Annotated in this window: 108 protein-coding genes, 1 tRNA gene and 2 pseudogenes (1 of these 111 running past the window's edge); 35 read left to right on the top strand and 76 right to left on the bottom strand. The window is 71.7% G+C overall.

Features of this window, described 5'->3' with window-relative positions; translation table 11 throughout:
- Window positions 1-72 precede the first annotated feature (72 nt).
- Window positions 73-1283: pseudogene (locus Q5425_RS40800) on the bottom strand (FAD-dependent oxidoreductase).
- A 112-nt stretch (window positions 1284-1395) separates the two neighbouring features.
- Between Q5425_RS40800 and Q5425_RS40805 the strand changes: the two are divergent.
- The 4 genes from Q5425_RS40805 (at window position 1396) to Q5425_RS40820 (ending at window position 3875) form a co-directional block, all read left to right on the top strand.
- Window positions 1396-2040 carry an aminodeoxychorismate/anthranilate synthase component II gene (locus Q5425_RS40805; RefSeq protein WP_308677914.1) on the top strand — a complete coding sequence of 215 codons (645 nt, stop codon included), beginning with the start codon at window positions 1396-1398 and terminating at the stop codon, window positions 2038-2040.
- Window positions 2037-2828, top strand: coding sequence for an ABC transporter ATP-binding protein (locus Q5425_RS40810; RefSeq protein ID WP_308677764.1), 792 nt, complete (start codon window positions 2037-2039; stop codon window positions 2826-2828). The genes Q5425_RS40805 and Q5425_RS40810 overlap by 4 nt, the downstream gene beginning before the upstream one ends.
- Window positions 2816-3457: a hypothetical protein gene (locus Q5425_RS40815; RefSeq protein ID WP_308677765.1), complete on the top strand. Its 642-nt coding sequence runs from the start codon at window positions 2816-2818 to the stop codon at window positions 3455-3457. The genes Q5425_RS40810 and Q5425_RS40815 overlap by 13 nt, the downstream gene beginning before the upstream one ends.
- 100 nt (window positions 3458-3557) lie before the next feature.
- A complete protein-coding gene (locus Q5425_RS40820; RefSeq protein ID WP_308677766.1) occupies window positions 3558-3875 on the top strand; it encodes an effector-associated constant component EACC1 in 318 nt (105 codons plus the stop codon).
- 57 nt (window positions 3876-3932) lie between these two features.
- Here the strand turns inward: Q5425_RS40820 and pknB are convergent, their stop codons facing one another.
- The 7 genes from pknB to Q5425_RS40855 all read right to left on the bottom strand — a co-directional run bounded on the left by pknB (window position 3933) and on the right by Q5425_RS40855 (window position 13385).
- Entirely contained in the window at window positions 3933-5909 is a 1977-nt protein-coding gene (gene pknB, locus Q5425_RS40825) for a Stk1 family PASTA domain-containing Ser/Thr kinase (protein WP_308677767.1), read from the bottom strand.
- Entirely contained in the window at window positions 5906-7234 is a 1329-nt protein-coding gene (locus tag Q5425_RS40830) for a serine/threonine-protein kinase (RefSeq protein WP_308677768.1), read from the bottom strand. The genes pknB and Q5425_RS40830 overlap by 4 nt, the downstream gene beginning before the upstream one ends.
- A gap of 3 nt (window positions 7235-7237) precedes the next feature.
- Complete coding sequence (locus tag Q5425_RS40835; protein ID WP_308677769.1) at window positions 7238-8707, bottom strand: penicillin-binding transpeptidase domain-containing protein; 1470 nt, start codon at window positions 8705-8707, stop codon at window positions 7238-7240.
- Entirely contained in the window at window positions 8704-10194 is a 1491-nt protein-coding gene (locus tag Q5425_RS40840) for an FtsW/RodA/SpoVE family cell cycle protein (protein ID WP_308677770.1), read from the bottom strand. The genes Q5425_RS40835 and Q5425_RS40840 overlap by 4 nt, the downstream gene beginning before the upstream one ends.
- Window positions 10194-11591 (bottom strand): protein phosphatase 2C domain-containing protein, encoded by a 1398-nt coding sequence (locus Q5425_RS40845; protein WP_308677771.1) that lies wholly within the window; start codon window positions 11589-11591, stop codon window positions 10194-10196. The genes Q5425_RS40840 and Q5425_RS40845 overlap by 1 nt, the downstream gene beginning before the upstream one ends.
- The gene (locus tag Q5425_RS40850; protein ID WP_003079002.1) at window positions 11588-12049 is read right to left on the bottom strand and encodes an FHA domain-containing protein; all 462 of its coding nucleotides are present in this window, start codon (window positions 12047-12049) and stop codon (window positions 11588-11590) included. The genes Q5425_RS40845 and Q5425_RS40850 overlap by 4 nt, the downstream gene beginning before the upstream one ends.
- A gap of 100 nt (window positions 12050-12149) precedes the next feature.
- Window positions 12150-13385, bottom strand: coding sequence for a DUF3662 and FHA domain-containing protein (locus Q5425_RS40855; RefSeq protein WP_308677772.1), 1236 nt, complete (start codon window positions 13383-13385; stop codon window positions 12150-12152).
- A 130-nt stretch (window positions 13386-13515) separates the two neighbouring features.
- On the opposite strand from Q5425_RS40855, the gene Q5425_RS40860 reads away from it, so the two are divergent.
- A tRNA-Leu gene (locus Q5425_RS40860) sits at window positions 13516-13598 on the top strand.
- Between the two features lie 94 nt (window positions 13599-13692).
- Here Q5425_RS40860 and Q5425_RS40865 read toward each other — a convergent pair.
- Entirely contained in the window at window positions 13693-14424 is a 732-nt protein-coding gene (locus tag Q5425_RS40865; RefSeq protein WP_308677773.1) for a trypsin-like serine protease, read from the bottom strand.
- A 116-nt stretch (window positions 14425-14540) separates the two neighbouring features.
- On the bottom strand, window positions 14541-14915 hold the full coding sequence (locus tag Q5425_RS40870; RefSeq protein WP_308677774.1) for an FKBP-type peptidyl-prolyl cis-trans isomerase: 375 nt from the start codon (window positions 14913-14915) through the stop codon (window positions 14541-14543).
- A 141-nt stretch (window positions 14916-15056) separates the two neighbouring features.
- On the opposite strand from Q5425_RS40870, the gene Q5425_RS40875 reads away from it, so the two are divergent.
- From Q5425_RS40875 to Q5425_RS40885, 3 genes are all read left to right on the top strand, one after another.
- Window positions 15057-18275: a penicillin acylase family protein gene (locus tag Q5425_RS40875; RefSeq protein ID WP_308677775.1), complete on the top strand. Its 3219-nt coding sequence runs from the start codon at window positions 15057-15059 to the stop codon at window positions 18273-18275.
- A 146-nt stretch (window positions 18276-18421) separates the two neighbouring features.
- Window positions 18422-19687, top strand: coding sequence for a cyclopropane-fatty-acyl-phospholipid synthase family protein (locus Q5425_RS40880; protein ID WP_308677776.1), 1266 nt, complete (start codon window positions 18422-18424; stop codon window positions 19685-19687).
- On the top strand, window positions 19687-20433 hold the full coding sequence (locus Q5425_RS40885) for a DUF1295 domain-containing protein (RefSeq protein WP_308677777.1): 747 nt from the start codon (window positions 19687-19689) through the stop codon (window positions 20431-20433). The genes Q5425_RS40880 and Q5425_RS40885 overlap by 1 nt, the downstream gene beginning before the upstream one ends.
- Window position 20434: 1 nt before the next feature.
- On the opposite strand, the gene Q5425_RS40890 is transcribed toward Q5425_RS40885, so the two are convergent.
- A complete protein-coding gene (locus Q5425_RS40890) occupies window positions 20435-20941 on the bottom strand; it encodes a DinB family protein (RefSeq protein ID WP_308677778.1) in 507 nt (168 codons plus the stop codon).
- Between the two features lie 79 nt (window positions 20942-21020).
- Between Q5425_RS40890 and Q5425_RS40895 the strand changes: the two genes are divergently transcribed.
- Together Q5425_RS40895 and Q5425_RS40900 are read left to right on the top strand one after the other, a co-directional pair.
- Window positions 21021-21464: a MarR family transcriptional regulator gene (locus Q5425_RS40895; RefSeq protein ID WP_308677779.1), complete on the top strand. Its 444-nt coding sequence runs from the start codon at window positions 21021-21023 to the stop codon at window positions 21462-21464.
- A gap of 10 nt (window positions 21465-21474) precedes the next feature.
- A complete protein-coding gene (locus Q5425_RS40900) occupies window positions 21475-21909 on the top strand; it encodes an OsmC family peroxiredoxin (protein ID WP_308677780.1) in 435 nt (144 codons plus the stop codon).
- A gap of 46 nt (window positions 21910-21955) precedes the next feature.
- Here Q5425_RS40900 and Q5425_RS40905 read toward each other — a convergent pair whose 3' ends face one another.
- Entirely contained in the window at window positions 21956-22492 is a 537-nt protein-coding gene (locus tag Q5425_RS40905) for an ABATE domain-containing protein (RefSeq protein ID WP_308677781.1), read from the bottom strand.
- Window positions 22493-22575: 83 nt separating this feature from the next.
- Between Q5425_RS40905 and Q5425_RS40910 the strand changes: the two genes are divergently transcribed.
- Window positions 22576-23745 (top strand): MFS transporter, encoded by a 1170-nt coding sequence (locus Q5425_RS40910; RefSeq protein WP_308677782.1) that lies wholly within the window; start codon window positions 22576-22578, stop codon window positions 23743-23745.
- Here Q5425_RS40910 and Q5425_RS40915 read toward each other — a convergent pair.
- Complete coding sequence (locus Q5425_RS40915; RefSeq protein WP_308677783.1) at window positions 23742-24632, bottom strand: LysR family transcriptional regulator; 891 nt, start codon at window positions 24630-24632, stop codon at window positions 23742-23744. The two genes, Q5425_RS40910 and Q5425_RS40915, sit on opposite strands and share 4 nt — an antisense overlap.
- Window positions 24633-24715: 83 nt before the next feature.
- On the opposite strand from Q5425_RS40915, the gene Q5425_RS40920 reads away from it, so the two are divergent.
- Window positions 24716-25570 (top strand): EamA family transporter, encoded by an 855-nt coding sequence (locus Q5425_RS40920; protein WP_308677784.1) that lies wholly within the window; start codon window positions 24716-24718, stop codon window positions 25568-25570.
- Here the strand turns inward: Q5425_RS40920 and Q5425_RS40925 are convergent.
- The 17 genes from Q5425_RS40925 to Q5425_RS41005 form a co-directional block, all read right to left on the bottom strand.
- The gene (locus tag Q5425_RS40925) at window positions 25567-26397 is read right to left on the bottom strand and encodes an NAD(P)H-binding protein (protein WP_308677785.1); all 831 of its coding nucleotides are present in this window, start codon (window positions 26395-26397) and stop codon (window positions 25567-25569) included. The two genes, Q5425_RS40920 and Q5425_RS40925, sit on opposite strands and share 4 nt — an antisense overlap.
- Before the next feature lie 75 nt (window positions 26398-26472).
- Window positions 26473-27315, bottom strand: coding sequence for an FtsQ-type POTRA domain-containing protein (locus Q5425_RS40930; protein ID WP_308677786.1), 843 nt, complete (start codon window positions 27313-27315; stop codon window positions 26473-26475).
- 4 nt (window positions 27316-27319) lie between these two features.
- The gene (gene murC, locus Q5425_RS40935) at window positions 27320-28732 is read right to left on the bottom strand and encodes a UDP-N-acetylmuramate--L-alanine ligase (RefSeq protein ID WP_308677787.1); all 1413 of its coding nucleotides are present in this window, start codon (window positions 28730-28732) and stop codon (window positions 27320-27322) included.
- Complete coding sequence (gene murG, locus Q5425_RS40940; RefSeq protein WP_308677788.1) at window positions 28725-29849, bottom strand: undecaprenyldiphospho-muramoylpentapeptide beta-N-acetylglucosaminyltransferase; 1125 nt, start codon at window positions 29847-29849, stop codon at window positions 28725-28727. Before murG ends, murC begins: the two co-directional genes overlap by 8 nt.
- Window positions 29846-31357: a putative lipid II flippase FtsW gene (gene ftsW / locus Q5425_RS40945; protein ID WP_308677789.1), complete on the bottom strand. Its 1512-nt coding sequence runs from the start codon at window positions 31355-31357 to the stop codon at window positions 29846-29848. The genes murG and ftsW overlap by 4 nt, the downstream gene beginning before the upstream one ends.
- The gene (gene murD, locus Q5425_RS40950) at window positions 31344-32750 is read right to left on the bottom strand and encodes a UDP-N-acetylmuramoyl-L-alanine--D-glutamate ligase (protein WP_308677790.1); all 1407 of its coding nucleotides are present in this window, start codon (window positions 32748-32750) and stop codon (window positions 31344-31346) included. The genes ftsW and murD overlap by 14 nt, the downstream gene beginning before the upstream one ends.
- Window positions 32751-32752: 2 nt before the next feature.
- On the bottom strand, window positions 32753-33835 hold the full coding sequence (mraY, locus tag Q5425_RS40955; protein WP_308677791.1) for a phospho-N-acetylmuramoyl-pentapeptide-transferase: 1083 nt from the start codon (window positions 33833-33835) through the stop codon (window positions 32753-32755).
- Window positions 33832-35334: a UDP-N-acetylmuramoyl-tripeptide--D-alanyl-D-alanine ligase gene (gene murF, locus Q5425_RS40960; RefSeq protein ID WP_308677792.1), complete on the bottom strand. Its 1503-nt coding sequence runs from the start codon at window positions 35332-35334 to the stop codon at window positions 33832-33834. The genes mraY and murF overlap by 4 nt, the downstream gene beginning before the upstream one ends.
- Window positions 35331-36875: a UDP-N-acetylmuramoyl-L-alanyl-D-glutamate--2,6-diaminopimelate ligase gene (locus Q5425_RS40965; RefSeq protein WP_308677915.1), complete on the bottom strand. Its 1545-nt coding sequence runs from the start codon at window positions 36873-36875 to the stop codon at window positions 35331-35333. The genes murF and Q5425_RS40965 overlap by 4 nt, the downstream gene beginning before the upstream one ends.
- 235 nt (window positions 36876-37110) lie before the next feature.
- Window positions 37111-39036 (bottom strand): penicillin-binding protein 2, encoded by a 1926-nt coding sequence (locus Q5425_RS40970; protein ID WP_308677793.1) that lies wholly within the window; start codon window positions 39034-39036, stop codon window positions 37111-37113.
- The gene (locus tag Q5425_RS40975) at window positions 39036-39770 is read right to left on the bottom strand and encodes a hypothetical protein (RefSeq protein ID WP_308677794.1); all 735 of its coding nucleotides are present in this window, start codon (window positions 39768-39770) and stop codon (window positions 39036-39038) included. The genes Q5425_RS40970 and Q5425_RS40975 overlap by 1 nt, the downstream gene beginning before the upstream one ends.
- A complete protein-coding gene (gene rsmH / locus Q5425_RS40980; protein ID WP_308677796.1) occupies window positions 39767-40720 on the bottom strand; it encodes a 16S rRNA (cytosine(1402)-N(4))-methyltransferase RsmH in 954 nt (317 codons plus the stop codon). Before rsmH ends, Q5425_RS40975 begins: the two co-directional genes overlap by 4 nt.
- A gap of 217 nt (window positions 40721-40937) precedes the next feature.
- Window positions 40938-41369: a division/cell wall cluster transcriptional repressor MraZ gene (gene mraZ / locus Q5425_RS40985; RefSeq protein ID WP_308677917.1), complete on the bottom strand. Its 432-nt coding sequence runs from the start codon at window positions 41367-41369 to the stop codon at window positions 40938-40940.
- A 537-nt stretch (window positions 41370-41906) separates the two neighbouring features.
- Window positions 41907-42638 carry an ESX secretion-associated protein EspG gene (locus tag Q5425_RS40990; protein WP_308677797.1) on the bottom strand — a complete coding sequence of 244 codons (732 nt, stop codon included), beginning with the start codon at window positions 42636-42638 and terminating at the stop codon, window positions 41907-41909.
- On the bottom strand, window positions 42635-43192 hold the full coding sequence (locus Q5425_RS40995; RefSeq protein ID WP_308677798.1) for a PPE domain-containing protein: 558 nt from the start codon (window positions 43190-43192) through the stop codon (window positions 42635-42637). The genes Q5425_RS40990 and Q5425_RS40995 overlap by 4 nt, the downstream gene beginning before the upstream one ends.
- 12 nt (window positions 43193-43204) lie before the next feature.
- On the bottom strand, window positions 43205-43846 hold the full coding sequence (locus Q5425_RS41000; protein WP_308677799.1) for a DUF3558 domain-containing protein: 642 nt from the start codon (window positions 43844-43846) through the stop codon (window positions 43205-43207).
- Window positions 43839-44189, bottom strand: a complete 351-nt coding sequence (locus Q5425_RS41005) for a hypothetical protein (protein ID WP_308677800.1) — start codon at window positions 44187-44189, stop codon at window positions 43839-43841. The genes Q5425_RS41000 and Q5425_RS41005 overlap by 8 nt, the downstream gene beginning before the upstream one ends.
- 270 nt (window positions 44190-44459) lie before the next feature.
- Between Q5425_RS41005 and Q5425_RS41010 the strand changes: the two genes are divergently transcribed.
- The 3 genes from Q5425_RS41010 (at window position 44460) to Q5425_RS41020 (ending at window position 49665) form a co-directional block, all read left to right on the top strand.
- Window positions 44460-45527, top strand: a complete 1068-nt coding sequence (locus tag Q5425_RS41010) for a MoxR family ATPase (protein WP_308677801.1) — start codon at window positions 44460-44462, stop codon at window positions 45525-45527.
- Window positions 45528-45557: 30 nt separating this feature from the next.
- Entirely contained in the window at window positions 45558-46832 is a 1275-nt protein-coding gene (locus Q5425_RS41015) for a DUF58 domain-containing protein (RefSeq protein WP_308677802.1), read from the top strand.
- A 247-nt stretch (window positions 46833-47079) separates the two neighbouring features.
- Entirely contained in the window at window positions 47080-49665 is a 2586-nt protein-coding gene (locus Q5425_RS41020; RefSeq protein WP_308677803.1) for a DUF3488 and transglutaminase-like domain-containing protein, read from the top strand.
- 362 nt (window positions 49666-50027) lie between these two features.
- On the opposite strand, the gene Q5425_RS41025 is transcribed toward Q5425_RS41020, so the two are convergent.
- The 3 genes from Q5425_RS41025 to Q5425_RS41035 form a co-directional block, all read right to left on the bottom strand.
- Window positions 50028-50432, bottom strand: a complete 405-nt coding sequence (locus tag Q5425_RS41025; RefSeq protein ID WP_308677804.1) for a DUF3040 domain-containing protein — start codon at window positions 50430-50432, stop codon at window positions 50028-50030.
- A gap of 265 nt (window positions 50433-50697) precedes the next feature.
- Window positions 50698-51912, bottom strand: coding sequence for a DNA polymerase IV (gene dinB / locus Q5425_RS41030; RefSeq protein WP_308677918.1), 1215 nt, complete (start codon window positions 51910-51912; stop codon window positions 50698-50700).
- Window positions 51913-51997: 85 nt separating this feature from the next.
- Window positions 51998-52723, bottom strand: coding sequence for a methyltransferase domain-containing protein (locus tag Q5425_RS41035; protein WP_308677805.1), 726 nt, complete (start codon window positions 52721-52723; stop codon window positions 51998-52000).
- 106 nt (window positions 52724-52829) lie between these two features.
- Here Q5425_RS41035 and Q5425_RS41040 point away from each other — a divergent pair, with 106 nt between their 5' ends.
- From Q5425_RS41040 to Q5425_RS41060, 5 genes are all read left to right on the top strand, one after another.
- Window positions 52830-53723 carry a ParA family protein gene (locus Q5425_RS41040; RefSeq protein ID WP_308677806.1) on the top strand — a complete coding sequence of 298 codons (894 nt, stop codon included), beginning with the start codon at window positions 52830-52832 and terminating at the stop codon, window positions 53721-53723.
- A gap of 3 nt (window positions 53724-53726) precedes the next feature.
- A complete protein-coding gene (locus tag Q5425_RS41045) occupies window positions 53727-54536 on the top strand; it encodes a DNA-formamidopyrimidine glycosylase family protein (protein ID WP_308677807.1) in 810 nt (269 codons plus the stop codon).
- 127 nt (window positions 54537-54663) lie between these two features.
- Window positions 54664-55710: an adenosine deaminase gene (gene add / locus Q5425_RS41050; protein WP_308677808.1), complete on the top strand. Its 1047-nt coding sequence runs from the start codon at window positions 54664-54666 to the stop codon at window positions 55708-55710.
- A gap of 368 nt (window positions 55711-56078) precedes the next feature.
- Complete coding sequence (locus Q5425_RS41055; RefSeq protein WP_308677809.1) at window positions 56079-56639, top strand: GNAT family protein; 561 nt, start codon at window positions 56079-56081, stop codon at window positions 56637-56639.
- A gap of 66 nt (window positions 56640-56705) precedes the next feature.
- Entirely contained in the window at window positions 56706-57743 is a 1038-nt protein-coding gene (locus Q5425_RS41060) for a quinone-dependent dihydroorotate dehydrogenase (RefSeq protein WP_308677810.1), read from the top strand.
- On the opposite strand, the gene Q5425_RS41065 is transcribed toward Q5425_RS41060, so the two are convergent.
- The 7 genes from Q5425_RS41065 to rimO form a co-directional block, all read right to left on the bottom strand.
- Entirely contained in the window at window positions 57715-59148 is a 1434-nt protein-coding gene (locus Q5425_RS41065) for an amidase family protein (RefSeq protein ID WP_308677811.1), read from the bottom strand. The genes Q5425_RS41060 and Q5425_RS41065 overlap by 29 nt on opposite strands.
- 425 nt (window positions 59149-59573) lie before the next feature.
- On the bottom strand, window positions 59574-60560 hold the full coding sequence (locus tag Q5425_RS41070) for a phage shock envelope stress response protein PspM (RefSeq protein WP_308677812.1): 987 nt from the start codon (window positions 60558-60560) through the stop codon (window positions 59574-59576).
- A 23-nt stretch (window positions 60561-60583) separates the two neighbouring features.
- Window positions 60584-61423, bottom strand: coding sequence for a PspA/IM30 family protein (locus Q5425_RS41075; RefSeq protein ID WP_285993504.1), 840 nt, complete (start codon window positions 61421-61423; stop codon window positions 60584-60586).
- A 408-nt stretch (window positions 61424-61831) separates the two neighbouring features.
- The gene (locus tag Q5425_RS41080) at window positions 61832-62290 is read right to left on the bottom strand and encodes a helix-turn-helix transcriptional regulator (RefSeq protein WP_308677813.1); all 459 of its coding nucleotides are present in this window, start codon (window positions 62288-62290) and stop codon (window positions 61832-61834) included.
- A gap of 99 nt (window positions 62291-62389) precedes the next feature.
- Window positions 62390-62938 (bottom strand): nicotinamide-nucleotide amidohydrolase family protein, encoded by a 549-nt coding sequence (locus tag Q5425_RS41085; protein ID WP_308677919.1) that lies wholly within the window; start codon window positions 62936-62938, stop codon window positions 62390-62392.
- 32 nt (window positions 62939-62970) lie between these two features.
- Window positions 62971-63612 (bottom strand): CDP-diacylglycerol--glycerol-3-phosphate 3-phosphatidyltransferase, encoded by a 642-nt coding sequence (pgsA, locus tag Q5425_RS41090; protein ID WP_308677814.1) that lies wholly within the window; start codon window positions 63610-63612, stop codon window positions 62971-62973.
- A complete protein-coding gene (gene rimO, locus Q5425_RS41095; protein ID WP_308677815.1) occupies window positions 63609-65045 on the bottom strand; it encodes a 30S ribosomal protein S12 methylthiotransferase RimO in 1437 nt (478 codons plus the stop codon). Before rimO ends, pgsA begins: the two co-directional genes overlap by 4 nt.
- 96 nt (window positions 65046-65141) lie before the next feature.
- Between rimO and Q5425_RS41100 the strand changes: the two genes are divergently transcribed.
- A complete protein-coding gene (locus Q5425_RS41100; protein WP_308677816.1) occupies window positions 65142-65651 on the top strand; it encodes an amino-acid N-acetyltransferase in 510 nt (169 codons plus the stop codon).
- Window positions 65652-65800: 149 nt separating this feature from the next.
- Window positions 65801-66235 carry a phospholipase gene (locus Q5425_RS41105; RefSeq protein WP_308677817.1) on the top strand — a complete coding sequence of 145 codons (435 nt, stop codon included), beginning with the start codon at window positions 65801-65803 and terminating at the stop codon, window positions 66233-66235.
- Between the two features lie 9 nt (window positions 66236-66244).
- On the opposite strand, the gene Q5425_RS41110 is transcribed toward Q5425_RS41105, so the two are convergent.
- Both Q5425_RS41110 and Q5425_RS41115 read right to left on the bottom strand, forming a co-directional pair.
- Complete coding sequence (locus Q5425_RS41110; RefSeq protein ID WP_308677818.1) at window positions 66245-66670, bottom strand: hypothetical protein; 426 nt, start codon at window positions 66668-66670, stop codon at window positions 66245-66247.
- 39 nt (window positions 66671-66709) lie between these two features.
- Window positions 66710-69202: a DNA translocase FtsK gene (locus tag Q5425_RS41115; RefSeq protein WP_308677819.1), complete on the bottom strand. Its 2493-nt coding sequence runs from the start codon at window positions 69200-69202 to the stop codon at window positions 66710-66712.
- A 143-nt stretch (window positions 69203-69345) separates the two neighbouring features.
- On the opposite strand from Q5425_RS41115, the gene Q5425_RS41120 reads away from it, so the two are divergent.
- The 4 genes from Q5425_RS41120 (at window position 69346) to Q5425_RS41135 (ending at window position 73277) form a co-directional block, all read left to right on the top strand.
- Window positions 69346-70173: a lysophospholipid acyltransferase family protein gene (locus Q5425_RS41120; RefSeq protein ID WP_308677820.1), complete on the top strand. Its 828-nt coding sequence runs from the start codon at window positions 69346-69348 to the stop codon at window positions 70171-70173.
- Between the two features lie 48 nt (window positions 70174-70221).
- Window positions 70222-70836 (top strand): NAD(P)H:quinone oxidoreductase, encoded by a 615-nt coding sequence (wrbA, locus tag Q5425_RS41125; protein ID WP_308677821.1) that lies wholly within the window; start codon window positions 70222-70224, stop codon window positions 70834-70836.
- 49 nt (window positions 70837-70885) lie between these two features.
- On the top strand, window positions 70886-71833 hold the full coding sequence (locus Q5425_RS41130; RefSeq protein WP_308677822.1) for an EamA family transporter: 948 nt from the start codon (window positions 70886-70888) through the stop codon (window positions 71831-71833).
- Window positions 71834-71900: 67 nt separating this feature from the next.
- On the top strand, window positions 71901-73277 hold the full coding sequence (locus Q5425_RS41135) for an amino acid permease (protein WP_308677823.1): 1377 nt from the start codon (window positions 71901-71903) through the stop codon (window positions 73275-73277).
- Between the two features lie 161 nt (window positions 73278-73438).
- Here the strand turns inward: Q5425_RS41135 and Q5425_RS41140 are convergent, their stop codons facing one another.
- From Q5425_RS41140 to thyX, 8 genes are all read right to left on the bottom strand, one after another.
- Window positions 73439-75082 carry a substrate-binding domain-containing protein gene (locus Q5425_RS41140; RefSeq protein ID WP_308677824.1) on the bottom strand — a complete coding sequence of 548 codons (1644 nt, stop codon included), beginning with the start codon at window positions 75080-75082 and terminating at the stop codon, window positions 73439-73441.
- A 196-nt stretch (window positions 75083-75278) separates the two neighbouring features.
- Window positions 75279-76928 carry a ribonuclease J gene (locus Q5425_RS41145; protein WP_396135365.1) on the bottom strand — a complete coding sequence of 550 codons (1650 nt, stop codon included), beginning with the start codon at window positions 76926-76928 and terminating at the stop codon, window positions 75279-75281.
- A gap of 44 nt (window positions 76929-76972) precedes the next feature.
- Window positions 76973-77929 carry a 4-hydroxy-tetrahydrodipicolinate synthase gene (dapA, locus tag Q5425_RS41150; RefSeq protein WP_396135366.1) on the bottom strand — a complete coding sequence of 319 codons (957 nt, stop codon included), beginning with the start codon at window positions 77927-77929 and terminating at the stop codon, window positions 76973-76975.
- Between the two features lie 210 nt (window positions 77930-78139).
- Window positions 78140-79615, bottom strand: a complete 1476-nt coding sequence (locus tag Q5425_RS41155) for a serine/threonine-protein kinase (RefSeq protein ID WP_308677827.1) — start codon at window positions 79613-79615, stop codon at window positions 78140-78142.
- A gap of 79 nt (window positions 79616-79694) precedes the next feature.
- A complete protein-coding gene (locus tag Q5425_RS41160; RefSeq protein WP_308677828.1) occupies window positions 79695-80156 on the bottom strand; it encodes a hypothetical protein in 462 nt (153 codons plus the stop codon).
- The gene (locus Q5425_RS41165) at window positions 80153-81394 is read right to left on the bottom strand and encodes an Nramp family divalent metal transporter (RefSeq protein ID WP_308677829.1); all 1242 of its coding nucleotides are present in this window, start codon (window positions 81392-81394) and stop codon (window positions 80153-80155) included. Before Q5425_RS41165 ends, Q5425_RS41160 begins: the two co-directional genes overlap by 4 nt.
- 130 nt (window positions 81395-81524) lie before the next feature.
- Window positions 81525-81920: an ACT domain-containing protein gene (locus Q5425_RS41170; protein ID WP_308677830.1), complete on the bottom strand. Its 396-nt coding sequence runs from the start codon at window positions 81918-81920 to the stop codon at window positions 81525-81527.
- Window positions 81920-82672 carry an FAD-dependent thymidylate synthase gene (thyX, locus tag Q5425_RS41175; RefSeq protein ID WP_308677831.1) on the bottom strand — a complete coding sequence of 251 codons (753 nt, stop codon included), beginning with the start codon at window positions 82670-82672 and terminating at the stop codon, window positions 81920-81922. Before thyX ends, Q5425_RS41170 begins: the two co-directional genes overlap by 1 nt.
- A 119-nt stretch (window positions 82673-82791) precedes the next feature.
- Between thyX and Q5425_RS41180 the strand changes: the two genes are divergently transcribed.
- Both Q5425_RS41180 and Q5425_RS41185 read left to right on the top strand, forming a co-directional pair.
- The gene (locus Q5425_RS41180) at window positions 82792-83307 is read left to right on the top strand and encodes a toxin-antitoxin system HicB family antitoxin (protein WP_308677832.1); all 516 of its coding nucleotides are present in this window, start codon (window positions 82792-82794) and stop codon (window positions 83305-83307) included.
- Window positions 83308-83319: 12 nt separating this feature from the next.
- Window positions 83320-84243 (top strand): DUF4097 family beta strand repeat-containing protein, encoded by a 924-nt coding sequence (locus Q5425_RS41185; RefSeq protein WP_308677833.1) that lies wholly within the window; start codon window positions 83320-83322, stop codon window positions 84241-84243.
- 289 nt (window positions 84244-84532) lie between these two features.
- Here the strand turns inward: Q5425_RS41185 and Q5425_RS41190 are convergent, their stop codons facing one another.
- The gene (locus Q5425_RS41190) at window positions 84533-85747 is read right to left on the bottom strand and encodes a DNA glycosylase AlkZ-like family protein (protein ID WP_308677920.1); all 1215 of its coding nucleotides are present in this window, start codon (window positions 85745-85747) and stop codon (window positions 84533-84535) included.
- A gap of 60 nt (window positions 85748-85807) precedes the next feature.
- On the opposite strand from Q5425_RS41190, the gene Q5425_RS41195 reads away from it, so the two are divergent.
- Window positions 85808-86365, top strand: a complete 558-nt coding sequence (locus tag Q5425_RS41195; protein ID WP_308677834.1) for a GNAT family N-acetyltransferase — start codon at window positions 85808-85810, stop codon at window positions 86363-86365.
- Between the two features lie 66 nt (window positions 86366-86431).
- Here Q5425_RS41195 and Q5425_RS41200 read toward each other — a convergent pair.
- Window positions 86432-86893 (bottom strand): annotated as a pseudogene (locus tag Q5425_RS41200) (GtrA family protein); the annotation flags it as partial.
- 86 nt (window positions 86894-86979) lie between these two features.
- Here Q5425_RS41200 and Q5425_RS41205 point away from each other — a divergent pair.
- Window positions 86980-87498, top strand: a complete 519-nt coding sequence (locus Q5425_RS41205; protein ID WP_308677835.1) for a hypothetical protein — start codon at window positions 86980-86982, stop codon at window positions 87496-87498.
- On the opposite strand, the gene Q5425_RS41210 is transcribed toward Q5425_RS41205, so the two are convergent.
- The 11 genes from Q5425_RS41210 to truB form a co-directional block, all read right to left on the bottom strand.
- Entirely contained in the window at window positions 87463-87651 is a 189-nt protein-coding gene (locus Q5425_RS41210) for a DUF397 domain-containing protein (RefSeq protein WP_308677836.1), read from the bottom strand. The genes Q5425_RS41205 and Q5425_RS41210 overlap by 36 nt on opposite strands.
- A 12-nt stretch (window positions 87652-87663) precedes the next feature.
- Window positions 87664-88497, bottom strand: a complete 834-nt coding sequence (locus Q5425_RS41215) for a Scr1 family TA system antitoxin-like transcriptional regulator (RefSeq protein WP_308677837.1) — start codon at window positions 88495-88497, stop codon at window positions 87664-87666.
- Between the two features lie 85 nt (window positions 88498-88582).
- Window positions 88583-89029, bottom strand: coding sequence for a tetratricopeptide repeat protein (locus tag Q5425_RS41220; protein ID WP_308677838.1), 447 nt, complete (start codon window positions 89027-89029; stop codon window positions 88583-88585).
- Entirely contained in the window at window positions 89026-89766 is a 741-nt protein-coding gene (gene dapB / locus Q5425_RS41225; RefSeq protein WP_308677839.1) for a 4-hydroxy-tetrahydrodipicolinate reductase, read from the bottom strand. The genes Q5425_RS41220 and dapB overlap by 4 nt, the downstream gene beginning before the upstream one ends.
- On the bottom strand, window positions 89763-91127 hold the full coding sequence (locus Q5425_RS41230) for a pitrilysin family protein (RefSeq protein WP_308677840.1): 1365 nt from the start codon (window positions 91125-91127) through the stop codon (window positions 89763-89765). The genes dapB and Q5425_RS41230 overlap by 4 nt, the downstream gene beginning before the upstream one ends.
- Window positions 91128-91253: 126 nt before the next feature.
- The gene (locus Q5425_RS41235; RefSeq protein WP_308677841.1) at window positions 91254-93512 is read right to left on the bottom strand and encodes a polyribonucleotide nucleotidyltransferase; all 2259 of its coding nucleotides are present in this window, start codon (window positions 93510-93512) and stop codon (window positions 91254-91256) included.
- A 233-nt stretch (window positions 93513-93745) separates the two neighbouring features.
- Window positions 93746-94015, bottom strand: coding sequence for a 30S ribosomal protein S15 (rpsO, locus tag Q5425_RS41240; protein WP_003084034.1), 270 nt, complete (start codon window positions 94013-94015; stop codon window positions 93746-93748).
- 130 nt (window positions 94016-94145) lie between these two features.
- Entirely contained in the window at window positions 94146-94649 is a 504-nt protein-coding gene (thpR, locus tag Q5425_RS41245) for an RNA 2',3'-cyclic phosphodiesterase (protein WP_308677842.1), read from the bottom strand.
- A complete protein-coding gene (locus Q5425_RS41250; protein ID WP_284749483.1) occupies window positions 94649-95122 on the bottom strand; it encodes a helix-turn-helix transcriptional regulator in 474 nt (157 codons plus the stop codon). The genes thpR and Q5425_RS41250 overlap by 1 nt, the downstream gene beginning before the upstream one ends.
- 86 nt (window positions 95123-95208) lie before the next feature.
- Window positions 95209-96192, bottom strand: a complete 984-nt coding sequence (locus tag Q5425_RS41255; RefSeq protein WP_308677843.1) for a bifunctional riboflavin kinase/FAD synthetase — start codon at window positions 96190-96192, stop codon at window positions 95209-95211.
- Between the two features lie 27 nt (window positions 96193-96219).
- A complete protein-coding gene (truB, locus tag Q5425_RS41260; protein WP_308677844.1) occupies window positions 96220-97125 on the bottom strand; it encodes a tRNA pseudouridine(55) synthase TruB in 906 nt (301 codons plus the stop codon).
- Between the two features lie 103 nt (window positions 97126-97228).
- Here truB and Q5425_RS41265 point away from each other — a divergent pair, with 103 nt between their 5' ends.
- A complete protein-coding gene (locus Q5425_RS41265) occupies window positions 97229-97609 on the top strand; it encodes a VOC family protein (RefSeq protein ID WP_308677845.1) in 381 nt (126 codons plus the stop codon).
- A 14-nt stretch (window positions 97610-97623) separates the two neighbouring features.
- Here the strand turns inward: Q5425_RS41265 and Q5425_RS41270 are convergent, their stop codons facing one another.
- The 3 genes from Q5425_RS41270 to Q5425_RS41280 all read right to left on the bottom strand — a co-directional run bounded on the left by Q5425_RS41270 (window position 97624) and on the right by Q5425_RS41280 (window position 101625).
- Window positions 97624-98946 (bottom strand): MFS transporter, encoded by a 1323-nt coding sequence (locus Q5425_RS41270; RefSeq protein ID WP_308677846.1) that lies wholly within the window; start codon window positions 98944-98946, stop codon window positions 97624-97626.
- 228 nt (window positions 98947-99174) lie between these two features.
- Window positions 99175-100494, bottom strand: a complete 1320-nt coding sequence (locus tag Q5425_RS41275; protein ID WP_308677921.1) for an MATE family efflux transporter — start codon at window positions 100492-100494, stop codon at window positions 99175-99177.
- A gap of 141 nt (window positions 100495-100635) precedes the next feature.
- The gene (locus Q5425_RS41280) at window positions 100636-101625 is read right to left on the bottom strand and encodes a bifunctional oligoribonuclease/PAP phosphatase NrnA (RefSeq protein WP_308677847.1); all 990 of its coding nucleotides are present in this window, start codon (window positions 101623-101625) and stop codon (window positions 100636-100638) included.
- 25 nt (window positions 101626-101650) lie between these two features.
- Between Q5425_RS41280 and Q5425_RS41285 the strand changes: the two genes are divergently transcribed.
- The 3 genes from Q5425_RS41285 to Q5425_RS41295 all read left to right on the top strand — a co-directional run bounded on the left by Q5425_RS41285 (window position 101651) and on the right by Q5425_RS41295 (window position 103937).
- Window positions 101651-102682, top strand: coding sequence for an SAM-dependent methyltransferase (locus Q5425_RS41285; protein ID WP_308677848.1), 1032 nt, complete (start codon window positions 101651-101653; stop codon window positions 102680-102682).
- 98 nt (window positions 102683-102780) lie between these two features.
- Window positions 102781-103323 (top strand): helix-turn-helix domain-containing protein, encoded by a 543-nt coding sequence (locus Q5425_RS41290; RefSeq protein ID WP_308677849.1) that lies wholly within the window; start codon window positions 102781-102783, stop codon window positions 103321-103323.
- The gene (locus Q5425_RS41295) at window positions 103320-103937 is read left to right on the top strand and encodes a class I SAM-dependent methyltransferase (RefSeq protein ID WP_308677850.1); all 618 of its coding nucleotides are present in this window, start codon (window positions 103320-103322) and stop codon (window positions 103935-103937) included. The genes Q5425_RS41290 and Q5425_RS41295 overlap by 4 nt, the downstream gene beginning before the upstream one ends.
- Here the strand turns inward: Q5425_RS41295 and Q5425_RS41300 are convergent.
- The 8 genes from Q5425_RS41300 to rimP all read right to left on the bottom strand — a co-directional run bounded on the left by Q5425_RS41300 (window position 103934) and on the right by rimP (window position 111183).
- Window positions 103934-104413 carry a hypothetical protein gene (locus tag Q5425_RS41300; RefSeq protein WP_308677851.1) on the bottom strand — a complete coding sequence of 160 codons (480 nt, stop codon included), beginning with the start codon at window positions 104411-104413 and terminating at the stop codon, window positions 103934-103936. The genes Q5425_RS41295 and Q5425_RS41300 overlap by 4 nt on opposite strands.
- Window positions 104410-105234, bottom strand: a complete 825-nt coding sequence (locus Q5425_RS41305; protein WP_308677852.1) for an alpha/beta hydrolase-fold protein — start codon at window positions 105232-105234, stop codon at window positions 104410-104412. The genes Q5425_RS41300 and Q5425_RS41305 overlap by 4 nt, the downstream gene beginning before the upstream one ends.
- A gap of 4 nt (window positions 105235-105238) precedes the next feature.
- Complete coding sequence (gene rbfA / locus Q5425_RS41310) at window positions 105239-105724, bottom strand: 30S ribosome-binding factor RbfA (RefSeq protein ID WP_308677853.1); 486 nt, start codon at window positions 105722-105724, stop codon at window positions 105239-105241.
- An 18-nt stretch (window positions 105725-105742) separates the two neighbouring features.
- On the bottom strand, window positions 105743-106036 hold the full coding sequence (locus Q5425_RS41315; protein WP_308677854.1) for a DUF503 domain-containing protein: 294 nt from the start codon (window positions 106034-106036) through the stop codon (window positions 105743-105745).
- A gap of 70 nt (window positions 106037-106106) precedes the next feature.
- Complete coding sequence (gene infB, locus Q5425_RS41320) at window positions 106107-109124, bottom strand: translation initiation factor IF-2 (protein ID WP_308677855.1); 3018 nt, start codon at window positions 109122-109124, stop codon at window positions 106107-106109.
- Between the two features lie 78 nt (window positions 109125-109202).
- Window positions 109203-109601 carry a YlxR family protein gene (locus Q5425_RS41325; protein ID WP_308677857.1) on the bottom strand — a complete coding sequence of 133 codons (399 nt, stop codon included), beginning with the start codon at window positions 109599-109601 and terminating at the stop codon, window positions 109203-109205.
- Window positions 109598-110644 (bottom strand): transcription termination factor NusA, encoded by a 1047-nt coding sequence (nusA, locus tag Q5425_RS41330; RefSeq protein ID WP_308677858.1) that lies wholly within the window; start codon window positions 110642-110644, stop codon window positions 109598-109600. Before nusA ends, Q5425_RS41325 begins: the two co-directional genes overlap by 4 nt.
- Complete coding sequence (gene rimP / locus Q5425_RS41335) at window positions 110641-111183, bottom strand: ribosome maturation factor RimP (RefSeq protein ID WP_308677859.1); 543 nt, start codon at window positions 111181-111183, stop codon at window positions 110641-110643. Before rimP ends, nusA begins: the two co-directional genes overlap by 4 nt.
- 121 nt (window positions 111184-111304) lie before the next feature.
- Between rimP and Q5425_RS41340 the strand changes: the two genes are divergently transcribed.
- Window positions 111305-112240, top strand: a complete 936-nt coding sequence (locus Q5425_RS41340) for a ferritin-like domain-containing protein (RefSeq protein ID WP_308677860.1) — start codon at window positions 111305-111307, stop codon at window positions 112238-112240.
- A gap of 103 nt (window positions 112241-112343) precedes the next feature.
- Here Q5425_RS41340 and Q5425_RS41345 read toward each other — a convergent pair whose 3' ends face one another.
- Both Q5425_RS41345 and Q5425_RS41350 read right to left on the bottom strand, forming a co-directional pair.
- Window positions 112344-112940 (bottom strand): hypothetical protein, encoded by a 597-nt coding sequence (locus tag Q5425_RS41345; RefSeq protein WP_308677922.1) that lies wholly within the window; start codon window positions 112938-112940, stop codon window positions 112344-112346.
- Window positions 112941-113121: 181 nt separating this feature from the next.
- Window positions 113122-113809, bottom strand: the 3' portion of a protein-coding gene (locus Q5425_RS41350; RefSeq protein WP_308677861.1) for an aminotransferase class V-fold PLP-dependent enzyme. The gene runs 326 nt beyond the window's last position; 688 of the gene's 1014 nt are visible here — the last part of the coding sequence; the start codon falls outside the window, past its right edge — the gene reads right to left on this strand; it ends in the stop codon at window positions 113122-113124.

Here is a 113809-nt window from a genome sequence, read left to right on the forward strand (position 1 = left end):
CCTCGGCATGTCGTGAGTGGTAAGGCGGGTTCTAACCCGCCTTACCACTCACGACAAGCCGCGGCAGACTGCTTAGCCGCGCGAGACCCGGGTCATCTCCTCGCGCTCCACCACCTTGATCCGCGCCCGGCCCGCCGCCGAACCCAGCGCCTTCTCGTGTGCGTCGAGCCGGCCCCAGCCCTCCCAGTTCGTGACCGGGATGCCGCGCGTCGCCAGGAAGTCCAGGATCGCGTCCGGCGACGCGTACTTCGGTGCCGCCAGGGTGTCCGCGTCCGCCAGGAGGCTCGCGATCGTCTCCGCCGCGTCGCCCTTCGTGTGGCCGATCAGGCCGACCGGGCCACGCTTGATCCAGCCCGTCACGTACACGCCCGGCAGCTGGTTCTCGTCCAGGTCGAGCACGCGGCCCGCCTGGTTCGGCACCACGCCGGCCGCGTGGTCGAACGGCAGCTCCGGCAGGTGCGAGGACAGGTAGCCGACCGCGCGGTACACCGCCTGGACGTCCCAGTCGTGAAGTGCAGGTGCAGCCGCCGCTGCCGGGTGCCCGGCTCGCGGATCGCCCACTCCTGCAGCGTCTTCACCACCATGTCGACCTGCTTTGACGCGCGCAGCGCCGCGATGCTGCCGTCGTCGAACTCGATGTCCTCGGGGTACACGATGACCTCGACGTTCGGCGAGTGGTCCAGCTCCCGCAGCTCCAGCGGCGTGAACTTCGCTTGCGCCGGCCCGCGGCGGCCGAACACGTGCACGTCGGTCACCGGGCTGGCCTTGAGCCCCTGGTGGACGTTGTCCGGGATGTCCGTGGTCAGCAGCTCGTCGGCCGTCTTCGCCAGGATCCGCGCGACGTCCAGTGCGACGTTCCCCACGCCCAGCACCGCGACCGAAGACGCGGTCAGCGGCCAGGTGCGCGGCACGTCCGGGTGGCCGTCGTACCAGGACACGAAGTCGGCGGCGCCGTAGCTGCCGTCGAGGTCGATGCCCGGGATGTCGAGCGCGCGGTCGGCGGACGCGCCGGTGGAGAAGATCACCGCGTCGTAGAACTCGCGCAGCTCGTCGAGCTTGATGTCGGTGCCGTAGTCGATGTTGCCCAGCAGCCGGATGTTCGGCTTCGAGAGCACCTTCTCCAGCGCCGTCACGATGCCCTTGATGCGCGGGTGGTCGGGCGCGACGCCGTACCGGATCAGGCCGAAGGGCGCCGGCATCCGCTCGAACAGGTCGATGGAGACGTCGGCGTCGGACTTGTCCAGGATGTCGGCGGCGTAGATCCCGGCGGGACCGGCGCCCACCACGGCTACACGAAGAGATCGGCTCACCCGACCCACGGTAAGTTAGGATCACCTAACCTAAAATGTGATTTGGCGTACGGTCCACCAGGTGGGAGCCGGTAAGCTCGGCGCCATGCGCGTTCTCGTCGTCGACAACTACGACAGCTTCGTCTACAACCTGGTCCAGTACCTGGCCCAGCTCGGCGCCGACTGCACGGTCTGGCGCAACGACGTCGTGGACCTCGACCGCGTGCCGGAGTTCGACGCCGTGCTCGTTTCTCCCGGCCCCGGCACCCCCGAACGCGCCGGTCAGAGCATGGACGTCATCCGCAAGTGCGCCGAGACGCGCACGCCGATGCTCGGCGTCTGCCTCGGCCACCAGGCGCTCGGCGTCGTCTACGGCGCGACCGTCGACCGCGCCCCCGAACTGCTCCACGGCAAGACGAGCCAGGTGCGCCACACCGGCGCCGGCATCCTCCAGGACCTGCCCGGGGAGTTCACGGCCACGCGGTACCACTCCCTGACCGTGGTGCCCGACACGATCTCCGACACCGTCTTCGAGATCACCGGGCGCACCGAGTCCGGCATCGTGATGGGCATGCGCCACCGCGAGCTGCCGCTGGAGGGCGTCCAGTTCCACCCGGAGTCCGTGCTCACCGAAGGCGGCCACCGGATGCTCGCGAACTGGCTGGCCGCCGCGGGCCACCCCGTCGACCCGGTGCGGGTCGACGAACTCGAGCGGGCGACCAAGGCGCTCCAGAAGGCCGCTGTTGCGTGATCCGGCTCGAGGGGGTCGGCAAGCGGTACGGGCGCGGTGACTTCGTCCTCCACGACGTCGACCTGACCGTCGAGCCCGGGCACGTCGTCGGCATCCTCGGCAGCAACGGCTCCGGGAAGTCGACGCTGCTGCGGATCATGGCCGGCGTCTCACACGCGACCACCGGCACCGTCGGCGGCACCCCGCGGATCGGCTACCTGCCGGACCGGTTCCCGGCCGGCCAGCGCATGGGCGCCCGCGCCTACCTGCGGCACATGGCCCGCATCCACGGCCTCGCCGACCTCTCGGTGATCGACCCGCTGCTCGAACGCCTCGCCCTCGTCGGCGGTCCGGCGGCCCCGCTGCGCACCCTGTCCAAGGGCAACGCGCAGAAGGTGGGGCTCGCACAGGCCGTCATGGTCCGGCCCGACCTGCTGATCCTCGACGAGCCGTGGTCCGGGCTGGACGTCGGGACGCACGCGATCCTCGGCGAGCTCGTCGCCGAGACGCGGGCGCGCGGCGCGAGCGTCGTGTTCACCGACCACCGGCCCCAGGTGGTGCACGACCACGCCGACGTCGTCCACCGGATGGACGGCGGACGGCTCACGACAGAAAGCGCGGAGCCGACCACGCGGATCGTGCTGCGCGGCGGCGGCACCGGCTGGACGGACGAGCCCGGCGTCCGCCACGCCGTCACCGAGGGCCCCCACGTGGTGCTCACGGTCGAGGTCGGCCGCGTCGACGCGGTGCTGCTGCGGGCGCTCGAAGACGGCTGGTCGGTGCGGGAGGTGGCGCCGTGCTCGCCCTGACGCGGTACTACCTCGCGCTGCTCGGCCATTCACAGCGGTACCTGCCGGCTCTGCTGGCCTACCTCGCGCTGTGCGTGATCCTCTACGCCGACCCGCACTCGCCGCCGCTGCCGCTGTTCGGCGTCAGCGCCGGCGGGTTGCTGGTCGTCTCGTGCTGGCTGACGATCGCGCTGCTCGACATCGAAGACCCGGTGCAGCGCCTGGTCACCTTGAGCCACGCACGCCAATGGCGCCGGATGATCACCGGCGCGATCCTCACCGTGCTGGCGTGCTCGCTGGTCCTCACCGCGATCACCGAGGGGTGGTCGGCGCTGAAGTCGTTGCGGATCCAGCCGTCGGCGCTCGGCATCGGGTTCCTCGCCCACCTCGCGTGCGCGGTGCTGGGCATCGCGATCGCGCTCCCGTGCTCCCGGCTGCTGGTCCACCGCATCGGCTGGACGGTCCTCGCGGCGGTGATCACCCTGGTCGTGGTGTTGCTTGCGAAGATCCCGCTGGTCCACCCCCTGCTCCACGCCCTGACCGACGAGGAACCCGTCGGCGGCCCGCTGGTCGTGGCGCTCGTGACGGCGGTGGCGATGCTGGCCGCGAGCTTCTTCGTCGTTTCGGAACTCGTGCGCCGGCGCTCCTGACTGCAAATTGCAGAATTCAATTTCCCTCACGGGCTTCCAGCGGGAGCACGCGGCCGACTAAGGTTCGGGGCCTCTCCGGTTCTGGGTGGAAGGAGATCGGGTGACGGCTGGGATCGTCGCGATCACCGTGCCAAACTCCGACGGCGAGCTTCCGGAGCTCGCCGCCTGGCTGCGCGGCGAAGATGAACTCCGTGGCCGCGTCCAGGTCTTCGATGCCGTTGTGGTCGGGGTTTCGAGCAACTCCGCCGGCGTCTTCTGCCGCTCGCTCTTCGCCTGGCTGACGCGGGGCCGCGAAGCCCGCGTCTCGCTGAAGGTCAAACGCTCCGGTGCCGCCGAAGAACTCGAGCTCGACTTCGGGGCCGCCAGCGACGCCGAGCAGGTTCTCGGGGCCGTCCGGGAATTCCTCGACCAGTCCTGACCCGCAAAAAAAGGCCCGCACGGCGAACCGTGCGGGCCTTCGTCGTGTGCAGCGGGATCAGGGGCTGCCGCCGCCGGAGGTCTTCGTTGTTGTCGGGAACAAGCTTTCCGCAACGGTGACGGTGACCTGCTGGTCCTTGTCGATCTGGCTGCCCGCCTTGGGGTTCTGGCCGGTGACCGTGCCGTCCGGCTGCCCGCTGGTCCGGTCCGGTCGCTGGCTCAGGTTCCCGGACCAGCCCATGCTCTGCAGCTTCTGCTGCGCCTCTTCGAAGGTCATGCCGACCAGGCTCGGCATCTGGATCTGGGTCGGCTGAGTCTGGTCGGGGCCGGTCGACACGGTGAGCGTGATCGTCTCGCCGATCCCCAGCTGACCACCGTTCGGGTTCTGGGTGACGACCGAATCCTTCGGCACCGTCTCCGACGCCACCTCGGCCTTCTTCGTCTTCCAGCCCGCGCCCTCCAGCGCCGCCTTGGCCTGGGAGTACGGCTTGCCGGTGAAGTCGGGGACCGTCTTGAGCTGCTTGGACTTGCCCACCGTGATCTTCACGCTGCTGCCCTGGGAAGCCTCGGACCCCGGGGAGGGGGTCTGGTTCTGCACCAGGCCGGCCTGGTTCGGGTCGGTGACCTCGGTCTCGTCGACGGCCGGGTCCAGGGTCAGCTTCGCCTCGGTCAGCGCCTGCTCGGCCTGATCACGCGTCTTGCCCTTGAGGTCCGGCACGCTGGCCTTGCCCGGGGCGACGCCGACGTACAGCGCGATCTTCGTGTTGGTCGCGACGGAGACGCCGACCGACGGGTCGATCTTGATGACCTTGTTGATGTCGTCCTGGCCGCACTCCGGGTTGCCGTCGGTCGGCTGCACCCCGCAGGTGACCTGCTTCGTCTCGATCGTGCCGTCGAAACCCTTGCTCTTCAACGTCTCCCGGGCCTGGGGCACCGTCTGGTGCAGCACGTCCGGGATCGCCACCGTGGTCGCGTCGTTGCTCTTGAACGAGCCCGACAGCCACATGATCAGCAGCACCGCGCCCAGCACGAACAACGCGGCGACCGCGGCCAGGATCGTGCGGCGACGGCGCTTGGCCTTCGGGTCTTCGTCGTCCGGCTCGCTGTACTCGTCGTAGCGCTGCGGCTGCCGCCGGTCGGCGTTCATCACCTGCGTGCGCTCGTCTTCGGACATCACCATCGGCGCCACCGGGCGCTGGCCCGAGAGGGTGCGCACCAGGTCCGAGCGCATCTCCGCCGCCGACTGGTAGCGGTTCGCCGGGCCCTTGGCCAGCGCCTTCAGTACGACCGCGTCCAGTTCCGGCGCCACCGCCGGGTTCACCGACGACGGCGGGTTCGGGTCCTCGCGGACGTGCTGGTAGGCCACCGCGACCGGGGAGTCGCCGGTGAACGGCGGCTCGCCGGTGATCAGTTCGTACAGCACGCAACCGGCGGCGTAGACGTCGGAACGCGCGTCGACCGACTCGCCGCGGGCCTGCTCCGGCGAGAGGTACTGCGCCGTGCCGATCACGGCGGCCGTCTGGGTCATGGCGGACTGGCCGTCGTGCATCGCGCGCGCGATGCCGAAGTCCATCACCTTGACCGCGCCGTTCTTCGTGATCATCACGTTGGCCGGCTTGACGTCGCGGTGCACGATGCCGTGGCGGTGCGAGAAGTCCAGGGCCGCGCAGACGTCGGCCATGACCTCCATCGCCCGCTTCTGCGACATCGGACCCTCGGTCTTGACGATGTCGCGCAGCGTCCGGCCTTCGACGTACTCCATGACGATGTACGGCAGCGGACCGAACTCGGTGTTCGCCTCACCGGTGTCGTAGACCGCGACGATCGCCGGGTGGTTCAGCGCGGCGGCGTTCTGCGCCTCGCGGCGGAAGCGCTCCTGGAACTGCGGGTCCCTGGCGAGGTCGGCACGGAGGATCTTGATCGCGACTTCCCGGCCGAGACGCACGTCGTGGCCGTGATGGACCTCGGACATGCCTCCGTAGCCGAGCGTATCGCCCAGCTCGTACCGGTTGGAGAGCAGTCTGGGTGTGCTCATCTCTGGGTGCCGTTCCATTCCGTCCAGGGTGTGGTCATGATGCCTTGCCGGCCATCGTCGGTCGTGCCCGGAGTGCTCGCCGCACCGGCGCCCGTGGCCGTCGGTTCCGCCGGTCTGCCCGGGAACACCTGGCTCTGCGTCTGGCCCGGGTGCGATGGCGAGCCGTTGCCGCCCAGCATTTTCGCCACCAGCACGATGCCCGCGACCAGGACAACGAGCAGGATCGCCGCGAGAAGTGCCCACCAGCCCCACTGCGTCTTCCGCCGGGGGGCCGGCAGCATGACCTGCCGCATGGCGGGCCGCGACGGCGGCCCGATGACGGGCATCGGGTTCATCGCGGGGGACGGCGGGCCGACCGGCATCGGCTGCTGCGGCGGGGGGAACTGCTGCTGCGGCACCGGCATCGAGGGCGGTGGCTGCTGCTGTTGCGGTTGCTGGGGTTGCTGCCCCGTCGCGTACGCGGCGTTGACCAGCCCGGACGGCGTCGGCAGCGGCTGCCCGGCGCGGACCGCGGCGACGGCGGCCGCGAACTCGCCACCGTTGTTGTAGCGCTGCCGCGGATCCTTGATCAGGGTCGCCTCGATCACCGCGCGCGCCGCGGGCGGCACGTCCGGTGGCAGCGGCGGCGGGACGTCGCGGATGTGCATCATCGCGACCGTCACGGCGTTCTCGGACAGGAACGGCCGGTGCCCGGCGAGGCATTCGTAACCGCACACCGCCAGCGAGTAGACGTCGGACGCCGGCTCCGCCGGTTGCCCGAGCGCCTGCTCCGGCGCGATGTAGTGCGCTGTGCCCATGACCATCCCGGACCGGGTGACCGGGGCCGCGTCGGCCGCCTTCGCCACGCCGAAGTCGGTGATCTTCACCTGGCCCGCCGACGTCACCAGGATGTTGCCCGGCTTGACGTCGCGGTGGACCAGGCCGTGGGAGTGCGCGGCCTGCAGCGCGTTGCCCGCCTGCTCGAGCATGTCGAGCGTGAACTCCGCCGACAGCCGCCCGTGCTTGGCCAGCAACCCGGCCAGCGGGTCGCCGTCGACGAGCTCCATCACCAGGTACGCGATCGGCAGATCACCGTCGAAGATGGTCTCGCCGTAGTCGTGCACCGCGGCGATGCCGGGGTGGTTCAGGGACGCCGTCATCCGCGCTTCGGTGCGGAAGCGGTGGAGGAACTCGGCGTCGCCGGAGAGTTCGGCCTTGAGGATCTTGACGGCCACGGTCCGGTCGAGCCGGGTGTCGCTGGCCTGCCAGACCTCGCCCATCCCGCCGACGGCGATCCGGCTCGTCAGCTTGTAGCGGTCGGCCAGCAGCTGACCGGAGGACAGCATGCGCTATCCACCCCCGAGCTTCGCGTTGATGGCCGCACGGCCGATTTCCGCCGCGACCGAGCCGCCGGTGGCCGCGAGCCCCCGGTTGCCGCCGTCCTCGACGATCACGGCGACCGCGATCTGCGGGTTGTCGGCGGGGGCGAAGGCGGTGTACCAGGCGTGCGGGGCGGTGTTCTTGGAGTCCGTGCCGTGCTCGGCGGTGCCGGTCTTCGACGCGATCTGGATGTCCGCGCGCTTGCCGCCGCCCTTGGTGAAGCCCTCGGAAGCGATCATCATGTCCTTGAGGATCGCGGCGTTCGACGACGACAGCGCCGCGGTGCCGGTGAGCTCGCTGGGGCTGTAGTCCTCGATCGTCGACAGGTCGGGTGCCAGCACCGACTGCACCAGCTGCGGCTTCATCGCCATCCCGCCGTTGGCCACGGTGGCCGCGAGGAGGCAGTCCTGCAGCGGCGTCAGCCGGACGTCGCGCTGGCCGATGCCGCTCTGGAAGAGCGCCCCCTGCGAGTCGAGCGGGCCGACCGTCGACGGGGCGACCTTCATCGGCACGGTCAGGTCGGTCTGCCCGATGCCGAAGTTCGCCGCCGTCTTCTTCATCTTGTCGGCGCCCAGCTGGCCGGCGAACTGCGCGAACGGCACGTTGCAGGAGTGCGCGAGCGCGTCCTTGAACGTGGTGCCGGGACAGCCCTGGCCCGCGTAGTTCTCCAGCGTGACGCTCGTGCCGGGGAGCTTGGTGTTCGGTGCCGGGTCGATCGGCGTGTCCGGGCCCTTGCCGTCTTCGAGCGCGGCCGCCGCGGTGACCAGCTTGAACGTCGACCCCGGCGGGTAGGTCTCCGAGATCGCCCGGTTCAGCATGGGCTTCTTCGGGTCCTTGTTGTTCGCGTTCCAGGCGTCCGTCTGCGCCTTCGACGTGTGCGAAGCGAGCTGGTTCGGGTCGTACGACGGCGTCGAGACCATCGCCAGGATCCGCCCGGTGCTCGGCTCCATCGCGACGACGGCGCCGGTGTAGCCCTTCTGCGTCATCAGGTCGTACGCGGCCTTCTGCACGGCCGGGTCGATGGTCAGCCGGACGTTGCCGCCGCTGGGGTCCCGGCCGGTGACCATGTCCGACAGCCGCCGCACGAACAGCCGCGGGTCGGAGCCGTTGAGGACGTCGTCCTCGGCGCGCTCCAGGCCGCCCGCGCCGTAGTTGATCGAGTAGTAGCCGGTGACCGGCGCGTACATCGGGCCGTCGGCGTAGGTCCGGATGTACTTGTACTTGTCGTTCGACGGGTTGATGCTGGCCAGCACCTCGCCGTTGGCCTGCGACACGATCTTGCCGCGCTGGCGGGCGAACTCCTCGTAGAGCACGCGGGCGTTGCGCGAGTCGGTGCGGTAGTCGTCGGCCTTCACCACCTGGATGTAGGTGGCGTTGCCGAGCAGCAGGACGATCATCACGAGCATCGCCATGCCGACCTTGCGGAGCGGGGTGTTCACGCCTGCGCACCCCCGTCCGCCGGCGGGCGCTGCACGAGCACGGTGTGCGCTTCCGCGATCGGGGCCTGCGGCTGCTGCTGCGGCTTCGGGCGGGAGGCGGGCTTGCGGGCCGCGTCGGAGATGCGGAGCAGCAGCGCGACCAGGATGTAGTTCGCGAGCAGCGACGAACCACCCTTGGACAGGAACGGGGCGGTGATACCGGTCTCCGGGATGAGTTTCGTGACCCCGCCGACGACGACGAAGATCTGCATGACCATGGTGAACGCGAGCCCGCCGCCCAGCAGTTTGCCGAACGTGTCGCGCACGGCCAGCGCGCTGCGCATGCCGCGCATGGCGACCAGCAAGTACAGCATCAGCACCGCGGCCAGCCCGATGAAACCGAGCTCTTCGCCGATCGACGCGGTGATGAAGTCGGTGTTGGCCTCGGGCACCATGTCCGGCCGCCCGGCGCCGAGCCCGGTGCCGCCGACGCCACCGGTGCCGAGCCCGAACAGGCCCTGCGCGAGCTGGTAACCGCCGCCGGCCTGGTCGTAGGTGGCCAGCGGGTCCAGCCAGTTCGCCACGCGCTGCTGGACGTGCGTGAAGAGGTTGTAGGCGATGACGCAGCCGACGGCGAAGAAGCTGAGGCCCAGGACGACCCAGATGACCCGCTCGGTCGCGACGTACAGCATCACCAGGATGACGCTGAAGAACAGCAGTGACGTGCCGAGGTCCTTCTCGAACACCAGGATGCCGATGCAGACGAACGCGGCGATGAGGATCGGGCCGAGGTCGCGGGCGCGCGGGAGCTCCACGCCGACGAGCTTCTTGCCCGCCACCATGAACAGGTCCCGTTTCGACACCAGGAACGAGGCGAAGAAGATCATCAGCAGGATCTTCGCGAACTCGCCCGGCTGGATCGAGAAGAACGGCAGCTTCAGCCACACCTTGGCGCCGTTGACCTCGGACAGGCTCGACGGCAGCAGCGCGGGCAGCGCCAGTGCGACGATCCCGACCAGGCCCGCGGTGTAGCCGTAGCGGGTCAGCGTGCGGTGGTCGTTGACCACGACGAGCACGACGACGAAGAACACCAGCGAGATGACGGTGAACAGCACCTGCGCGGTGACCGCGGGTGTGTAGTCCTTGCCCTGCTGCGTGGCCCGCTCGGCCAGGGCCAGGTCGATCCGGTGGATCATCACCAGCCCGATGCCGTTCAGCAGCGCGACGCAGGGGAGCAGCACGGGATCGGCGTACGGCGCCCACTTGCGGACGGCCAGGTGCGCGCCGGTCAGCACGCCGAGGTAGGCCAGGCCGAGCCAGATGATCGACGTGGTGAGTTCCTGCTCCTGGTTCGCTTCCACCAGGACCAGCGCGATGGTGACGATGAACGCCGCGAACCCCAGCAGCACCAGCTCGGTGTTGCGGCGGGTCGGGACCTCGCGCGGCGGGTTCGTCTGGAACTGCGCGGCGAGCGGTTCGGCGGCGCGCGCCGCGGCGGGCTGGCTCATCAGTTACCGCCTCCGTTCGTCGGTGCCGTCGAACTCGGCGTCGAGCAGTCCCTCCCCGCTGGCTGGTTCACCGACGACGGAGCAGTGGAGCCGGCCGGAGCCGACGGAGTCGTCGTCGGCGTGACCGGAGGGGTCGGCGTCGGGGACGGCTGACCGCCCGTCGGCGCGCAGTTGTTCAGGCGCTTGCGCAGCTGCAGGAAGTCGTCGATGTACTTCCGGGCTTCGTCGAGGTTGTCCTTCTTGACGCCGTTCTGCACCGCCAGCCGCGCGTCCTCCTGGAGCTGGGTGACGCGCAGCTTGTCCGTGCACACCTGGCTGGGCGGGCAGGAACCCTGCTCGTAGGAGTGCAGGTCGATGCCGAGAATGCTGCCGGGGACGCCGCGGTAGATCACGACCTCCCCGTCCGCTCCCTCGCCGACATAGTACTGACTCAGCACGAAGTAGCGGGTGGCGATGGCGGCCGCGGCGAGCACCACGAGGACCACCAGCGCGCCGGCCAGCCAGCGGAACCGCTTCCGGCGCCGGGCTTTCGGGTCTTCCTGGGGCTGCGGCAGTTCCGTGCGCGGCGGCGGGGGCGGCTGGGTGAGCGCCCTGGCCCGCGCCGCGGGCGAGTCGCCCTGGTGCCGTTCGTCGCTGCCGTCCCCGGCGGCGCCGCCCACGATGGGCGCGTCCTCGCCGAAGTCGACGTCGACCACGTCGGCGATGATCACCGTGACGTTGTCGGTGCCGCCGCCCTTGAGCGCCAGCTCGATCATCCGGTCCGCGCACTGCTGCGGGTCCGGGATCTGCACGGCCTCGGCCAGCGTCTCGTCGCTGACCATGCCGGAGAGGCCGTCCGAGCAGATCAGGTAGCGGTCGCCGGCGCGGGCTTCGCGCACGGTCAGGCTCGGCTCGACCTCGTGCCCGGTCAGCGCCTTCAGCAGCAGCGACCGCTGCGGGTGCACCGCCGCCTCTTCGGGCGTGATCCGGCCCTGTTCGAGGAGTTCGTTGACGAAGCTGTCGTCCCGGGTGATCTGCGCGAACTGGCCGCTGCGCAGCAGGTAGGCCCGCGAGTCGCCGACGTGCACCAGCCCCAGCCGGGTGCCGGCGAACAGGACGGCGGTGAGCGTGGTGCCCATGCCGTCCAGGTCCGGGTCCTGCGAGACGAGCTCGGCGATCGCGGCGTTGCCGTTGGCCACCGCCTCGCGCAGCTGGGCGAGCAGGTCGTCACCCGGCTCGTCGTCGTCGAGCGGGGCGAGGGACGCGATGACGACCTTGCTGGCGACTTCGCCTGCCGCGTGCCCACCCATGCCGTCGGCGAGCGCGAGCAGGCGAGGGCCGGCGTACACGGAGTCCTGGTTGCTCGAACGCACCAGGCCCCGGTCGCTGCGGGCTGCGTAGCGGAGGACGAGAGTCATGGGCGAAGCTCGATCACCGTCTTGCCGATCCGGATGGGGACTCCGAGCGGGACCCGGAGGGGTGCAGTGACCTTAGCCCGGTCGAGGTAGGTCCCGTTCGTCGAGCCCAGATCTTCCACGTACCAGTCCTCACCGCGCTGGGCGATCCGCGCGTGCCGGGTCGATGCGTAGTCGTCGTCGAGCACCAGCGTCGAGTCGTCGGCGCGGCCGATCAGGATCGGCCTGCCGTCCAGCGCGATGCGCGTCCCGGCGAGCGCGCCGTGGGTCACCAGCAGCTGCTGCGGCGACTTGCTGTTGCGCGGCTTCTTCTCTTTCTTGCGCCCGAAGGTCGGCACCTGGACGCGCATGCCCGAAGCCGCGTAGAGGTCCGAGCGCACGACTCGGAGCGCAGCGAACACGAAGAGCCAGAGCAGCACGAGGAAGCCCACCCTGGTGAGTTGTACGACCAGCTCTGGCACTTGGTGTGTCCGCTCCCGACTCTTCCGCGCAGCCGCGACGCGGGTACGCCGCGGTCCCCCCGCACGTCAATTCTGCGGGAACAGTATTCCGGGTCCCGAGTCAGCCCTGTGTACGGAACACGAGGGACGAATGACCCACCCGGATGACGTCGCCGTCGGCGAGCTGCCAGGTCTGGACCGGGGTGCCGTTCACGGTCGTGCCGTTGGTCGAGCCGATGTCGGCGAGCGTCGCGCTCTGGCCGTCCCAGGTGATCTCCAGGTGGCGGCGCGAAACCCCGGTGTCCGGCAGGCGGAAGTCGGCGTCCTGGCCGCGCCCCACGACGTTCCCGCCCTGCTTCAGCGAGTACGTCCGGTTCGAGCCGTCGTCCAGCTGCAGGCTCGCCGCGAGCTGGCGGCCCGCCGCCGGGGGCTGGCCGTAGCCGCCCTGCTGGCCGTACGGGTCCGCGGCCGGCTGGCCGTACGCCTGCTGCTGGCCGTACTGGTCGTAGCCGGCCTGCTGCTGGCCGCCGTACTGGTCGTACCCCGGCTGCTGGTAGCCCTGGTCGTAGCCGCCCTGGGGCTGGGCGTAGCCGCCTTGGTCGTAGCCGCCGCCTTGAGGCTGGGCGTAGCCGCCTTGGTCGTAGCCGCCGCCCTGGGGCTGGGCGTAGCCCTGGTCGTAGCCGCCGCCCTGCGGGGGTGGCTGCTGGTAGCCGCCCTGTTCGTACCCGCCGCCCTGCGGCTGGCCGTACTGGTCGTAACCACCACCCGGCTGCTGGGCGCCGTACTGGTCGTATCCACCCTGCTGGCCGTAACCCTGGTCGTACCCGGGCTGCTGGCCACCCTGCTGTCCGTAGCCGTACTGGCCCTGCTGGCCGTACGGGTCACCCTGGTCGTATTGGCCGTAGCCGGGGGGCTGGCTCATTGCTGGGTCTCCTGCGTTGCTGGGTCGTGCCGACCGCGGTGAACCGGCGCCTGAGGGGCGGGCGTCGGGATCGACGGACGAACGGGTCTTGAACTGTCCAGTATGCAGCGCCTCGTTGCGCTCGAGTGATACGACGACGTCACCATAGGTGTCCAGGCCTTCGGCGGCGAGGTGTTCCGCCACCGCCTCGGCCAGCACCTGGGTGACGCGTTGTTCGTCACCGGCCATGCGCTCGTGGTCAGCTGCCCCCAGGGACACGATGTAGTGATTCGGGGCGAGCTGCCGACCGCCTGCCAGCTCACGAACGTTCTCCTCACTCTCCCGCTCCAGGGCGATCGCCACTTCCTGCGTGACGACATTGCCACCGAACATGCGCGCGAAAGTGTTCCCCACCAGGTTCTCGAGTCGCCTGTCGAATCGTTCGGCGCGGCCCACCGGGGAAAACCTCCTCACACGTGTGCTTCCGCACCGATCCTATCCGGGTGAGCCAGCCTCTACACGGCCCCCGGTGAAAGCTGTTCAAAGCACCTGCTAGTCTTCTCTTCGCTGCTTGAGACAAGCGCTCGGGCGAGTGGCGGAATGGCAGACGCGCACGGTTCAGGTCCGTGTGTCCGAAAGGACGTGAGGGTTCAACTCCCTCCTCGCCCACCCGAGAAAGGCCCCGGCTATCAGCCGGGGCCTTTCTTCGTTGTCCGGACCAGGCCCGTGGGGTACGTCACGAGCCTGTTCGCCCACGGCGAAGTTACGCCGTGTGGGTGGTGATCCAGTCCGCGATCACGTCCGCCCGGCTCGTCGTCTCGACGCCCGCGTGGGGGCAGCCCGGTCCCGTTGCCTCCAGGGAGACCAGCTGGTTGCCCGTGAAGTACGGGGCTCCCGAGTCGTACGTGCACGCGCTCGTCGTGATCTCCGGGGCCGAGCCGCGGACGCCGAGGGTGGTCGGGTCCACCTTCGCCACGGCCACCGTGCCCTGCTGGAGGCGGGTGGCCGGCTTGGGGTCCTGGCCCGTCAGGCTGCCCCAGCCCGCCAGGGTCAGCTGCTGGCCGACCTTCGGGGTGGTGCGGTTCACGGCCAACGGGGTCACCCCCGTGACCGGGGAGTCGAGGCGGACCAGGGCCACGTCGTTCTCCTTGGCCTGGAGGACCTCGGTGGCTCGGCGGGCGATGCCCGACTCCGTGGCTTCGTCGACCAGGCCCAGTGTCACCGTCGTCGGGTAGGGGACCTTGCCCGAGACGCGGTCGCGGTGGGCGTCGTGGAAGCAGTGGCCGGTCGTCAGCACCCAGGCGGGCGCGACGAGCGCGCCGGTGCAGTAGCTGCTGTACGTCGAGCCGTCCGGTCGCGGGATCTTCGTCATCGCGAGCTTCGCGACGAACCCGAGCTGTCCCGGTGGAACGTCGGAACCGTGGGCGACGGCCCCCGCGGCGGGGGCGGTCGTGATGGTCAAAACGGCGGCGGCGAGCAGGGCGCGCAGGCGCATTCTTCCCCTTCGTCGAGTCGGTGGTCGACGTTCGACGTTAGGGCCGCTGCCGCGGAGGGGGAATTCCCTGGCCGGGCGTCACCCGGTGGACCATCGGGTGACGCCCGGCCCACGGGTCAGTTCACGCCGACCAGGTCGACGACGAAGATGAGCGTTTCGCCGGGCTTGATCGCGCCGGGGGCACCGCGGTCGCCGTAGGCCAGGTGCGGCGGGATCACCAGCTTGCGGCGGCCGCCGATCTTCATCCCCGCGACACCCTGGTCCCAGCCGGAGATGACCTGGCCGGCACCGAGGCCGAAGCGCAGCGGCTCGCCGCGGTTCCAGGACGCGTCGAACTCTTCGCCGGTCGAGTGCGCGACGCCGACGTAGTGCACGGTGACGGTCTTGCCCGCCGTGGCCTCCGCGCCGTCACCGACGGTGATGTCGGTGATCTCGAGGTCGGCCGGCGCAGGTCCGTCCGGGGGGTCGATGAGGGGCTTTTCCAAGGTCATGGGCCTCACCGTACCGACGCCCCGAATGCTGCGCCGATCGGACTACGCCCAAGGAGGGGAAAAACGCGAAAAGTCTTCACACTTCCCCTACTGCTGGGTAGCGTGCGCTTCGTCACTTTTCTGGACTGAGGGGAGCCCGGCATGCGACGTCGCATCCGCGCCCTGACCGTAACGGCACTGGGGGCCCTCGTGGCCGGGCTCACCCAGGTCGCCGTCACCGCGCCGGCCGCGCAGGCGGCCGTGTCGCCCGACGACTACTGCGGCGGGCAGTGCAGCGACATTCTCCCACCCGGCGAGCAGGGCAGTGCCACCCTCGCGGAGATACTGGCGCACAAGCTGCTCGGCACCCGCCCGGCGCACTCGGCCGACCAGCTCGGGAAGTACTCCTCGCTGGCCAACGGCTACAAGACGCTGACCACCGGTGCGATCAACCAGTACTTCAACGACTCCTCGTTCGGCGTCCCGGCCGACCAGGTGGCGAGCACGACAAAACCGCGTGCGGACGTCACCATCGTGCGCGACAAGGCCCTCGGCGTCCCGCACATCACCGGGACCACCCGCGCCGGCACCGAGTTCGGCGCCGGGTACGCGGCCGCGCAGGACCGGCTGTGGCTGATGGACGTCCTGCGCCACGCCGCTCGCGGCCAGGTCACCTCGTTCGCCGGCGGCGCCGAAGCCAACCGCGAGCTCGAGCAGCAGTTCTTCGCGAACGCGCCGTACACCGAAACCGAGCTGCAGCAGCAGATCGACCGCACCGCCGCCAGCGGCCCGCGTGGCGCGCAGGGCCTCGCCGACGCGCAGGCCTACGTCGACGGCATCAACAAGTACATCACCGACTCCCACAGCGGCCGGTACTTCCCGGGCGAGTACGTGCTGACCGGGCACGTCGACTCGATCACCAACGCCGGCACGATCGACCCGTTCAAGCTGACCGACCTGGTCGCGCTCGCCTCGCTGGTCGGCGCCGAGTTCGGCGCGGGCGGCGGCGGCGAGGTGCAGAACGCCATCGCGAAGCTCGCGCTGCAGGAGAAGTACGGCGTCGTGCAGGGCGAGAAGGTGTGGCAGAGCCTGCGGGCGGAGGACGACCCCGAGGCGGTCAAGACGCTGCACGACGGCCAGACCTTCCCGTACGGCAAGACGCCGGCCAACGCGGTCGGGCAGGCCATGCCGGACAAGAACTCGGTGACCCCGCAGCAGCTGGTGTTCGACAAGACCGGCTCGGCCGCGACCGCGACGCCGTCCACTGTGGACGTCGCCGCGCCCGCCGAGCAGGAGCCCGCCCGCGGGATGTTCGAGAATGGCGTGCTGCCGGCCAACATGCTGAGCGAGAAGCACGGCATGTCCAACGCGCTGCTCGTCTCCGGCGCGAAGACCGCCAGCGGCCACCCGGTCGCGGTGTTCGGCCCGCAGACCGGTTACTTCGCGCCGCAGCTGCTGCTCCTGCAGGAGCTGCAGGGCCCGGGCATCAGCGCCCGCGGCGCCGCCTTCGCCGGGCTGAGCATGTACGTGCTCCTCGGCCGCGGCCAGGACTACTCGTGGAGCGCGACGACGTCGGCGCAGGACATCATCGACACCTACGCGCTGCAGCTGTGCGACCCGAGCGGCAACGCGCCGACGAAGGACTCGAACCACTACACCTACCAGGGCAAGTGCGTCCCGATGGAGACCGTGGAGGTCAAGAACGCCTGGAAGCCGACGGTGGCCGACGGCACGGCGGCGGGCTCGTACACGCTGCGCAGCTACCGGACCAGGTACGGGCCGGTGCAGAGCCGGGCGACCGTCGGCGGCAAGCCGGTGGCGTACGCGGCCCTGCGGTCGTCCTACTTCCACGAGGTCGACTCGCTGATCGGGTTCCAGGAGCTGAACGACCCGACCTTCGTCAAGTCCGCGGCGGACTTCCAGCGGGCCGCGGCCGACATCAACTTCACCTTCAACTGGTTCTACGCCGACTCCAGGGACATCGCCTACTACAACTCGGGCGCCAACCCCGCTCGGCAGTCCAATGTGGACCCGAACATGCCGGTGTGGGGCGACCAGGGCCACGACTGGACGGGCTGGAACCCGGCGGGCAACGTCGCGAACTACACGCCGTCGTCGCAGCACCCGCAGTCGGTCAACCAGGACTACTACGTCAGCTGGAACAACGCCCAGGCCAACGGCTACGCGGCGGCCGGCGCGGACAAGTCCGCCGTGCACCGCGTCGACCTGCTCGACTCGCGGGTGAAGAAGCTGATCACCAGCGGCACCAAGGTCACCCGGGTCAACCTGACCCAGGCGATGTCGGAGGCCGCACTCGCCGACCTGCGGGCCGAGCGCGTGCTGCCGCTGCTGCTGCAGGTGCTCGACAAGGCGCCGGCCACCGGCGCGGCGGCGGACGCCGAGGCGAAGCTCAAGACCTGGCTCTCCCACGGCCAGCTGCGCACGGAGACTTCGCCGGGCAGCAAGGCGTACGCGGACGCCGACGCGATCCGCATCTTCGACGCCTGGTGGCCGCTGCTGGTCCAGGCCGAGTTCAAGCCGGGCCTGGGCGACAACGCCTACAACGCGATGACCGGCGTGCTCGGCATCAACGAAAGCCCGTCCGGGTGGCAGAACGGCAACGGGCAGCACGCCGGGCAGCCGCACAAGGGCTCGTCGTTCCAGTACGGCTGGTGGGGTTACGTCAGCAAGGACATCCGGCAGGTGCTCGGCCAGCCGGTGGCGGGCCCGCTCGCGCAGACGTTCTGCGGCGGCGGCGACGTCACCGCGTGCCGCCAGGCGCTCGTCGACTCGCTGACCACCGCCGCCGGCCAGCCCGCGAACACCGTCTACCCCGGTGACGCGAACTGCTCGGCCGGCGACCAGTGGTGCGCCGACTCGATCGTGCACAACCCGCTCGGCGGCATCACGCAGGACAAGATCAGCTGGCAGAACCGCCCGACGTTCCAGCAGGTCGTCGAGTACGCCGCGCACCGCGGGGACAACATCGCGAACCTGGCGGCGGCGAAGACGGTCAGCGCCACGAGCGCCGAGTCCGGTTTCTTCAACTCGCCGGCGTCGAACGCGATCGACGGGAACGGCTCGACCCGCTGGGCCAGCGACTGGAGCGACGACCAGGCGATCACCGTCGACCTCGGTTCGGTCCAGCAGGTTTCGCGGGTGCTGCTCAGCTGGGAGTCCGCGTACGGCAAGAGCTACCGGATCCAGCTCTCGTCCGACGCGGCGCACTGGACGGACGCGGCCGCGGTGACCGACGGGGACGGCGGGCAGGACAACGTCTCGTTCGCCGCGACCCCGGCCCGGTTCGTGAAGCTGCAGGGCGTCCAGCGCGGCACCAAGTACGGCTACTCGCTCTACGAGTTCGAGGTGTACGCCCACTGAGAAGTCTGCCGCGGCTGTCGTGAGTGGTAAGGCGGGTTCTAACCCGCCTTACCACTCACGACGGGTTAGAACCCGCCTTACCACTCACGACGGGTTGGTGACCGGCGGCGACCAATCCACCGGGCCGGGGAGCGCGAATCCCGCACATGCCGAACACCACCGCGCACCGCCTCGCCTCGTTCGCCGGGAAGCTCCTCGGCGGGTCACTCCCCGTCGGCCTGCGGACCTGGGACGGAACCCGCGCCGGCCCGGCGGACGCGCCGACCGTGGTGCTGCGCAACCGCCGCGCCCTGCGCCGCCTGCTCTTCGCGCCCGGGGAGCTGGGGCTCGCCCGCGCCTACGTCACCGGCGACCTCGACGTCGAAGGAGACCTGGCGGACGGCTTCCGCCGGATCTGGGCCCTCACCCGCACGGGCGAGCTCACCCGGGTCAAGCCGGGGCCGCGCGAGTGGGCAGCGGCGGCCGGGCTGGCCGTCCGGCTCGGCGTCGCCGGGCTGCCGCCGAAACCGCCCGCGGAAGAGGCCCGGCTGTCCGGGAAGCTGCACAGCCTGCTGCGCGACCGCTCCGCCATCGCCCACCACTACGACCTGGGCAACGCCTTCTACCAGCTGCTGCTGGACGAGTCGATGGCTTATTCGTGCGCCTACTTCACGTCCGGCTCGTCGAGCCTCGAGCAGGCGCAGCACGACAAGCTGGAGCTGATCTGCCGGAAGCTCGGGTTGCGGCCGGGGATGCGGCTGCTGGACATCGGCTGCGGCTGGGGTTCGCTGCTCGTGCACGCGGCGAAGCACCACGGCGTCGAGGCCGTCGGCATCACGTTGTCGGCCGAGCAGCTGCAGCACGTCCGCGGCCGGCTCGCGCAGCACGATCTGGCGGACCGCGTCGAGGTGCGCCGCCAGGACTACCGGGAGCTGCCGGACGCGCCGTTCGACGCGGTCGCGTCGATCGAGATGGGCGAGCACGTCGGCGAGCTCAACTACCCGGCGTACGCGGCGACGCTGCACCGCATGGTCAAGCCGGGCGGCCGGGTGCTGCTGCAGCAGATGTCCCGCGGGAACGTCGCCCCCGGCGGCGGCGCGTTCATCGAGCGCTACATCGCCCCGGACATGACCATGCGGCCGGTCGGCCGGACCATCGGGCACCTGGAGACGGCCGGGCTCGAGGTCCGGGACGTGCACGCGCTGCGCGAGCACTACGTGTGGACGGTCCGGGCCTGGGCCGACACCCTGGAGGAGAACTGGGCCGACGTCGTCGCGCTCATCGGCGAGACGGGCGCGCGGGTCTGGCGGCTGTACCTGGTGGGCGGGGCGCTGGCGTTCGAGGAGAACCGGATGGGCGTGGACCAGATCCTGGCCGTGCGGCCCGACCGGCACGGCGGCAGCGGCCTGCCCGCGACGCGGGAGTGGTCCTGATGCCGCAGCTGCTCGTCACGGCCGCCGTCACGCTCGTGGCGGTGGTCGTGACGTTCGGGATCGCCCGGGCACGCAAGCGGTACGACACGATCGACACGTTCTGGGGCCTCGGTTTTGCCCTCGTCGCTGTGGTGGCCTTCCCGTTCGGGGACGGCCCGCTGCCGCTGCGGCTCGTGGTCACCGCGCTGACAGTCGTGTGGGGCGTGCGGTTGTCGGTGCACCTGCACCTGCGCAACCACAAGCTGCCGGAGGACCCGCGGTACGCCGGGATGGGTCCGGGACCGCTGCGGATGTTCGTCCGGGTGTACCTGCTCCAGGCCGTGGTCCTCTACTTCGTGTCGCTGCCGGTGCAGTTCGCGGTGGACGGCACGGGGATCGGCGTGCTCGGCTGGACCGGGGTGGTGGTGTGGCTGATCGGTTTTGCGTTCGAGACGATCGGCGACGAGCAGCTGCGCCGGTTCAAGGCCGACCCGGCCAACCGCGGCCGCGTGCTGGACACCGGGCTGTGGCGCTACACGCGGCACCCGAACTACTTCGGCGACGCGTGCGTGTGGTGGGGGCTCTACCTCCTGGCGTGCTCGACGTGGCCGGGTGCGGCGACGATCCTCTCCCCCGTGGCGATGACCTTCACCCTGGTCCGCGGGACCGGTAAACCGTTGCTGGAGAAGGGAATGGCGCGCACCCGCCCGGCGTACGCGCACTACGCTGAGCGCACCAGCGGCTTCTTCCCGTGGCCACCCAGGTGAGTCACTCCCCGGTGAGGCCGTCGGTCAGCTCGCGCAGCACGTCGAGGTGGCCGACGTGCCGGGCGGTCTCTTCGATCATGTGCGTGAGGACCCAGCGGACGTTGAAGGTTTCGGCTTTGTGCGTCACTTCGTCGTCCAAGCCGTGTTTCGCGACGATCTCGCGGCTGCGGGCGCATTGCTCCTCGTAGCCGGCGAGCAGTTCGGCCACCGAGGTCCCGGGCGGGATGCGGAACTCCGCGTCCGGGTCGTCCTTCAGGCGTTCCTCCCACGTGTCCTCTTCGCCGCCGACGACGACGGCGAACCAGAACCATTCGTCGAGGGTGAGGTGGGCGAGCAGGCCGGCGATGGTCGTCAGCTCGCTCGGCAGGTGCACGCGGCGCGCCTGCTCTTCGGTCAGCCCGCCGGACTTCCAGGCGACCGTGGCCCGGTGGTAGTCGAGCAGGCTGGTCAGGATTTCGCGCTCGCCGCCGGTGAGCGGGACAGCCGGGCGCTGCGGTCGTTCGGTCATGGCCGGAGTCTGGCACCCACCACCGACAGTTCTGGCGAATACCTTGCGCACGATGTAATCGTGGGCTAGGTTTACGGACGTGCCGGACGAGTTCCTCCTGGATGAGCAAACCTGCTTCGCGCTCTACGCGGCGTCGCGCGCGGTGACGGACACGTACCGTCCCCTGCTCGGCGAACTCGGCCTCACCTACCCGCAGTACCTGGTGCTGCTGGTGCTGTGGGAGTCCGACGACCGGCCGGTCAAGGAGATCGGCGAGGCGCTGCACCTGGACTACGGCACGCTTTCCCCGCTGCTCAAGCGGCTCGAGGCCAACGGGCTCGTCACGCGGACACGGCTGCCCGCGGACGAACGCACGGTGGTGATCAGCCTGACCGACGAGGGCCGGGCGGTGCGCACGCGCGCCGCGGGCGTCCCGTCGGCGATCGGCTGCGCACTGGGCCTCGGGGACGCCGAGCGGCGGCAGCTCATCGCCACCCTGCGGCGGCTGACGGCGTCGGCCGCCGCGTACTCACCCGATCATTGAGGAGGCTCCTATGCCCAGCCGTGACGCCACCACCCACTGGGTCGGCGGACTGAACAGCGGAAAGGGCGAGGTCACGCTGGACTCGTCCAACGCGGGCTCGTTCGCCGTGTCGTTCCCGACCCGGGCGGGCAACCCGGACGGCCAGACGAGCCCCGAGGAGCTCATCGCGGCGGCGCACTCGTCCTGCCTGGCGATGAACCTGTCGGGCGTGCTGGAGTCGCACCAGCTCACGGCGGACTCGATCGACGTGACCGCCGAGGTGACGCTGGGCCCGGCCAAGGGCGGCGGCTTCGAGATCAGCGGCATCGCGATCACCCTGCGGGCGTCGATCCCGGGCGTGACGGCGGAGCAGTTCGCCGAGTACGCGGAGACAGCGGAGAAGACGTGCCCGGTGTCGAAGGCCCTGGCCGGCACGACGATCACCATGGACGCGGCCCTCGCCTGATTTTTCGGCCACGGACGGCCCTCCCGCTGCCGGCGGGAGGGCCGTTCTACGTCGTGGCCGCCTTGGCCCGGTAAGCCGACTTCTTCGCCTGGTTCCCGCAAACGCCCATCGAGCACCACCGCCGCGTCCCCGGGCGGGACGTGTCCAGGAACAACGCCCCGCACCGCGGTCCCGCACACCGCCGGACCCGGGCGAACTCCGGCGACGTCACCAGGTCCAGCGCGTCCCGGGCCAGCAACGCCAGCATCGCCGACGCGGGATCCGAAGCCTGCCAACGCAGTTCGCCCGACGGCGTCAACGAAGGTGCCGGCACCGGCGGCGCCGCGAACCGGTTCAGCCGCTGCCGCGTCGACGGCCGCACCGGGCCGGTCAGCAGCTCGTGGATCGCCTCGCGCAAGGCCTGCGCGTCGCTCACCGAAGCCGGGTGCACCGGGGCCGGGAACGGGCCCAGCTGGTCGATCCACGCCCCCCACGCCGGCGCGTCCGGGAGTTCCTCCGTCTCCGAAGGCGTCCCCCGGTACCGCAGCGTCCGGAGGAAGTCGAGGCACAGGCGGCCCGCTCCCGCCCGGAATCTGTCCGTCATGCGGGTCACAGTACGCCGGAACCGGTTTGACTGGTACCGTCGGGAACCGATCAAACCGGTTCCGAGATCCTGGGGGCGCCCGCATGACCGAGACCGAGCAGAAGGCCCCGCCGGGCTGGCTCGTGCTGCTGCTGGCCGTCTCCTGTGGACTGACCGTCGCCAACCTGTACTACGCCCAGCCGCTGCTCGCCGAGCTGCAGAAGGCCTTCGGCGTCGGGGAAGCCGCCGCCGGCGGGGTCGTCACCGCCACCCAGATCGGGTACGCCGCCGGGATGCTGCTGCTCGTGCCGCTCGGCGACCGGCTCGAGAACCGCGGCCTCGTCGCGACGCTGCTCGCGCTCGCCTGCGCCGGGCTGGTCGTCACCGGGATCGCGCCCGGGTTCGCCGTGCTGCTGATCGCCTCGCTGGCCGTCGGGGCGGCGTCGGTCGTCGTGCAGATCCTCATCCCGTTCGCCGCCGACATCTCCCCCGACGCCATCCGCGGCCGGATCGTCGGGCGGGTCGTCAGCGGGCTGCTCTTCGGCATCCTGCTTTCCCGGGTGGTCGCGAGCCTGCTCGCCGAAGTGACCAGCTGGCGCGTCGTGTTCCTGATCTCGGCGGGGGCGATGGCGGCGCTCGCCGTGGTGCTGCGGTTCATCCTGCCGCGTCGCGCACCCAAGACCGACGTCCGTTACGGGCAGCTGATCCGGTCGACCCTGGCCATGGCGCGGAAACACCCGCCCCTGCGCCACCGCGCCCTCTACCAGTCGGCGATGTTCGGGTCGTTCAGCGCGTTCTGGACGACCATCGCGTTCGTCTTGACCGCACCGCCCTTCAACTACTCCCAGCTGGGCGTGGGGCTCTTCGCACTGGCGGGCGCGGCCGGCGCGGCGGTGGCCCCGCTGGCCGGCCGGTGGTCGGACCACGGCCACGGCCGTCGGCTCACCGCGGGCGCCTTCGTGCTGTGCGCCGCGGCGTTCGCGCTGGCCGGCTTCGGCGCGCACAGCGTGATCCTGCTGGCGATCGCCGCGATCGCCGTGGACATGGCCGTCCAGACGACGCTGGTGGTCGGCCAGCACACGATCTACCAGCTCGACCCCTCGGCCCGCGCCCGGATCAACAGCGTCTACCTGGGCACGTTCTTCATCGGCGGCGCCATCGGTTCGCAGGCGGGTTCGATCGCGTACCACCTCGGCGGCTGGACGGCGGTCGTCGTGTTCGCCGGCGTGCTCCCGCTGCTCGGTCTGGCCGGGATGACCCGCACCCGCGCCTAACGAGCCAGCAGCCCGAGAACCAGCGCCAACGGCGGCCACGCCTCCCGCCCACGCCGGGTGCACGCAAAAGCCCGCTGCCGCACCTCCGGCCCGGCCAGCGGCACCAGCGCCACGCCCGGCTTCGTCACCCGCCCCGACGGCAGCAGGCCGACGGCGGGGGCCGGGCCCTTCGCGATCAGGTCCTCGACCAGGTCCAGGCTGTCCGCGCGGTGCTTCACGGCCGGGGTGAAGCCCGCCATCGAGGCCAGCCTGCGGACCACGTCCTCGTCGGCGCTGTTGCGGGAGTTGACGATCCAGCCGTGGCCGCGGAACGCCTCGAAGACCGCCACCGTCGCGCCCCCGCTCGCGCGGGCCGCGTCGGGGGCCGGCACACCCAGTGCCCAGCGGGCTGTCCACAGTGGACCAACAGTGATCGCGGGGTCCACGCTGGCCGGGGCGAGGTCGTAGTCGTAGATGAGGGCCAGGTCGATGTCGTCGGCCAGCAGCGCGGCGACCGCCTCCTGCGGTTCGTACTCGCTGATCCGCAGCTCGACCTGCGGGTGGTTCGCGGCGAGCGCGGTGGCCGCCGGGAGCACCGCGCGCCGCACGGCCGTGGCGAACCCGGCGACCCGCACCGTGCCGGCCGGCTCGGCGTGGGGGTCGAGGTCGGCGTGGGCGGCCTCCACGGCGGCGAGGATCGTCACCGCGTGCTCGGCCAGGCGCCGTCCCGCGGGGGTGAGCCGCACGCGCCGGCCGTCCGGCTCGAGCAGGGGCACGCCGGTCTCGCGCGCCAGGACCGCGATCTGCTGAGAGACCGTCGACGTCGTCGTCCCGAGCACGTCCGCCACGGCGCGCATCGAGCCGTGGCGGGACAGCTCGAGCAGATACGGGAGCCGGCGGGTGTCCACGCGGTCATTGTCCCGGATTCCCGGACGATATGTCCACGATCGGCACGTGGACATGGACGGTCCCCGTCGGCTTTGCTGGTCCCGTGCCCACCTCGTCCCGCACCGGAGCGACCCTCGCCGTCGCCGCCATGCTCTGCGTCCAGCTCGGCCTCGCCGCGTCGGTCGGCCTGTTCGACCGCATCGGTCCCGAAGGCGCCGCTTGGCTGCGGCTGACCTGGGCCGGGGTGCTGCTGCTCGTCGTGGTGCGGCCGCGGCCGTCGTCGTTCCGGCCGGGCACCTTCGCGGCCTGTTGCGGGCTGGGCGTGGTCACGGCGGGGATGACCATGTTCTTCATGCAAGCGGCCGCCCGGTTGCCGCTCGGGACGGCGAGTGCGCTGGAGTTCCTCGGACCGCTGACCGTCGCCGTCACGCGCGGCCGCGGCGGCAACCGGGTGTGGGCCGTCCTCGCCGCGCTCGGCGTGGTGCTGCTGACCGAACCGTGGCGGGGCGGCGCGGACCCGGCGGGCGTCGGCTACGCGCTCGCGGCCGCGGCCTGCTGGGCCGGCTACATCCTGCTGACGCAGCGGGTCGGCGACGAGGTGGCCGGCGTGCGCGGGCTCGCGGTGTCGATGCCGGTGGCGGGCATCGTGGCGACGCTCGCCTACGGACCGTCGGTGGTGGCGCACCTGACCTGGCCGCTGCTGTTCATCGGGCTCGGGCTCGCGGTGCTGCTGCCGGTGGTGCCGTTCGCGCTCGAGATGCTCGCGCTGCGGCGGCTGACCGCCCCCGCGTTCGGGACGCTGATGAGCCTGGAACCGGCCCTCGCCTTGACCATCGGGCTCGTCGTGCTCCACCAGGTCCCGAGCGCCGGTGCGGCCGCGGGGGTGGTGCTGGTCGTGGCGGCCGGCATCGGCGCGGAGCGGACCGGGACGCGGGAGCCGGTCGAGCAGCCGGCCTAGGCGAAGACCTCTCGCCGCGCGGCCACCCACTCCGCGTAGGTGGTCCCCGGCCGGCCGAGCAGGTCCTCGACGACACCGGTCGGCACCTGCGGGTGCCGCAGCGTCTCTTCGAAGCCTTCGAGCAGCCAGCCGACGGCCTCCTCCGGGACGCCGTACCCGATCCACAACGCGCGCTGCTGCGCCGGAGTCAGCTCACGAAAGCGGATTTCCCGGCCCAGCACCGCGGCCAGGGTCTCGACCTGCCCGCGCAGGCTGATCGCCTCCGGTCCGCTGAGGACGTAGGTGGCGCCGACGTGCCCCGCCGAACCCAGCACCCGGGCGGCCACCGCCGCGATGTCGCCGAGGTCGATGGGCGTCTGCGTCGCGTCGCCGTAAGCCATCGCGACCTCGCCGGCCCGCACCATGGGCGCCCAATCGAGCGTGTTGTTCATGAACACCCCGGGCCGCAGGAAGGTCCAGGCGAACCCGGCCGCCCGGACGGCGGCCTCGACGGCGGCGTACTCGTGGCCGCTGGAGCCTTCGTGGTCGTCGCCGACGCTGCTGCCCGACAACGCGACGACGGTTTCGACGCCGGCGTCGGAAGCCAGCTCGCAGAACCGCCGGACGGTCCGCGCCATCGGCGCGAGGTACACCGCCGAGACGCCCTTGAGCGCCACCGGCAACGTCGACGGCTTCGCCAGCGACCCGACGACCACTTCGGCCTCCGGGGGCAGCTTGGCGCGTCCGGGGTCGACGGTCAGCGCCCGTACGGGGATTCCCGCCGCGAGCAGTTCGTCGACCACGAGCCGGCCGACGCTGCCGGTTGCACCCGTCACCAGGATCGTCATGTGCACCCTCCTCATTCTCGTATGCCGTACGAGATCGTACGGCATACGAGAACACCGGTGCACATAAAAGGGATTTCAGGGGGTGATGGTCGGCAGTTCCGGCGCGGCGACGTCGTAGACCTTGCCGTCCTGGGTGAGCAGCGCCGCCAGGACCTTGGCCTTCCGGTCCGTCTGCTCCGCCGTTCCCCAGCGGACGATCTTGCCGTTGGCCAGCGTGAACTCCACGCTCGCCGGCGTCTTCGCCGACGCCGTCGTCACCTGCTTGATCAGCTGCTCCGGGAGCACTCCGAGCACCGCCGTCACCGCGCGGGTCACCGGGTCGTCCGCCGACACCTTCGGCAGCTTCAGCTCCGGCAGGCCCGGAGGCCGCGCCGAGACCGTCTTGAACACCACGCCGCCCCCGTCGACCAGGTGGACCCCGTCGCCGCCCGGGCCGCTGTCGAAGAACGCGATCGCCGTCCGCTCGGTCACCGTGATCTCGACCGTGTTCGGCCACGAACGCGACACCTCGACCGTCGCGATGCCCGGCATCGCCGCCACGCGGTCGCGGATCTCGCCGGTGCTCAGCCGCAGCATCGGCTGGCCCGCCGGGACCGCCGCCGCCGTGCGGATCTGGTCGGCGGACACCGTGCGGGAACCGCTGACCGAGACGTCCTGCGCGCCGAGCGTGGAACTGAAGAACAGCAGGTAGACCAGGGCCACCACGGTGAGCACGGACAGCAGCGCGACCCACCGGCGGCGGATCTCCACCTGCCGGTTGGGCCGGTTCGCCCGGGTGCGCGGGCTCGGTTTGGGCCGCGCCGCGCGGGTCCGGCGGCGCTCCTCTTCGGAGCGCCGCCCCCGCCGTTCCCTGGCCAGGGCCGCGCGCTCCCGTGCGTCCTGATCGGACGGACGGCGGCGTTCCCTGGTCGGACTCATGGCCTCAGCGCTTGTCCAGCTCGGCGAGGATCTCCGGCCCGAGCTGCGTCACGTCGCCGGCGCCCATGGTCACCACCAGGTCGCCGGGCTTCGCCAGCCCGGCCACCAGCGGCGCGGCGACGTCGAACGCCGGCTCGTAGTGCACCGACGCGGTCACCCGGTCCGCGATCAGCGCGCCGGTGATCCCCGGTTCGGGCTCTTCGCGGGCGCCGTAGACGTCCAGCACGACGACCTCGTCGGCCAGTGACAACGCGGCAGCGAACTCCACCGAGAACGTCTTCGTCCGCGAGTACAGGTGCGGCTGGAACACCACGATGACCCGGCCGGACCCGGCCGCCGTGCGCACCGCGCGCAGCTGCGCGGCCACCTCGGTCGGGTGGTGGGCGTAGTCGTCGTAGACGCGGACGTCGCCGGCCCGGCCCTTGAACTCGAACCGCCGCCGCACCCCGCCGAACGCCCCGAGCCCTTCCACCAGGCCGGGAACCGGCGCACCCAGCTCGATCCCGGCCAGCAGGGCCGCGACCGCGTTCAGCGCCATGTGCTCACCCGGCACCGCGACGCGCACCGACACCTCGGCACCGTCCAGCGCGAGCCGCACGACACCGCCGTCCGGCGCCGGGACGTAGTCCAGGACCCGCGCGTCGCCTTCGCCGGTCACCGTGCGGCCGTAGCGGCGCACCCGGACGCCGAGGTCCGACGCCTGGGTGCCCAGTTCGTCCGCCGCGGGGTCGTCGCCGCAGACGATGAGCAGCCCGCCCGGCACGATCCGGCTCACGAACTCGGTGAACACCTTCGTGTAGGCCTCGGCCGTGCCGTGGTGGTCCAGGTGGTCCGGCTCGACGTTCGTCACCACCGCGACCGACGGCGAGTAGGTCAGGAACGAGCCGTCGCTCTCGTCGGCCTCGGCGACGAAGACGCCACCCTCGCCGTGGTGGGCGTTGGCGCCGGACTCGTTGAGGTCGCCGCCGATGGCGAACGACGGGTCGAGCCGGCAGTGCTGCAGCGCCACGGTGAGCATCGACGTCGTCGACGTCTTGCCGTGCGTGCCCGCGATGCAGGCGACGCGGTGGCCTGCCATCAGCCCGGCCAGCGCCTGGGCTCGGTGCAGCACCGGGATGCCCGCCGCGCGCGCCGCGGCCAGCTCGGGGTTGGTCTCCTTGATCGCCGTCGAGACGACCACGGCCGACGGCGGTTCGGCCAGTTCGGCCAGGTTGGCCGCACGCTGGCCGACGAACAGCTCCGCGCCCTGCGCGCGCAGGGACAGCAGCGCACGCGACTCCTTGGCGTCCGAGCCGGACACCTTCGCGCCGCGGGCCAGCAGGATCCGTGCGATGCCGGACATGCCGGCCCCGCCGATCCCGATCAGGTGGGCCCGGTGCAGTTCTTCGGGCAGTTCGGGCTGGGTCGGCTCAGCCACCGGCGGCCTCCAAGACGATGCGGGCGAGGGTCTCGTCGGCCTCGCGGTGGCCCATGCCGACCGCCGCCGCGCCCATCTTGGCGACGCGGTCGGCGTCGGTGACCAGCGGGACGACCAGGTCGGCGACCTTGGCCGCGGTGAGGTCGGCGTCGGCGACCATCAGCGCGGCCCCGGCGTCGACGGCGGGCCGGGCGTTGGTGGCCTGCTCGCCGTTGCCGTGCGGCAGCGGGACGAACACCGCGGGCAGCCCGACCGCGGTCACCTCGGCGACGGTCATCGCCCCGGACCGGCACACGGCGACGTCGGCCGCCGCGTAGGCCAGGTCCATCCGCTCCAGGTACGGCACCGGCACGTACGCCGGTCTGCCCGGGAACTCCTGCACGACCAGCGTGTTCTTCGGTCCGTGCGCGTGCAGGACGCCGACACCGGCGTCCGCGAGGTCCTTCGCCGCGCCCGACAGCGCGGCGTTGATCGACTGCGCGCCCTGCGAACCGCCGAACACCAGCAGCGTCGGCGCGTCCGGGTCCAGGCCGAAGTGCGCGCGGGCCTCGGCCCGCAGCGCGGCCCGGTCCAGCGAAGTGATCGAGCGCCGCAGCGGGATCCCGACGACCTCGGCCTTCGCCAGCGGCGTTCCCGGGACGGCGACCGCCACCCGGCGGGCGAACCGCGCGCCGACCCTGTTCGCGAGGCCCGGCGACTGGTTGGCTTCGTGCACGACGATCGGGACCCGGCCGCGCGCGGCCAGGTAGGCGGGCAGGGCGACGTAGCCGCCGAAGCCGACGACGACGTCCGCGCCGACCCGGTCGAGGACCTCGCGGGTCTTGCGCACCGAGTCGCGGACCTTCAACGGCAGCTTGACCAGCTCGGCCGACGGCTTGCGCGGCAGCGGCACCGGCGGGATCAGCTCGAGGGGGTAGCCGCGGGCCGGGACGAGTTTGTTCTCCAGGCCGCGCTCGGTGCCGAGCGCGACGACCTTCGCGTCCGGGCGCAGCCGCATGACGGCGTCGGCCAGGGCGAGGGCGGGTTCGATGTGTCCTGCGGTGCCACCTCCGGCGACCACGACCACGGGCCCCTGGCCCGCGGCGGCTCGCTCGGTTCCCTTGACGGGCTTACTCACCTATGACCTCTCCGGTTCGCGGTACTCCGGGTACCACGGCTCGCTGTTGTCCGCGCGGCCCCGCCGCGAGACGTGCTCGTGCGGGCCGTGCTCGTCCGTGCCGTGCTGCGGCGCACCGGTTCGCGGACCGACCTGCGTCGTTCCTGAGCCGGGGCGGGCCGGGCCGCACGGGGCGCCGGCCTGGCCGCCTTCGCCCCACTCCGTCCCGCCGCCTTGCGCGTGGCGGGCGGGCGGTACGGGTCGGGCGCGGGCAGCCGCAGCAGACGTCCGAATTTACCCGGCCCCTGTGTGCGCAGTGCGGCCACCGCCTCCGGTTCGTGCCGGGCGGCGTTCGCGAGCACCCCCATGATGAGCATGGTGATCACCAGGGAGGTGCCGCCGTAGGAGATGAGCGGCAGCGTGACGCCGGTGACCGGCAGCAGGCCGACGACGTAGCCGATGTTGATGCCGGCCTGCGCGACCAGGAAGACGGTCAGCGTGCCGGAGACGATCCGGATCCACGGGTCGATGTTGCGGGTGGCGATCCGCAGGCCGACGACGGCGACCCCGGCGAAGAGGCTCAGCACCACGGTGCAGCCGACGAAGCCGAGCTCCTCGCCGATCAGGGCGAAGATGAAGTCGTTCTGGACGTTCGGCAGGTAGCTCCAGCTGGCCGCGCCCTGGCCGAGGCCCTTGCCGAGCACCCCGCCGTCGGCCAGCGCCAGCTTGGCCTGGTTCGCCTGGAAGCCCTCGGCGCTGGTGTCGGCGTCCGGCGACAGGAACGACATGACGCGGTCGAGCCGGTAGGGCGCGGTGATGGCGAGCACGAGCACACCGGCCAGGCCGCCGGCGAGGATCACGCCGAACAGCCGCTTCGGGGCGCCGGCGAACCACAGCAGCGCCAGCAGCACCACGGCCAGGGTGACCGTGCCGCCGAGGTCCGGCTGCAGCATGACCAGGGCGAACATCAGCAGCGCGATCGGCACCACCGGCACCAGCAGGTGCCGCCACTGGTGGATCACGTTGTACTTGATCACCAGGATGTGGGCGCCCCAGAAGGCCAGCGCGACCTTCGCCGCCTCGACCGGCTGGAACGTGAAGTCGCCGATCCGGAACCAGCCCTGCGAGCCGTTGACCGTGGAGCCGAGCGGGGTGAGCACGAGCACGAGCAGGCCGAGGCAGATCACCGTCGCGGTGGCCGACATGCGGCGGATCCGCTCGAGCTTCACCCGCAGGCCCAGCCAGAACACCACGGAACCGAGGGCGACGAACACGAGGTGCTTGACGAACAGCGAGTACACCCCGCTGCCGGTCTTCGGGTTGTAGGACTCGACCGACGACGCCGAGAGCACCATGACGATGCCGATGACGGTGAGCACCCCGGTCAGGGCGAGCACGAGGTGGAACGACGCCAGCGGCCGCGAGAGCCACGCGGTCAGCGCGGTCCGGACGGCGACGAAGCCGCTCTCCTTGCGCTCGCGGCGCGGCCGCTTCGGCGGCGGTACGGGCTTGGTTTCAGCTGTCGTCACTCGGCTCCCCCGCTGCGTCGTCGCGGAGGACACGCACGGCCGCGGCGAACGCGTCGCCGCGCTCGCCGTAGCTCGAGAACATGTCCAACGACGCCGCGGCGGGTGCCAGGAGCACCACGTCACCGGGCCGGGCCATCGCGCTGGCCGCACTCACCGCCGCAGTCATGGGTTCATCGTCACCCGGACGGAGGCTGTTCACCGGGACATCCGGCGCGTGTCGCGCAACCGCGGCGGCGATCACGGGTGAATCGACGCCGAGCAGCACGACCCCGCGGAGACGGCCGGCGATGCTGCTCACCAGCTCGTCGACCGAGGCGCCCTTGAGCTGGCCCCCGGCGATCCACACGATGCTTTCGTGGGCGCGCAGGGACCCGGCGGCCGCGTGCGGGTTGGTGGCCTTCGAGTCGTTGACGTACCGCACCCCGGCCACCTCGGCGACCTCCGCGGCCCGGTGCGGGGCCGGCTGGTACTCGCGCAGGCCCTTCGGCACGGCCTCCGGCGAGACGCCGTGGGCGCGGGCCAGCGCGGCCGCGGCGAGGGCGTTCGCGACGTTGTGCGGGCCCGCCGGGCGGACGTCCGACAGCGTCGCGAGTGCCTCGGCGCTGTTCGCCGGGTCCGCCACGAAGGCGCGGTCGACCAGCAGGTCCTCGACGACGCCCAGTTCCCCGGCGCGCGGGGTGTCGAGCTGGAAACCGACGCGGCGGGCGTTCTCCGGGGCGTGCTCGGCGGCGATCCGGGTGGACCAGTCGTCGTCGGCGTTGTGCACGGCGACCTTGGCGCGGGTGTACACCCGGCCCTTCGCGGCCGCGTACTCGTCCATCGAGCCGTGCCAGTCGATGTGGTCCTCGGCCAGGTTCAGCACCACGGCCGCGTCCGGGGCCAGCGTCGACGACCAGTGCAGCTGGAAGCTCGACAGCTCGACAGCCAGCACGTCGTAGCCCGCACGGACCGCGTCGAGCGCCGCGTACCCGATGTTCCCGCAGGCCACGGCGTTGCTGCCGGCCGCTTTGAGGATCGACTCCAGCATGCCCGCGGTGGTCGTCTTGCCGTTGGTGCCGGTGATCACCAGCCAGCACGGCGGGTGTTCGCGCAGCCGGCCGACGCGCCAGGCCAGCTCGACGTCGCCGATGACCTCGACACCCGCCTCGGCGGCGGCCACGAGCAGCGGCGACGTCGGCCGCCAGCCCGGGCTGGTGACGACGAGGACGACGTCGGCAGGCGGCTCGGTCAGACCGGGCACCAGCTCGGCGCCGAGACCCTCGAGCTCGGCCAGGCGTTCGGCGTTGCCGTCGGTGACGGTGACGCGCGCACCCAGCTCGACCAGCACCGGGACCACCGACTTGCCGGTGACCCCGGCTCCGGCGACCAGAACGTGACGACCAGCGACGTCCAACGTCAGCCTCCGAGACCCAGCTGCTCGCTGTAGAACAGGCCGAGCCCGAACATGCAGCAGATCGCGGAAAGCAGCCAGAACCGGATGATCACCGTGGTTTCGGCCCAGCCCGCGAGCTCGAAGTGGTGGTGGAACGGCGCCATCCGGAACAACCTTCGCCGGGTCGTCCGGAACACCGCGATCTGCGCGACCACCGAGATCATCTCGACCATGAAGAGGCCGCCGATGACGATGGCGAGCAGCTCGGTGCGGGTGGTCATGGACAGGCCGGCGACCAGGCCGCCGAGGGCCAGCGAACCGGTGTCGCCCATGAAGATTTTCGCCGGGGCCGCGTTCCACCAGAGGAACCCGACGCAGGCGCCGGTCGCCGCGGCGGCGACCACGGCCAGGTCCAGCGGGTCGCGGACGTCGTAGCAGGCCGGGGCCGGCGCGTTGGCGCAGGAGAGCCGCTCCTGCCAGAACGAGATGACCACGTAGGTGGCCAGCACCATCGCCGCCGCACCGCCGGCCAGGCCGTCGAGGCCGTCGGTGAAGTTCACCGCGTTCGACCAGCCGGAGATCACGATGTAGCAGAAGATCACGAAGATCACCGACGGGAAGGTGATCAGCGCGAGGTCGCGGACGTAGGAGAGGCTCTCCGACGCCGGCGTGATGCCGTGCTCGTTCGGGAAGTTCAGCACCAGCACCGCGAACGCGATGGTGACGACGAGCTGCCCGACCAGTTTCGCGGTCTTGTTCAGCCCCAGGTTGCGCTGCTTGCGGATCTTGATGAAGTCGTCGAGGAACCCGACGATCCCCAGCCCCACCGCCAGCATCAGCACGAGCAGCCCGGAAGCCGTCGGCGCGCCGCTGCGGGAGTTGAACATCCAGTTGATCAGGTGCGCGGCGAAGTACCCGACGACCATCGCGGTGATGATCGCGACACCGCCCATGGTCGGGGTACCGCGCTTGGACTTGTGTCCCTGGGGGCCTTCCTCGCGGATCTCCTGGCCGAAGCCCTGCCGGGAGAAGACCCGGATCAGGTAGGGCGTCAGCATGATGGAGACCAGCAGGCCCGCCGCGGCCGCGATCAGGATGCTGATCACGCGTCACCACCGTTCGAGCGATTCTCGGAGTTGTCGGTTTCCCGGGGGTCGAGCAGGGCTTCGGCGACCCGCCAGAGGCCGGCCGCCTTGGAGGCCTTCACCAGCACCACGTCCCCGGGGCGGAGCTGATCATGCAGCAGGGCGACGGCGGCCTCGACGTCGGGTACCAGAGTGGATTCCTCGCCCCAGGAGCCTTCCTGGTGCGCCCCCTGGTGCATGGCCGCCGCCTCGGGACCGATCACGACGAGCTTGGCGATGTTCAGCCGGACGACCAGCCTGCCGATTTCGTCGTGGGCGTTGACCGCGTCCGCGCCGAGCTCGCCCATCACGCCGAGCACGGCCCAGGACCGGCGGCCGGTTTCCCGCGTCATCGCCGCGAGGGCCTTCAGGCCGGCCCGCATCGACTCGGGGTTGGCGTTGAAGGAGTCGTTGAGGATCGTCACGCCGTCGGGCCGGGTGACGACCTCCATGCGCCGCGCCGACCGCCGTTCGAGGCCGGAGAGCCGCGCCGCGATGTCCGCCGGGGTGCTGCCCAGCTCCAGCGCGACCGCCGCCGCGGACAGCGCGTTGCCGACGTGGTGCTCGCCGTGCAGCGGCAGCTCGACGTCGGCCTCGCCGGCCGGGGTGATCAGCCGGAAGGACGGGCGGGCCTCGTCGTCGAGGGTGATGTTCTCCGCGCGGACCTGGGCGGAGGGGCTTTCGCCGACGAACACCACCCGGGCCTTCGTGCGGCTCGCCATGGCCGCGACCAGCGGGTCGTCGAGGTTCAGCACCGCGACGCCGTCCGCGGGCAGCGCCTCGACCAGCTCGCCCTTGGTCTTCGCGATGCCTTCGCGCGAACCGAACTCGCCGACGTGCGCGCTGCCGACGTTGAGCACGACGCCGATCTTCGGCGGCGCGATCTCCGCGAGGTGGGCGATGTGCCCAGGGCCGCGCGCGGACAGCTCCAGCACGAGGTGCTTCGTCCCGGCGTCGGCGCGCAGGGCCGTCCAAGGGTGACCGAGCTCGTTGTTGAACGACCCGGGCGGCGCCACCGTCGGGCCGAGCGGCTCGAGCAGCTGCGCGATGACGTCCTTGGTCGAGGTCTTGCCGGAGGAGCCGGTGACGCCGACGACGGTCAAGGTGCCCTCGGCCAGGCGCTGGACGACGAACCGGGCGAGCTTGGCCAGCGCGGCCAGCACGGCGGCGCCGGAGCCGTCCTTGTCGCCGGTCAGCGCGACCGACCGCTCGTGGGCCTCGCCCGCGGGCAGCGGCGGCACGACGATCGCGGGCGCGTCGACCTCGCGGGCGGCCAGCACGGCCACGGCGCCGGCCGCGACGGCCTGCGCGGCGAAGTCGTGGCCGTCGACCTTCTCCCCCGGCAGCGCGACGAACAGGCCGCCGGGCGTGAGCTTCCGGGTGTCGAACTCCACGGTGCCGGTCACCTGCGCGCCCGGGTCGGCGCGGTGCAGCCGGCCGCCGACGACGTCGGCGATCTCGGCCAGGCTGAGCACGATCACACACTCACCTCGAGTTTGTTGCGGATGGCCGCGGCCAGCTCGTCGCGGTCGGAGAACGGGTGCACGACGCCGCCGGCCTCCTGGCCGGACTCGTGTCCCTTGCCGGCGAGGAAGACGATGTCGCCCGGCCCGGCGAGCGAGACGGCGTGCGCGATGGCCTCGCGGCGGTCGCCGATCTCGACGACCTCGCCGCTCTCGGCGGGCCCGACCGAGCGGGCGCCGGCGAGCATGGCGGCGCGGATGGCCGCCGGGTCTTCGGAGCGCGGGTTGTCGTCGGTGACGATCAGGACCTCACTGCGGCGGGCCGCGGCCTCGCCCATCATCGGGCGCTTGGCGGTGTCGCGGTCGCCGCCGCAGCCGAGGACGGTGATGATCCGCCCCTCGGTGCGGGCCCGCAGCGCGTCCAGGCCCTGGGCGACCGCGGCCGGCTTGTGGGCGTAGTCGACGACGGCGGTGAACTCCTGGCCGACGTGGACGCGCTCCATCCGGCCCGGCACCTGCACCTGGGCCAGCCCGGCGACGATGTGCTCCAGCGACACCCCGGCGGTGCTCAGGATCGCGGCGGCGAGCACGGCGTTGGCGACGTTGAACTCGCCGGGCAGCGGGATCCGGGCGGCGGCGCGGGCGCCGTCCGGGCCGTGCAGGGTGAACGTCTGCTCGCCGTGCGGGGTGGCCTCGATGCCGGTGGCCTTCCAGGCCGCGCCGGTGGCCGGATCGGTCGTCACGGTGATCGTCTGCGGGGTGAGCAGGGCCCGGCCCCACGCGCTGTCGACCACGACGACCTCGTGCGTCGAACGGCCGTCGAACAGCAGGGACTTCGCGGCGAAGTACTCCTGCATGTCCTTGTGGAAGTCCAGGTGGTCCTGGGAGAGGTTGGTGAAGGCGCCGACGGCGAACCGGGTGCCGTTGACGCGGCCCAGCGCGAGCGCGTGGCTGGAGACCTCCATCGGCACGTGCGTGACGCCGCGCTCGAGCATCACCGCGAGCAGCGCCTGCAGGTCCGGCGCCTCGGGCGTGGTGAAGCCGCTGACCAGGCGTTCGCCGGCGATCCGGGTCTCGACCGTGCCGATCAGGCCGGTGGTCAGGCCGGCGGCCCGCAGACCGGCGTCGACCAGGTAGGACGTCGTGGTCTTGCCGGACGTGCCGGTGACGCCGAGGACGGCCAGCCGCAGCGAGGGCTCGCCGTAGATCCAGGCGGCGATCTCGCCGAGGGCCGCGCGCGGGTCCGGGTGCACGAGGACGGGGACGCCGGCGTCGCGCAGGGCGGGCCGCCCGGCGCCTTCGGCGTCGGTCAGCACCGCCACGGCGCCGGCGGCGACGGCCTGGTCGCTGAAGTCGGCGCCGTGGGCGCGGGCGCCCGGCAAGGCGGCGAAGAGGTCACCGGGCAGCACGTGCTGCGCGCGCAGCGTGGTGCCGGTGACGGTGAGCTCGGCCGCGTCGGGCGAGCCGGCGATGAGGCGGGCGTCCGCCCTGGCGAGCAGCGTCGCCAGCGGGACCGGGTCGATGCGCGCCGGGCGGGGCGGCGCGGGGACCGCTTTCACCGGGCTTTCCGGCACCTGGGAACTGGACGAGGACACGGACACGGCCAAGAGGCTACCGGCGGGCGGTTCGGGCACCCGCACGCGGTACGGCGATTGCGTGCGAGCCGGGCACATGTGCTAAACGGCGGTCTCGACGTCGTTGTCCCGCAACGGTTTCCCCGTCGGAGCAGGCCGATGTGGACGCTCACGCGTCAAAGCCCGCTCACCCGCGTGAGGGGGCTTTAACGGACAGTGCTTACGGGGCGATGATGAGCGGAACCTCCGGCGAGGGACCGTCGGACAACGGAATCTGGAACCGCTGCGTCACGTACGAGGCGATGGTGTGGAACAGCGGCGCGGCCGAGTGCCCCACCGGCAGCGTCGTGTCGGGCGCGTCGAGCCGGATCCCCACGACGAACCGCGGGTGGTCGGCGGGCAGGATGCCGGCGAAGGTGATGTTGTACAGGTGGTCGCTGTAGGCCTTCGTCCGCGGGTCGACCTGCTGGCCGGTGCCCGTTTTCCCGGAGATCTGGTAACCCTCGACCGCCGCCGAGGGCGCGGTGCCCTTCTGGAGGCCCTTGCCGTTCTGGGCGACCGCGCGCATCATGTCGCGCACCGTCTTGGCCGTCTGGGGGCCGACCACCTGGACCGCCTTGGGGGCCGGCTCGGGCACGGTCGTGCCGTCCGGGTTGACCTTCGCCTTGACGATGCGGGGTTCGACGCGCAGGCCGTCGTTGGCGATCGCCTGGTACATGCCGGCCATCTGCAGGACGGTCATCGACAGGCCCTGCCCGATGGGCAGGTTGCCGAAGGTGGTCGCCGACCACTGGCTGCGCGCGGGCACCACGCCCGAGCTCTCACCGGGGAGACCGACGCCGGTGCGCTGGCCGAGGCCGAACGACTTGAGCAGGTTGGCGTAGCGCTCCTCGCCGATCTTCTGCGCCAGCAGCAGGGTGCCGATGTTGGACGACTTGGCGAAGATGCCGGTGGTGGTGAACGTCTGGGTCCCGTGGGTCCAGGCGTCGTGCACCGTCTTGTCGGCCACCTGCAGCGCGCCGGGCACCTCGATCGTCGACTCCGGTGTGGCGACGCCGTATTCGATCGCCCCGGTGGCGGTGACGAGCTTGTTGACCGACCCGGGCTCGAACGGCGTGGTGACCGCGGGGTTGGCCAGGTCGTCGGTGGTCCAGTTGCTCTGGTCGTTGGGGTCGAACGTCTTGTCGTTGGCCAGCGCGTAGACCTCGCCGGTCTTGGCGTCCATGACGACGGCCTGCCCGCCCTTGGCGTGCGACTGCTGGACGTAGTCGGTCAGCTGGCGCTGGACCTCGTACTGCAGGTCGGAGTCGATGGTCAGCTCGAGGTCCGAGCCGGGGACGGCGGCCTGCAGGTCGCGCTCGGTGCCCGGGATGACGACGTTGTCGCTGCCGTTCTTGGTGTTGACCAGCATCCGGCCCGGCGTACCGGCCAGGTCGTTGTCGCGCAGCAGCTCGAGGCCGACGAGCCCGTGCAGGTTGTGCTTCGACACGTCCGGGTCTTCGGAGCGCCAGTTCGCGGCGCCGACGATGTTCGAGGCCAGGTTCCCACCCGGGTATTCGCGCAGCGCGCGCTTCTCGACGCCGATCCACGCGAAGTGCTTGACGATGTCGGCGGCGATGGAGGGCTCGACGTTGTTCACCAGGTAGGTGAAGGACGCCTGCTTGTGGAACAGGTCGAGCAGCTGCTGCTCGCTGAGCACGTTCGGCAGCTTGCCCGCGATGTACTTGGCGGCCGCGGCGGTCTCGGAGTCGAACGTCTTCGACGTGCCGGGGTTCTTCGCCGCGTAGTCGTCCATGCTCTTGTGCAGCGCCTTGAGGTTCACCGAGAGCGTGCGCACCTCGACGCTGAACGCCAGCTTCGCGCCGTTGCGGTCCACAATGGACCCGCGCTGGGCGGGGATGTCGATGGTCTGGGTGCGCTGCCGCTCGGCCGCGGCGGAGAGCGCCGCGGCGTCGAACCACTGCACCTGCACCAGTTTCACGCCGGCCACGAGCAGCACGGCGACCAGCAGCAGGCGCACGGCGGAGAACCGGCTGCGGTGCCCGCCGTTGCCGCGGCGCGCGGCCGCGCTGCGGGTGCCGGCGGCGTAGGTGCGCCGCGCGCTGCCCGCGGCGCGGGCGCGGACCTGGCTGCGGCCCGAAGCCATCACTGGCCGCCTCCCGGCTGCGCCGGCGGCTGCTCCTCGGCGGGCACGGCGGGCTGGTCACCCTCGATCGGCGCACCCTGCTGCGACTGCGTGCCGGCGGCGGGCGCGGCGGGCGGCGCGGCCGGCACGACCGGGGCGTCCGCCTTGGCCTCCTTGGGCTCGCCGACGAGCGAGGTCTTGCCGTCCGGGCCGACGACGATCCGCGCCGGGTCGCCGCCGGGCACCATGCCCAGCTGCTGGGCCGCGGGGGCCAGCGAAGCGGGCGATTCGGCCTTCGCGACGTCGCGCTGCAGCTGTTCCTTCTGCTCGGCCAGGTTCGCGTTGGTGGTGCGCAGCTGCTCGAGCCGGTAGGAGTCGGCGATGGCCTGCGTGGTCAGCCACAGCGTGGTCGCCACCCCGGCGGCCAGCAGCGCCATCATGATCAGCACGAACGACGCCCGCGACTTCGGCAGCAGCGACTTCAGCTTGAGCTTCGGCAGCTCCGGCGGCTCGGCGGGCCGCGCCTTCGGTTCCGGCCGCGCCTCCCGCTCCTTCAGCAGGTCGGCGCGCTGGGCGCGGCGGGCGTAGGCGCGTTCGGCGGCGGAAGTGCGGCCGCGCGACCCGCGCCGGGGCGCGGCCTTGCCCGGCTGCGGCGCCTGCGGGTCCGGCTCGACGGTGGTCGAGGTGCGGGCGGCGTCGCTGCGGCCCCGCGTCGCCGGCGCGGCCCGGCGGCGGGACTTCGCGGGAGCGGTCATCGCGGCTCTCCGATCCTCTCTGCGGCCCGCAGCCGCACCGAAGCGGCACGCGGGTTTCGTTCGATCTCCTCTTCGCCGGCCTTCTCGGCGCCGCGCGTCAGGAGCTTCAGCTCCGGTCCGTGCCCCGGCAGTTCCACCGGGAGCCCTTCCGGGGTGCGGGACTTCGCGAGCTCGGCCAGCGCCTGCTTGACCAGCCGGTCCTCCAGGGACTGGTACGACTCGACGACGATCCGCCCGCCGGTCCGCAGTGCGCCCAGCGCCGCCGGCATGGCGCGGCGCAGCACCTCCAGTTCGCCGTTGACCTCGATCCGCAGCGCCTGGAACGTGCGCTTGGCCGGGTGCCCGCCGGTGCGGCGGGTCGCCGCCGGGACGGCGTCGTAGAGCAGCTCGACCAGGCGCCCGCTGTTGGTGAACGGCTCCTTCTCGCGCGCGGCCACGACCGCCTTGACGATCCGCTGGGCGAAGCGCTCCTCGCCGTAGTCCCGCAGGATCCGGATGAGTTCGCCCGGCGCGTAGGTGTTGAGGACGTCGGCGGCGGTGAACCCGGTGGTGGGGTCCATCCGCATGTCCAGCGGCGAGTCCTTGGAGTAGGCGAAGCCGCGCTCGGCGCGGTCCAGCTGCATCGACGAGACGCCGAGGTCGAACAGGATGCCGTCGGCTTTCTCGAGGCCCACGCTTTCGAGGGCCTCCGGCAGCCCGTCGTAGACCGTGTGGACGAAGTCGACGCGGTCGCCGTGGCGGGCCAGGCGTTCCGCCGACTTCTCCAGCGCGGCGGGATCGCGGTCCAGCGCGACGAGCCGCAGCCGCGGGAACGTCTCCAGCAGGGCGTCGGAATGCCCGCCGAGGCCGACCGTCGCGTCCACGAGGACGCCGTCGCGGTCGGCGAACACGGGAGTGAACAGCTCGACTATCCGGCTCAGCAGTACCGGGACGTGCTCGGGTGCCGTCATGGTGTTCCCTCCCCCTCTCTCGCCTGGGCGGCCCGGGGGGAAATATGGCGGATGCCGTCAGGTCCCTGTCCGCCCGCTGCTGACCTGGTACCGGGGAAGGTGCACCAGGGCCATTGAGCGGACAGAGGCCTCACGGCATCCGGGTGGGCTTCCCCTACATCGCGCGGGCGGCGAACCTCTCGTCCCCCGACGACGAAGGTGCACCGCGACCGCACGCCTAGAAGACGCCCGGCAGTACTTCCTCTCGAGCCTTCGCGTAGCTGTCTTCGTGCTCCTCCAGGTACGCCTGCCACGCTTGGGCGTCCCAGATCTCCAGCCTGGTGATCGCCCCGATCACCACGCACTCCTTGCTGAGCCCCGCGTAGCGGCGGAGCTCGGGCGCGATGGTGATGCGCCCTTGACCGTCCGGACGTTGCTCGTCCGTGCCGGCGAACAGGTAGCGCTGGTAGGCCCGAACCGCCTCGTTCGTGAACGGGGCGTCGGCGACCTTGCGCGCCATCTGCTCGAACTCGGCGCGGGGGAAGACGAAGAGGCAGTGGTCCTGCCCCTTGGTAAGCATCAGCCCACCCGCCAAGGCGTCACGGAACTTCGCGGGCAGCGCGAGCCGCCCTTTGTCGTCCAGTTTCGGGGTGTGGGTGCCGAGGAACACGGCCTCCACCTCCCTACCGTCCACGGTGGCGAACCACCCCGGATGGCGACGGGGCTTCCCTTCCGCCCCACTGGCCACCACCGTACCCCACTTTTCACCACAGTCAACGCGACAAAAGCGCGAACCACTCCGTCGAGTGTTCCGTTTGCGCAGGTCAGCAGGGTGGGGCCTGGTGGGGGCGGTGGTGGGGGACGGTGGCCAAGATCCCCCACGCCGGGGTCCGGAGCAACCTCAGCTGCTGCCCATGCGTCCGCATAACGGCCGCGAAAGAACCCTCCCGCCCCCAAGTGGGGCCCCGTGGGGCCCGCTTGGCCCCGCAGTGGGGACCGGTGGGGCCGCCCGTGGGTCAAGGTGGGGACCCCAGCGTGACCCGCGGGGCATCACGCGTGATCCAGGAGGCATCACGCGTGCTTGAGCGGGCATCACCCGCCGAGACGTGTCGGCCTTCCCACCACGCGAGATGCCCCTCCAATCACGCGTGATGCCCCGCTGATCACACGTGATGCCCCTGCAATCACACGTGATGCCTCTTGGCGCTCAGTCTTGCGGGGTCAGGAGAGCGGCGACGCGGGTGGCCAAGCGGGGGCTGTCGACCGGGCTCACCGTCACCCACTCCTGGCCGCCGCGGCCTGCGGTCTTCGTCGCGCAATACGCGCCGACGTCGGTGTCGAACCACGTCAAGCCACCCACCCGCTCCACCCGGCCCGACGCCGAGCGGCGGCTGACGCTGAACTGCCCCGCCGCGTACACCGGCCGGGCCTGGATCGCCCGGACCTCCTCGAGTTGCGCCGACGTCGCCCCCGAAACGGCGTCCGGTGCCCCCGAGAGCGTCGACGCCGGGAGGCTGATGCCGTAGCCGGGGCCGGCCGACAGCTCCGGGAGGACGTCCACGATCGCCGTGCAGAGCTCGCCCTCGCCGATCGAATCGAGGCTGATCGTCTGCTCCGGCTGGGTCGCCAGCACGGCGCGGCGGCCCCGGGACGCCGTCACCGCGCGGAACGGCGCCGGTGCCGTCATGTCCGCCAGCGCCTCGCACGCGACGAACACGTCGGCGTCCGCGAGCAGGTTCAGGCGCGACGCCAGTGCGGGCTCCAGCCGGGAACCGTCGTAGAGGCCGCGCTCGGCGAGGTTGCCGTAGACCGCCTTCCGCACCTCGGCGCGTTCCTCGTCGGTCGCGCCGACGCTGCGGACGCTCAGCGGTTCCGGCGGGCGGTCGTGGCCGAGGTCGGTCCAGAGGATGTCGAACGCCGACGCCGAAACGCGGATCAAGCCCGCCCCAGCGCCGGCGGGGCGGGGAACGTCTCGGCGGGCACGTGGCCGCGCAGGGCGGTGTCCCGCGTCCGCAGGACGTCGATCGCCTTCTGCCGCGCGGCCTCCGCTTCGGCACGGCGGGCCGCCATCTCCCCGGCGAGCCCGGCCAGGACCAGCACGTTCCCGGAGGACGCCGCGTCGCGGATCATCGACGCCGGGTCGTAGGTCACCGGCGGCGGCATGTCGGCCCGGGCCCGCGCGGCCACCTCGGCCTGCGCGCCGACGGCCTGGCCGACCGACGCCGAGACGGCGGCGGAGTGCAAAAGCCACCGCGCGGCCCGGCCCAGTGCCGCCCGCGCCGCGTCCCCCGCCTGGCCGCGCCAGTGCTCGTCCGTGGCGGCGACCAGCGCGGCGACGTCGGCGGTGGACTCCTGCAGCCGTTTCGCCAGCCCGTCCCAGCGCGCGCCCGCCTCCCCCGCGGCGACCGGGTCGTTGCCGCGGGCGACCTCCGCGGCCATCGCCTCGTGGCTGTAGGCCTCGTACCGCGCGGTGGGAACGGGGGGTTCGGGCACGGCGCACCTCTCTCAGGGCAGCTTCGGTTCGACCAGCCCGGCCACCGTGCCCGCGCGCCGGCACGCGAGCGGGGTGTCCGAGAAGCCGGTGTTGCTGACGTCGATCTGGACACTGGCGCCGTCGCCGACCCCGAGCAGCACGGCGCAGGTGCCGTCGGCGGCCCGCTTGTCGGCGACCTTCAGCGCCGGGTGGGTGCCGACCGTCGTCTTCGTGGCGTTCTTCTTGGCGACGTCGAGGTCGGCCAGGCCGTTCTTCTCGTCGAAGGTGACGGTGACGCCGAAGGTGCCGGGCACGGTCCAGTCGCAGGCCCGGGCACCGGCGATGTCCTTGGGCTTGCCGAGCACGCTCACCCCGGCGGCCGACCGGTCCTGCGGGGAGAGCAGCGTGCAAGGGTCGAGCGCGGCGAGGCCGGTGGCCGAAGCGGAGGGCGGCGGCACGGCGGGGGCCTGCGCGGAGGTGTGCCCCGCGGCGGCCGGCGGAGCGGTCTGCTGCCCGCACGCGGCGAGGGAGAAAAGAAGGAGAGGGACGAGACGGAGCCCGCGCCTGCCCGGGCGGGTCCCACGGCTCGGGACACCCACCGGCTCACCCGGCCCGCGCGCCGGCCCGTCGCTACCCCGCGCGGCCGTCCGCTCCTCGCGCACCGGCTCAGCCACCCGTGCAGTCCACGCCTTCGGCGGCCTGCTCGTCGGCGTGCTGGTACTTCGCCAGCGCCTGGCCGATCCGGTGCTTGAGCGTCTCGAGTTCCTTGCCGAACGCCGTCAGCTGCTGCACCGCCGAGCCTTGGCCGCCGATGCCGTATTCGGCCATGAACTCGCCGATCTCCCCCGCGTACCCGCCGCCGAGGGGGACGCTGCGGCCGAGCACCTTGGCTTCGCGGACCATCTCGCCCACGACGTCCTGCAGCTCGCCGAGCTTCGCGTAGGCGTCCGTGGCCAGTTCGGGCGCGACCGCGAAGCCACGGACGTCGAAGGGCGGCTGCGTTCGCACCTCGCTCATAAGCGGTTACGCCTCTCCGTAGCCGGGCGACCTCGCAACGCAGCATACGACAGGACGGGGTGTCAGCGGGAGCACCCAGAATCGGGTGAAGGGACACCCGATCGGGGTATCGTCCGTGCTTGCGCAGTGTCATCGCGGGGTTCCGCCCCCCGGTTCGCCCGGGTTTGACACACTGGGTGGAAGGCTGGTCGCTGCGCGCGGACAGCAGCGGGGGCCGTTCGGCCCGGCGGTGCGCACAACGCGCGCGGCCATGCGCCACCAGGAGGTCGAGTGACGTCGAGAATCCAGTCTGCGGCGCCCGGATCGGGCGAGCAGGCATCCGGGCGGCCGCCTTATCCGGCGGAGCCCTCGGGCAACGGCCGGGCCCACGGCCACCCCGGCAGAGTGGCGCTGGACGAACTGCACGACACCGCGCGGCGGATCGCCGCCAACGTGGAGCGCGTGCTGGTCGGCAAGCCCGAGGTCATCCGGATCGCGCTGGTCACGCTGCTCGCCGAAGGCCACCTCCTGGTCGAGGACGTACCCGGCGTCGGGAAGACGTCGCTGGCCAAGGCGCTCGCCCGGTCGATCGACTGCACGGTGAGCCGCATCCAGTTCACGCCCGACCTGCTGCCGAGCGACGTCACCGGCGTGTCCATCTACAACCGCCAGACCGGCGATTTCGAATTCCGGCCCGGCCCGGTGTTCGCGAACATCGTGGTGGGCGACGAGATCAACCGCGCCTCGCCGAAGACGCAGTCGGCGCTGCTGGAGTGCATGGAAGAGCACCAGGTCACCGTCGACACCTCGACCTACCACCTCGACGAGCCGTTCATGGTGATCGCCACCCAGAACCCGATCGAGATGGAAGGCACCTACGCGCTGCCCGAAGCCCAGCGCGACCGGTTCACCGCGCGCGTCTCCATCGGCTACCCCGACCAGCAGGCCGAGCTGGCCATGGTCGACGAGCACGCCGGCCACAACCCGATGGACGACCTGCAGCCGGTTTCCGACGGCGAAACCGTGCACCGGCTGATCGAGACGGTCCGCGGCGTGCACATCGCGCCGGAGGTCCGCCGGTACGCCGTCGACGTCGTCTCGGCCACCCGGGGCGTCCCGGAGATCCGGCTCGGCGCGTCCCCGCGGGCCACGCTGCACCTCGTCCGCGCGGCGCGGGCCCAGGCCGCGCTGTCGGGCCGCGACTACGTCGTGCCGGACGACCTGCACACGGTCGCGGTCCCGGTACTGGCGCACCGGCTGGTGCTGACCACCGAGGCCCACGCGGCCCGCCGGTCGGCGACCGACGTCGTGCGCGCGGTGCTGCACCGGGTGCCGGTGCCGCAGGGCGCCCGGCCCTAGCTTTTCACCGCCGAAGGGGAAGAGAACGGCATGCTGCGTGCCCTGTCCGGCCTGACCACCCGCGGCCGCTGCCTCCTGGCCGCGGGGATCGCCGCCGCGGTGTGCTCGTTCGTGCTTAACGAACGCGACCTGCTGCGGGTCGCGATGTTCGTGGTGGCGCTGCCGCTGCTGGTCGCCGCGTTCATCTCGGCGACCCGGCTGCGCATCGGCGCCACCCGCTCGCTGCGCCCGCAACGGGTCGCGGTCGGCGAGAACGGCGAGGTGCAGCTGGAGCTGTGGCGCAGCGGACGGCTGCCCGCCGGCGAAATCCTCCTCGAAGACGGCGTGCCGTACGCGCTGGGCTCGCGGCCGCGGTTCGTCGTCGAACGGCTCCCGCACGACCGGCGGGTCGCGCTGCGCTACCCGCTCCAGCCGGTGCTGCGCGGGATCCAGCAGGTCGGGCCGCTGCGCGCGACCATCACCGACCCGTTCGGGCTGTGCGAGTTCGAGCGCGAGCTGATCGGGCACTCGCGGCTGGTGGTCGTGCCGCGCGTGGTCTCGCTGTGGGGCCTGCCGAGCGGCGCGGGCATCGGCGTCGGCGACGACGGGACGGTCCGGCTGCACGCCGGGCAGGGCGAGGCGGACGTGATCGTCCGCCAGTACCGCCAGGGCGACGACCTGCGCAAGGTGCACTGGCGCTCGACGGCCCGCCGCGACGAGATCATGGTCCGCGTCGAGGAGCGCCCGTGGCGCGGCGGCACGACGGTGCTGCTCGACCACCGCGCCGCCGCCCACCACGGCAGCGGCCCGGCCGCCAGCCTGGAGTGGGCGGTGTCGTTCGCCGCGTCGGCCGCGCTGCACCTGCGCCGGTCCGGGCACCGCGTCCGGCTGGTGAGCGAGCACGGAGCCACGCTCGCCGACACCCCGGGCGACGGCGGCGACCACTACGACCACGTGGTGCTCGACGCGCTGGCGGCGCTGCAGCCGGCGCACCAGCGCGACATCACGCTGGCCGGCGATCCGGCCGAGGGCCAGGAGCTGATCGCCGTGCTCGGCACGGTGAGCACGGAGGCGGTGCACGAGCTGACCCAGTTCCGCCCGCGCGGCATCCGCAGCCTCGCCGTCCTGCTCGACACACCGACGTGGTCGGCCGGGGTGACGGCCCCGGAGCAGCGAGCGGCGGCGACGGAGGACTCGGCGGCACTGCTGCGCGCGGCCGGCTGGGGCGTGATCGTGGCGGGACCGGGTTCGCCGATGCCGCAGGTGTGGGCCGAGCTCTGCCACAGCGCCGCCCGCCGGGGGACGCTGATCGGGGGGCCGCGATGAGCACCAACGCCCAGGTGCGCGGCGCCGCTCGACGACCCGCGTTGGCCATGGCCGCGCTGCCGCGCCCGTCCGCCACCCGCGCCCAGCTCCGCCCCAGCACCTCGACCGGCAGGTCCGCGACCAGAACTGCCCCGCTGCCCGGCCCATCCGCAACCCGCGCCAAACTCCGCCCCAGCACCTCGACCGGCACCGCCCCGGTGCCCCGCCCGTCCGCCACCCGCCGCAAGACTTCGACCGGGGGTTCGCGATGAGCACCGCCGCACCGCCGCGCACCTTCGAGCGGCCCGCGCCGCGCCCGGAACGGCCGCTTTCGGCCTGGCGCAGCAGCGTCCTCGCTCCCGTCGCCGCCGGCGTCGCCACCCTGTGTGCGGCGACCTCCGTCACGAGCGTCGTCGCCGGGCTCGCCTGGTTCGGTTACCTCTTCGTCGCCGTGCTGCTCATCGGCGCGAGCGGCCTGGCGCTGCGCTCGCTGCAGGTGCCCACCGTCCTCGTCGGCTTCGGCCAGCTGCTGGTCCTGCTCTTCCTCATCACCGGGGCGTTCACCACGCACGGGATCCTGCAGGTCATCCCCGGCCCCGACGCGTTCTCCGAGATCGGGACCACGCTTTCGGCCGCCGCCGAGCAGATCCGCGTCGGGCTGCCGCCGGTCGAAGGCAGTCAGCCGATCCTGTGCCTCATCACCATCCTGATCGGGCTGGTCGCCGTCCTGGTCGACACGCTGACGGTGGCCGCAGCCGCGCCCGCGGCCACCGGGCTCGTGCTGCTCTGCGTCTACGCCGTGCCGGCCGCCTTGAGCGAGGAAATGCTGCCCTGGTGGACGTTCCTGCTCGGCGCGGCGGCGTTCGCCGGCCTGCTGGCCGTCGACGGCCAGCACCGGCACCGGCGCTGGCGCACCCGGGAAGCGCCCGGGCGCAGCGGCAAGCCGGCGGTGCTGTCCGCGCCGGTCGCCGTCGTCTGCGCGGCGATCGTGCTCGGCCTGCTGGGCGGGGCGATCACCTGGGTCGGCACGATCGGGCGAATGCCGTTCGGCAGCAGCGGCAACGGCGCCGGCGCGGGCTCCGGCGGGTTCGGCATCCAGCCGTTCACCGAGCTGCGCGGCATGCTCGACCAGGGGTCCAACCGCGAGCTGTTCAAGGTCCGCGGCCTCGGCACCGACCGGCGGCTGATGCGCGCGATGACGCTGGACACCTACTACCCCAACAAGGGCTGGGGCCTGCACGACGACGGCCGTTCGCAGCAGGGCGTCCCGGTCGGGCCGCCGCTGCCGCCCGCGCCGGGCGACGACGGCAGCGGCACCGCGCGCCGGATCGACGTCGAGCCAACCAGCTGGCGGGACAACTGGCTGCCGGTGTACGGCGCGCCGCGCGTCATCGACAGTGCGGCCAACGGCTACCTCTACGACCAGGTCAGCGGCACCGTCTTCACCACGCGCAGCGAAGCGCCACCGGCGTACACCGAATACGCGTCGCTGAAGGAACCGACGGCCCAGGAGCTGCGCGTGACCTCGCGGGTCGACGACCTGCCGCCGCGCTACACCCAGATCGACCGCGTCGACGACCGCGTCCGCGCGAAGACCGAGCAGCTGATCGCGGGCGCGTCCAACGACTTCGACCGGGCGACGGCGATCTGGCGGTACTTCACGGCGCAGAACGGGTTCGTCTACGACACGAAGACCGCGCCGGCCAACGACACCGACGCGCTCACCGACTTCATCCTCAACGGCAAACGCGGCTTCTGCGAGCAGTTCGCGTCGGCGATGGGCGTGATGCTGCGGGTGGCGGGCATCCCGTCGCGGGTGGCGATCGGGTTCACGCCGGGCATGCAGGTCAACGACTACCTGTCGATCAGCACCCAGGACGCGCACGCGTGGGTCGAGGCGTACTTCGGCGACAAGGGCTGGGTGACGTTCGACCCGACGCCGCTGTCCGACGGCCGCGGCATCACCCCGTCGTACCTGCAGGCCGGCCCGCAGAACGGCAACCAGCCCGACGACACGCAGGTGGCGCCGAGCACGGTCCAGTCCAGCGCGGCGCCCACCGGCGTCCCGCGCGACACCGAGCAGAACCTCCCCCAGCAGACGGCCAAGGACGCGTCGGGCAGCGACGACTGGCTGTTCAACCTCGCCGTGGTGCTCGCCTTGCTGGGCGCGGGGGCGCTGTTCGTCGCGGCGCTGCTGCGGCGGGTGCTCGACCGCGGACGCGCCAACGCACGCAAATCCGCGTCGCCGGAAACGGATCCACCGTCAGGGACGGGCCCGGCGGAAGGCGACCGGAGCGAGGGCGCGCTGCTCGTGCGGGCGCCGGCACCGGTGGCGGCACCGTCCCGGCCCCAGGCGCTGCTCGGCTGGCTGCCATTGCTGGCGGCCGGGTTCTGGATCACCGCGGTCGGCCTGCTCGCGGCGACGGTGGCCTGGTGGCTCGGTGTGCTGGTGGTGGTGCTGCTCCTCCTGGTCACGGGTCCGGCCCTGGCCCGCGAGGCGCTCCGCCGACGCCGGCTGCAGCGCATAGTCCAGCAACAGCCGGGCGCTGCCGACGCGGCGTGGGCGGAGCTGCGCGCGGAGTGCGCCGACCGCGGCCTGCCCATCCCGAGCAGCGACACGGTCCGGGTGGCGAGTCAGAAGCTGGCGGCGAAGCACCACCTCGACGACGAAGGCCGCGAAGGCCTCCGGACGGTCATCGGCGTGCTGGAGCGGTCCTGGTACGGCGAAGACGACGCACCCCAGCCGGAGCTCCCGCCGGCGTTCGAGGGGCTGCGGCGAAGCCTTCGCCGCAACGCGCCGCTCTCGTGGAAGGGCCGGCTGTTCCCCCGATCGGTCTTCCGCAACCGCGAGTAACCCGCAACGCCCAGCCCGAACGGGTCCCGACGCGTACGCAAAGAGGCATCACGCGTGATTGGAAGGGCATCTCGCGTGATTGGCGGGGCATCTCGCGTGATTGGCGGGGCATCTCGCGTGACTGGCGGGGCATCACTCGTGCGGGGGCGGGCATCGTCGTGATGCCCCTCCAATCACGTGAGATGCCCCCTGGATCACGTGAGATGCCCCGCCAGTCACGTGTTTTGCCGGGCCGCGGGCTCACCCGGGTGGGGGTCACCCAATGTCACCGTCGCCGCGGTGGGACTGCTGGGGTGGGTGAGCACACAAGAAGATCCGCGTCCCTCCGTTCGGCGGGACGCGGATCTTGAGGTCTTGCGGCGCTACTGCTCCTCGAAGCGCTGGCGGAAGCGCTCCTCCATCCTCTGCGTGAAGGAACTCCGGCGGCCGGCTTGCTTGCCACCGCGGGCACCTGGTCCACCGCCCTTGCCGTCTCCTTCGGCGCCGTGCCGAAGCGATGTGACGGCCAACATGACTCCGAAGAACATCACGAGGAACCCGAGCACGCTGATCAGCGGGATGTCGGCCACCCGGAACTGCGGCACCACCACGCCCAGCACCAGCAGGGCCACGCCCACTACGAACAGGGCGATGCCCTGGATACGCCGTCGGCGAGCGGGGCGACGCAACCGGGTGCCACGCACCGTGGATGCGAACTTGGGGTCCTCGGCATAGAGCTCGCGCTCGATTTGATCGAGCAGCCGCTGCTCATGCTCGGAGAGTGGCATCTTTCCTCCTCCGGCACAGCTGTCGCGGGCGCCGGGCCGCGCAACGTCCTGGACCCAACAGCCAACCCCAGGCGGGGTGGCACTGTCCAGGATACGAGGCCCACGCCCGCACGACTACCCGATCCCGCATCCAGTCGGGATCGAATTGGGCTAAATCCTTGCCGACGGGCGTTGCGGACGGTCACCGTCGCTGATCGTGACCGTTTTGCAGCTCTCCCGCCGTTGTGGGGGAACCCCGCCGAGCGCAAGATCACCGTCCGCAGCTTCACCCCTCCCGCGGTCCCAGCAACGACGCCGGCCGCACCGCTGCGGAGCCGAATTTCGACCGCGCCACGTCGGCCGCCACCTCCGCGTCGCGCCAGCGCGGTGCCGGTGAGTCGAACACCAGCTGCTCCCCCGCCTCCCCCGTGTCGAGCCCTTCGACGCGGACGCCGATCAACCGCACCGCCCCGGTCGGCGCGTGCTCGGTGAGCAACGCCACGGCGACCGCGTGGATCTGCCGGGCCACGTCCGTCGCCGAGACCAGCGTGCGGGCCCGGGTGATCGTCCGGAAGTCCGCGAACCGCACCTTGATCGAGACCGTCCGGCCGCGCACACCACGCCCGCGCAACGTCGCCCCCACGCGCTCGGACAGGCGCAGCAGCTCGAGCCCCAGCGCCGCCCGGTCGTGCAGGTCGACGTCGAACGTGTGCTCCGCGCCGATCGACTTCTCCGGCGAGTCGACCACCACGGACCGCTCGTCGACGCCGTGCGCGAGCCGGTACAGGTGCTCGCCGATCGCCGTTCCGAGCGACTTCTTCAGCCGATCCGGTGGGAACGCCGCCACGTCGGCGATGGTGTCCAGGCCCAGGCGTCGCAGGTGCTCCTCGGTCCGCGCGCCGACGCCCCACAGCGCCGACACCGGCAACGGGTGCAGGAACGCCAGGGTCTCCGCCGCGGGCACGACGACCATGCCGTCCGGTTTCGCCATGCCCGACGCCAGCTTCGCGACGAACTTGACCTTCGCCACCCCCACCGAGCAGGTGATTCCGTGCTCGGCCGCCACCCGCTCGCGCAGCTGCGCGCCCAGCGAAGCCGGCGTCGCACCCAGGCGCCGCAACGCCCCGCTGACGTCCAGGAAGGCCTCGTCGAGGCTCAGGGGTTCGACCAGCGGCGTCAGCTCGCGGAAGATGCCCATGACACCGCGGGAGACCTCGCCGTAGAGCCCGGACGTCGGCGGGATGTTGATCAGGTGCGGGCACAGCCGCTTCGCCGTCGAGAACGGCATCGCGGAGCGCACGCCGAACTTCCGCGCCGGGTAGTTCGCCGCGGCCACGACGGCCCGTGGCCCGCCGCCGGACACGACGACCGGCTTGTCCGCGAGCTCGGGGCGGGTCCGCAGCTCGACCGACACGAAGAACGCGTCCATGTCGACGTGCAGCAGCCCGCACCCGGTGTCGTCCGGCACCGGCTCTCCCTGCCGGACCCGGAACCGGCCCATCCCGCCCGGCAACTCAGCATTTCGCCCCACGTCCGGGACGCTACCCGGCACCACCGACAGTTTCGGCGCGCCCGGGTGGGAAGGCTCAGGCGGGCCGCGCCAGCGCGTGCAGCCGGCCCGCGATGTCCCGCAGCGCCGGCGTGCCCGCCGCCGCCCGTTCGAACTCCGCCAGCTCGTCCTCGCGGACGTCACCGGTGACCAGGTCGGCGATCACCCGGTCGCCCTGCAGGAGCGTCACGTCCAGGCCCGCCGCCACCAGCTGGGCGCGCAGCCCTTCGGCGTCGAACCGGCGCAGCACCGTGTCGCCCGGGACGATCCCGTCGACGCTCTCGAGCAGCCGCCGGGCCTCGCCGACCCGGCCCGCCAGCGCGCGGTGCAGCACCGCCGCGTGCCGGTTCGCGACCAGCACCGACACCGCTCCACCCGGCGCGACCGCCCTGGCCAGCGCGGAGAGCACCCCGGCCGGGTCGTCGACGATCTCCAGCAGGCCGTGCGCCAGCACCAGATCGGCCGAGCCGGCCTCGACGTAGCGGCCCAGCGCGTCGGAATCGTCCGCGATCACCGTGATCAGCTCGGAGACGCCCTCTTCCTCGGCCCGGCGCTGCAGCGTGGCCAGCGCGTTCGGGCTCGGCTCGACGACCGTCACCCGGCAGCCCGCCGCCGCGAACGGCACCGCCCAGCCGCCGCTGCCGCCACCCACGTCCACGACGCGGGGGTGCTCGGCACCCCGGGCGCGGGCGGCCTTGAGTTCGGCCTCGAGCACCCGGCGAACGGCGCCCGAACCCCGGGCGGCCACGGTCTCCGTCTTCATGCCGCACAGGGTAGTGCCCGCGCCCGCCCACCTCCCGGGCTCCTCCCTTCGAGTGAACGCCCCTTGCCCGGCGGCGCGTCTCGCGCGCACCCGTAGGCTGGTCGTCGTGCACACGGTCGCCGTACTCAGCCTCAAGGGAGGCGTCGGCAAGACGACGGTCGCCCTCGGTATCGCGTCCGCCGCCTTGCGCAGGGGCACGCGGACGCTGGTGGTGGACCTCGACCCGCAGGGCAACGCCACCACGTCGCTCGACCCGCCCTTCACCGACGCCACCCTCGCCGACGTGCTCGAAACCCCCACCCGCGAGACGCTGGAACGCGCGATCGCCCCGAGCGTCTGGAGCGAGGACGTCGACGTCCTCGTCGGCACCGAAGAGCTGGAGCTGCTCAACGACCCGGACGCCGACAGCGAGCGCCTGGGGAACTTCTCGCGCGCGCTGGACGAGCTGCACCGCACGCCGCTGCGCGAAACGCCGTACGACCTGGTGGTCCTCGACTGCCCGCCGTCGCTGGGCCGCCTGACGAAGTCGGCGCTGGTCGCCGCGGACAGCGCGCTCATCGTGACCGAGCCCACGATGTACGCCGTCGCCGGGGCGTCCCGTGCCCTGGAGGCGATCGAGAAGATCCGCAAGGACCTCAACCCGGACCTGCGCCCGATCGGCGTCCTGGTGAACAAGCTGCGCGTGCGCTCCTACGAGCACCAGTTCCGGATCGCCGAGCTGCGCGAGAACTTCGGCTCGCTGGTGATGCCGACGGCCATCACCGACCGGCTCGCGGTGCAGCAGGCCCAGGGCGCGTGCAGCCCGATCCACGAGTGGCACTCGCCCGGCGCGCAGGAGATCGCGCTGACGTTCAACATGGTGCTGGCGAAGATCCTGCGCTCCAACCGGGCGGGCCGGCACCGCATCGCCGGCGAGGAAGCCGAGGGCCCGGACTGGCCCGAAGGCCCCGCCCCGGAGACGCCCGAGGCCCCGGCCGAGGTGACCGAATCCGCGGGGTGAGCCGTGCCCGAAGGTGACACCGTGTTCCTGGTCGCGAAGCGCTTCGCCAAGGCGATGACCGGGAAGACGTTGCTGCGCGGCGAATTCCGCGTGCCCCAACTGGCCACTGCGGACCTCTCCGGCCGCGAGGTGCTCGGGGTCGGGACGGTCGGCAAGCACCTGTTCACCCGCTTCTCGGGCGACCTGACCCTGCATTCCCACCTGATGATGGACGGCATGTGGGACGTCTACCCGGCCGGTGCGAAGTGGCGCCGGCCCGGTCACCACGCCCGCGTGGTCCTCACCGCGGCCGACGTCCAGGTGATCGGCTTCCGCGTCCACGACCTGAAACTCGTGCCCACGGGCAAGGAACACGACCTCGTCGCCCACCTCGGCCCGGACCTGCTGGATCCACAGTGGACGGCGGAGCACGCGGCCCGCGCGGTGGCGGCGCTGGCGGCCGATCCGGCGCGCGAGCTCGGGCTCGCCCTGCTCGACCAGCGCGTGATGGCGGGCGTCGGGAACCTCTACAAGTGCGAGATCGCCTTCCTGCTCGGGGTGACGCCGTGGACGCCGGTGTCCGAAGTGGACCCGCGGCGCACGGTCGCGCTCGCCCGGAAGCTGCTGCTGGCGAACGCCACCGCCGGGCGCTTCGACCAGAGCACCACCGGCCACCTCGACCGCAACCGCAAGAACTGGGTGTACGAGCGCACCCGCCAGGGCTGCTTCCGCTGCGGCGGCAAACTCCTGGTTCGCACACAGGGCCACGACGTCCGGCAGCGGCCGACGTGGTTCTGCCCGAAGGACCAGGCCGGCCCCTACCCGGAGCGGTAACGTGGGTCACGTGACGACGTTCAAGCTCCCGCTCTACGGGGCCGACACCGAACGCGGCGACCTCGCTCCCTGAGCCGCGCGCGCTCCTTCCCGTCACCTTTCCGAAGACACTTCAGGGAGCTTCGTCATGCCCGAAATCCTGGCCGGGCAGGCGCTGCGCGCGTTCGCGCACGCCCTGCCCAAGGTCGAACTGCACGTCCACCTGGTCGGTTCGGCGAGCCTGCCGACCGTGCTGGAGCTGGCCCGGCGCCGCCCCGCCGCCGGGGTCCCCACCGACGAGCGCGAGCTCGCGGAGTTCTTCACCTTCCGCAGCTTCGCCCACTTCCTCACCGTGTACCTCGCGGTCACCTCACTCGTGCGCGACCGCCACGACATCCACACGCTCGTGACGGGCCTGGCGGTGGATCTCGCCGCGCACCACTGCCGCTACGCCGAAGTCACCGTGACCCCGTACAACCACCTGCTCGACGGCGTGCCCGGCGACGACCTGCTCGCGGGGCTGGAAAGCGGCCGGGCCCGCGCCGCCGAACTGGGCGTGGAACTGGCCTGGTGCTTCGACATTCCGGGCGAAAAGGGCATCCGGGCCGGCCGGGAGACGCTCGTGTTCGCGCTGCGCGAACGCCCCGAAGGCCTGGTGTCGTTCGGGCTCGGCGGGCCGGAGCTCGGCGTCGGGCGCGCGCAGTTCGAGCCGTTCTTCACCCGGGCGCGGGAAGCGGGGCTGCACAGCGTCCCGCACGCCGGGGAGACCACCGGGCCGGCCACGATCTGGTCGGCGCTGCACGACCTCGGCGCCGAGCGGATCGGCCACGGCACCAGCTGCGCGGCCGACCCGGCGCTGCTCGAACACCTTGCGGCCCACCGGATCCCGCTGGAAGTGTGCCCGACGTCGAACGTGCGGACCGGCCAGGTCCCGTCGGTCGCCGCGCACCCGGTCCGGCGGATGCTGGACCACGGCCTCGTGGTGACGCTCAACACCGACGACCCGCCGATGTTCGGCGCCACGCTCACCGGGGAGTACGTCGCCGTCGCCGGAACACTCGGCCTCACCGCGGCCGAGCTGGCCCGGCTCGCGGAGAACGCCGTCGACGCGTCCTTCCTCGGCGAACACCGGAAAGCCGGGCTGCGGCAAGAGATCACAAAAATGACGTTGCCGGAACCCGAGGACTTCGCCTAGCGTGGAAGTACACGAGAGAGGAGGTGGTCCTAAGTTGTATTCCAACAGGACTCGTGAGGTGACTGTCCGCTAGCGGATGGTACGTGGAGGACTTTGAGCAGCGATACAACCGAGCCACCTTCGGCTCATCGCCTGCTTCACGTGGTGCCTGATAGCGAATACCAGGCAGTCACCGTGCCCCCGGGGTTTCCGAGCACCAGTCCGGCTCGGGCTCAGGCGTTTGACGGCGCTTGAGAGCATCCCCGGGGGTCCCTTTATTTTTGCTCATCTGTGCAGGTCATGTCATCCGGCGTCGCGGGCCGACCGTCCGGCGATCAGCATTTCGGCGTTCCGTCCCCCGGACGGTTGATACTCGGTAGCCTGGATCCATGCTCAGGCCCGACTACCCGATCACCACGGACCGCTTGCTCCTGCGCCCGTTCACGCCCGAGGACCTCGACGCGCTGAACTCCTTCCAGTCCCGCGCCGACGTCGCCCGCTACCTCTACTGGGGCCCGCGCAGCCGCGCCGAGTCGGCCGCGGCGCTCGCCAAACGGGTGCACAGCTCGACCTTGACCCAGGAAGGGCAGTTCCTGGCCGTGGCGGTCGAACTGGCCGCGACGGGACAGCTGATCGGCGACCTGAACCTGGAGTGGCTCAGCAGCGAGCACCGGCGGGGCGAGATCGGGTTCGTCTTCCACCCGGACCACCACGGCAAGGGCCTCGCCGCCGAGGCGACCACCGAGCTGCTGCGGCTGGGGTTCGAAGACCTGGGGCTGCACCGCATCATCGGCCGCTGCGACGGCCGCAACACCGCGTCGGCCGCGCTGATGGAACGCCTGGGCATGCGCCGCGAAGCGCGCCTCAGGGAAAACGAGATCGTCAAGGGCGAATGGGCCGACGAGCTGATCTACGCGATGCTCGAGGACGAGTGGAAGGACCGCGATTAGTGGCCGCGTTCACTCCGGCGTGACGCTCGGGTCGCGGTCCACGGGCGATTTGGCAGCATAGGGGCCGTGTTCTTCGACAAGATCGTCCGCCCGGCGCTGTACCGGCTGTCCTACCACGACCCCGAGCTGGTGCACGAGCGCACGATCGGCGTGCTGGCCCGGCTCGGCACGGCCGCGCCCGCCCTGGGTGGCGCGTTCCGCGTCGACGACCCGGTGACCGTGCTGGGCCTGCGGTTCCCCAACCGCGTCGGCCTGGCCGCCGGGATGGACAAGAACGGCCGTGCCCTGCCGGCGTGGGCCGCGCTGGGCTTCGGGTTCGTCGAAGCCGGCACGGTGACGCGGCTGGCGCAGCCGGGCAACCCGAAGCCGCGGCTGTTCAGCCTCCCGGCCAGCGACGCGGTGATCAACCGCATGGGCTTCAACAACGACGGCGCGGAAGCACTCGCGGCCAAGCTCGCCCGCGACGGGAAGCCGGGCATCCCGCTGGGGATCAGCATCGGCAAGTCGAAGGTGACGCCGCTCGAGGACGCCGTCGAGGACTACCGGTTTTCGCTGCGCGCGCTGCACCCGTACGCGGACTACTTCGCGATCAACGTCAGCTCGCCGAACACGCCGGGGCTGCGTCAGCTGCAGGACCGCACCGCCCTCGCCGAACTGCTCGGGGAGCTGCGGTCGACGTCGCTCGAGCTCGCCGGACCGGGTGCGCCCACGCCGGTGCTGGTCAAGGTCGCGCCCGACCTGACCGACGACGCGCTGGCGGAGCTGCTGGAGGTTGCGCTGGAGCACGGCGTCGCCGGGATCATCGCCACGAACACGACGTTGGCGCGCGACGGCATCACGCCCGCGGAAAGCGGCCTGGCCGGACAGGCGGGAGGGCTGTCCGGCCGGCCGCTGACCACCCGCGCGGCGCAGGTCGTGCGGTTCGTGCACAACCACACCGGCGGGAACCTGCCGATCATCGGCGTCGGCGGGATCATGGGCCCGGACGACGCGGTCCGGCTCGTCGACGCCGGTGCGTCGCTCGTGCAGCTCTACACGGGCTTCGCGCTGCACGGGCCGGGCTTGGTGCGCCGCGTCAGCCGGGGTCTCGCAGCCCGGCGGTAGACGCGAAGCGCACGTACCCGCGCCAGGAGTCGTAGCGGTCCAGACCGGGGCCCTGCGCGGCCGGGTCACAACGCACCGCCAGCGGGGTGGAGCCGTCCTCGAGTTCGACGCGCTCCAAGACGAAGGGCGCTTTCAGCGTCGCGGCGAAGCGGTCGAACGCGGCCGGGGACAGCCGCCAGCGCTCGCCGTCGAGGCCGGTGTCGCCTCCGAGGACGCCCGGCTGCGGCGGTTCGGTGTTCAGGAGCACCATCCGGTAGCTCTCGGTGGTCCGGACCGGCCCGCCGAACCGGGCGCCGAGCTCGGTGAGGTCGGGGTTGAGCGGCTGGCCGCGAAGGTGCGCGCCGAACACGACGACGTCTTCGCCCGGCTCCGGGTAGGGCGTCATCGGCTCGTCCGTGCAGACGGTGGCGAGGTCGAGGGCGATCTGGTCCTCGAACGCCCGCGTCAGGAAGGTGACGCCGAACGGGCGGCGGTCGCCGGGCAGCACCGGGACGGTGACCGCGGCCACGTCGAGGAGGTTCGCGAAGGCCGTGCAGGAGGCCAGGCGGTGGCCGCCGCCGGCCGGGTCGGCCTCTGCTTCGGCGAGTCCGGGGTGGTCGGGCACGGTGGGCAGGAGGAGGGCGTCCCCGAAGGTGTGCTCGTCGAGGGAGACCGGTTCGAGGACGGCGCCCCACGCCGTCAGGCGCTTCAGGACGCTTTCGAATGCGATGGCCGCGGCGTCGCTCAGCGGCAGGCCCTGCGGGTACGCGATCCGCGGGTGCTCGCCGGCGCCGAGGCGGACGTCGGCGGGCCAGGTGCGGGTCGCGGAAACGCCGTCCGGGCCGGTCATCAGGGCGAGTGCGCGACGACCGGTGATCAGGCCCCTCGCGTACACGGAGACGCCGTCGCACGCGCGGACGCCGGTCATCGGCAGCAGGCCGCGGGTCGGCCTCAGCGCGACGACGGCGTTCAGCGCGGCCGGGACCGGGCCCGCGGTGCTCAGCGCCAGGTCGACGATGCCCAGCGCGACGGCGACCGCCGCGCCGCGGCCGCCCGCCTTGGTCCGGTCCCAGGCCGCGGCCACGGTGCCGGCCCCGGTCTTGCCGAGGACCACGGCGCCGGCCGAGGTCAGCCGGGAGACGACCGTGGCACTGGCTTCCGGGACCGAACGGCCGGAGGGCTGCCCGGCGACGTCGATCAGTTCCGGCACGGCGATGACGGTGCCCGCCAGCGGCAGGTCTTCGCCCGCTTTGACGCGCTCGTCGACGGCCTTGGCGTCGACGAGGACGTCTTCGACGGCGCGCAGGGTGGACCAGAGTTCGGGACGGCCGGCCTCGGTGAGGCGTTCGAAGGCCGTGATGACGCGCTCGGAGGCGGTGGGCGGGGTGATCGGCACGGGATCCGGGTCCGGCGGGAGCGTGTTCACGGGGCGTCCTTTCCTCGGCGGTCGAGAAAGTCCACTGTGTACGGTCGGCGCCGGCGAACCTCAGTGCACGGCGGGCCTCCCGGCGAGTGACACCTCTGCATGCATGACAGAAACGTTAGATCGCGGACGTTTCCGTAGGCAGCTGATTCCGATTACGCGCGGGTTTCGGCCCCAAGAGGTGAACAGGGCGCGACGCCGAGGCGAAACGCACGATCACGCACGCGGTGTGATACCTCCGGACGGCGGCACCCGAACGGCGTAGTTCGGGATCCGGATGGCGGAACGCGGCCCGGATTCGCGTGATTGGAGCCGGAACTCGCGTGATTGAGGCCGTAACTCGCGTGATTGGAGCCGTTCCGGCTCGGATCACGCGAGTTACGGGTCTGATCACGCGGGATCCGGCCCGGATCACGCGGGTTACGGGGTCAGGAGAGTTCGCGCAGCGCCATGGCCAGGCCGGCGAGGCGGTCCGTGGCGTCGGTGAGGGCCTGCTTGGACGTCACCAGGCCGTCGCTCGACGCCGCGACCGTGTGGCCGGCCGCGGCCACCAGGCCGCGGTAGCCCTCGAGGCCGTCGTCGAGCTGTTCGCGGAGCTTGGCGACAGCCGCGTCCAGCGCCGCCTTCTCCCGGGCGGGTGCGGAGTCGCGGCCGCGTTCGATCGCCTGGATGCGGCCCGCCAGGCCGCGCAGGGCGGCCGCCGCTTCGGTCGCCGTCTGCCGGGCGTCCGCGACGGACACCTCCGAGACCAGCGGTGTCCCGAGCGAGGACGGCACCGACAGCTGGCGCAGCAGCTCGCCCAGCGAGGCTTCGCACTCGGCGAGCCGTTCCATCGGCTCGCGGGCCGCCGAACGGGCGGGCGGCAGCGGCGGCGGTCCGGCCGGCGCCGCCGGGATCGGGGTGCGCTTGAGTTCACGCAGCTTGAGGCCGGAGCGGACGCTGAACGTGCCGAAGATGACGGTTCCCGCGAACGCCGTGATCGCCTGCGGCATCATCGCGACGCCGGCCGGGCTGATCCAGCCGACCGCGGCGGCCACCGTCACGACCGCGCACAGGATCGTCAAGATGATCCACAGCGTCAGCGCCTTCGACGTCCGGCGCTTGCGGCGTTCGAGCTTCGCGGCCGGGTGGTTCCAGCGGTCCCACTTGGCGCGGGCCTCGGCGAAGGCCGGGACCTGGTTGGCCATGGACGACAGCGAGGCCGTCATGTCGGGCCGCCGGACCGGCGGCCGTTGCAGCGGGTTCGGGCGCTGCGGTGCGGGCTTCCCGCCGGCCTGGTCGGCCGGCGGGAAGTACTTCTGCACCTTCTGGAGCTTTTCCTGGGCGCGCACGGCGTAGTCGGGCAGCTTCTCGATGTGCTTCTCCAGCTTCGCGCTCAGCTCGCTGAAGTCGCGGCGTCTGCCCTGCTGCCCCATGGTGCTCGCCCCCTTCGGCGTCGTCAGGCCGGGTTCTTGCCCTGCTCGGCCTGCACGCGCGCCTGGATTTCCCGCTGGATGTCGGCCTGGCTGCTCGCCGCCGGAGCCGCCTTGCCGCCGTCGGTCACCTGGGCGACCGAGTCACCGTGCATCGACGCGCGGATCTGCTGCAGCCGCGACTGGCCGGCCATCTGCGTGGTGGAGGCCTGGACCTCCATCATGCGCCCTTGGACCGAGTTCTGGGCGAGTTCCGCCGAGCCCAGCGCCGTGGTGTAGCGCTTCTCGATCTTGTCGCGGACCTCTTCCAGCGACGGCGTGTTGCCCGGCGCGGCCAGCTGGCTCATCTGGTTCAGCGAAGCGGAGACCTGCTCCTGCATCTTCGCCTGCTCCAGCTGCGAGAGCAGCTTGGTGCGCTCGGCCAGCTTCTGCTGCAGCATCTGCGAGTTGCGCTCCACGGCCTTCTTGGCCTGGGCCGCCGCCTGCAGCGACTGGTCGTGCAGCGTCTTCAGGTCCTCGATGCTCTGCTCGGCCGTGACGAGCTGCGTCGCGAAGCTCTCCGCGGCGTTCTCGAACTCGGTGGCCTTCTGCTCGTCACCCTTGGAGCGGGCCTCGTCGGCGAGGACCAGCGCCTGCCGGGTGGAGGCCTGGAGCTTCTCGACCTCGCCGAGCTGCCGGTTGAGCTTCATCTCCAGCTGCCGCTGGTTGCCGATCACGGAGGCGGCCTGCTGCGTCAGCGCCTGGTGGTTGCGCTGCGCCTCCTCGATGGCCTGCTGGATCTGTACCTTCGGGTCGGCGTGCTCGTCGATCTTCGACGAGAACGCCGCCATCATGTACTTCCAGAACTTCACGAACGGGTTGGCCATCTCCTCCGCCTGCCTTCTTGCGTCCCACGGGCCTTAGTGATCCTCGGGGTGGGGCGTCACTCCCCTGCATGTGCAACGCACCGACCCCGGCGTCGGGTTCCATCGTGTCAGGTCGGCCACTTCCGTTCCAGGCGACCCCGGGGGATTTCAGGGTTCGCCCCTGATCACCCCTGGAGGTAACGCGGGCGGCCCCGGGCGGGTTGCCCTGGGGTGTCGGGCGAAATGAGGGCGGAAAAGGCCTGGTGGAGGGTCTGGAACGGGCTTTGGCGGGGTCGGGTTCGGCCGGTTCCGCGGCTGGGGCTTGGGCCGGCAGCACCGGGACCTGCACTTCGGGTGCCGGGGTCGGGCTCGGCCCACCGCGCGAACAGCCCCGGGCGTCTGCCCGGGGCTGTTGTCGCCTATCCGCTCCTACGCCGCGATGGTCGAGGCCAGCTTGGGCTGGCCGATCGTCGTGCGCAACGTCGTGTTCATGCGCGGGGCCGGGGAAACCCGCAGGTCGGCGAGGTCGTTGCCGATCAGCTCGGACATCAGGCGACCGCCTTCGATGCCGGCCGCCGAGGCCTCGGCGCCCCTCTTCTCCCGGGGCTTGCCTTCCACGATCCGCTCGTCGACCGGTGCGACCTCGACGTTGTCGAGGGCCGAAACGTCCGCCGCCACGTGGTGCAGCAGCTCGCCGAGCGGAAGGTCCAGGGCCTGGCAGATGGACGCGAGCAGCTCGCTCGACGCCTCCTTCTGGCCCCGCTCCACCTCCGAGAGGTAGCCGAGGCTGACCCTGGCGGCGCGGGAGATGTCGCGCAGCGTACGACGCTGGTTGGTGCGGGCATGACGGAGCCGATCACCGATCGCCTCACGCAACAGCACGGTCATCACGCGCCTCCCTTCCGTACAAGTACCCCCTACGTTACCCAGAGCGGCGCCCCGGGCGCAGGAGTTGGTGTGCCCGTACGCCAAGGGCGAACGCGTGTTTCACGCCAAATGTTCCCCGAGCAGGGCAAACGCCGCCCGGACCGATTCGGTCCTGATCAAATCGCGATCTCCGGTCAAGGCCAGCGTACGGACTGTGACAAACGAGGCTTCGCCTCGGGTCGGGGGCTCCGCCACCCGAGCCCCCGAAAGACGCGGTGTGCGTGTTCCCGGCCCAGCGAGCCCCACGTGCACGGTGCCCGGCTCGACGCCGTCCTGCGGCGACGGCCCGGCCACGCCGGTCAGCCCGAGGCCCCAGGTGGCGCCACACCGGTCGCGGGCCCCCTCGGCCAGCTGGGCGGCGACCTCGGGGTGGACGGCGCCGTGCTCGGCCAGCAGGCCCGCGTCGACGCCGGCCAGTGCCGCCTTCAGCTCGGTGGCGTAGACGACGAAGCCGCCGCGCAAGACCGCGCTCGCCCCCGGCACGCGCGCCAGGGTCGCGCAGACGAGCCCGGCGGTCAGCGACTCGGCGGCGGCGACCGTCTCGCCCCGCCCGGTCAGTGCCGCGACGAGCGCCGCGGCCTGCTCGTCCCCGTCTCCCGGAGGTCGCACCTCGCCCGGGGACGCGGCCGGCGGCGTCACGCTCAGCTCCCGGTGACCCGGCGCCCGGCCGCCCGGAGGCGGACCGCCCGGACCAGGTAGTCCACGCCCGTGACCACGGTCAGCACCAGCGCCAGTCCCATCAGCGCCCAGCGGACCGGGTCCGCGCCCACCGGCAGCGGCAGCAGGTACGCCACGATCGCGGCGATCTGGGCCAACGTCTTCGCCTTGCCGCCGCGGCTGGCCGGGATCACGCCGTGGCGGATCACCCAGAACCGCAGCAGCGTGACGCCGATCTCACGGACCGCGATGACGATCGTGACCCACCAGCCGAGCTCGCCCAGCACGCTCAGCCCGACCAGGGCGGCGCCGGTGAGCGCCTTGTCCGCGATCGGGTCGGCGATCTTGCCGAAGTCGGTGATCAGGCCGTACTTGCGGGCCACCCAGCCGTCCAGCTGGTCGGTGGCCGAGGCGATGGCGAACAGCCCGGTCGCGAGCGCGCGCCAGGTCGTGTCGTGCCCGTCGCCGACGAACAGCGCGACGATGAACAGCGGCACCAGGACGAGCCGCGAGAGCGTCAGGAGGTTCGCGACGTTGAGCGTCGGAACCGGGGTCGGCTCGGGGACCTGGGCGGGGGCATCGTGCGTCAGGCCCTCGTCGGCGGCGTCGCTGGGGAGCGCACTCACCGGTCGGCGTCCGGGACCGCGCGGACGATCAGGTCCACGCCCGCCGAATCCACGACCTCGCAGCGCAGGAAGTCACCGACCTGCACCTTTTCCGGCGCGTCGAGGATGATGCACTCGCCGTCGACCTCGGGGGCCTGGTGCGCCGCGCGGCCGGTGAGCTCGCCGTCGTCGTCCAGCTCGACCAGGACGTCCACGAACGTGCCGATCCGGTCCTCGGCGCGCTGCGCGGTCAGCTCCTCGACCAGCGCGGAGATCCGGGTGACGCGCTCGGCCACCACCGCGGGGTCGAGCTTGCCGTCGAAGGTCTCGGCTTCGGTGCCGTCCTCGTCGGAGTAGCCGAAGACGCCGACGGCGTCGAGGCGCGCGCCGGTGAGGAACCGCTCGAGCTCGGCCAGGTCGTGCTCGGTCTCGCCGGGGAACCCGACGATCACGTTGGTCCGGATGCCCGCCTCGGGCGCGTACTCGCGGATCTGCGCGGTCAGCGCGAGGAACGAGTCGGTCGAGCCGAACCGGCGCATCCGGCGCAGCACCTGCTCGCTGGAGTGCTGGAACGACAGGTCGAAGTACTCGGCGACACCCGGCGTGGTCGCGATGGCCTTGACCAGCTGCGGGCGCGTCTCGGCCGGCTGCAGGTAGGAGACGCGGACGCGCTCGATGCCCTCGATCCCGGCCAGGCGCGGCAGCAGCCGCTCCAGCGCGGTGGCGCCGTCGCGGCCGAAGTCCTTGCCGTAGGACGTCGAGTTCTCGCTGACCAGGAACAGTTCCTTGACGCCGTGCTCGGCCAGCCACATCGCCTCGGCGACGATCTCGTCGGGCTGCCGCGAGACGAACGAGCCGCGGAACGACGGGATGGCGCAGAAGGAGCAGCGCCGGTCGCAGCCGGAGGCGATCTTCAGCGCGGCCACCGGCGAGTCGTCGAGGCGCGTGCGCAGCACCCGCGGGCCCCAGCCGTGCTGCGCGTGCCCGGGGACCTCCACGGTTTCCGCGGCGGCGGGCCGCTGGACCGGGCTGATCGGCAGCAGCTTGCGGCGGTCGCCGGGCGTGTGCGAGGCGATCTTGCGGCCGGCGACGACGTCGTCGAGCCGGTCGGACAGCTGGGCGTAGTGGTCGAAGCCCAGCACCGCGTCGGCTTCGGGGAGGCTGTCGGCGAGCTCGTGGCCGTAGCGCTCCGCCATGCAGCCGACGGCGACGACCTTCTTGCCCGTGTCGGCCGCGGCGAGCAGCGTGTCGACGGAGTCCTTTTTGGCCGACTCGACGAAGCCGCAGGTGTTGACCACCACGACGTCGGACTCGTCCGGGTCGGCCGCCAGCTCCCAGCCGCCGGCCGCGAGCCGGCCCGCCAGCTCCTCCGAGTCGACCTCGTTGCGGGCGCAGCCCAGGGTCAGCAGGGAGACGCGGCGGGGGGCGGCTGGGTCCGTGGCAGGGGAAGGCACGACGTTCAGGGTAGCCGCCGGGCCCCGGCGGGCCGACGACGGCGTAGCCCGGTGGTGTCACCGCGCGCGCCGGGTGATGTGGCAGGGTGGACGATCGTGCCGTCCGACTCGCCCCGCCCGACCGTCCGCCGCGCCCGGATCGCCGACGTTCGCAAGATCAAGGCCCTGGTCGACTCGGACGCGGGCCGGGTGCTGCTGGAGAAGGACCTGGTCACGCTGTACGAGGCGGTGCAGGAGTTCTGGGTCGCCGAAGTGGGTGACGACGTCGTCGGCGCGGCCGCGCTGCACGTGCTCTGGGAGGACATCGCCGAGCTGCGCACCGTGGTGGTCGACAAGGCCGTCCGCGGCCAGGGCGTCGGGCGGGTGCTCGTCGCCCGGCTGGTCGACGAGGCGCGTGAGCTGGGTCTCAAACGCCTCTTCGTGCTGACGTTCGAGACCAGCTTCTTCTCCGGGCACGGCTTCGTGGAGATCGATGGCACCCCGGTGTCGCAGGAGGTCTACGAGGAGATGCGGCGGTCGCACGACACCGGCGTCGCCGAGTTCCTCGACCTGCCCTACGTCAAGCCCAACACCCTGGGCAATTCCCGGATGCTGCTCGAGCTCTGAGGCACCCCTACGCCGGCTTGCCGATTCCCGCATAGGGGCCGAATTCAGGGGGAAATTCACCCGACAACCTCCTTTCGGGCGGTGACGCGCGCCACGGCCAGGCCCGAAGCTGATCGGGCACTCGTCCCCGATCGGCAAGGAAAACACCGATGCGCACGACACTGCGGAACCTGGGGGCCACCGTGACGGTGGCCGTTTCTGTCGGCGCGGGCGCCCTGCTGGGCACCGGCACCGCGGCGGCCGTCGACATTCCGGCGGTCACCGACCAGTACCTCTTTTCGACGTCCCTGTCCGGGTTCGAAACGATCCGGAACTCGGCGCCGTACTCCGGCCAGCTCGACTGGTCGTCCGACGGCTGCTCGTGGTCACCGGACACCCCGTTCGGGTGGCAGTTCCTGCCGGGCTGCCACCGGCACGACTTCGGCTACCGCAACTACAAGAAGCAGGGCCGCTTCACCGAGGCGAACCGGCTGAAGATCGACGACAACCTCTACACCGACCTGAAGAGCGTCTGCGGATCCAACGTGGCGTGCAAGGGCGCGGCGTGGACGTACTACCAGGCGGTCCGCAAGTTCGGCGGCTGAGCCCGCCGCTCAGCTGATCCGGACGGTGGCGTCCCCGCCGTCTTCGCTGACCGACACCAGCTCGATCCGGCTGGCGGCGAACGACGTCGCCTGCGGGCCGGTGCGCGGGCCGCTGTGCAGCTCGGCCGTGGTGCTCTCGCCGCGGCCGGGCTCCTTCAGCAGGAACGCCAGGGTCGCCTCCCCCTGCCAGATGCACTGCATGCCGGGCCGGCACCGCGAGTCGGCGACGAGCCGCGTGTAGCGCACGGTGAGGTCCTTGCCCTGCACGGCGGCCTCCTGCCCGAGACGCAGGGTGACGTCGTGCCCGACCGGGGCGCTGACAGTCGACGGCGCCGGCACCGTGGGCGGCGCGGGCGCGGCTGCGACCGCACTCCCGGCGCCCACGGTGACGACGGCTAAGGCGAAGAGCCCGGCTGCGAATCGGTGAAGGTCCACGTGCTCAGGACGGAACCGGGCGAGCGCGGGTTGCACCGCTCACTCGTCGTCGGTCGGATCGGCGTCCACCGGGCCGCCGCCGCGGATCATGAACAGGACCGACTCCAGTTCCTCCGGCTTGATCAGCACGTCGCGGGCCTTCGAACCCTCCGACGGGCCCACCACGCCGCGGCTCTCCAGCAGGTCCATCAGGCGGCCCGCCTTGGCGAAGCCGACCCGCAGCTTGCGCTGGAGCATCGACGTCGAGCCGAACTGGGACGTCACGATCAGCTCGGCCGCCTGCAGCAGGACGTCGAGGTCGTCGCCGATGTCCGGGTCGATCTCCTTCTTCTCGCCCGCCTTCTGCGCCGTGACGCCGTCCTGGTAGTCCGGCTGCGCCTGCTCCTTGGCGTAGTTGACGACCGCCGAAATTTCCTCGTCGCCGACGAACGCGCCCTGGATGCGGACCGGTTTGCCGGCGCCCATCGGCAGGTACAGCGCGTCGCCCATGCCGATCAGCTTCTCCGCGCCCGGCTGGTCCAAGATCACGCGCGAGTCGGTCAGCGACGACGTCGCGAACGCCAGCCGCGAGGGGACGTTGGTCTTGATCAGGCCCGTCACGACGTCGACCGACGGCCGCTGCGTGGCCAGGACCAGATGGATACCTGCGGCACGGGCCTTCTGGGTGATGCGGACGATCGCGTCCTCGACGTCGCGCGGGGCGGTCATCATCAGGTCGGCGAGCTCGTCGACGATCGCCATGATGTACGGGTACGGCCGGTACTCGCGCTCGGACCCCGGCGGCGCGGTGATCTCGCCCGAGCGCACCTTCTTGTTGTAGTCGTCGATGTGCCGGACCTTGTTGACCTGCATGTCCTGGTAGCGCTGCTCCATCTCCTCCACCAGCCAGGCCAGCGCCGCGGCCGCCTTCTTCGGCTGGGTGATGATGGGCGTGATCAGGTGCGGGATGCCCTCGTACGGCGTCAGCTCGACCATCTTCGGGTCGATCAGGATCATCCGGCACTCGTCCGGCGTCGCGCGCGCGAGCAGCGACACCAGCATCGAGTTGACGAAGCTGGACTTACCGGAACCGGTCGAACCCGCGACCAGCAGGTGCGGCATCTTCGTCAGGTTGGCGGTGACGAAGTGGCCTTCGATGTCCTTCCCGAGGCCGATCACCATCGGGTGGTTGTCCTTGACCGTGGACGGCGCGCGCAGGACGTCACCCAGGCGGACCATCTCGCGGTCGGAGTTGGGCACCTCGATGCCGACCGCGGACTTGCCGGGGATCGGCGCCAGCAGGCGGACGTTGTCGGTGGCCACCGCGTAGGCGATGTTCTTGGTCAGGGCGGTGATCTTCTCGACCTTCACGCCCGGGCCCAGCTCGACCTCGTAGCGCGTGACCGTCGGGCCGCGGGTGAAGCCGGTGACCTGCGCGTCGACGTTGAACTGCTCCAGCACGCCGGTGATCGCCTCGATCATGGCGTCGTTGGCCTTGCTGCGGGACTTCGGCGCGTCGCCGAGTTTCAGCAGGTCGGGCGGCGGGAGCTGGTAGTCGCCTTCGACCGTGCGGGTGACCGCGAGCGGCGGTTCCGGGGCCTTCTTCGGCTTCTTCTCGGGCACCTCGGCCGGCGGCGGCTTGGGCAGGGCCTTCGGCGGCTTGATCGGCGTCGGCGCTTCGGCGAGCGCGGCGTCGAGGTCCAGCTGCTCGCCGGCGTCCCCGCTCTGACGCCGTCGCGACGGCTTGCGCAGCCGCGCGGCCTTCGGATCGGCTTCGGTGACCTTTTCCTCGTCGGTGGCGAAGCCGGAGCGCAGCGCCTCGGCTTCGGCGATTTCTTCCTCGTCGAGGCCCCAGTGGCGCAGCCGGTTCGGGATCTCGCGGACCGGTGTGCCGGTGAACACGAGCACGCCGAAGAACAGCGCGAGGATCAGCAGCGGCACGGCGACCCAGGTGGTGACGCCCATGGTGAGCAGGCCGCCGGAGAAGGCGCCGACGATGCCGCCGGCGTACATCCGGCCGTCGTTGGTCTCGGGCAGCGCGGTGAAGATGTGCAGCATCCCGAGCACCGACAGGACGACCATGATCGTGCCGACCACCATCCGCGGCCGCGTCTCCGGGTGCGGCTCGGACCGCATCAGCGCGACGGCGACGACGACCAGCACCAGCGGCAGCGTCACGGCCCCGGCGCCGAGGACGGTCCGGGTGGCGATCTCCACCCCGGCCCCGATCGGCCCGGCCGCCCGCCACCAGACGCCGACGGCCGCGACGATGGCCAGGGCCATCAGGCCCAGCGCCAGGCCGTCGCGGCGGTGTTCCGGCTCGAGTTCGCGGGTGCGGCCGACCGTGCGGGCCAGCGTGCCCAGGCCCTTGGCCAGCAGGTTCCAGGTGCCGCGGACGCCCCTGCCGAAGAGCCCGGGGGTCTTGCGGCGGGAGCGTGGGGCGGGTTTGCGAGCGGGTGACGTACGGGGCTTCGCTGGTGTACGCGGCTTACGCGCCGCTGCCCCTTTCGCGCCGCTTCCCGTGCTTCGCTTCCTCGTCGCCGACCCAGCCATGTCTCAACGTTAACCGGCATTGCCACTTAGTCCCGTGCGCCACTCTCGGCTCAGGGTGAACTTCTGCCTCACACCGGAGGTTGAGCGGCCATCCGGGTGAACCGATCCGGCCGTTGCGCAAACGGGTGAAATCGGCGTCTGCCATGCTCTGCCCCATGCTCGCGCTGCGCACCGCCGAACCGCCCCGCCGTGCTCCCGCCATCTGGCGGACCATGCTGAACATCGACCGGGGGCTGGTGAACCTCGTCGGGCGGCTGACCGTCACCGGCCGGGTGCCCGCGCAGCTGCGGGGACGGCCGTTGCTGATGGCCGCGAACCACATCGGGGTGTTCGACGCGTTCGTGCTGATGGCCGCGTGCAAGCGGATCGGCATCAACCCGCGGTTCATGCTGGCCGGCGGCATCCTCGACGCGCCCGTGATCGGGCCGGCGTTGCGGGTGAGCGGGCACCTGCGGGTCGACCGCAAGCACGCCGGGACCGCCGTCGGGCAGTTCGCCGAGGCCGTCGAGGCGATGAAGACCACGCGCGAGCCGATCATCGTCTACCCGGAGGGCCGGATCAGCCACGACCCGGGCCTGTGGCCGGAGCGCGGCAAGACCGGCGCGGCGCGGCTGGCGCTGGCGGCGGGCGTGCCGGTGATCCCGATCAGCCAGTGGGGCGCGCACGAGGCCGTCTACTGGGGCACCGAGACCGTCAACGGCCCGGCCGACCTGATCCCGCTGGCCCGCTCGGGGCTCAGCGCTCCCCTGCGCCGCCCGCGGTTCCGCGTGCACTTCGGCGACCCCGTCGACCTGTCCGGGATCGACACGCAGCGGCCGGGCGCCGGGGTGCGCGCGCACGCGAAGATCATGCAGGCGATCACCGACGGGCTCGTCCCCCTGCGCCACGACGAGCTCGACCGGCCCCGCTTCCACGACCCCACGCGGCCCACCGACACGGTCAGCCCCTGGAAGCCGCCGTCCGCTCTGTGACATCCAGACTGTGAGACGCGGGGGCCCGGCACCCTAGAGTCGGCGGACGTGAGCACACGGATACTCGTCGTCTACTACAGCTCCACCGGGAACACCGCCGCCCTCGCCGGATCGCTCGCCGCGGGAGCGCGCGAGACCGGCGCCGACGTGCGGGTGCGGACCGTGCCGGAAACCGTGCCCGCCGAAGCGATCGCGCAGAACCCGCGCTGGCAGGCCTGGGTCGACGCCGGCCCGCACCACGAGCCCGCCACGCTCGGTGACCTCGAGTGGGCCGACGGGCTCGCCGTCGGCAGCCCGACCCGGTTCGGCGGGCCCGCCGCCCAGCTCAAGTCCTATTTGGACAGCACGGGTGGCCTGTGGGCGCAGGGGAAGCTGGTGGACAAGGTCGCGACGTCGTTCACGACGGCGTCCACCGCGCACGGCGGGCTCGAGTCGACGCTGCTGGCCATCAACAACGTCTTCTACCACTGGGGCGCGATCGTCGTGCCGCTCGGCTACACCGACCCGCACCTGAAGGAATCCGGCAACCCGTACGGCGGCTCGTTCGTGTCCCGCAAGTCGGCGGCGCCGGACGACGTCGCGCTCGACGCCCTGCGCCTGCAGGGACGGCGGCTGGCCACCGTCACCACGCACGTCGCGACCGGCCTGAAGCGCGCCGAGTAACCGGGAAAATCGTTTCGGCGGTGACGTCGGGACCTCTAGAGTCGCGGCGGTGACCACCGAGCTGCCCGTCCTCGCGCCGCCCCGGGTCGCCCACCGCGGCCGCGGGACCACCCTCGTCCTGCTCGCCGCGCTGTTCTTCAGCACGTCGGGCACCCTGGGCAAGTCCGCGATGTCCGCCGGGTTCACCCCGCAGCAGGTGGCCGCGGCCCGGATCGCGCTGGCCGGCGCCGTGCTGCTCGCCGGGGTGGTGCTGGTGGCGCCGCGGAAGCTGCGGGTCCGGCGGACGGAGCTGCCGGTGCTGGTCGGTTACGGCCTGCTCGGCGTGGCCGGCGTGCAGCTGCTCTACTTCGTCGCTGCGGGCCGGATCCCGGTCGGCATCGCGATCCTGCTGGAGTTCGTCTCGCCGGTGCTCATCGCGCTCTGGGTGCGGTTCGTGCGGCGGCACCGGCTGCCGCGGGCGGTGTGGGGCGGCATCGCGCTCGCCATGGTCGGGCTCGCACTGGTCGCCCAGGTCTGGGAAGGCGTCACGCTCGACGGGCTCGGCCTGCTGGCCGGCTTCGGCGCGGCGCTGTGCTCGGCGGGCTACTTCCTGCTCGGCGAACGCGCGGTGGCCGACATCGACCCGCTGGGCCTGGTCACCTGGGGCATGGTGATCGGCGCCGTCGCGATCTGCTTCGTCGCGCCGCCTTGGACGTGGCCGGTCGGCTTGCTCGGCGCGGAAGTCGAGTTCGGCGCCTGGCAGCCGCCGGTGTGGCTGCTGCTGACCCTGCTGGTGCTGGTGGCGACGGTGCTGGCGTACGTCTGCGGCATTTCGGCCCTGCGGCACCTGCCGGCGTCGGTGGCCAGTGTGCTGGGGCTGGTCGAGCCGGTCATCACGACGGTCGCGGCGTGGGTGCTGCTCGGCGAGGAGCTCGCCTGGCCGCAGCTGCTGGGGTCGGCGATCCTGCTGGCCGGCGCGTACATCGTGCAGCGGAAGTCGGAGATCCTCACCGGCTGAGCTTGCGCAAATCCTGCACCGGATCGGGTCCCGGTGCGAGAATTCTTGCTCACCCGGGAGGCGGCACTTGGCGACAAAATCCGGGCTGCGGCCCGATCTGCGGCAGCGGCACGTCCGGATGATCGCCCTCGGCGGCATCATCGGCGCGAGCCTGTTCATCGGCAGCGGCGCGGTGATCCACACCGTCGGCCCGGCCGCTGTGCTCTCCTACGCCGTCGGCGGGCTGCTCGTCGTACTGGTGATGCGGATGCTCGGCGAAATGGCGACGGCCGCGCCGGCGCTGGGCTCGTTCATGGAGTACGCGCGGGACTCGCTCGGCGGCTGGGCGGGCTTCACCATCGGCTGGCTGTACTGGTACTTCTGGGTCGGCGTGGTCGCGTTCGAGGCCGTGGCGGGCGCGAAGATCCTGCAGGGCTGGATCCCCGGCGTGCCGCAGTGGGTGTTCTCGCTGGGGCTGATGCTGCTGCTGACGGCGACGAACCTGGCGTCGGCGCGGTCGTTCGGCGAGACGGAGTTCTGGCTGGCGTCGATCAAGGTCGCCACCATCGTGGTGTTCCTGGTGCTCGGGGCGCTGTTCGTGCTCGGGCTCTGGCCGGACGCGCACTTCTCGGTCGGCAACATCGGGCTCGACGGCTTCGTCGTGAACGGGCCGTTTTCGGTGGTGCACGGCGTGGTCATCGTGATCTTTTCGTACTTCGGCGCGGAGATCGTCACGATCGCGGCGGCGGAGTCCGACCAGCCGGAGACGGCGGTCCGGAAGGCGACGTCGACGATCGTCTGGCGCGTGATCGTGTTCTACGTCGGCTCGGTGGCGCTGCTGGTGATGATCACGCCGTGGCGCGAAATCCCGAGCGAGACGAGCCCGTTCGCGGCGGCGTTCGGCCGCTTCGGCGTCCCGGCGGCGTCGACGATCGTGTCGGCGGTGGTGCTGACGGCGGCGCTGTCGGTGCTGAATTCGGGGCTGTACACGGCATCGCGGATGCTGTTCGCCCTGCGGCGCCACGGGTGGGCACCGGCGTGGGTGTCGCACACGAACGCGCGGGGCGTGCCGTGGAAGGCGATCCTGGCGTCGACGTCGGTCGGGTACCTGGCGGTGCTGATGAGCTACGTGTCCCCGGACAAGATCTTCTACTTCATCATCAATTCGGCGGGCGCGGTGGCGCTGTTCGTGTACGCCATCATCTGCGGCTCGCAGCTGCGGATGCGCCGTTCTCTCGAAGCTTCGGCGCCGGAGAAGCTGAAGCTCCGGATGTGGGGATACCCGTGGCTGAGCTGGGTGACGCTGGTCCTGACGCTGGTGGTGGTGGCATCGATGCTGTTCGTCGACGAGGACACCCGGGCGCAGTTGTACCTGAGTTTGATCAGCCTGGCGGTGATTCTGGCGGTCTACGCCCTCATCCGCCGCCGATCCAGCCGTGCGCCGACGGGCATCACACGTGATTGAAGAGGCATCTCGCGTGATTGGCGGGGCATCTCGCGTGATTGGCGGGGCATCTCGCGTGATTGAAGGGGCATCGCGGTGATGCCCCGCTGATCACGCGTGATGCCCTTGGAGACACGCGTGATGCCCCTCTGGACACGCGTGATGCCCGGCGGGGCTCGTCGCTAGCCGCCGGCTATTCGGGACAGGGCTGCGAAAAAGACGTCTGTGATCTTGGCCGGGTCCGGGGCCACGAAGGCCTGGCCTCCCGTTGCCGCGGTCAGCTGGGTCAGTTCGGCCTTGTCCGCGTCCGGGCCGATGCCCACGCCGATCAACGGGATCGGGCGGCGGGGGTCCTGCAGCTTCGCCAGCTCGGCCAGCAACTCCGGGCGGGACACGCTGTGCGCGTCCTCGTTGCGGCCGTCCGTCATCACGATCACCAGGTTCAACCGGCCCGGCTCCCACTCCCGGCGCGCCGTGCGGTACGTGTCCAAGACGCTGTCATACAGCCCGGTTCCGCCGTCCGGGGTGGCTTTCACCTGGGCCAGCCGGTCCAGTGCGCCGCCCGCCAGGTGCTGGGCCACCGGGGCCATCGGCAGCAGCTCGCGGTAGTCCTTGTCGCCGTCGAGGCGGGTCGAGAACGTCAGCATGCGCAGCTGGGTCGCCGGCTTGAACAGGTGCATCGCCTTCGCCGCCGCCTGCATCGTCACCTGCATGCGGTCCAGCCCGGTTCCCGGGACCTGGGCGTTCATCGACCCCGAGACGTCGATCAGCACCTGCACCCGAGCGCTGAGGTTGATGCCGGCCCACTGGTTGAGCAGCTCGTCGACGGCGGCCGCGGGTGGGAGGTTCGCGACGCGGATGCCCGGCGGTGACACCCTCGGGTCGTCGGCGTGGTCCCTCAGCGCCTGGCCGCCCGCCGCGCGCAGGCCCGTCTTCGCGATCGCCTCCGCTCCCGCGTCGCCGAGGACCGCGTCGCGCAGGGCGCGGACGATCGGGCGCTGCTGCGGTGTGATCCCGCCCAGCTCGGCGAACGGGTAGTCCAGGGTGGGCACGGCCGTCGAATAGACGGCCACGAGCGGCGACTTCGGGTCCTCGATGTTGTGGCGCAGCAGGGCGTTCTCCGACGCCGGGAACGCCGTCACCGCGGCCGTGCCGCCGCCGTCGCTCGAGCCCGGCAGCCGTGCGATCAAGTCCGTCTCCGCGCCGAGCGTGTTGGCCGAGAACCGCCGCAGCAACGCCACGTACGCGGCCGACGGCTCGGGCGCCGCCTTGACGCTCTCGCGCAGCCCGAGCAGCGCCGTCACGCCGACCGGGTCGCGGGCCGGGTCGGGCATGCCCGGGATGACACCCGGTGCGGCCAGCGCCTCCGCCCACGTCGGCGCGTGATCGGGCCAGCCGAGGCCCTTGGCGACGTCCGCGGCGACCGCGAGCACCACCGGCGAGCTCGCCACCGAAGCCCCGGTCTCCGGGACGTCGGCGGCGCCGAGCTGGTGGGCGCGGCGCAGCGCGAGCGTGGAATCCGGCACCCAGACCTGCGGCCGCGGGCTGCCGTCGGACAGGGCGAGCCGCTCGGCCACCTGCGTCGCTTCCCGCGTCTGGATCTCGATGCTGCCGCACCGCAGGTCGAGGTCGTGGACGACGAGCGACAACGCGGGCGCGATGTCGGCGGACGCGGTGACGAGGACCTTCGCGGGCTGCTCGCACGACGGCCGGGACCGCACGGTCGTCACGGTCACCCAAGCCGCGGCACCGAGGACGAGCACCAGGCCGGTCGCCAGGGCGGGCACGAGCAGCCGGCGTCGTCTGCCGTCCGAATGACGTCCCATCGGCGCGGCCTCTCTGCGCGAGGCGGGGTGGGATCAAGGCTATCCCGCGGCGAACCGGCGGTTCGTGGTCCAGACGGACTAACGCCTTGCTCAAGCGCCCCAATGTGGCGTTCGGTGCGTCTGACGCACCGAACGCCACATTGGGTGCGTCAGACGCAACCAACGCCACATTGGGGCGCTTGGGGCAGGGTGGGGGCTAGACCGGGATGACCGTCGGGACGATCATCGGGCGGCGGCGGTACGTGTCGGCCACCCAGCGGCCCACCACCCGGCGGACCGCCTGCGCGATCCGGTGCGTGTCGGTGATGCCTTCGGCCTCCGTGCGCGCCAGCTCCATCTCCACCAGCGGCACGACGGCGGCGAGCGCCTTCGGGTCGTCGGAGAAGCCGCGGCCGGACACCGACGGGCTGCTGACCGGACGGCCGGTGCTGGAGTCCACCGCGACGCTGATCGAGATGAACCCGCCCTCGCCGAGAACCAGGCGGTCGGACAGGGTCGACTCGCCGACGTCGCCGACCGACAGGCCGTCGACGTAGACGTGGCCCACCTCGACGCGGCCGGTGCGGGACGCCTTGCCGTCGACCAGGTCGACGACCACGCCGTCTTCGGCGATGACCACGTTCTCCGGGGCGACGCCGGTGCGGATGGCCAGCTCGCCGTTCGCGCGCAGGTGCTTCCACTCGCCGTGCACCGGCATGACGTTGCTCGGCCGCACCGCGTTGTACAGGTAGAGCAGCTCACCCGCCGACGCGTGCCCGGACACGTGCACCTTGGCGTTGCCCTGGTGGACGACGTTCGCGCCGAGCCGGGTCAGGCCGTTGACCACGCCGAACACCGCGGTCTCGTTGCCCGGGATCATCGAGCTGGCCAGCACGATGGTGTCGCCCGCGCGGATCGAGATCTGCCGGTGCTCGCCGCGCGCCATCCGCGACAGCGCCGAGAGCGGCTCGCCCTGCGAACCCGTCGAGACGAACAGGACCTTGCTCTCCGGCAGGGTGCTCGCCTGGTCGAGGTCGACGAGCAGGCCGTCCGGCACGTTGAGCAGGCCGAGGTCGGTCGCGATCCCCATGTTCCGGACCATCGACCGGCCGACGAACGCGATCCGGCGGCCGTGCCGGTGGGCCGCGTCGAGCACCTGCTGGACGCGGTGCACGTGGCTGGCGAAGCAGGCCACGATCACGCGCTGGTCGACCTTGCGGATGACGTCGTCGAGGACCGGGCCGATGTCGCGCTCGGGCATGACGAACCCGGGGACCTCGGCGTTGGTCGAGTCGACGCAGAACAGGTCGACACCCTCGTCGCCGAGCCGGGAGAAGCCGGCCAGGTCGGTGAGGCGCCCGTCCAGCGGCAGCTGGTCGAGCTTGATGTCGCCGGTGTGCAGGACCACGCCCGCCGGGGTGCGGATGGCGACCGCCAGCGCGTCCGGGATGGAGTGGTTGACCGCGAAGAACTCGAGGTTGAACACGCCGACGTCGCGGCGCTCGCCCTCGCGGACCTCGATCAGCTTCGGCCGCTGCCGGTGCTCCTTGGCCTTGGCCGCGAGCAGCGCGTTGGTGAACTTCGACCCGTAGATCGGCAGGTCCGGCCGCAGGCGCAGGAGGAACGGGACGGCACCGATGTGGTCCTCGTGCCCGTGGGTGAGCACCAGCCCTTCGATGTCGTCGAGGCGGTCCTCGATCGCGCGGAAGTCGGGCAGGATCAGGTCGACGCCGGGCTGGTCGTCCTCGGGGAAGAGCACCCCGCAGTCGACGATGAGCAGCCGTCCGCCGAATTCGAAGACGGTCATGTTGCGCCCGACTTCGCCGATTCCACCCAGCGCGACGACGCGCAGGGCTCCTTCGGGCAGTACGGGCGGGGCGTTGGTGGGGCCGGGGCCGACGAGAAGTGAGCTCACCGAGGCAGGGTCCCAACGCTGGTGTGCGAGGTCGGCGCGATGTAGGCCGCTCGCGAATCTGCTTGTGCCACCCGCTCACCATGCCAGTCCTGGGCCGCCGTGTCGCCCAGCGGCACGCCGCCCTGGGCAAGATCGGCGGCGATCAAGGCCGTCTGCTCGGCGCTCGGGGCGACGATCGGCAGCCGCGGTTCGCCGATGTCGAAGCCGCGCAGCCGCAGCGCCGCCTTGCTGAAGGCGACCCCGCCGACCCGCGACATCGCGCGCAGCACCGGCAGCATGGCGCGGTGGTTGGTGCGCGCGGTGGACGTGTCGCCGTTCTCGTAGGCGTCGATCATCGCGCGGATCCGGCCCGCGACGACGTGACCGATCACACTCACCACGCCGACGCCGCCGACCGAGATCCACGGCAGGTTCAGGCCGTCGTCACCGGAGTAGTAGGCGAGGTGGGTGTTGGCGATCACCTCGGAGCCGGCGATCAGGTCGCCCTTGGCGTCCTTGACCGCGACGATCCGCGGGTGCTCGGCCAGCCGCAGCAGCGTGTCGACCTCGATCGGGACGACCGAGCGCGGCGGGATGTCGTAGAGCAGCACGGGCAGCCCGCTGCTGTCGGCGACGGTGGTGAAGTGCGCGTACAGCCCGGCCTGGCTGGGCCGCGAGTAGTACGGAGTGACGACCAGCAGGCCGTGCGCCCCGGCCGCTTCGGCCTGCTTCGCCTGCTCGACGCTGTGCGCGGTGTTGTTGGTGCCCGCGCCGGCCACGACGGTCGCGCGGTCGCCGACGGCCTCGACCACGGCGCGGATGAGCTCCTGCTTCTCCGCGTCGCTCGTGGTCGGGCTCTCGCCGGTGGTGCCGTTGACCACGAGGCCGTCGTTCCCCAGCTCCACGAGGTGCTCGGCCAGCTCCTGCGCCCGCTTGAGGTCCAGTGCGCCGTCGGCGTCGAACGGGGTGGCCATCGCGGTGAGCACGCGCCCGAACGGCCGTCCGGGCGCTGCTGCAACAACCGGAGCTTCGCTCCGGGCCGGGGGCTCCGCCACCCGGTCCCCCGAACTGCCTGTGGTAGGTGGGTTGGACATGGGGAGACGGTACCTCGCCGGTCCGACGAAAACCGCGCCGACCTGGTCACCAGGAGGATTTCCCGGGACCGGCCGTTCGTCGCGGAACTTCTACTTGACCTTGGTCACGATCGGGGCCGAGATCGGGCCGCCGTCGGCCTTGGAAAGCGCGCAGTAGAACTCGCGCGTCGGGTACTCGCCGGGCTTGTCGGGCACGCTCTGCCACTCCCCCTGGGTCGGGACGAGCGCCCGGTACCGGAGGCTGTCGCGCTGGCCGGCGGGGACGATCGAGGAGCGGAAGGCGGCCGCGCAGCGGGCTTCGGCCACCGCCGTGACGGCTTCGAGGCCCGGGTAGGCGGCGATCTCCGCGTCGCTGTCGGACCAGTTCGTGGTGCCGATGGCGTCCCCGGAGTCGTAGAGCTCGAGGGTGTGGCTCTCCTTGCAGTCACCGTCGTTCTCGTCGCTGATGACACCGCCGTCCTGGACCGGCGCGTTGTAGCACTGGTAGCTGGAGCTGGCGTCCACCCGCATCTGACCGGCGAGGCCGAAGGTCATCGTGGGCAGCTTCTGGGCGTCCGGCGCGGGGGTTTCGAACGCCTTGCCCGCGAAGAAGCCGCCGACCAGGGCCGCCACGACCAGCACGGCGGCCGCCGTGAGCCACCGGGCGCGGTGGGTCTTCTTCGGCGGCTGCGGCGCGGGGGCGCCGAGCATCGCGGTGCCGCGCGGCGGGGTGGGCCGCACGCCCTGCGCCGTGGTCAGCAGGTTCAGGGCCTGGGGCGCGGTCAGCCGCGCGTCGGGGTTGGTGACCAGGAGGCCGAGGATCGCGGCGGCGATCGGGCCCTGGCCGCGGGTCAGGTACGGGATCTCGGTCATGATCGCGTGCAGCGTCGCGGCGGTGGTCGCGCGCTCGAACGGGATCGAGCCTTCGACGGCGAAGAACAGCGTCGCGCCGAGGGACCACAGGTCGGACGCGGGCAGCGCTTCGCGGCCCTCGACGCGCTCCGGCGCCATGAAGGCGGGCGAGCCGACGATCATGCCGCTGGTGGTCAGCCGCGGGTCGTCGACGGCGTGGGCGATGCCGAAGTCGGTGAGCTTCACGCGGCCGTCCGGCCCGACGAGGATGTTCGCCGGTTTGACGTCCCGGTGCACGATCCCGGCGGCGTGCGCGGCCTGCAGCGCGGCGAGCACGCGCTCCCCCAGCTGCGCGGCCTGCGCGGCGGGCATCGGGCCGCGCTGCCGCACGAGGTCGGCGAGGCTCGGGGCTTCGACGAGCTCCATGACGATGAAGGTGGTGCCGCCGTCGGTGACGACGTCGTAGACGGTGACGATGGCGGGGTCGTTGAGCCGCCCGCCGGTGCGCACCTCCCGCAGGGCGCGCTCGGAAAAGACGGCGGCGGATTCGGCGTCGGGCAGCCGCAGTTCCTTGACGGCGACCTGCCGCCCGATCACCTGGTCCTGCGCCCGCCACACGACACCCATGCCGCCCCGGCCCAGTTCGCCCAGCAGGAGGTAGCGGCCCGCGACGACCCGCTGACCAGGCGTCATGGGCGCCTGCGGCGGGTAGGGCCGGGTCTGTTCGTCGGTCACGGTGCTCCTTTTGGCGGCGGTCGCGCAGATGCTAGTCGGACCGCCGGGGAGCGCCGCGGGTTCCGCGGAATTCGTGAACTCAGCGGTGGGTTTCGCCGCGGTAGGGCAGCCACCGGTACCCGGGGGCGAAGTCGCTGAACTCGGCGCGCCGGCCGGTCGCGGCCCAGATGTCCTCGCTGACGACGAGCCCGGAGAAGGTCGTCAGGTCCTTCTCCGCCAGGAGCTCGTCGTAGGTGCGGAACAGGTCGGTCTCGACGCCGGCGAGGGCGTAGCGGTAGACCGGCGGCGCCGTCCGGAGCAGCCAGTAGAGCCGGCGGCCGGCCGCGGTCATGGCCTCCGCCTCCGCGGCGGAGTTCACGCCGGTGCGGCTGAGGCCTTCGGGCGCGACCCCGCACCACCAGGCGCCTTCGTTCTCGAAGACACCCGCTTGCCAGCCGTCGAAGTGGCGCGCGAGGTCACGGGCGTGGGTCTCGCGCTTCCCGCATTCGGCGTTGAGGGCGAAGATCCAGGCCATGGCCGCGCTTCCCGTTTCGTCGGTCAACCGGTGAACGTGAGGTAGACGAGCACCAGGTTGAGAGCGATGATGATCGCCGCGATCACCCAGGCCGCCACCGTCGTCAGCCGGCGGTTGGCGTCCTCCCCCATCAGATCACGGTCCGCCGTCAGCCGGATCAGCGGTACCAGGGCGAACGGGATTCCGAACGACAGCACCACCTGCGACACCACCAGCGCCGCGCTCGGGTCGGCGCCCAGAGCCAGCACCACGATCGCCGGGATGAGGGTGACCAGGCGGCGCAGGACCAGCGGGATCCGCTTGTGCAGCAGGCCCTGCATGATCATCGCGCCCGCGTACGCGCCCACCGACGTCGAGGCCAGGCCCGAGGCCAGCAGGCCGATCGCGAACATCAGCGCGATGCCGGGCCCGAGCGCCGAAGCCACCGCGCCGTGCGCGCCCTCGATGCTGTCCACGCCGTCCTGGCCCTGGAGGTTCGTGGCGGCCAGCAGCAGCATGCCGAGGTTCACCGCGCCCGCCAGGAGCATCGCCAGGCCGACGTCCGCCCGGGTGGCGCGCAGCAGGCGGCGGCGCCGGACGCCGTCCGGGCGGCCGTGGCGGTCGCGGACCAGGCCCGAATGCAGGTAGACCGCATGGGGCATGACCGTGGCGCCGAGCATCGCGGCGGCGATGAGGATGCTGCCCGCGCCGTCGAACCGCGGCACCAGGCCGCCGAACGTCTCGGTCGCCGACGGCGGCTCGACGAACAGGCTCGCCAGGAAGCCGACCGCGATCACCGCGAGCAGCCCGGTGACGACCCGTTCGAACGTCCGCTGGCCGCCGCGGTCCTGAACCGCCAGCAGCGTCAGCGAAACCGCGCCGGTGATCAGGCCGCCGACGATGAGCGGCAGGTCGAAGAGCAGGTTGAGGGCGATCGCACCGCCGACGACCTCGGCCAGGTCGGTCGCGATGGCGACGACTTCCGCCTGCGCCCAGTAGGCCAGCCGCGCTCGCCGCGACAGGCGCGCGCGCAGGGCCTCCGGCAGCGACATTCCGCTGACCAGGCCCAGCTTCGCCGACAGGTACTGCACGAGCACGGCCATCAGGTTCGCCGCGACGATCACCCAGACCAGCAGGTAGCCGTAGCGGGCGCCGGCGCTGATGTTGGAGGCGACGTTCCCGGGGTCGACGTAGGCGATGGCGGCGACGAAGGCGGGCCCGAGCAGGGCGGACCCGGTACGCAGGCGGGTCGTCAGTCTCGGCCGGACAGCCTCGGTCACAGCCATGACGCCCACCTCTCGAAAACCGGATGTCGGGGACCCTAAACCGGAGTTTAGGCGTGCCGAACTTTGTTTTTCAAGGGTGATGGCTCCCACCCCTCGACCCCGGATACCCCGGTTGGGGGTGACCGAAAAGTCAGGGGTGGGCGACCTCGTGGCCCGACTCGCGCAACGCCGTGACCGCGTGGCCGAGGTCGGTCGCGCGGACCAGGATGTGGTCGGTGTCGAACGTCGACATCGAGAACAGCGCCACCCCGGCCGCGGCCAGCTCGGACGCCAGCGCCGCGATGATGCCGGTGAGCGTGAACTCCAACGGCCCGCGGACCGACAGCAGCCGCCAGCCGTCCTCGGCTGCCGTGGCTCCGGCCGGCTCGCGGCCGGCCGGGCAGATCACCGAGAGCTCTTCGGGCGTGCGGGTCACCGACACGAAGGCGTCGCCGGGCTCGAACAGCTCGGCGGGCACCGGGGCGTCCGCGGGCAGCCGCACGACGGCGTACTCGCCGGGACGGACGTCGATCGCGAGTCGCTTCATCAGCCTTCCAGCACCTTCGGGCTCGTGGCGATCTCGGTGCCGTCCGGCAGCGTCGAGATGGTGAAGTCGGCGAACACGTTCGCCGCGGCCTTCTGCAGCTGCCGCAGGCACTCCACGGCCAGCTCGCGGATTTCGACGTCGGCGTGCTCGGTGGCGCGCATCGCGACGAAGTGGCGCCAGGCGCGGTAGTTGCCCGTCACGACGATCCGCGTCTCCGTCGCGTTCGGCAGCACGGCGCGGGCCGCCTGGCGGGCCTGCTTGCGGCGCAGGGTCGCGCTCGGGACGTCGGCGAACTTCTCCTCGAGCCCGGCCAGCAGCTCGGTGTAGGCGTCGACGCTCGCCCGGGTCGCCGCGACGAACTTCTCGTGCAGCACCGGGTCGTTCGCGATCACCTCCGGCTCGACGAACTCGGCGTCGCGCTCCGGGACGTACCGCTGCGAGAGCTGGGAGTAGGAGAAGTGGCGGTGCCGGATCAGCTCGTGGGTCAGCGACCGGGAGATGCCGGTGATGTAGAAGGTCACCGAACCGTGCTCCAGCACCGAAAGGTGGCCGACGTCGATGATGTGCTCGAGGTAGCCGGCGTTCGTCGCGGTGGCCGGGTTCGGTTTCTTCCACGACTGGTAGCAGGCGCGGCCGGCGAACTCGGCGAGCGCTTCGCCGCCGTCCGCGTCGGTCGACCACGGCACGTCCTCGGGCGGGAAGAACTCGGTCTTCGCGATCAGCTGCACTCTGGGTGACACGGTTGCGGTCACGTCAGCACTCCTTCTCCCGGCTCCCGCGCAGCCTAACCACGTGAGGCCGATCACCAGCGGGGGACACGTGACATCACAGCCGCCTTGACCGACACCACGAATGACGTCATAGTGGTGTCATGGACCTGACGCCGTACATCGCCAACCTTCGCGAGGACCTCGCGAACACGGCTGCCGCCGGGGACGAGCACACCCGGCGGGCGGCCGCGCTGCTGTCTTCCGCGCTCGAACCCGCCGTCCGCCTGACCCTGATGAACGCCCTCGCCGACCTCGCCGCCGAGGTCACGGCCGCACTGCCGGGCCAGGTGGTGGACGTCCGGCTCGACGGCCGGGACGTCCGCGTGGTCGTCACCGGCGACGCCGAGGAGACGACGTCGCGCGCGACACCACGTGACACCACGCCGCCACCACCGATCGACGGCGGTGACATCAGCCGGATCACGCTCCGGCTGGTCGAGCAGATCAAGGGCCAGGCCGAGCGGGCGGCGGCGGCCCAGGGCGTCTCGCTGAACACGTTCGTTTCGCAGGCGGTGCAGGGCGCGCTCGGGCACGGCGCGCTCGGTGGCGGGAGCCACAAGCACCACGGCAAGGGCGGCGGCACCGGGTCGCACCTGCACGGCTGGGTCGAAGGCTGAGGGGACGAGACGATGAGTGAAGAACGGACCACACCGGCCGAAGAGCCGAACGACGAACTGGTCCGGATCGACGAGTTCGAGACCGACGTCCCGCTGGAGCTGGACATCAGCGTCACGATCGGCCGCGTCGAGGTCGTCCTCGAAGGGGACTCCGGCGCGCGCGTGGAGCTGCGGCACGACCAGGGCGAGCAGCAACCGTGGGTCACGGGGGTGAACAACCTGCTGTCCTGGGTCGGCGAACGCTTCGGCGACCAGCTGGGCGTCGACCCGGCAGCCTCCCCCGCCGAGGCGGTGCGGCAGAGCCGGATCGAGAAGCTCGGCAACCGCCTGGTCGTGCAGGCACCGAAGGCGTGGCAGCTGCGGAACGTCGCCCTCGCGGTGAAGGTGCACGCGCCGGCGGGCTCGCACGTCGAGGTGCGGGCCGGCGCGGCGGACGTCACGGTGACCGGCTCGGCCGGCCGCGTCGACCTGCTGACCGGCTCCGGCGAGGTGAAGCTCGACCGCGCCGACGGCTCGGCCACGATCCGCACGGGCAGCGGCGCCGTCAAGCTCGGCCCGACGCTCGGCGGGCTGCAGCTGCGCAGCGGCAGCGGCCACGTCGAGGCGTCGTCGATCACCGGGTCCGCCACGCTGGCCACCGGCACGGGCGACGTCTGGCTGGGCGCGGTGTCCGGCGAAGTGATGGCCCGCACGGGCAGCGGCGACCTGTCGGTGGCCGACGCCGCATCGGGCTCGCTCGACCTGATCACCGGCTCCGGCGAGGTCCGGATCGGCATCCGCGGCGGGACGTCCGCCGAGGTGGACCTGACGTCCAGCGGCGGCAAGGTGTCCAGCGAGCTGGACGTGGCCGACAGCGCACCCGAGGGCGGCGTGAAGCTGAAGGTCCGCGCTCGGACCGGCACCGGTAATGCTGTGGTGACGCGCTCGGCGGGCTGATCCAGGGGGAAGGACGGGCCGTTCCCGGCAGGGATGCCGGGGACGGCCCGTTCGCGCGGAATACCGGCGCTGCGCGGGAAATCCGGGGGCCGAAGGATTCGTTCGAGCCGCCGCGGCGAGGTCGCGAATGACTCATTCGAGACCTTGGAGGTCCCGAATGAGTCATTCGCGACCTTGGGGCAGCCGGGGGCAGACGCGCGGTGCGGGCGGCTTCTTCGGCACTCGGCGTCCCGGCCCGCCGTGGGGGATCGCACCGCGCGAACGCGGGATCCCAAGCCGCCGTGAGGTTCTAGCGGACCAGCCGGGCCAGCGCCGGGGCCAGGTCGCCGCGGGGAGCCACCGTCACGGCCGACAACCCCAGCCACTCCGCCATGTGCTTCAGCTCCGCCGCCAGCTCCGGGAGCAGCCGGGCCACGTCCGCGCCCTCCTCCGCGAACGCCCCCTGCACCCGCAGGACCCCCGCCGCGCGGTCGGACTTCAAGTCCACCCGGGCCACCAACGATCCGTCCAGCAGGAACGGGAACACGTAATACCCGTACACCCGCTTCGGCTCCGGGACGTAGATCTCGATCCGGTAGTGGAACCCGAACAACCGCTCCGTCCGGGCCCTCTCCCAGATCAACGGGTCGAACGGGCACAGCAGCGCCCGGCCCGTCACCGTCCGGGGCGTCCGGGCCGCCGTGTGGCGGTACGCCACCGCCTTCCAGCCTCGGACCGCCACCGGCTCCAGCTCTCCCGACTCCACCAGCTCCGCCACCGCTTGGCGGGCCGGAGCGGGTCCCAGGCGGTAGTAGTCGCGCAGGTCCGTTTCCGTAGCCACCCCCAGCGCTCGCGCCGAACGCGAAATCAAGCCCCGGGCCCCCTCCTCCGGGGAGACCGGACGGGCGAGGATCTCCGGGGGGACCACCCGCTCGGTCAGGTCGTAGAGGCGCTCGAACGAGCGCCGCGTGCCCGTGGTCAGCTGGCCGATGCCGAACAGGTACTCGCAGACGCGCTTGACCTCCGAGCGCTCCCACCACGAGCCCGGGCCGCGCCGCTGCGCGTCCGCCTCCACCGCCCGCTCGATGCCGCCCGCGCCGATCGGGCCCAGCTCCTTGACCACCGACAGGATCTCTTCGACCAGGCCCGGGGACTTCTCCACCAGCGGACGGTAGTTCCGCCACCAGCCCTCGCGCTTCGCGCCCGAACGGATCAGCGGCCAGTCCTCGACCGGGAGCAGGCTCGCCTCGTGCGCCCACGTCTCCACCAGCAGCCGCGGGCGACGCGCCGAGTGCGCCCACGCCGCCTCGTCGAGCAAGGCCGGGTCGTACGCGCCCAGGCGCGAGAACACCGGCATGTAGTGCGCCCGGACCGCGACGTTCACCGAGTCCAGCTGCAGCAGCTGAACCCGGGACAACACCCGTTTCAGGTGCTGCCGCGAAGGCACGCCGGACGGACGCGGGTCGGTGAAGCCCTGTGCGGCCAGGAACGTCTTCCGGGCCGTCGAGACGCTGATCGTTTGCATGGTGACCCTCATGGTGCCACCCACCACCGACAAAAACCGCGACCGCTAAGTTCACCAACCATGAGCGACGCCGCCGTCCGTCCCGCCGATCTGTCCGACGCCGCGGAGATCGCCCGCATCCAGCGCGAAACCTGGCACGCCGCCTACGAGGACCTGCTCGGCAAGCAGGCCCTCGCGCAACTGGACGCCACCGACCTCGCCGGCACCTGGACCGAGACCATCGACTACCCCGGCAGCCTCGTCTACCTCGCCACCGAGGGCGAGTTCACCGTCGGCTTCTGCGTCGCCGGCCGTGCGCCCGAAGACGAGGTCGCCCAGGCTGACGGGAGCCTGCCCGAGGACGCCGAGACGACCGGTCTGATCGCCACCCTGCTCGTCGAGCCGCGCTGGGGACGCCGCGGGCACGCCGGACGGCTACTCGCGACGGCCGCCGCGGGCCTGCGGGCCGACGGTGCCTCCCGCGGCATCGCCTGGGTCGCCCAGGGCGACCACGCCACCCTCGGCTTCTACCGCCGGGCCGGCTGGAACCCCGACGGCACCGTCCGCACCCTCGACACCGGCGAGCGCACGCTGCGCGAGGTCCGGCTCACCGGCACCCTCGACCTCGGCCTCGCCTGAGTCCCGGAAGATCACCCACCGCATCACGGCGTACATGAACACGCCTTCGCAGGCGCCCGCCACCAGCCGCGAGACGTGGTATTCGACGCCCAGCGCCGTCAGCCCCGCCCCCACACCCAGCAGAAACGCCGCGTAATTGACAGCAATCGCCACTATGTAAAGCGCGAGCTGGATTCCGACGGCGGCGTGGGAATGGAAGTTGAACGTCCGGTTCAGCGCGAAGCTCAGCCCGAACGCGCAGACGTACGCCAGCGTGATCGCCAGCCACACCGGCCAGCCGAGCACGCCGTGGAAGACGGTCAGCAGCGCGAGATCGACACCGAACGTGAAGCCGTTGATGAGGCAGAAGCCCAGGAACGTCGGCGCCACGATCCGCGACAGGCCCAGCGGCAGCACCCGCACGACGGCCCGGCAGAGGGCGCCGAATCGGTCAGCGGGCGTACGGGGTTGCTCGGCGGCCACCCCGTCAGTGTTCCGGCGGAGGGTGACGGGAAGCCGTCCGGCAGGTGATCTTCTGGTGCCGGCCACCGGCCGAAAGGTGGGGCCAACACCAGTGCGCGGAGATTTCGGGCTGATAACTTGGAAGAACGCGAGCGATTTTCGGAGGTGACACGATGAGCTGGATCCTGCTGACGCTGGGCGTCGCGTTCGGCTCGGCCATCGTGCCGCTGATCAACGCCGAAGTCTTCCTGCTCGGGTTGTGCGCGAGCCAGCCGGGGCTGCACTGGCTGTGGCTCGGGGCGGCGGTGGCGGTCGGGCAGATCGCCGGGAAGACGCTGTACTACCTGGCCGCGCGCGGGACGATCAAGCTGCCGAAGCCGCTGCACGACCGGTTGCACAGAGAACGCCTGATGACGCCCCGGCGCGTGCGCTGGCAGCTGCGGACCAAGCGGATACGCGGCTGGGTCGACGGGCTGCGGGAGCGGTGCCAACGGCACCCGCACTGGATGGCCGGCACGTATGGGGTGAGTTCCCTGGTCGGCCTGCCGCCGTTCATGGCGACGAGCGTGCTGGCCGGCCTCGTGCGGATGCGGCTCGCGACCTTCCTGACGACGGGGCTCGCCGGAAGGTGGATCCGCTTCAGTTTGATCGCGGCTTCACCTGCGGTGTTCGCCGGGTGGCTGCACCACTGAGCACGCCGAGATCAACGCGGTCCACGCGGCGCGCGAGACGGTGAGCTGGCCGAGGTGACGGGCCTTCGTGTCCCGCACGCCGACAGTCTCGGCGAGGAGAACCTCGACACATTCGATGTTCGCGGTATAGCTCGACTTCCGCCACGTCAACACGCTGCCTCCGAACTATCCCGCTGCCTCCCGAAGCAGTTCTCGTGAGGCGTCTTCGGACAATGCCTTGTCCAGCAAGACTTTAACGAGCTTGCGGTAGCTTGCGATAGCCTCCAACTCGTTGACGAAGGCACTGGCGTGATGGTGCTCGAGGAACACGATCGATGGATCGCCGGGGAAGTCATACAGGGCGAACATGCCGATCTTGCCGGGGTGATAGCCCACGTCCGCAGGCACAATACGAACTGAAATGTTAGATGTAACAGCTAAGGTGAGCAGGTGGTCGATCTGGTCGGACATGGTGCCTGCTTCGCCGACCACCTCACGAATCGCCAGTTCGGACATGATGGCCTTGAGCCGCACCGGCTCATATCCGGAGAGGATCCGCTGGCGTTTCAAGCGAGCCACCAGCCGCGCATCGACAACCTCAGCCTTGGTTTCGGAGGCGGAAAGAAGAGCGCGGGCATAGTCGGGGGTCTGCAAGAGTCCGGGAATGATCTGCGGGGACCAGTTGGTAATCACGCTCGCCGACCGCTCGCACTGCATCACCCCGGTGAGCGCCGACGGCAGGTCGGACGGGTTGGAGTCCAGCCAGTTGGGGTCCTTCACGTGCTGGGCCAAGAACAAGATCCGGTTGGTCACGGCCCGATCCACCCGCAGGTACCCGAGAATCCGCGCGACCTCCTCGACCGGCGGCACCCGAACCCCCAGCTCCCACTGGGACAGCAGCCGCGGATCCACCTCCAGCGCCCGCGCCAGCTCGCGCAACCCGAACTTCCGCGCTTCGCGCACTTCGCGCAGCGACGCGGACAACGCCCGTGAACCAGGAGACGACGAAGTCGGTTTCATGCGGGCGATGGTACGAAACCCGCCGATTTCCCGAATGAACGACAACTGTCAGCGAATTGCCACAGCGCCGATCCAAGACCAAAACTCAGCGGTCGGCGGCTTCCAATTCCACGGCCTTCTTCATCGTCTCGCGCGCCCGGCGCCGGTCACCGGCGATGTCGTACGCGTACGCGAGCTTGTACCAGACCCGCCAGTTCCCCTGGTCGGCCTCGACTTCCGCGCGGCGCTGCTCGAACCACGCGTCGGCCGCCTCGCGATCGACGCGGCCCGAAGGGCGGCGCGGGAGGTCCGAGACGTCCGGGAGCTCGCCCTCGGCGTCCAGGCGACGGGACAAGCGCTGGACCTGCAGGCCGTTGCGCCAGGTCATCACCACAACCCAGATGCCCAGGACCGGCAGCAGCAGCACGCCGGCACCCAGCGCAATACCGACACCCGTCCCCGTCCTGAACAGCGCGAACGCCCGGTCCGCCAGCAGGAACAGGTACACGATCAGCGCCGCCGTCAGCAGCAGCGCCACATTTCGGGCCCTCACAGGTCGAGGACGTTTTCCAGGCCGACCGTCAGGCCGGGGCGCTTCAGCACCTCGCGCACGCCGAGCAGCACGCCCGGCATGAACGACGTCCGGTCGAGGGAGTCGTGACGAATCGTCAGGGTCTCCCCCTCGCCGCCGAACAGGATCTCCTCGTGCGCGACCAGGCCCGGCAGGCGGACCGAGTGCACGCGGACTTCCTCGACCGTCGCGCCGCGGGCGCCGTCCAGCTCGGCCGTCGTCGCGTCCGGGCCCGGGGTCACGCCCGCCTCCGCGCGAGCCGCGGCGATCATCCGGGCGGTGTGCGCGGCCGTGCCCGAAGGCGCGTCGGCTTTGCGGTTGTGGTGCAGCTCGATGATCTCGGCGGAGGCGTAGAACTTCGCCGCCTGGGCCGCGAACCGCATGGCCAGAACCGCGCCGAGGGCGAAGTTCGGCGCGATCAGCACGCCCAGCGAAGGCTTCGGCTCCAGCAGCGCCCGCAACGCCGCCAGCCGGTCCTCGCTGAAGCCGGTGGTGCCGACGACCGCGTGGATGTCGTGCTCCACCAAGTACTTCAGATTGTCCATCACGGCGTCGGGGTGGGTGAAGTCGACGACCACCTGGGCGTCGGCCAGCGGCGCGAAGTCGTCGCCCGCGTCCAGCGCCGCGACGAGCTTCAGGTCCGAAGCGCCTTCGACGGCGTTCACCACCGTCGCACCCATCCGGCCGCGCGCACCGAGCACACCGACGTTGACGGTCATGAAGCGATCACCTCGTGCAGGTCGTCAGGAAGGTCGTCGGCGTGAGCGTACGGCCCGACGACCGCCGCCGCCGAGACCCCGCCCGGCCGCGCGAACAAAGTGCGAGCGAGCGCACACACGTCCTCGGTGGTGACGGCGTCGATGCGGGCGATCGTCTCGTCGACACTGAGGTAGCGGCCGTAGTTGAGCTCGCTCTTGCCGATCCGCGACATCCGCGACGACGTGTCCTCCAGGCCCAGCACGATCCCGCCGCGCAGCTGGCCCTTCGCGCGGGCGACCTCGGCCGCGGTCAGGCCGTCGACGCCGACCTTGTCGAGCACCTCACGGATGACGCCGGCGACGTCGCCGAGCTTCTCCGGCTGGCAGCCCGCGTACACGGCCATGTGCCCGGTGTCGGCGTAGCTCGCGACCGACGAATACACCTGGTAAGCCAGCCCACGCTGCTCGCGGATTTCCTGGAACAGCCGGGACGACATCCCGCCGCCGAGCGCCGCGTTCAGCACCGACAGCGCGAAGCGACGGTCGTCGTGGCGCGACAGCGACCGCAGGCCGAGCATCACGTGCGCCTGCTCGGTGTCGTCGGTGTGCAGGGCCAGCTTCGGCACGGTCTTGATCCGGGCGCGGCCCTCGCGCGGCGCGACCGGCGTCGCGGTGCCGGTCAGGCGCTCGCCGAGGGCCTTGCGCACCAGCCGCAGCACCTGGTTGTGGTCGATGTTGCCGGCCACGGAGAGGACCATCCGCGGCAGCGTGTAGCGGCGCTTGTAGAAGTTGCGCAGGGCGGCCGGTGACATTTCCACGATCGACTTCTCGGTGCCGAGCACCGGACGGCCGAGCGGGTGGTCGCCGAGGATGGCCGTCACGAACGTCTCGTGCAGCAGGTCCTCGGGGTCGTCGTCGCGCATCGAAATCTCTTCGAGGACGACGCTGCGCTCCATGTCCATGTCGCGGTCGGTGCACAGCGCCTCGAACACGACGTCGGTGACCAGGTCCATGGCGAGCGGGAGGTCCGCGTCGAGCACCTGCGCGTAGTAGCAGGTGTGCTCTTTCGCCGTGAAGGCGTTGAACTCGCCGCCGACGGCGTCGATCTCCTCGGCGATCTGCGTGGCGTCGCGGTGCTTCGTGCCCTTGAACAGCAGGTGCTCGAGGTAGTGCGCGGCACCGGCGACGGCGCCCGGCTCGTCGCGGGAGCCGATGCCGACCCACAGCCCGACCGTGGCCGAGCGGGACGCGGGAACGTGCTCGGTGATCACGCGCAGCCCGCCGGGCAGGACGCTGCGCTTGACGACCGCACCGTCCGGAGTGGACTCCAGCGTGCGGGTGGTGCCGACGGGCTGCTCGTGCCCGGAAACCTGCCGTGCCATGGGTTCCTTACTCACGATGCCGCGAAGGCCCCCTGCCGCCGGCGTCGTGAGTGGTAAGGCGGGTTAGAACCCGCTTTACCACTCACGACCCCCACCGCGGTCAGGAGGCCTTCGACGGAACTGGTGTTACTTGGCGTCGGCCGTCTCGGCGTCGGCAGCCGGCGCGTCACCCTCGGCGGCCGTGGCCGGAGCGTCGTCTTCCTTGACGACGATCAGGCTGATCTTGCCGCGGTTGTCGATGTCGGCGATCTCGACGCGGAGCTTGTCGCCCACGTTGACCACGTCTTCGACCTTGTTGATCCGCTTGCCGCTGCCCAGCTTGGAGATGTGCACCAGGCCGTCCTTGCCCGGCAGCAGCGAGACGAACGCGCCGAACGCGGCCGTCTTCACCACGGTGCCGAGGAAGCGCTCGCCGACCTTGGGCAGCTGCGGGTTGGCGATGGCGTTGATCAGGTCGATCGCCGCCTCCGCCGACGGACCGTCGGCCGCGCCCACGTAAATCGTGCCGTCGTCCTCGATGGAGATGTCGGCACCGGTCTGCTCGGTGATCGAGTTGATCATCTTGCCCTTCGGGCCGATGACCTCGCCGATCTTGTCCACCGGGATCTTCACGCTGGTGACGCGCGGCGAGTACGGGCTCATCTCGTCCGGGCTGTCGATCGCCTCGGCGATGACCTCCAGGATGGTGTGACGAGCGTCCTTCGCCTGCTTCAGCGCGGCGGCGAGCACCTCGGAGGGGATGCCGTCGAGCTTCGTGTCCAGCTGCAGGGCGGTGATGATGTCCTTGGTGCCGGCGACCTTGAAGTCCATGTCGCCCATGGCGTCCTCGGCACCGAGGATGTCGGTCAGCGCGACGTAGCGGGTCTCGCCGTCGACCTCGTCGGAGATCAGGCCCATCGCGATGCCCGCGACCGGCGCCTTCAGCGGCACACCGGCGTTGTACAGCGCCATGGTGGACGCGCAGACCGAGCCCATCGAGGTCGAGCCGTTGGAGCCCAGCGCCTCGGAGACCTGACGGATCGCGTACGGGAACTCGTCCCGCTTCGGCAGCACCGGCACCAGGGCGCGCTCGGCGAGCATGCCGTGGCCGATCTCGCGGCGCTTCGGCGAACCGACGCGGCCGGTCTCGCCGGTGGAGAACGGCGGGAAGTTGTAGTGGTGCATGTAGCGCTTGTGCGTCTCCGGGGACAGCGAGTCGATCTGCTGCTCCAGGCGAAGCATGTTCAGCGTGGTGACGCCCAGGATCTGGGTTTCGCCGCGCTCGAACAGCGCCGAGCCGTGCGCCCGCGGGATCACGGCGACCTCGGCCGCGAGCGACCGGATGTCGGTGAGGCCACGGCCGTCCATGCGGATCTTGTCCGTCAGGACGCGCTTGCGCATGATCTTCTTGGACAGCGCCTTGAACGCGGCGCCGATCTCCTTCTCGCGGCCCTCGAAGGCTTCGCCCTCGCCGATGCCGACCTTCTCCAGCACGGCGGCCTTGACCTGGTCGGTCGCGGCGTCGCGGTCCTGCTTGCCGGCGATCTGCAGCGCGTTCGCCAGGTCGTCGGTCGCGATCGCGGCGACGGCGTCGAAGGCGTCCTGCTCGTAGGCCAGGAAGACCGGGAAGTCGCCGGTCGGCTTGGCGGACACGTCGGCCAGCTGCTGCTGGGCCTCGCACAGCACCTTGATGAACGGCTTGGAAGCCTCGAGGCCCTGCGCGACCGAGACCTCGTCCGGTGCCTTGCCGCCGGCGGCGATCAGGTCGAGCGTGTGCTCGGTGCCCTCGGCCTCGACCATCATGATCGCAACATCGTCACCGACGATGCGGCCGGCGACGACCATGTTGAAGGTCGCCTTTTCCAGCTGCGACCAGGTCGGGAACGCGACCCACTGGTCCTCGACCAGTGCGACGCGGACGCCGCCGACCGGGCCGGAGAAGGGCAGGCCGGCGATCTGGGTCGACGCCGACGCGGCGTTGATGGCCAGCACGTCGTACGGGTCGTCCGGGTTGAGGCTCTGGACGGTGATGACGACCTGGATCTCGTTGCGGAGACCGTCGGTGAACGACGGGCGCAGCGGCCGGTCGATCAGGCGGCAGGTCAGGATCGCGTCGGTCGAGGGGCGGCCCTCGCGGCGGAAGAACGCGCCGGGGATGCGGCCGGCCGCGTACATGCGCTCCTCGACGTCCACCGTCAGCGGGAAGAAGTCGAAGTGGTCCTTCGGGTGCTTCGACGCGGTCGTCGCGGAGAGCAGCATGGTCTCTTCGTCGAGGTACGCGACGACGGCGCCGGCGGCCTGCTTGGCCAGGCGGCCCGTCTCGAAGCGGACGGTGCGGGTGCCGAACCGGCCGTTGTCGATCACGGCTTCGGTCTCGTGCACGGTGACTCCGGTGGAGTCGGTCATAGGGTGTATCTCCTCTTTAGTTCCTTCGTACGACGCGAGTCTCCCACCCTGGGACCCATTTCGCTGAGGACGCTCGAGGAATGAGGCCGGTCTTCGATCGAAGCTCCCGGGACACTTCCCGGGAACCACTACCGAGGACCGGCGGAGGAAACCCTCGTGCGCGCTCGCGCCGGTTGATCTTGTTCCTGCAGCGAGGGGGAGCGACCAGGACGGTCACTCCCCCTCGGTTGCAGCTATCGGCGCAGGCCGAGGCGCTGGATCAGCGCACGGTAACGCTCGATGTCCACCTTCATCACGTAGTTCAGCAGCCGGCGGCGACGGCCGACCAGCAGCAGGAGCCCGCGACGCGAGTGGTGGTCGTGCTTGTGAGCCTTGAGGTGCTCGGTGAGGCCGACGATGCGCTTGGTGAGCAGCGCCACCTGGGCCTCGGGGGATCCGGTGTCCGAGTCGTGCACGCCGTACTCGGCAAGGATCGACTTCTTCTCTTCGGTGGACAGCGCCACTTGTGTTGCTCCTCGAGATAATCAGTGCCGTGCGGCCCCGGGCGTGGATGCACGCCGGGAAGACGGTCACGGCCGCCACGGACTGCAGCCGGACCCGCTCGTGAGGTTACCAGCCCGCTGAACAGGGCCTTCAGGCGCCGTCCAGCCCGAAGGCACGGACCACCCGGTACCGGGGACCACCCGGCTCGCGTTCGCTGGCCATCAGCGCCACCTCGGTGGCTTGCCAGCTCCGGCTCGCGAAGCCGGCGAGCTCTTCGGTCCAACGCGCGGCGAGCCCGGGTTCTTCCCGGGGGAACCGCGCGAGCGTCAGGTGGGCCCGGTAGGGCCTCGGTTCGGCGTCGGCGCCCGCGGCGTGCGCGAGCGGCGTCAGCTCCGTTCCGGCGACAGTCAACCACAGCACCCCGGGGAACGTCGCGGCCTTTTCCAGCCGGACGTCGATCGCCGGGCGCCCGGCCAGCCGCTCGCCCAGCCAGGCGGCGCGGGACTCCACGTCGTCCGGGCCGTAGTAGGCGAGGGTGACGTGCCAGCGCTCCGGCGGCTCCCAGCGGAGGCCTTGGCCGGTGGTTCCGACGGCCGCCGTGATCGCTTCGACGACGTCGTCCGGCGGGAGCAGCGCGCTGAACAGGACCGGCATCAGGCGCCGTTGCCCGCCCGGCGGAGCAGGTCGGCGATGGCCGGGAACTCGTCGTCGAGGCGCTTGGCGGCCTCGCCCAGGTCTTCGTCCTCGGCCAGGTCGCGCAGGTAGGCGAGGACCTTCTGGTCTTCGTTGACCACCGGGATGTTGTCGCGGCCGACGGTGGGGCGGGAGTCGCGGACGTCCTCCATCGCGGCCAGCATCGCGTCGCGGTTGCCCGCGGCGACCTCGGGGACCAGGATCTTGCGCTCGAGCATGATCATCCTGGCCAGCACGACCGGGTTGCCGATCTTCGCCCGCCGCCCGCTCATCACCTGGCTGAGCATGGGGGCGCTGATCCCGAGGACCTCGGCCAGGAACGCCTGCGAAACGTCGAACGCGACGACGAGCCGGCGCACGCGGTCACCGAGCGGCTCCCCGTACCACTCGCGCTGCAACGCGATGTTGCGCTGGACGATCTTGTGGTCCTCCACCAGTCTTCCGCTCCCCTGTTTTTCCTTCGCGCACACCGTCCGTGAGCATCTTGCCATCGCTGTCACGTGCGCGAACGCGTAATCCCCTATTCGCCCCCGGCAGGGGCGTCCGGGGGCACCTCCAGTGCCTTTCTCGTCGCGACGACGTCCTCGTCGATCTGCGCGACCAGCCCGGCCGAATCGGCGAACCGCACCTGGTCGCGCAGCCGCGCCACGAAGTCGATCGCCACGTGCTGGCCGTAGAAGTCCTCGTCGACGTCGAGGACGAACGCCTCGACGGTCCGCTCGCGCCCGGAGAACGTCGGATTGGTGCCCACCGAGACCGCGGCGCGCAACCGGCGCACCGGATCGGCCGAACGGGTGAACCACGCGCTGTAGACGCCATCGGCCGGGACGGCGGCGAAGCGCGGCGTCGACAGGTTCGCCGTCGGGTAGCCGAGCTCGTGGCCCCGGCCGTCGCCGCGGACGACGATGCCCTCCAGGCGGTGCGGGCGGCCGAGCGCTTCGGCCGCGGCGACCACGTCCCCGGCGTCGATGCACGACCGGACGTAGGTGCTCGAGAAGGTGATCGCCGACTGGTCCTCTTCGGACAGTTCCTTGCCCTGCAGCTCGGCGCCGAAGGCGGCGAAGCCGAACCGGCGGCCGAGGGTGCGGAGCAGCTCGACGTCGCCGGCCGCCTTGGCGCCGAAGGTGAAGTTGTCGCCGACGATCACCGCGGCCGCGTGCAGCCGGTCGACCAGCACCTCGTGCACGAACTCCTCCGGCTGCAGCCGGGACAGCTCGAGGGTGAACGGCAGCACGCAGAAGACGTCGACACCGAGGCCCTCGACGATCTCGGCCTTGCGCCGCAACGTCGTCAGCTGCGCCGGGTGGCTGCCCGGGCGCAGCACCTCCGACGGGTGCGGGTCGAACGTCAGCATGACGCTCGGCAGGCCGCGTTCGGCCGCTGCCGCCACCGTCCGGCTGATCAGCTCCTGGTGCCCCCGGTGCACCCCGTCGAACACGCCGATGGTGACCACGCACCGGCCCCACCCGCCGGGAAGGTCCCCCAGCCCACGCCACCGCAGCACGTCGCACTCCCGTCTCTCGAGCCCACCCTAGGCGGGCAGCAACACCACAACCGCGCGGGACACGCCCTGTTCGTCGGCGGCCAGCGCGAGCACCCGGCCGTCGGGTCCGAAGAGGCCGTAGGTGCCTTCGACGCCGGCCGCCGGGATGCGCTGGCCGTGGCGGACCGCTTTTGCCGTCGCGGCGTCGAGGTCGCGGCGCGGGAAGGCCGCGGCGACGGCGGCGTCGAGGTCCAGGCTCAGTTCCGGCTGTTCTTCCAGCTGGTCGAGGGTCCTCGCCTTGGCGAGGGTGAAGGGGCCGACCGTGGTGCGCCGGAGGGCCTTCAGGTGGCCGCCGACGCCGAGGTCGGCGCCGAGGTCGCGGGCCAGCGCGCGGACGTAGGTGCCGGACGAGCACTCGACGACGGCATCGACCTCGATGTGGTCCTCCTCGTGGCGGACGCCGAGGACGTCGAAGCGGTAGACGGTGACCGGCCGGGCCGGGATGACGACGTCCTCGCCGGCGCGGACGCGGGCGTAGGCGCGCTTGCCGTCGATCTTGACCGCGCTGACCGCGCTGGGCACCTGCTGGATGTCGCCGGTGAGCTTGGCGATGCCTCGGGTGATGTCTTCGTCCGTCGTTTTTGTGGTCTCGGCCTGCGTCAGGACTTCGCCCTCGGCGTCGTCGGTGGTGGTGCTGCTGCCGAGGCTGAGGGTGGCCAGGTAGGTCTTGCGGTCCAGGGCCAGGTGGCCGAGGAGCTTGGTGGCGCGCTCGATGCCGAGCACCAGCACCCCCGTCGCCATCGGGTCGAGCGTGCCGGCGTGCCCGACCTTGCGGGTCCCCATGATCCGGCGGGCCCGGGCGACGACGTCGTGCGACGTCATACCGGCGGGCTTGTCGACGATGAGGAGGCCGGGAGGCGGGGCGGGACGGCGGGGCGGTTTGGGGCTCGACACGCGGCAAACCCTAGCGGCCGCTTGTCGTGGAACGGACGACGGTCACTTCCCCGCCCGGCCCGGAGCTTTCACGTGAAAGCTCCGGGTCGGGCAGGGTGGGGTCATGCGGATCAGACACCAGGTCGTCACCTTCGACGCGGCCGAGCTCGCCGCCGAGAGCCGTTTCTGGGCCGGGGTCCTCGGCGGGGAGGTGGACGAGGACGGCGACTGGCACATGGTGCTGGTGGACGGGGCGCCGCGGGTCGGCGTGCAGCTCGCGCCGGACCACACGCCGCCGCAGTGGCCGGACGGGCCGTCGAAGCAGCAGGTGCACCTCGATCTGTGGGTCGAGGACTTCGCCGAGGCGCACGAAGCGGTCATGGCGCTCGGCGCCACGATGCTGAAGCCGGCCGCGGGCAGCACGTCCGGGGACGACTTCCAGGTGTACGCCGACCCGGCCGGGCACCCCTTCTGCCTGTGCTGGCTGGTTCCCCCGCGCGGGTGATCAGGCCGCTCGGGTCAGGCGGCGACGATCGGGGTCTCGGGGAGGGCGGCGTCCCAGCGGCGGCGGGTGATGCGGACCGGCAGTTCCTCGCCGCGGGCCTCGGCGAGGAACAGGTGGGCGCGGGTGCGGCGCCACCACACCAGCAGGCGGAACGTCCCGAGCGCGAGGATGGCGATGATCGCCAGCAGCGAGACGCGGAAGTTCCCGCCGGTCCACTGCAGGAGCACGCCGACGGCGAGTGCGGCGATCGTCGTCGCCACGAAGCCGCCGACGTTCACCACGCCGGTCGCCGTGCCGACGCGGCTGAGCGGGTTGTAGTCGCGGGCGAGGGCGAAGCCGATCATCGACGCCGGGCCGCCGAGGGCGAGGAGCGCGAACGCCGGCACCAGCACCGGCACGGGCACCTGGCCCGGCCAGCCCAGCAGCACCGCCCAGATCAGCACGGCGCCGCCGATGTAGCCGCCGACCAGCGGCATCCGCAGCGACGGGCGCCGTCCGATCAGGCCGCCCAGCAGCGGGCCGCCCGCCATCGAGCCGAAGACGAACACCGTGAGCAGCGCGCTCGCCGTGGCCTTCGACTGGCCCTGGCCCTGGACCAGCCAGGGGACGCCCCACAGCAGCGTCAGGGCGTTCGGGGCGAACATCGTGCTGAAGTGGACCCAGAAACCCAGGCGCGTCCCCGGCGTCCGCCAGGCTTCGGCGACCTGGTGGGCGAGCTCGCGGGGGCGGACTTCGCCTCGGACGGGCTCCGGGGTGCCGGCCGGGACGTCGCGGACCCGGAGCGTCACGACCAGGGTGTAGAGGACCGTGACGGCGCCGACGGCCAGGAAGGTGGGGGTCCAGCCGGCGCTGTCGAGCACCAGCGACAGCGGAACGGTGGCGGCGAGGTTGCCGATGTAGCCGACGGCCGCGGTGAACGACGTCAGCAGCGCGTACTGGCGGCCCGGGAAGTGGGCCGCGACCAGGCGCAGGACGCTGACGAACGTGAGGGCGTCGCCGAGGCCGAGGACCCCGCGGGCGAGCAGGCCGAGGCCGTAGGAGTGCGCGAGGCCGAGCAGGAGCTGGCCCGCGCCGAGGATCAGCACGGCGACGGTGAGGACGCGGCGGGGACCGTAGCGGTCGACCAGGACGCCGGTCGGGATCTGCATCGCGGCGTAGACGCCGACCTGGAGGACGGTGAAGGTGCCGAGCGCGGCCGCGCCGACGCCGAAGCGCTCGGCGGCCTGCAGCCCGGCGACGCCGAACGACGTCCGGTGGAAGACGGCGAGGAGGTAGACGGTGACGGCGGCGAGCCAGATCAGCCAGGACCGGGCGGTGGCGCGGCCGATGGCGGGCACGGGTTCCTCCAGGGTTTCGGCGTTCGTTCGTCCGGACGCCTGCGCTGCCGTCCCTACTACTTGTATCCCCTAAGCAACCGTGAACCATAGCCGCGACCCGGGTGGTTTTCACCACAGGTAACCGCCATCACCCGTGCTCAGAGAGGCATCACGCGTGATTGGGCGGGCATCACGCGTGATTGGAGGGGCATCTCGCGTGATACGGAGCTGATCACGGCGGTTGCGGGTTCAGGCGGGGCGGGTGGCGCCGGTCACCGCCCAGTTGCCCGAACGCCAGCGGGCCAGGACCGCCGCCAGGCGGAGGACCATGAACAGCGAGAGGCCGGTCCAGATGCCCGTCAGGCCCCAGCCGAAGCCCAGGGACGCCCAGATCAGCGGCAGGAAACCCAGCGCCGCGCTGCCCAGGGTCGCGTTGCGGAGGAAGGCCGCGTCGCCCGCGCCCAGGAGGACGCCGTCCAGGGCGAAGACCACTCCGGCGATCGGCTGGAGGGCCACGAAGAACCACCACGCGTGCGGGATCTCCGCCAGCACGCCCGGGTCGGACGTGAACGCGTGCGGCAGCACCCACGACAGCGCCGCGAACAGCACGCACAGGAAACACCCCAGCAGCAGCCCGTACCCGGTGATCTGCGACGCCACCCCGCGCGCCCGCCGGGCCGCGCCCGCCCCGAGCGCCGCCCCGACCAGCGACTGCGCCGCGATCGCGACCGAGTCCAGCACCAGCGCGAGGAACGTCCACAGCTGCAGCACCACCTGGTGGGCGCCGACCGCCTCGGTCGACGTCCGGGCCGCGACGGCCGCCGCCGAGACGAAGCACGCCTGGAACGCCAGGCTGCGCAGCACCAGGTCGCGGCCGAGGCCGAGCTGGGCGCGCATCACCTTGAAGTCCGGCCGCAGACCCACCTTTTCGCGGGCCAGCGCCGCGAAGAACAACACCGCCGAGATCACCTGCGCGGCGACGTTCGCGATCGCCGAACCCTCGAGGCCGAGGTCGGCCCCGTACACGAGAACCGGGCACAGCACGGCCGAGATCCCGTTGCCCGCCAGCACGTACCGCAACGGCTTCGCGGAGTCCTGGACCCCGCGCATCCAGCCGTTGCCCGCCATGGTGACCAGGATCAGCGGCGCCCCGAACAACGCGATCCGCAGCCACGACACCGCCGCGGCGGTGATCTCGCCGTCACCCGAGAGGACCCGCGCGATCGGCCAGGCCAGCAGCTGCCCCGCGGCCAGCACGAAGAGCCCGACGAAGACCGCCAGCCAGGTCGCCTGGACGCCTTCGCGGACCGCGTCGGCCCGGCGGCCGGCGCCGTGCAGCCGGGCGGTGCGGGACGTCGTGCCGTACGACAGGAACGTCAGCTGGCTCGACACCTGGGCCAGCACGACCCCGCCGAGGGCGAGCCCGGCCAGCGACAGCGCGTCGAGGTGACCGACCACCGCCGTGTCGACCAGCACGTACAGCGGCTCGGCGGCCAGCACCCCCAGTGCGGGCACGGCCAGGCCCAGCACGCGCTTCGCCGGAACCCGCTCGGTCTCCTCCACGTTCACCACGATCCGGACTCTAACCGCCGCCACCGACCGTCCTGACCGGCGGGAACCCGGGAACTTTCCGCCGCCGCCGGCCGACGCAGTGCCGCGAACGACTCATTGGGGACCTCACAGGTCCCGAATGAGTCATTCGCGACGTCGCTACAGCAGCGGGGCGCGCTCCAAGGCGTCCCGGAGACCGGCAACGACCTCAGCGGCGGAGCCGGCGATCGTGCAGCCCGCGGCCTGCCGGTGCCCGCCGCCGCCGAACTCGGCCGCCACCGCGGAGACGTCGATCCCGATGCTGCGCAACGAGATCTGCCACTGCCCGGGCTGCGCCGGGTCCGCTTTGAGCACCGCCGCGACGGCCGCCTCGCGCACCGAGCGGACGACGTCGATGACCGACTCGACCTCTTCGCCACGCACCGTGCGCGCCGCTTCCAAGGGGACCACCGCGTGCACAAAACCCCGTCCCTGCGCCGCTTCCGGCTCCAACCGGGCCTCGCGGAGCACGGCCGAGAGCATCGGCAGCCAGGCGAACGGGCGCTCGTCGACGATCCGCCGCACGATCGCTTCCGGATCGGCCCCCGCTTCCAGCAGCCGGGCCGCCATCCGGTGCGTCTCGGGGCTCGCCCGGCGGAACCCGCTGGTGTCGGTGACGATCCCCGCGTAGAGCCCGCGCGCGATCGGCTCGTCCAGCTCGGCACCCAGTTCGTCCAGGACGCGGAACACCAGGACGGCGCTGGCCTCGGCGCTCTCGTCGACGACGTGGCAGGTGCCGTAGAACGTGTTGGTCGCGTGGTGGTCGATCACCAGCACCGCGCCGGCGAGCTCGACGCGCCCGGCGAGCCGGCCGAGCCGCTTCGGCGTCGGCGTGTCGACGCAGACGAGCAGCGCTTCGGAGTCCGGCAGCGCGTCCGGGTGAGTGAGCAGGCTGTCCTCGTCGAGCCACCGCAGCGTCTCCGGGGCCTCGTCGGGCTCGCCGAAGGACACGCGCACGCGGGCACCGCGCTGCCGCAGTGCCCGGCCGAGGGCCAGCGCGCTGCCCAGCGCGTCCGCGTCGGGCCGCACGTGGCCGAGGATCGTCACGTCCGTGGCCGACGCGAGCAGCGCGGCCGCGTCCCGGATGTCCTGCGCCGAAGTAGGGGTCACGGTGCGTCACGCTACGCTTTGCGGGATGCCTGAGTACGCGATGCTGGTCTACCCCTCGGCCAACCGGGTCTACGCCGCCTCCTCCCCCGCGCTGCTGCGCGCCGAGCTGGCGGTGTTCGGCGCGGGCCTGGCGGCCGAGCTGTCCGCGATCGAGGAGGCCGAGTTCGGCGGCGTCGGCTACGTGCGCTTCACGAGCTCGGCGGCCCTGGGCGAGGACGACCTCGCGCTCCTGTCGAACCTCTCGTCGCTGTACGCGCTGTTCGAGGTAGGTGACGGCGTCCTCCGTCCGGTGCAGGTGACACCGCTGGCGAAGGCCGACTCGGACCTGCTGACCATCCAGAAGTACGCGGGCAAGACGAACGAGCTGTTCACCAAGCTGCTGGTGAACGTCACGCTGATGGCGACCGCGGACCCGTTCTCGGACAAGCCGAAGTACCTGCTGGACCCGCTGTGCGGCCGCGGCACCACGCTGAACCAGGCGATGATGTACGGCCTGCACGCGACCGGCCTGGACGTCGACGCCAAGGACTTCGAGGCGTACGAGGCGTTCATCAAGACGTGGCTGCGGAACAAGCGCGTGAAGCACACCGCCGAGTCGGGCCCGCTGCGGCGCAACAAGGCCCGGCTCGGACGGCGGCTCGACATCGAGTACGCGCTGGACAAGGAAGCGTACAAAGCGGGCGACACCCGCAAGCTCACCTACTTCAACGCCGACACCCTCACCACCGACGAGGTGCTGCGGGCGAACTCCTGCGACGTGATCGTGACCGACGCACCGTACGGCGTCCAGCACGGCAGCCACCGCGAGACGGGCCTCCAGCGAAGCCCGCGCGACCTGCTCGCGGCGGCGATCCCGGTGTGGACGCGGGTGCTGAAGCCCGGCGGAGCGCTCGGCATTTCGTGGAACACGACGGTGCTGCCGCGCGAAGAGCTCGTCGAGGTGCTGCGGAAGGCCGGGCTCGACGTCCGGTCCGGTGGGCCGTGGGAGGAGTTCGCCCACCGGGTGGACCAGGCCATCCTGCGCGATCTCGTGGTGGCCGTTAAGCCCGCGTCCTGACCGGACGGGATCACCCTGATCCGGCGGCGCTGAGGGCGGTCGACAAAGCGCTTCGCCGTGCACCGGGCGGCGGTCACGCCCCGGCTATACTCCGGGGTGTGACCGTCGAGCAACGTCCCCTGCGCGCGGACGCCCGGCGCAACCGCGAGGCGCTGGTCGCGGCCGCGCGGAAAGTGTTCGGTGCCAAGGGGGTCGACGCCCCGCTCGACGAGATCGCGCGACGCGCCGAGGTCGCCATCGGCACCCTCTACAACCGCTTCCCGACGCGGGCGGACCTTGTCGAAGCCACGTTCCTGCCGACGCTGGAAGAGGCTCAGGCCGTGCTGGACGAGGCCCTCGCGTGCGAGGACCCGTGGGAGGGCTTCGTCTTGTTCCTCGAGCGTTCGGTGCAGATGCAGGTCTCCGACCGCGGCTTCACCGAAGTGTGCTCGCGGACGTTCGACCCGGGGTCGGAGCTGGAAAAAGCGAAGCAGGCCAACGGTTCCCGGATGCACCGGATCATTTCCCGCGCCCAGGAGGCCGGCGCGTTGCGAACGGACTTCCGGGGGCCCGACCTCGCGATCGTGTTCGCCGCGGCGACCGCCACTCCGGACTGGCGGCGTGCGCTCGGCATGGTCCTCGACGGTCTGCGCGCGCGATGACGTGGCTTGCGGACACCCGCACCTCCTACGACACGGTGGCTTCGAGCTACGCGGAATTCGTGTCGGACGCGCTCGAAGAGCAGCCGTACCTGCGGGCGGCGCTGACGCTGTTCGCCTCGCAGGTCGACGGGCCCGCGGTGGACGTCGGCTGCGGCCCGGGGCACTTCACGGCGTACCTCGCTTCGCTGGGTGTCGACGCGTCCGGCATCGACCTGTCGCCGGGGATGATCGACCTGGCCCGCCGGTCGCACCCGGAGCTGCGGTTCGAGGTGGGGTCGATGACGGACCTCGCGCTGCCCGACGCGTCGGTCGCGGGCGTGCTGGCGTCCTGGTCGCTGATCCACGTCCCGGACGACGACGTGCCGGGCGTGCTCGGGCACTTCCACCGGGTGCTGCGGCCGGGCGGCCTGCTGGTGATCGGCTACCACGTGGGTGCGGGAACCCGGCTGAAGACCCAGGGCTACGGCGGGCACCCGATGCGGGTGCACATCCACCTCCGGCAGCCGTGGTGGCTGGCCCGGCGGGTGCGGGAAGCCGGGTTCACGATCGAGGCGGAGTGGCTGCTCAGCCAGGAAGCCGAGGTAGCGCAGGCGATCCTGTTCGCGCGGGCTTAGGCGAAGGCTTGCTCGGCGAAGCTCAAGCCACCGCGTTCGGTCATGGTCAGGACCTGCCGGTCGACGTGCTGCGGCGCCGTGCGCACGTACTGGCGGAAGCCACGGGCCCGGAACTTGAGGTCGAACGTGTGCCCGGCGAGGTGCCACCTCGGGTACGGCCGGTCGTCCGGCGGGTCCAGGCGGTTCAGGTCCGAAATTTCCAGGCAGTCGTACAGCGGGCCGATTTCGCCGGTGATGTCCCAGGCCTGCTCGAACACCAGTGTCGACGGGGCGACCCAGAAGGTGAAGTGCTTCTGCCGCGGTGCCGGGTCGACCCAGCGGACGATGTAGTCCAGGTCCAGCAGCAGCCGCGTCGCGGGCACCGTGTCGTCCTCGTACTCGACGACGCTCACCGCGTGCACGCGGCAGTCGTGCCAGCCCATGGTCGCGAAGTCCGCGTCGGTCCAGACGGCCTTGGACAGCCCCGAATCACTCACGACAGACGCTCCCCCACGAACTTCAGGACTTCGGGCAGTACGCCACGCCAGTATTCGTCATCGTGCCCGCCCGGGGAAAACCGGGACACCCGTGGCGAAACCGCCTTCACCAAGCGGCGGTCCGCGCCCAGGAACGGGTCCGACTCGCCGCACCACACGCCGAGGCCGTCGGGACGCAAATCTTCCTTGTGCAGCAAGGGTTCCGCAGCCCGCCAGTTCGCTTCGTCCGCGAACACCTTGCGGCTGCGTGCGTCCGGCCAGCTGACGAACAGCGCCGCGCTCACCGTGGCCACCGCCTTCAGGTCCGGGTGCGTGCGGGCGAAGCGCAACGCGCCGAAGCCGCCCATGGAAATGCCGAACACCGCCGAAGCCGGGCGCAGGTCGCGGGCGGCCAGCCAGCCGGGGACTTCGTCGGTGAGCATGCGCTGCGGGTCGTCGCCGGTACCGACGTCGACCCAGTAGTGGTCGCCGTCGACCGCCGCGATGGCGAACGGCGGCGTGCCGGCGCGGACCGCCGCTGTCAGGAGCGCCGGGACGCCCAGCGACAGGAACGTGCGGGCCCGGGCGCCGCGGCCGTGCAGGGCCAGGCCCACCGGCAGACCCGAGGCCGGGACACCTTCGGGTGTGATCAGGACCAGTTCGACGTCCGCGCCCCGGGCCGCCGAGCGCATCCGCTGGACCGTCACCGGGTCGTGCAGCGGCGACGGACCGGTCGGGGCCGGCACCGCGGGCGGGCCGGGCGGCGGCCCGGACGGCGAAGACGAGCAGCCCGCCAGCAGCGCCAGTGCGCTGCCGGCGAGCACGCCGCGGCGGGAGAGCACGGGGTCAGCCCCGGCTCTCCTCCTCCGCCAACTCGTCGTCTTCGGCGTCTTCGGTGTCTTCGCGAGGCGCCTTGTACGGATCCGGTTCGCCCGCGTGCTGGGCACCGGTCGCGCGGCGCGCGACCTCCGCGTCGGCCTCGCGGGCCTTGGCGAGGAGGTCCTCGATCCGCTTCGACTCCTCGGGAATCGTGTCGGCGACGAAGGTCAGCGTCGGCGTGTAGCGGACCCCGGTGCCCTGGCCGACCTTCGTGCGCAGCACCCCGCGCGCCGATTCGAGCGCGGCGGCCGCACCGGCGAAGTCCGGGGGGACGTCCAGCTTCTCGCCGAGCACCGTGTAGTACACCGTCGCGTCGTGCAGGTCGCCCGTGACCTTCGTGTCCGTGATGGTCACGTAGTCCAGCCGGGGGTCCTTGACCTCGTGTTCGATCGCGGACGCGACGATCTGCGAGATCCGCTTGGCGAGCTTGCGAGCCCGAGCCGGATCAGCCATGTCGTTCTCCTAGAAAATCTAATCGTCTGGACCGAGCAGCCGCCGGCGGGCGGAGAGCAGTTCGAACTCCGGCCGGCTCGCCACGTACCGCTCACACGAGTCGAGCACGTCCCGGACGTGCTCGCCACCTTCGGCGACCACGGCCACCCCGATGAGGGTCCGGCGGTGCAAATCGGTGTGCCCGGCTTCGGCCACCGACACGGCGAAGCGCTTGCGCACCTCGGCCAGCACCGGACGGACCACGGATCGCTTCTGCTTCAGCGAATGGACGTCGCCAAGCAGGATGTCGAGCTCGAGAGCTCCGACGTACATAGGCAGTTTGGGGGGTGTAGTAGGGAGACACCGGGTGTGCGCGAGAACGCACACCCGGTGTCGATCGTCCTTACGCGCGGGGCTTCTCGCGCTGCTCGTACGTCTCGATCTCGTCGCCGACCTTGAGGTCGCCGTACGAACCGAGCGTCAGACCGCACTCGTAGCCCTCGCGGACCTCGACCACGTCGTCCTTGAACCGCCGCAGCGAGCTGATCGGCAGGTTCTCCGCCACGACGGTGCCGTCGCGGAGCAGACGGGCCCGGGCGTTGCGCCGGATCTCGCCGGACATGACCAGGCAACCCGCGATCGTGCCGATCTTGGAGGACTTGAAGACCTCGCGGACCTCGGCGCGGCCCAGCTCGACCTCTTCGTACTCCGGCTTGAGCATGCCCTTGAGGGCCTGCTCGATCTCGTCGATCGCCTGGTAGATGACCGTGTAGTACCGGACGTCGACGCCCTCGCGGGTGGCCCGCTCGGTCGCCTTGCCCTGGGCGCGGACGTTGAACCCGAGGACGATCGCGTCGGACGCGGTCGCCAGGTCGATGTCCGACTCGGTCACGCCACCGACACCGCGGTGGACCACGTTCAGCTCGACCTCGTCGCCGACGTCCAGCTGGAGCAGCGAGGCTTCGAGAGCCTCGACCGTACCCGAGTTGTCACCCTTGATGATCAGGTTGAGGCTGTTCGTCTCCTTCAAGGCGGAGTCGAGGTCCTCGAGGCTGACCCGCTTGCGACGCGACGCGTTGAGCGCGTTGCGCGTCCGGGCGGAGCGGCGCTCGGCGATCTGCCGGGCGACGCGGTCCTCGTCGACCACCAGGAAGGTGTCGCCCGCACCCGGCACCGAGGTGAACCCGATGACCTGGACGGGACGCGACGGCAGCGCCTCGGTGACGTCGACGTTGTGCTCGTCGACCATCCGGCGGACGCGGCCGTAGGCGTCACCCGCCACGACCGAGTCACCGACGCGCAGCGTGCCGCGCTGGACCAGGACGGTGGCCACCGGGCCGCGGCCGCGGTCGAGGTGCGCCTCGATCGCGACACCCTGGGCCTCCATGTCCGGGTTGGCCCGGAGGTCCAGAGCGGCGTCGGCGGTCAGCAGGATCGCCTCGAGCAGACCGTCGATGTTGATGTTCTGCCGCGCGGAGATCTCGACGAACATCGTGTCGCCGCCGTACTCCTCGGCCACGAGGTTGTACTCGGTCAGCTGCTGCCGGATCTTGTCCGGGTTCGCGCCTTCCTTGTCGATCTTGTTGATCGCGACCACGATCGGGGCCTTGGCGGCCTGCGCGTGGTTGATCGCCTCGACCGTCTGCGGCATCACACCGTCGTCGGCCGCCACCACGATCACCGCGATGTCGGTCGAGTTCGCACCACGGGCACGCATGGCGGTGAACGCCTCGTGACCCGGGGTGTCGATGAAGGTGATCAGGCGCGGGTTGCCCTCGAGCTCGGTCTCGATCTGGTACGCACCGATGTGCTGCGTGATGCCGCCGGCCTCGCTCTCGCGGACCTTCGTCTTCCGGATCGTGTCGAGCAGGCGGGTCTTACCGTGGTCGACGTGACCCATGATGGTCACGACCGGCGGCCGGATCTGCAGGTCCTCTTCGCCACCGGCGTCGTCGCCGTAGGTGATGTCGAAGGTGCCCAGCAGCTCGCGGTCCTCCTCCTCGGGGCTGACGACCTGAACGTGGTAGTTCATTTCGCCGCCGAGCAGCTCGAGGATGTCGTCCGACACGGACTGCGTCGCGGTGACCATCTCGCCGAGGTGGAAGAGCACCTGCACCAGCGAAGCCGGGTTGGCGTCGATCTTCTCGGCGAAGTCGGTCAGCGAGGCACCGCGCGGCAGCCGGATCGTCTCGCCCTGGCCCTTGGGCAGGCGGACGCCGCCGACGCTGGGCGCCTGCATGTTGTCCATGTACTCCTGGCGCTTCTGCCGCTTCGACTTGCGGCCCTTGCGCGAGGGACCACCGGGACGCCCGAAGGCACCCGCGGTACCGCCACGGCCACCGGGGCCGCCACGGCCACCGCCGCCACGGAAGCCGCCGCCACCGGCCGGGGCACCGCCGCCGCCACCAGGACCGCCGCCACCAGGACGGAAGCCGCCACCGGCACCGCCGCCGCCACCAGGACGGAAGCCGCCACCGCCGCCACCGCCACCGGGACCGCCACGGAAACCGCCGCCGCCACCGCCACCGGGACCGCCACGGGCGCCGCCACCAGGACCGCCACGGGCGCCGCCACCGGGACCGCCGCGAGCGCCGCCACCGGGACCGGCGGCCGGGCGCTGCGTGCGGCCCGGCATCATGCCGGGGTTCGGCCGCGGGGGCATGTTGCCCGGGCTCGGCCGGTTGCCACCGGCTCCACCACCCGGCCGCGGGGCCGGACGGTCACCGCCGGCGCCACCGCCGGGACGCGGGGGCCGGTTGTCGCCGCCCTGGCCGCCACCGGGGCGGGGGCCCTGCGGACGCGGCGGGGCGCCGGAACCGACGCCGAACGGGTTGTTGCCGACGCGCGGGGTGCGCGGGCCGGGCTTGGGACCGCCGGGCTTGGGGCCCTGCGGCTTCGGCGGGACGACCGAACCGGTGCCGCCCGCGGGGGGCGTGGCCGGGGTGTCCTGCTTCGGAGCGGCCGGAGTGGCCGGTGCCTCGGCTTTGGCGGCCGGGACCTGCTCCTCGGGTGCGGGCGCGGCGGGCTGCTGACGCGGGCCGGGCCGGGGGCCGGGGCGCTGCCCCGGGGTGGCCGGCTTCGACGCCGCGGGCGCCTGCTGCTGGGGTGCCGGAGCCGGAGCCGAAGCGGCCGGAGCGGGCGCCGCCTGGGCCGCCGGAGCCTGCTGGGCAGGCGCGGGGGGCTTCGGGGCGGCGGGCCCTGGCTTGGCGGCCGGCGGGCCGGGGCGCGCCGACGGACCGGGGGTGGGCTTCTTGGCGCCCTTGGGCGCATACGCGTCACGGAGACGGCGGGCGACGGGCGCCTCGACCGTGGATGACGCGGACTTGACGAACTCGCCCTGTTCCTTCAACTTCGCGAGAACGTCCTTGCTGGTGATGCCGAGCTCTTTCGCGAGCTCGTGTACGCGGGCCTTGCCTGGCACAACTCTCCTCATCTAGGGGAGGCCAGGCGGAAATCCCGCTGACCTCGTCCTTATTGTCTGACGCTCATGGCTTCAGCTTCACGGCTGACTCATGACGGGTCGACCTGCTTCCTTGGATCCTCGCGACCCCGGGGATGTCCCGGGTTCGTGGTGCGGAGTGGTGCGCCCGACGTGCTCGCGAACCTCACGAGCGTCGAGCACCCCGGGAGCCCGCAAGGCTCTCGGGAAGGCTCGCCGCCGTTCGGCCTTGGCCAGGCAGTCCGGGTCGGGGTGCAGCCAAGCTCCCCGGCCCGGCAGCCGCCGACGTTCGTCGACGACCACCCGCCCGGCCACCGCGACCACGCGCAGCAGCTCACCGATCAACGCCCGCCGCTTGCAGCCGACACAAGTCCGCACCGGGCAATTCCGGTGGGGCTGGTGCTCGGCTACCCGCCGCGGGCTTCGAACCACTCCTGAGTCTACCGCTTCGACCTTCACTCAGCCGAACCGGTTGTCGCGGCGGGCCGCGGCGGACGGGCGTGGTCTTGATCACCCTCGTCGTCCACCGGTGCGGCGTCGCTGCGGATGTCGATCCGCCAGCCGGTCAGACGGGCGGCGAGGCGGGCGTTTTGGCCCTCCTTGCCGATCGCCAGCGACAGCTGGAAGTCCGGCACCACAACACGGGCGGTCTTCGCCCGCTCGTCCACGACCCGTACCGAAACAACCTTCGCGGGCGACAGCGCATTCCCGACGAAGCGAGCGGGGTCCTCGGAGTAGTCGATGATGTCGATCTTCTCACCGGCCAGCTCGCTCATCACGTTCCGCACCCGCGCGCCGACCGGGCCGATGCAGGCGCCCTTGGCGTTGACGCCCGCCACGGTGGACTTGACCGCGATCTTCGTGCGGTGTCCCGGCTCGCGCGCGACGGCGGCGATCTCGACCGTGCCGTCGGCGATCTCCGGCACCTCCAGCGCGAACAGCTTGCGCACCAGGTTCGGGTGCGAGCGCGAGAGCGTGATCTGCGGTCCGCGGTTGCCGCGCGAGACCGTGACGACGTACGCCTTGATGCGGCTGCCGTGCTCGTAGGACTCGCCGGCCACCTGCTCGGCGGACGGCAGCACGCCCTCGGTGTCACCCACCTGGACCACGACCATGCCGCGCGCGTTGGCGCGGGCGTCGCGCTGGATCACGCCGGCGACGATCTCGCCCTCCTTGGTGGAGAACTCGCCGAAGGTCTTTTCGTGCTCGGCGTCGCGCAGGCGCTGCAGGATGACCTGGCGCGCGGTGGTGGCCGCGATCCGGCCGAACCCCTCCGGCGTGTCGTCCCACTCCTCGTCGACCTGGCCGTCGTGGGTCAGCGTGTGCGCGAGCACGCGCACCAGGCCCGTCTTCCGGTCGATGTCGACGCGGGCGTGCGGCTGGTGGCCCTCGGTGTGCTTGTACGCGGTGAGCAAGGCCGTCTCGATGGCCTCGATCACCGTTTCGAAGGGGATGTCCTTGTCCCGTTCGATCGCCCGTAGCGCGGCGATGTCGACGTTCACTTCGACCCCTTCTCCGTCTCGGCCTGACCGGCGCCGATCATGCCGGACGCGTCGTCTTCCAGCAGTTTCAGGTCCTCGGCAGGCGGCTGCTTGAACTCGATCTCCACGACTGCCTTCGCCACGTCGGCGTAGCGGACGTCGCGGAGCTTGCCGCCGGCCAGGACGCGGGCGGCGTCCTCGCCCGCGTGACCGACCCGGCCGACGAAGGGCGCGCCCTCCGCCGGGGTGACCTTCACCAGGCGGAACCGCGCCCGCCGCCAGTGCCGCGGCTGGGTCAGCGGCCGGTCGAGGCCCGGCGAGGTGACTTCCAGCGTGTAGGCGCTCGCGAGCACGTGCTCGTTTTCGTCGAGCGTCGCCGAGACCGTGCGGCTGATTTCGGCGATCTCGTCCAGCCCGACCCCGTCGTCGGAGTCGACGACGACCTTGACCAGCTGCCGCCGGCCGGCCTGCTGGACCTCGAACGAGTCGAGGTCGAAACCCGCGGCGGTGACGGCTTCGGCCACTATCGGCTGAAGCCGGCTGGCGAGTTCTCCTGGCACGTGGGGCTCTCCTTGTTTCGGACCGGGGTTGCGCGGGTCGGTGGTGGACCAGCTTATCCGGTCGCCCCGTCACCCCGCGCGAGCGGCGGGGCCGCCCGGGGGCCTGGCAGGATGGGGCGGCGTGACCGGAAGATCGACCGAGCTGACCCGTCGTGCCGCCCTCCGCGCGGGGGCCCTGGCCGCATTGGCCGTGCCCCTCGCCGCCTGCGGGCCCGGCTACGACGAAAGCCCCGACCCGCTGCAGCCGCTGCTGGCCGCCGCCGAGGCGGACGCCGCCGCCGCGCGGGCGCTGGCCAAGGGCGAGGACGCCGACGCCGCCGGCCAGCTCGCCGACGCGCGCGCGGCGCAGGCGGCCGCCCTGAAGTCCGAAGTGGACCGGCTGAACCGGCCCAAGCCGTCGCCGTCACCCACCCCGCCCGCGCCCGCGGTGCTGGGCGACCTGAAGGAGCGGCTGGCGGCCGCCCGCAAGCAGGCCGAGGACCTCGTCGGCGGGCTGCCGCGCTACCGGGCCGGGCTGGTCGCGGCCGTGGCCGCGGGCTGCGCCGCCCTGCAGCGGACGGCCCCGGCGCTGGGCCCCGGCGAGGACGCCCCCAAGGCGGCGGCCGCCCCGGCCGCCGCCGTGCCCGCGGAAGCGGTGGACCCGCTGCAGGTGGCGCTGGCCGCCGAGCACGCCGCGGTGTGGGTGTACGGCCTGGTCGGCGCGTTCCTGCCGGGCGACTTCGGCGACGCCGAGAAGAGCGGCGCCGCGGAGCACGCCCTGCGCCGCGACTTCCTCCAGACGACGCTCGCGGCGGCCGGGGCGACCCCGGTGGCCCCGGAAGCGGCGTACGTACCGAAGAACCCGGTGACGGACGCGAAGACGGCGTCACAGGTGGTGGCGACGGCCGAAGCGGACTGCGCGTCGGCGTGGCTCGCGGTGATCGACCACACCGACGACGCGGGCCTGCGCACGACGGCGCTGCACGCACTGGTCGCGGCTTCGCGCCGGGGCACGCCGTGGCGGGCGGAGGCGGGCGAGAAGCCGGTCGCGATCGCCCTGCCGGGCCGGCAGAGCTGACGGCCCCGAGCGCCCCAATGTGGCGTTGGTTGCGCTCAACGCACCGAACGCCACATTGGGTGCGTCCAACGCACCGAACGCCACATTGGGGCGCTGGGGCCGGTCAGGAGTGGAGGTCGGACGAGAGGCGGAGTGCGTCGTCGGCGATGCGCTCGATCAGGTTCTTGTCCTTGTGCTTGTCGTAGAAGTCGGCCAGCACGATCGTCGTGTTCGTGCCGTCGACCGTCGACGCGTACGCCGCGTCGCTGCCGCTCACGCTCGGTGTCCCGGTGCCGGCGAACGTCTTGTCCTTCACGAGGTCGGTGACGTTGCCGGTGCCGTCCTTCTCGGTCAGCGCCTTGAGCGCCTTCGCCTGCGTCGAGTCCGGCATTCCGACCACCACCACGGACACCAGCGCTTTCGCGCCGCCCGACTCCGCCGTGTACAGCGCCCGGACCAGCGACCGGCACGGGCTGTCCGTGAAGAAGTCTTTCGTGTCGCCGTAGGACTTCGCGGCGCAATCGGCGGACTTCTCCGGCCCGGCGACCTTGGTGAACTTGAACTGCCCGGTGTTCTGGGCCGGCGGCTGCGCGACCGGCTCGTCCGTCGCCGAGCCGTGCCGGATCAGGAACCACAGCAGCCCGGAGACCACGGCGATCGCGACCAGCCCGGCGCCCCTGAGCAGCAGGGACCGGGTGTCGCGTGCCGGTGGCCCCGGCACCGGTGGGCGGGGCTGCGGGGGAACCGCGCCCAGCGGGGCCGTGTCGGACGGGCCTGGGGTGAAACGCGCACCAACCACGGGGCCATACGGTAGTGCTCTTCCTGGGGGCTCTGCCCCCAGACCCCCGCCGGGGGCTTCGCCCCCAGACCCCCGAAGGGGTAGTTCACGCGCGATCCGAGGTTCACTCGAACGCGGGTAAAAGGCGTTCGACGTCGTCAAGGGTGTTGTAGAGGTGGAAGCCGACCCGCACCCGGCCGCCGCGGACGCTCGACACGATGCCCGCCTCGGCCACCCGGGCCGGGTCGCCGTCGAGCGACACGATCGCGGTGCCCCGCGGCGGCCCTCCCAGCTTCTCCAGCAGCGTGTCCGCGAGGCCGACGTTGTGTGCCTGGACCTGGGCGAGGTCGAGGCCGCCGAAGTACTCCAGGGCCGCGGCCGAGCCGACCTGGGCCAGCCAGACCGGCGAGAGGTCGAACGCGCGGGCGTCGCCGGCCAGGCGCAGCGGGAGGCCGTAGACCGTGGCCCACGGGTCCTCCCCCGCGTACCAGTTCGCCGCGACCGCGCGGGTGCGCTCCTGCGCGTCCGGCCGCACCGCGAGCCACGCGCTGCCGCGCGGCGAGCCGAGCCACTTGTAGCCCGCCCCGGCCACCCAGTCCGCCCAGGCGAGGTCCAGCGGCAGCCAGCCGACCGCCTGGGTCGCGTCGAGCAGCACCGCCGCCCCGGCGGCCTCGGCCGCGGCGCGCAACGCCGGCAGGTCCACGATCCGGCCGTCGGCGGACTGGACGACGCTCACCGCGACGACGTCGTGGCCCTCGACCCGCTCCGGGAGCACGTCCAGGGGCACCTCGGTCACCGTGACGCCGGGGTTG

Source organism: Amycolatopsis sp. A133, assembly GCF_031082405.1.
Lineage (GTDB): Bacteria > Actinomycetota > Actinomycetes > Mycobacteriales > Pseudonocardiaceae > Amycolatopsis.

What these genes read in the sequence shown, in the direction of transcription:
- add (WP_308677808.1), top strand. Translation starts at nt 54,664, where the DNA reads ATGCCCGAAATCCTGGCCGGGCAGGCGCTGCGCGCGTTCGCGCACGCC.
- Q5425_RS40840 (WP_308677770.1), bottom strand. Translation starts at nt 10,194, where the DNA reads ATGAGCCAGCCCGCCGCGGCGCGCGCCGCCGAACCGCTCGCCGCGCAG.
- pknB (WP_308677767.1), bottom strand. Translation starts at nt 5,909, where the DNA reads ATGAGCACACCCAGACTGCTCTCCAACCGGTACGAGCTGGGCGATACG.
- Q5425_RS40900 (WP_308677780.1), top strand. Translation starts at nt 21,475, where the DNA reads ATGCCCAGCCGTGACGCCACCACCCACTGGGTCGGCGGACTGAACAGC.
- dapB (WP_308677839.1), bottom strand. Translation starts at nt 89,766, where the DNA reads ATGACCGTCAACGTCGGTGTGCTCGGTGCGCGCGGCCGGATGGGTGCG.
- Q5425_RS40875 (WP_308677775.1), top strand. Translation starts at nt 15,057, where the DNA reads ATGCGACGTCGCATCCGCGCCCTGACCGTAACGGCACTGGGGGCCCTC.
- Q5425_RS41005 (WP_308677800.1), bottom strand. Translation starts at nt 44,189, where the DNA reads ATGAGCGAGGTGCGAACGCAGCCGCCCTTCGACGTCCGTGGCTTCGCG.
- Q5425_RS40865 (WP_308677773.1), bottom strand. Translation starts at nt 14,424, where the DNA reads ATGCGCCTGCGCGCCCTGCTCGCCGCCGCCGTTTTGACCATCACGACC.
- Q5425_RS41075 (WP_285993504.1), bottom strand. Translation starts at nt 61,423, where the DNA reads ATGGCCAACCCGTTCGTGAAGTTCTGGAAGTACATGATGGCGGCGTTC.
- Q5425_RS40830 (WP_308677768.1), bottom strand. Translation starts at nt 7,234, where the DNA reads ATGCTGTCCTCCGGTCAGCTGCTGGCCGACCGCTACAAGCTGACGAGC.
- Q5425_RS41035 (WP_308677805.1), bottom strand. Translation starts at nt 52,723, where the DNA reads ATGAAGACGGAGACCGTGGCCGCCCGGGGTTCGGGCGCCGTTCGCCGG.
- thpR (WP_308677842.1), bottom strand. Translation starts at nt 94,649, where the DNA reads ATGCCGGTCCTGTTCAGCGCGCTGCTCCCGCCGGACGACGTCGTCGAA.
- Q5425_RS41205 (WP_308677835.1), top strand. Translation starts at nt 86,980, where the DNA reads ATGAGCTGGATCCTGCTGACGCTGGGCGTCGCGTTCGGCTCGGCCATC.
- Q5425_RS40885 (WP_308677777.1), top strand. Translation starts at nt 19,687, where the DNA reads ATGCCGCAGCTGCTCGTCACGGCCGCCGTCACGCTCGTGGCGGTGGTC.
- Q5425_RS41190 (WP_308677920.1), bottom strand. Translation starts at nt 85,747, where the DNA reads ATGCAAACGATCAGCGTCTCGACGGCCCGGAAGACGTTCCTGGCCGCA.
- rbfA (WP_308677853.1), bottom strand. Translation starts at nt 105,724, where the DNA reads ATGGCTGATCCGGCTCGGGCTCGCAAGCTCGCCAAGCGGATCTCGCAG.
- Q5425_RS40845 (WP_308677771.1), bottom strand. Translation starts at nt 11,591, where the DNA reads ATGACTCTCGTCCTCCGCTACGCAGCCCGCAGCGACCGGGGCCTGGTG.
- Q5425_RS40975 (WP_308677794.1), bottom strand. Translation starts at nt 39,770, where the DNA reads ATGACCGCTCCCGCGAAGTCCCGCCGCCGGGCCGCGCCGGCGACGCGG.
- Q5425_RS41020 (WP_308677803.1), top strand. Translation starts at nt 47,080, where the DNA reads ATGAGCACCGCCGCACCGCCGCGCACCTTCGAGCGGCCCGCGCCGCGC.
- Q5425_RS40930 (WP_308677786.1), bottom strand. Translation starts at nt 27,315, where the DNA reads ATGAGTCCGACCAGGGAACGCCGCCGTCCGTCCGATCAGGACGCACGG.
- Q5425_RS41080 (WP_308677813.1), bottom strand. Translation starts at nt 62,290, where the DNA reads ATGACCGTGCTGTTGCGTGAGGCGATCGGTGATCGGCTCCGTCATGCC.
- Q5425_RS40970 (WP_308677793.1), bottom strand. Translation starts at nt 39,036, where the DNA reads ATGGCTTCGGGCCGCAGCCAGGTCCGCGCCCGCGCCGCGGGCAGCGCG.
- Q5425_RS41025 (WP_308677804.1), bottom strand. Translation starts at nt 50,432, where the DNA reads ATGCCACTCTCCGAGCATGAGCAGCGGCTGCTCGATCAAATCGAGCGC.
- Q5425_RS40805 (WP_308677914.1), top strand. Translation starts at nt 1,396, where the DNA reads ATGCGCGTTCTCGTCGTCGACAACTACGACAGCTTCGTCTACAACCTG.
- Q5425_RS41215 (WP_308677837.1), bottom strand. Translation starts at nt 88,497, where the DNA reads ATGAAACCGACTTCGTCGTCTCCTGGTTCACGGGCGTTGTCCGCGTCG.
- Q5425_RS40880 (WP_308677776.1), top strand. Translation starts at nt 18,422, where the DNA reads ATGCCGAACACCACCGCGCACCGCCTCGCCTCGTTCGCCGGGAAGCTC.
- dinB (WP_308677918.1), bottom strand. Translation starts at nt 51,912, where the DNA reads ATGGGCCGGTTCCGGGTCCGGCAGGGAGAGCCGGTGCCGGACGACACC.
- Q5425_RS41235 (WP_308677841.1), bottom strand. Translation starts at nt 93,512, where the DNA reads ATGACCGACTCCACCGGAGTCACCGTGCACGAGACCGAAGCCGTGATC.
- Q5425_RS41120 (WP_308677820.1), top strand. Translation starts at nt 69,346, where the DNA reads ATGCTCTGCCCCATGCTCGCGCTGCGCACCGCCGAACCGCCCCGCCGT.
- Q5425_RS40870 (WP_308677774.1), bottom strand. Translation starts at nt 14,915, where the DNA reads ATGACCTTGGAAAAGCCCCTCATCGACCCCCCGGACGGACCTGCGCCG.
- Q5425_RS41170 (WP_308677830.1), bottom strand. Translation starts at nt 81,920, where the DNA reads ATGAAGCGACTCGCGATCGACGTCCGTCCCGGCGAGTACGCCGTCGTG.
- Q5425_RS41285 (WP_308677848.1), top strand. Translation starts at nt 101,651, where the DNA reads ATGCCTGAGTACGCGATGCTGGTCTACCCCTCGGCCAACCGGGTCTAC.
- Q5425_RS41115 (WP_308677819.1), bottom strand. Translation starts at nt 69,202, where the DNA reads ATGGCTGGGTCGGCGACGAGGAAGCGAAGCACGGGAAGCGGCGCGAAA.
- Q5425_RS41015 (WP_308677802.1), top strand. Translation starts at nt 45,558, where the DNA reads ATGCTGCGTGCCCTGTCCGGCCTGACCACCCGCGGCCGCTGCCTCCTG.
- Q5425_RS40910 (WP_308677782.1), top strand. Translation starts at nt 22,576, where the DNA reads ATGACCGAGACCGAGCAGAAGGCCCCGCCGGGCTGGCTCGTGCTGCTG.
- Q5425_RS41185 (WP_308677833.1), top strand. Translation starts at nt 83,320, where the DNA reads ATGAGTGAAGAACGGACCACACCGGCCGAAGAGCCGAACGACGAACTG.
- Q5425_RS40925 (WP_308677785.1), bottom strand. Translation starts at nt 26,397, where the DNA reads ATGACGATCCTGGTGACGGGTGCAACCGGCAGCGTCGGCCGGCTCGTG.
- rsmH (WP_308677796.1), bottom strand. Translation starts at nt 40,720, where the DNA reads ATGACGGCACCCGAGCACGTCCCGGTACTGCTGAGCCGGATAGTCGAG.
- Q5425_RS41140 (WP_308677824.1), bottom strand. Translation starts at nt 75,082, where the DNA reads ATGGGACGTCATTCGGACGGCAGACGACGCCGGCTGCTCGTGCCCGCC.
- Q5425_RS41295 (WP_308677850.1), top strand. Translation starts at nt 103,320, where the DNA reads ATGACGTGGCTTGCGGACACCCGCACCTCCTACGACACGGTGGCTTCG.
- Q5425_RS41230 (WP_308677840.1), bottom strand. Translation starts at nt 91,127, where the DNA reads ATGGCACGGCAGGTTTCCGGGCACGAGCAGCCCGTCGGCACCACCCGC.
- Q5425_RS41105 (WP_308677817.1), top strand. Translation starts at nt 65,801, where the DNA reads ATGCGCACGACACTGCGGAACCTGGGGGCCACCGTGACGGTGGCCGTT.
- Q5425_RS41195 (WP_308677834.1), top strand. Translation starts at nt 85,808, where the DNA reads ATGAGCGACGCCGCCGTCCGTCCCGCCGATCTGTCCGACGCCGCGGAG.
- Q5425_RS41315 (WP_308677854.1), bottom strand. Translation starts at nt 106,036, where the DNA reads ATGTACGTCGGAGCTCTCGAGCTCGACATCCTGCTTGGCGACGTCCAT.
- Q5425_RS40890 (WP_308677778.1), bottom strand. Translation starts at nt 20,941, where the DNA reads ATGACCGAACGACCGCAGCGCCCGGCTGTCCCGCTCACCGGCGGCGAG.
- Q5425_RS41265 (WP_308677845.1), top strand. Translation starts at nt 97,229, where the DNA reads ATGCGGATCAGACACCAGGTCGTCACCTTCGACGCGGCCGAGCTCGCC.
- Q5425_RS41165 (WP_308677829.1), bottom strand. Translation starts at nt 81,394, where the DNA reads ATGGCTGTGACCGAGGCTGTCCGGCCGAGACTGACGACCCGCCTGCGT.
- Q5425_RS40905 (WP_308677781.1), bottom strand. Translation starts at nt 22,492, where the DNA reads ATGACGGACAGATTCCGGGCGGGAGCGGGCCGCCTGTGCCTCGACTTC.
- Q5425_RS41070 (WP_308677812.1), bottom strand. Translation starts at nt 60,560, where the DNA reads ATGGGGCAGCAGGGCAGACGCCGCGACTTCAGCGAGCTGAGCGCGAAG.
- dapA (WP_396135366.1), bottom strand. Translation starts at nt 77,929, where the DNA reads ATGGCCACCCCGTTCGACGCCGACGGCGCACTGGACCTCAAGCGGGCG.
- Q5425_RS41055 (WP_308677809.1), top strand. Translation starts at nt 56,079, where the DNA reads ATGCTCAGGCCCGACTACCCGATCACCACGGACCGCTTGCTCCTGCGC.
- Q5425_RS41180 (WP_308677832.1), top strand. Translation starts at nt 82,792, where the DNA reads ATGGACCTGACGCCGTACATCGCCAACCTTCGCGAGGACCTCGCGAAC.